This window comes from Halorubrum aidingense JCM 13560 (assembly GCF_000336995.1).
GTDB lineage: Archaea > Halobacteriota > Halobacteria > Halobacteriales > Haloferacaceae > Halorubrum > Halorubrum aidingense.
Map to the genome: position 1 here is coordinate 1 of NZ_AOJI01000025.1, position 110,885 is coordinate 110,885.

The following is a 110,885-nucleotide window of genomic DNA, read 5'->3' on the forward strand; positions in this document are numbered from 1 at the left end:
GAGATGTGTATAAGAGACAGGGTTTACGTCGAACACGACCTCAGCGGCCTCGTCCGGGCCGACGGCCTCGAAGCCGAGATCCACGGGACGGCGGACCTCCTCTTCAGGCTGGGCGACGGCGAGTGGCAGGTCACCGACGTCAAGATATCGCTCACCGACGGCACGGAACACACCCGGTCGAGATACGATCTGCAGGTCGCCGCGTACGCGGCCGTCCTCGAACGCGAACTCGGCGAGGGCGCGACGGTCCGCCGGAGCGTCGAGACGTTCGGGGTCGCTCGCGACACCGTCCGCGGCCGGATCCCGCCGGCGGTGGTGGGACGGCGGCTGCGCGCGCTGTCGAGGCGGACCCGGGACTGATCGGCGTCTGAGGCGGCCGGTTTCGTCGCCGTTCGAGGCCCCCCGCTCAGCGATGGGTCACTCCGTTACGGGACCGTTACTCACGAGGGTACGTCGGTCCGGGCGCGGGCGGCGCCGGCGCTCGCCGCTTAGAACGTGATGATCTCGTAGTCGTCGTCGACGAGCGAGCGGATGCTCGGGTGGCCGTCGTACTCGTCGAGGGTGACGAGCCCGGAGTCGGCGACCGCCTCGTCGACGCCGAACGCGCCGGAACAGAAGTCACAGACCGCGGCGTCGTCGCGGACCGCCTGATACAGCTCGTGGTAGTCGCTCTCCTCGTCTTCCAGCTCCGGGATCCACTGCGTCCCGGCGCCGTCGAAGATCAGCTCGAGTTCGTCGTCGTCGTTCTCGGCGAACTCCTTTGCGGCCTCGAGACCGTTCGCGAGGCGGCCGTAGTCGGCGTGCGATTCGTTGCCGGCGAGAATGACGATTGCTGCTTTTGCCATCGTGCCCAGTTATCTCTCGCACACGTACAAAACCCACCCGCGGGTGTGTGTTCGCAGCGCCGACTCGGTATGCGATACCGTATCACGGGCAGTCGGCCGTCTCGAACGACTGCCGCTCTTCGCCCTGGTCGACGAGCCGGACCGCGCCGGTGGCGAGGTCGACGAGGGCCACCGTTCCCCCGTACCCGTGCGTCTGATCGTGTCCGCGGACGACGACGCACGAGACGTCGTCCGGGACTGCGACGGTGTCCGACCGCGTGAACGGCTGTTCGGAGTGCGCGTGGAGCAGCTCGCGCCGGCCGAGCCGCGTCCCGTCGAGCCGCTCGACCTGCCACCAGTTCGCGTAGCCCTCCTCGCCGTCGTCGTCGTGGTGTAGCGTCACGTCGAACGCGTACTCGCCGTCAGTTTCCTCGACCGCGACGTCGACGACGTTCGCCTCCCGGAGGTCGAGTTCATCGCCGTCCAGCCCTCCGGATCCGTCGCCGGTGTCATCCGCGCTCTCCGTGTCGTCCGCGCTCTCCGTGTCGTTCGCATCCTCTGTGTCGTCCGCGCTCTCTGCATCGTTCGCATCCCCCGCGTCGTCTGTGCCACCCGCGCCGCGGTCGGCACAGCCGGCCAACAGGGCGAGCGCGGCGCCGCCGGCGTGAACCGACAGGAATCGGCGACGGGAGGCGGACCGGGGCTGGACCATACGGGCCGTTCGGCGGCGGGAGACAAAACGCCTCCCCGCGCGGGGTGCGGAAGCGGGCAATCGGCGCCGCCTAGCCGTGGTGCTGGTGGTCGTGGCCGCCGCCGCGGGAGAACTGCCCGGAGAAGGCCCGGTCGACGACCTCCGAGAGCGCCGGGTGGATGTGGACCGCCTCGCGGATGTCCGCGACCGTCCCCGAGCCCGCCGTCATCGCGACGACGACCTCCTCGATCAGGTTCGACGCCTCGGGGCCGATGATATGACACCCCTCGATGGTCCCGTCGAGGTCGATGAGCACCTTCACGAACCCGTCGGCGTGCATCGCGCTCCCGCGGGCCGTCTCGTCGTACGCGTAGGTTCGAGTGGCGTACTCGGCGTCCGCCTCGCGGAGGTCACGCTCGCGCGCGCCGACGCCCGCCACCTCGGGCGAGGCGAACACCGCGAACGGCATCGCCGAGTAGTCGACCGGCTCCGGTTCGTCGCCGAGCAGGTTGCGGACGACCGCCTTCGCCTCGTGGTTCGCGCTGTGTTTCAACAGGTACTCGCCGACGACGTCGCCGAGCGCCCAGACGCCGTCGGCGTCGGTCCGGAGGTACTCGTCGGTCTCGACGAACCCCCGCTCGTCGGTCTCCACGCCGGTCGCCGCGAGGTTCAGCGCGTCCGTGTTCGGGCGCCGGCCGGCGGCGACGAGCAGCGTGTCGCCCGTGACGGTCACGTCGTCGGCCTCCTCGGGCGATCCGACCGGCTCGCCGCCCGCCCGCACCGAATCGACCTCGGGGTACGGCCGGGCCTCGATCGTCACCTCGCCGTCGGACTCGTCGGCCGCCACGGCCTCGTACCCGGCGTACACGTCGAAGCGGTCGGCGTAGCGGTCGGTGAACGCCTCGCCGACCGCCTCGTCCGCCTCCGGGAGGAGGTTCTCGCGCCGGCCGACGATCGTCACGTCGCTGCCGAAGGTGCCGAAGAAGTGGCCGAGCTCGGCCGCGATGTACCCCCCGCCGACGATCACGAGGCGGTCCGGCAGCGTCTCCAGTCGGAGCGCCTCGGTGCTGGTGAGGTAGTCGACGTCCTCGATCCCGTCGATCGGCGGGATCGACGGCCGCGTGCCGGTCGCGACGAGCACCGTGTCGGCGCGGAGGGTGGCCCCCTCGTCGTCGCCGTCGACGATCTCGACGGTCCGGTCGTCGACGAACGTCCCGGTCCCCTCGAACAGGTCGTGGCTGTCCGAGGAGCGGAGCCCCCGTCGGATCGAGTCGGAGCTGCCCGAGACGTCCGCGTTGACTTTTCGAACGATCTCGGCGAAGTCGACGCCGGTGACCTCGGCGTCGATCTCGAACGCGCCGGCGCCCTCGATCGTCTCCATGACCTCGGCGTGGTACAGCAGCTTCTTCGAGGGGATACACCCGCGGTTGAGACACGTCCCGCCGAGCCGCCCCTTCTCGACGACGGCGACCGAGTTCCCCCGGCCGGCCATCGCGTTCGCGACGTCGAGTCCCGATCCCGAGCCGATAACGAGGAAGTCGAACTCCTGCATGGGTGAGGCGACGGCGGCCAGCGGCATCAAGGCCCGTCCGGGTGGCGCGCGCCGCACACGACCGCGAGGGCGTCACTTTCGTGGAGATCGACGCTTCTCAGTCCGTGATTCGACCGCCACGGGACGCCCCCGTGGGGCAACAATCATTACCGTCGGTGGAAACGGTGCGAGTATGAGCGACTCGAACGCGGAGAACCCCCTGCTGGGGTACTACCGCCGCTACGTCGGCGACCCCGACCGGACGATCGACGTGTACGCCGGCTTCGGGCTCTTTTTCGCGGGCATCGGACTCGGGCTGGCGGGCGTCGTCGTGTTCCTCTACAGCGCGACGCTCCCGCCGAACACCCTCTCGACGTACGCGGTCCGCGAGGTCGCCGCCGTCGCCGGGGCGGTCGGGCTGCCGGTCCTCCTGCTCGGCGTGGTCGTGCTGTTGCCCGTCGATCGGCGGATGCTGTACCTCGCGGGCGTCGGAACCGCGATCACCCTCGTCGCCACCGGCGTGTTCGCCCGGGTGTACCCGTACAACTGGAACGTCGTCGAGTCCCCGGACTACAGCGCGCAGGTGGTCGCGGTGTACGTCCTCGGGCTCGTCGCCGTCATCGCCGCGACCGGGGGCGCCCTGGTCGCCCACCGCGTGGAGCGCGCGAGCGTCGCCGCCGGAGGAGCCGGCAGCGGCGTTGCCGGGGCGAGCGGCGCGGCCGGTACGGGCGGTTCGGATGGCGCAGGCTCGGGTGAAGTCGGCGCCGAGGCCGGCGCCGAGGCCGTCACCGACGCCGCCGTCCGCGCCGACATCGAGCGCGAACTGGAGGACGCCGAGCTGACGTGGGGCGGCGTCGAGCGCTCCGAGACGCGGCGACTCGAACTGAACACGAGCGCCGTCGACGACGTCGACATCGACCGCGAGCAGCTCGCCGGCTCCGCCACCGAGACGCGGACGACCACCGGGACGGTCGACGCCGCGGTCTCGGAGCTACAGGGGCTCAAAGGCGGCGAGGCCCAGACCGCGAGCGGCTCGGGGACCGACGACCAGGCCGCCAAGCTCCGGGAGCTCCGCGAACAGCAGCGGCGGGAGGCGGAAGCCGAGGCCGAGGCGGACGGATCGATCGTCGGCCGGATCAGGGACCTGTTCTGATCGATCGGCCGCGAGAGGCGATCACCGGGACAGAGACGTCGGTGGCCGCGGCGGTTGTTTATAAGTGGTTGGGATGTTACTGCCGACTATTTATATACTGATAGCGGTGTCGTCACCGGATGTTTATAAGTATACGGCGACGGCGGTCGTTGCTTATAAATACGCTCCGGTCTCGCGATCGCTTTCCGTCGGCGTCGCACCGCCCGTCTCGCGCTTTTATATATCTCCGGCCGTCTACGTCACGGTGTGTCTGGAGTCACCGTCTCGATCGACCCGCACGTGCACTCCGACGAGAGCTACGACGGCCACGAGCCGGTCGAACTCATCTTGGAACACGCCGCGGAGATCGGGCTCGACGCCGTCGTTATCACCGACCACGACGTGATCGGCGAGTCGAAGCGGGCGGCCGCGCTCGCCGACGACTACGGGCTGATCGGCATCCCCGGCGTCGAGGTGTCGACCGCGCACGGCCACCTGCTCGCGGTCGGCGTCGAGCGCATGCCACCGCGCCGCGAGTCGTACGCGGAGACGGTCGAGTGGATCCACGAGCACGGCGGCGTGGCGATCGTTCCGCACCCGTTCCAGCGCTCTCGGCACGGTGTCCGCGAGCGGAACATCCCGGTGCCGGACGGCGAGCAGCGGACCGATTTCGCCGGGTCCGTCGCTTCCGCCGGGGGCGCGGCCGACGGCGGAAGCGACGACCCGCTCGGCGTGGTCGACGAGGTCGACGCCGTCGAGGTGTTCAACGCCTGGCTGTTCACGGGGTACCGCAACCGGCGCGCGCGCCGGTTCGCCGCCGAGCACGGGTATCCCGGCGTCGCCGCCAGCGACGCGCACCACCTGGAGTACGTCGGCCGCGCGTTCACCGAGGTGGAGATCGACGGCCGCGACTCCCGCGACGCGGTCACGGCCGACGACGTGCTCGACGCGATCCGCGACGGGACGACGACGGTCGACGGCCGACGCGCTCCGGTCCCGATGGCGGCGAAACACTACGTCGGCGCCGCCGGCCGCAAGTCCGGCTACTACGCGAAGACCGGCGCGACGCGGACCGCAATCGGAGCCAAGTGGGCGGTCACGGAGGCGCTCTCGACCGTCCGCGTCGCCGCGTTTCAGGGCGTCCACCGCGCCGCGCGGGTGCTGTCGTGGGTGACCTGACCGCGGATCCACTCCGGCCTGACCGCGAGTCTACTCCGGCCCGACCGTGAGTCTACTCCGGCCCGACCGTGAGTTACGACCGGACCGGCGACCGGACCGAGGATCGGCCGGGGAGCGGGGTTTTTGGACGCGGGCGCGAAACGAACGAGCATGAGCCACGACAGACGCGAGGCCGGATTTAAACGACGGACCCGCGTCGCGGACGCGCTGGCGACGCTGCTCGACGCGGCCGCGCCGCACGGGCGGACCGAGTCGGTCGCGCTGGCCGACGCCGACGGCCGGGTCGTCGCCGAGCCGATCGACGCGCCCGCGCCGGTGCCGAGCTACGACCGAGCGGCGATGGACGGGTACGCGGTCCGCGCCGAGGACACGTTCGGGGCGTCCGGGCGCTCCCCGGCGGTCCTCCGCGCCGCCGGGACCGAGGCCGACGCGATCGCCCCCGGCGAGGCCGCCCGGGTCCACACGGGCAGCGCGGTCCCGGAGGGCGCCGACGCGGTCGTCATGATCGAGCAGGTCGAGGAAGTCGGCGACGAGGTGGAGACGTTCGACGCGGTCGCGGCGGGCGAGAACGTCGGCGACGCGGGCGAGGACGTCGCCGAGGGCCAGCGGCTCTTCGAGGCGGGCCACGTCCTTCGACCGTCGGACCTCGGGCTCCTGCGGTCCGTCGGCCTCGACGCGGTCCCCGTCTCCGAGCCACCGACGGTCGCCGTGATCCCGACCGGCGAGGAGCTGGTGCGGGCCGACCCCGGTCCGGGCGAAGTGATCGAGACGAACGGACTGACGGTCTCGCGGTTGGTCGAGCGGTGGGGCGGGGAGGCCCGCTACCGCGACATCGTCACCGACGACGAGGACGCGCTCGCGGCGGCGATCGAACGCGACCTCGACGCCGACGTGGTCGTCACCACCGGCGGCTCCTCGGTCGGCGAGCGCGACCTCATCCCCGAAGTCGTCGACGGGCTCGGCGAGGTGCTCGTTCACGGCGTCGCGCTCAAGCCCGGCCACCCGGTGTGTCTCGGCGCGGCCGACGGCACTCCGATCGTCTCGCTGCCGGGGTACCCCGTCGCCTGCATCGTCAACGCCGCGCAGTTCCTCCGTCCGCTCCAGAAACACGTCGGCGGAACGGCGGCCGATCCGTTCCCGACGCGCCGCGCGGTCCTCGACCGGAAGATCGCCAGCGAGCCCGGCACGCGGACCTTCGCGCGGGTGTCGCTTTCGGACGCTGACGGCGACCGCGCTGGCGACACCGACAGCAACCGCGACGGCGACACCCCTCGCGATGACGCCCTCCCGTCCGCCACGCCCACCCGGGCGAGCGGCTCGGGGATCCTCTCCAGCGTCGCGCTCGCGGACGGCTGGGTCGTCGTCCCGGAGCCGCGGGAGGGGATCGACGCCGGCGAAGTTGTCGACGTCGAGCTGTGGGAGGTGACCGCATGAGCGACCGCAAGGAGTTCCGCGACCTCGCGACGCCCGAAGCCGCCCGCGAGGCCATCGCCTCGCTCGATCTCGCCCCGGAGCCGGAGTCTGTCCCGCTCGAAGCCGCCCGCGGCCGCGTGCTCGCCGAGCGGATCGACGCCGCGATCGACGTACCCGGCTTCGACCGGGCCTCGATGGACGGGTACGCGGTCCGCGCGCGAGACACCTTCGGCGCCGACGAGGTCGACCCGGCCGAACTCGATCTCGTCGGCGCGGTCCACGCCGGCGCGGCGCCCGAGGTGACCGTCGAACCCGGCACCTGCGCGGAGATATCCACGGGGGCCGTGATGCCGGACGGCGCCGACGCCGTGGTGATGGTGGAACGGACCGACGAGGTGCCGACCGACGACGACGTATCCCAGCCCGGCCGCATCGCGGTCCGAACTTCCGTCGCCCCCGGCGACCACGTGATGAGCGCCGGCGCGGACATCGCCGCCGGCGCCCGCGCGCTCGGCCCGGGAACCCGGCTGACCCCCCGCGAGATCGGGCTCCTCTCGGCGCTCGGCGTCGACAAGATCCCGGTCACGGGGAAACCGCGGGTCGGGATCGTCTCGACGGGCGACGAGCTGGTTCACCCCGGCGAGTCGCTCGATCCCTCTCGCGGCGAGATCTACGACGTGAACTCGACGACGATCGCCGCCGGGGNGGGATCGTCTCGACGGGCGACGAGCTGGTTCACCCCGGCGAGTCGCTCGATCCCTCTCGCGGCGAGATCTACGACGTGAACTCGACGACGATCGCCGCCGGGGTGAGCGAGGCGGGCGGCGAACCCGTCTTCTACCCGCACGCCGGCGACGACTACGCCGAGATGGAGCGCCTGCTCCGCCGGGCCGCGGACGAGTGCGATCTGGTGCTCTCGTCGGGATCGACCTCGGCGAGCGCGGTCGACGTGATCTACCGCGTGATCGAGGAGCGCGGCGAGCTGCTCCTCCACGGCGTCGCCGTGAAACCCGGCAAGCCGATGCTCGTCGGGCGGCTCGATCGCGACGGGGGCGGGGGCGAGGGCGAGTCGGCCGCGTCGTCGGCGTACATCGGCCTCCCCGGCTACCCGGTGTCGGCGCTCACGATCTTCCGGACGTTCGTCGCGCCGGCGATCCGCGAGGCCGCGGGGCAGCCGGAGCCGGCGGCGGCGACCGTGGACGGTCGGATGGGCGTCAGCGAGCGCTACGGCGAGGGGCGGCTCCGGCTCATGCCGGTCGGACTGCTCGATCTGAGCGCGGGGTCGACCGACCCCGACCTCCCCCTCGTCTATCCCGTAGACAAGGGCTCCGGCGCGACGACGAGCCTCGTCGAGGCCGACGGCGTCGTCGCCGTCGACCCGGACACCGAGTACCTCGACTCGGGCGAGCGCGTGACGGTCCAGCTGTTCTCACCGGACGTCCGGCCGCCGACCCTGCTCGGCGTCGGCGAGGACGACCCGGCGCTCAACCGTCTGCTCGACCGACTCGACAACCCCCGCTACCTCCCGGTGGGGTCCCGCGAGGGGCTTCGACGGCTGCGCGACGGCGTCCCGGACGTCGCCGTCGTCGCCGGCCCGGCGGACCGCGAGGTCGACACGGTCGACCTCGGCGGGTGGACGCGCGAGTGGGGGCTCGTCGTTCCCGCTGGGAACCCCGACGACGTCGACGGCGTCGACAGCCTGGTCGACCGCGACCTCCGGTTCGTCAACCGCGCGGCCGACTCGGGACTCCGCCGGAGCTTCGACGAGGCGCTCGACGGGCTCGCCGCGGATCGCTCCGAGACGCGCCGCGAACTCGCCGAGCGGATCGACGGCTACGAGTTCTCGGTGCGGGCGTTCGAGAGCCCGGCGCGGAGAGTGCTCGCGGGCGACGCCGACGCCGGTCTCGGACTGCGGGAGACCGCCGAGCGGCTCGGCTGCGGGTTCGTCTCGGTCGGCGAGCAGTCCGTCGTCGTCCGCGCGTCGCCGGACCGGGCCGACCGCGAGCCGGTGGTGGAGGTGGAGCGCGCGCTCGGCGATCCCGATCTGGTCGACGACCTCGTGTCGGGGCTCGCCGGCTACTCGCGGAACAACCGGAACGAGCCCTGACCGACGACGACCTCGGCGGATTCGCCGTTGGTCGAACTCGTCACGGTCATGTCGCTGACGCCGATCGAGCCGCCCGACCTGACGACCTCGGCCTCGGCGCGGAGGTCGCCCGTCGCCGGCCGGAGATAGTTCGTGTTGAGGTTCACGGTCGACACGCCGCCGGTGTAGGGGTCCTCGAACGCGGTTCGCTGGGCGACGCCGCCGGCCGTGTCGATGAGCGTCGCCGCCACGCCCCCATGAATGGTGTCGCCGTCGGCGTTGGTCAGCTTGTCGTCGAACGGGATCGAGAGGACGATCCGGCCGCGCTCGACGACGTCGACCGACGTGTTCAGCCACGAGAGGTACCCGTGTTCGTCTTCGATCCGCCGTTCGATAAGCGCCACCGCGTCCGCCGGCAGCGGGTCCATCGCCGCGATATCGCTCCGGTCCATACCCCGTCGTCTCACCCGGCCGGCTTGTAGCCCTCGAAACGAACGACAACGGCCGGACGGTTGCCGCCGGGGGCGCGTCGGCGGACCGACCGGGGGCGGCCCGTTTCACGGATTACGCCCCAGCCGCCCCGTGATCTGACGCGTTGCCCGCGGCGACGGAGGCCGGAGCTCGGCGCGCCGTCGCGGAACGACTTTGCGCCGGCTGTTCGCCACTCATCCCCCGACGACCGCGTTCGGTTATCCGACGCCAAGCCGAATCGGGTCATCGCTGCCGACGACGTCGACGGACACCGCCTCTCCGATCGCGAACTCACGGTCAGGACAGACGATCTTCGCGCCGTACCCGGCGTCTCGCGCCGCGAACAGCGACAGTCCCGTGACGCGCCGACCGTTCGCGCGCACGTCCACCGGATCCCACGCGATCCCGCGCCCCGCGGCGACGCCGACGCGCGTGCCGCCGAGGTGTATCCCGCTCCCGGTCGCCACCGGCCGGAACGCGCCGCCGCCGGCGTAGTGCGCGAGCCCGCCGTCTACCGGGACGCCCTCGTCGGTCGCGATCGCCGCGAACGAGTTGCCCGGGTCCGGATGCGCCGGCGCGTCGAGGACGACGTGCGTCGGTCCGCGCTCGACCACGACGCCTGTCCCGTCCCACGAGACCGGCTCGACGGAGACTGCGATATCGACCGGGAGCGACCCGCTCGCGCGGAGCGCGTCGGCACCCGGCGCCCGGAACCCGAGATGGACGTGGTTGTCGACCCACTGGCCGAAAAAGCCCGAGCGCGTCAGCGGCCCGAGCGCGTCTCCGACGGCGATGCGGTCACCGGCCGACACCTCGGGGATCACGTGCAGTATCCGGGCGGTCGTTCCCGGTTCGGCGCCCGCTCGCCGGCACCAGTCGTCGTCGAGGTCGATCACGATGAGGTGGTCCGTACCGGCGGCGTACGGCCGATCCGGACAGCCGACGGTTCGCGTCTCGCGGACGGTCCCGGCCACCGGAGAGATCCCCGCCTCGTCCGCCGGGTAGAGGTCGATCGCGCGGCCGTCGTCGTGTGCCGGATACGGCGAGTTGAAGCGGGAGATCCGGCGGTAGCGGTCGAGCACCGACGCCGGGAGCGTGACGGCGTCAGTCATCGGCGGGTTCGATCCCCCCGATCACGAACCGCGCCCCGCCCGCGGTCGACTCCTCGACGGACAGCGTCCACCCGTGCGCGTCGGCGATGTCGCCGACGATGGCGAGACCGAGCCCCGTCCCGCCGCCGAGCGACACGCCGCGCTCGGTCACCTGCGAGCGACGCTCCGGCGGTACGCCGGGGCCGTCGTCGGCGACCGCGAACGCGACGCCGTCCTCTCGCCGCTCGATCGCGACCTGGACGGCGACGTCGCGCCCGGCGTGTTCGATCGCGTTGCGGAACAGGTTCGAGACGAGCTGTTCGAGTCGGTCCCCGTCGGCCAGCACCGTCGCGTCCGGCCCTGCGACGGTCAGCGTCGCGTCGGCGGTTTCGAGCCGCGACCAGACCCGCCGCGCGGTCGATTCGATCGACACCCGATCGACCGAGTCGACCGACTTGCCCGCGGTCGCCAGCGACAGCAGTCCCTCGATCAGGTCGTCCATCCGCTCGTGGGCGGCGGCGGCCCGGTCGAGCGGACCCTCGGTGTCGGCGCCGTCAGTGTCGCCAGCGCCGGTAGTGTCGTCGCTCCCGCCAGCGCCGTCGCTGCCGGCGTCGCGGTGGCGAGCGAGTTCCACGGCCGCGCTCGCCGCCGCGAGCGGGTTTCGGAGGTCGTGAGAGACGACGCCGGCGAAGTCCTCCAGTCGCTTGTTCTGACGTTCGAGCTCCCGCTCGCGGCGTTCGAGGGCCGTCTGTCGACGCTCTCTCTCGGTCACGTCGCGGAGCAAGAAGACGTGTCCGCGGTCGGTTCCCCGCGGGTCCGTGATCGGGTCCTCTTGAATGTCGAACTGGCGGTCTCCGATACGGATCGGGTGTTTCACCCCCGTCTCCAGCCGCGGGAACACCGCCGAGAGCGAGGAGCCGACCGCGTCGGACGGGAGGAGCCGCTCGGCGGCCGGATTGAGGTCTCGGATCCGGCCGTCGGAGCCCGCCACGATGACGGGGTCCTGCATGACCTCGACGGCCGTGTCGCGGGCGACGACCGCGGCGTCGAGCGTGCCGAGCCAGAACACGGTCCCGTACAGGAACACGCCGTGGACGACGAGCGACGTCGGGAACCACGCGACGTTCGCGTAGCTGCCGACGTCGACGACGGTCACGGCGCCGGCGAGGAACGGGAACAGCGTGCCGAGAAGTATCACGAACGTCTGGAGCCGGTACCGGTTCCCCGTTCGCCGGTACAGGTCGACGACGAGGAGGACGCCCGCGATACAGAGCCCGGCGGCGTACAGCAGGAACGCGACGTCGGCCGGTCCCAGCCCGAACGAGAGGAGGGTGAACGGCCCCTCGACGACGGCCGCGAGGGATCGGCGCGACAGGTCGTGCGTGCCGCTCGACCACGCGAGAAGCACCCAGACGAACGACGGGGTCGCGAGCGCGACGATCCGATTTTCGGTCCGCCATCGATCGTGTCCGGTGAACGCGAACACGAACGCGATCCAGACGACGGGGGCGGCGCCGACGAGCGGCGTCGCGAGATTGAGCGCGACGGTCATCGCGAGTTCGCTCGCGGCGGCGACCCTGCCGGCGTACAGCAGCGAGATCCCGCCCCCGAACAGGAGGTAAAGCGCGACTTCGGTTCCGCCGGGCTGGTCGCGCTCCGCCCACGCGACCCGGCCGAGCCACAGTCCGATGATCCCGGCGAGCAGGCAGGCGACGAGGTACGCCCGCACCGGTAGCGCGCCGAGATCGCTCATCGATATCGGACCCACTCCGAGGGTGGTCAAAACGTTTGTGTCATACGCCGCTTCGCGGGCGCAAACGGCTTCCCGTCGGGCGGCGTCGATCCCGGTATGCGAGTGCTCCGAGGCCGCCTCGACGACCCCGAGGCCGACCGCGAACAGACGGCGTCGCTGCTCGCGGCGGCCGCCGACGGGGAGCCGGGGCTCCGCGTGTGGTCCCCGCCGCGACAGGTCGCCTTCGGTCGCCGAGACGCGCGCGAAGACGAGTTCGAACGAGCGGTGCGGCGCGCGGCGGAGCGCGGCTTCCGAGCCATAGAGCGCGACGTCGGCGGCCGGGCCGTCGCGTACACGGGGCGGACGCTCGCGTTCGCTCACGCGATTCCGACCGCGAGGGGAAACGGGGACGCGGACGGAGGCGAGTCGATCGCCGATCGGTACGAACGCGCGACTGAGACCGTCCTCGATGCCCTCAGCGGGCTCGACGCGGACGTGGCCGCCGGCGAGCCGAGCGCGTCGTTCTGTCCGGGCGACCACTCGATCCGCGTCGCGGGCGGCGGGAAGCTCTCGGGGATCGCCCAGCGAGTGCGGTCGGACGCGGCGCTCGTCGCGGGCTGTCTCGTCGTCGGGACGGCGGAGTCGCGAGCCGTCGCCGATGTCACGGCGCCCGTCTACGACGCGCTCGGGGTCGACTTCGACCCGGAAAGCGTCGGAAGCGTCGCGGCGGCCGGCGGCCCGGACGACGTCGACGCGGTCGCGAGCGCGGTCGAAGACGCGTTCGTCGACGGACCGTGGGGCGACGGGAAACGCCGAGTCCGGCCGGTGGAGGCGAACGGCCAGGCGGGCGACGGCGTGACGGACTGAGCGGTGAGCCGGGCGGGCGCGGCGATCCGGCCGGCGACCACGACGGATCGGCTACCGACCACGCCGGGCCGGCTACCGACCGCGACGATCCGACCGCCGAAGCCGATTCACAGCCGGATCGCGCTTTCGACGTGCTTTTTATTCGCGGGAGTCTCGGTTCGCCCATGGCCGAATTCAAAGTCGTCATCGCCGACCCCGACAGCGGCGAGACGTTCCAGCGAGAGGTCGACGGACAGGACGCAAACCGGTTCCTCGGGCGAGAGCTCGGCGACGAGATCGGCGGCGACGCCGTCGGTCTCCCCGAGCACACGATCGCGCTCACCGGCGGCTCCGACGAGACCGGTCGTCCGATGCGCGAGGACGTCTCCGGCACCCGCCTGAAGGAGCTGCTCCTCGAAGGCGGCGTCGGCTTCAAGCCGTCCCGCGAGGGCGAGCGCAAGCGCATCACCGTCCGCGGCCGCGAGATCGACGACGACATCGCGCAGATCAACGTCTCGGTCGTCGACGGCGACGACGTCGCCGCCGCGCTCGGCGAGGACGACGGCGACGCCGACGAGGAGTAAGCGCCCGTTTCCGATGCCCCGCGTTCCCTCCGACGACGAGGGCGTCGCGTCGATACGCGTTTCGCTCGCCCGGAGCGGCGGCACTCGCCGTCCCTGCGTCCGGCTCCCAGACGACGACGAGCTCGCGGGCCGGGTCGAGTCCGGGAGCTGCGAGTCGCTGGCGCTCGACGCCGGCGACGTGGTCCGGGTCGTCATCGACCGCGAGGAGTACCACGCGCCGGTGACCGAAGACGGCCGCGGGCGGCTCGTCCGCGCCGCGTTCGACAACCGGCGGCTCGCGCGTGAGCCCGGCGAAGGCACGAATCGGCTGGTCGCGTGGCTCGACGCGAACGGTCGCGAGCCGGGCGAGAGCGTCGTTCTCGACGTCGTCGTCCCCGGCGAGCTGTACGGGCTCCGGATCCCCGGCGAACGAACCGTGTACGAGGTGACTCGCGGCCCGCGGTCGTCGCTGGCGGACATCGCGCGGGACCTCGACGGCTGACCGCGGAACCGAACGCCGGCTTCGGGGTCGAATCCCTTATTCTCGCTCGGACCCGACTGTCGCGTATGAGAGAGGTCGACGCGGACCTGACGGCGCTCGACCGCGGGATCATCAACGCGTTCCAAGGGGGATTCCCCGCCGTGGAGCGGCCGTTCGAACCGGCGGCGGCCGCGCTGCGCGACCGCGGCGTCGAGGTGACCGGGGCCGAACTGTGCGAGCGCGTCCGTGAACTCGACGAGGAGGGGATCCTCTCGCGGTTCGGAGCGCTCGTCAACGCCGAGGAGATCGGCGGATCGGCGTCGCTCGTCGCGATGCACGCGCCCGAAGACCGGTTCGACGAGATCGTCGAGCGGGTCAACGGGTTCGCCGAGGTCGCGCACAACTACGAGCGGGAACACCCGCACCTCAACGTCTGGTTCGTCGTGAGCGTCGCCGATCACCCGGACCCCGACAAAGACGGGAGCGACCGGGTCGAGGAGGTGCTCGCCGACATCGAGGCCGCGACCGGTCAGGAGACGTACAACCTCCCGAAACAGCGTGAGTTCCACGTCGGCGCGAAGTTCCTCGTCGACGGTCCGGTTCCGGACGGCGACGTGGACCTGTCCGATCTCGGCCCCGACGTGTCTCCGAGCGGCCGCGAGACGCTCACTCCGGAGGAGCGGGACCTCGTCGTCGAGATCCAAGGCGGACTCCCGATCACCGAGACGCCGTACGCGGACGTGGCCGACCGGCTGGACGCGGACGTCGACTGGGTGATCGAGACGATAAAACGATTCGACGTGGAGGGGAAGGTGCGGCGGATCGGCGTCATCCCGAACCACTACGCGCTCGGCTACACGGAGAACGGGATGACCGTCTGGGACGTCCCCGAGGACGTTCTCGACGAGGTCGGCCCCGCGGTTGCAAGCCTCGATTTCGTCACCCACTGTTATCAACGCCCCCGACACGACGGGGTCTGGGAGTACAACTTCTTCGCGATGACACACGGGCGGACCGAGGCGGAGAGCGAGCGTCGGATCGCGGAGGTGAAAGCGCTGATGGACGAGTACTGGTCGGTCGACGCGGCCGACTGGGACACGCTGTTCTCCACTCGGATCTTGAAAAAGACCGGTATTCGCATCGCCGAGCGCGCCGACAGCAACACCGCGTGATCTCCCGTACCGAACGCCCGCGAGCGCAACTATGATCCCGCTGTATCACGATCTCACCGGGGAAACGGTCCTCGTGTTCGGCGGCGGCGCCGTCGGCGCGCGGAAGGCGCTCCGGTTCGCCGACGAGGCGCGGGTCGTCGTCGTGAGCCCCGCCTTCGACGAACGGCTCGCGGGCGCCGCGTCCGACGTCGAACTGGTCCGCGCCGCTCCCGACGCCGACGGGGTCCGCGACTGGATCGATCGGGCCGCGCCGGGGCTCGTCGTCGCCGCCACGAACGACGCCGCGGTCAACGCGGCGGCCGAGGCGGCCGCGCTCGACGCGGGCGTCCTCGTGAACCGAACGGACGTGTCGGGGGCGCGGACGGCCGGGAGCGTCGTCGTGCCGGCGACCGTCGACGACGACCCGGTGCGGGTCGCGCTCTCGACCGGCGGCGCCAGTCCGGCGCTCTCGAAGGCGCTCCGCGAGCGGATCGAAGCGGAGATCTCCGGAGCCGGCGCCATGGCCGATCTCTCGGGAGCGCTTCGACAGGAGCTCAAAGACCGCGATATCCCCCCCGCGGAGCGTCGGGAGGCGATCCGCCGAGTCGTGCGATCCGAGGGGGTTTGGAAGGCTTTACAAAAGGGGAGATCTTACGGACGGCAAGAGGCAGATTCCGTGATCGAGGAGGTACTCAATCGATGAAGGAGACGGGTGCGATCTGCGGCGTGAGCGTCGCTCACTCCCGCGCGACGGTCGACGAGATCGAGGCCGCGGGCGGCGACGGCGTCCGAGCGACCGTCTCCGACCTGCTCGCTCGCGACGGGGTCGAAGAGGCGTTCGCGCTCCAGACGTGCAACCGCTCGGAGGCGTTCATCGTCACCGACAAGACCGTCGACGGGGCGGTCGCACTGGAGTCGTTCGCTCCCGAAGTGCGGAGCGGGGCGATCCGCCGACTCGACCACGAGGAGAGCTTGGAACACCTGATGCGGGTCGCTTCCGGGCTCGAATCGCTGGTGCTCGGCGAAGACCAGATCATCGGTCAGCTCCGCGAGGCGTACGAGGAGTCCAAATCGGCGGGCGGCGTCGGCCCGGTGTTGAAAGACGCGGTGACGAAGGCGCTCCACGTCGGCGAGCGCGCGCGCAACGAGACGTCGATAAACGAGGGCGTCGTCTCCCTCGGCTCGGCCGCCGTCCGACTGGCCGCGAGCGAGATCGACCTCACGGACGGCTCCGCCGTCGTGATCGGCGCCGGCGAGATGGGGATGCTCGCGGCGCGATCGCTCGACGACACGCCGGTCTCGGAGATCGTCGTTGCGAACCGAACGGTCCCGAACGCGGAGTTCGTCGCCGGGGAGGTCGAGACGCCCGCCGACGCGGTCCCGCTGGCGGACCTCCCGGCCGTGCTCCCCGATGCCGATCTCGTGATCACGGCGACCGGGAGCCCCGATCCGGTGATCGACCCCGCTCACGTCGCGGACGCCGACCGGCTGGTGTGTATCGACATCGCACAGCCACGGGACGTCGACCCCGCGGCCGGCGATCGGGACGGCGTGACGCTGTACGACATCGACGCGCTGGAAGACGTCACCCGGCGGACCAGAGAGAGCCGGCAGGAGGAGGCGGCGCGGGTCGAGGCGATAATCGACGAGGAGCTCGACCGCATCCTGCGGGCGTACAAGCGCAAGCGGGCCGACGACGCCATCTCGGCGATGTACGCCGGCGCCGACCGCGTGAAGGCCCGGGAGGTCGACCGAGCGCTCTCTCGGCTCGAAGCGCACGGCGACCTGAACGCCGCACAGCGCGAGACGGTCGAGGACCTGGCGGACGCGCTGGTCGGCCAGCTGCTCGCGGCGCCCACCCGGTCGCTGCGCGACGCGGCCGGCGAGGACGACTGGGAGACGATCCGCACCGCGCTCCGACTGTTCGATCCCGACTTCGACGCGCCGCCGGAGCGACCCGGATCGGGCGCTGAGGCCGGTCCCGCCGGCGCGTCCGGCGCCCCGCCGGACTCGGTCACCGAGGAGCTCGACGACTGAACTGCGGACCGCGGTCTTCGGTCAAGCCGCGGTCCGCGGTCTTTTACTCGCGGACGCTCGTACCGCGCCGCATGGATCTGTCCGAGTACGTTCATCGACTCGACGCCGAGCTCGACACGGCCGCGTACGCCGACGTCGACGCCAGCGCGAACGGGTTGCAGGTCGGATCGGAGGCGGAAACGGTCGAGCGCGTCGCCTTCGCGGTCGACGCCGCGACGGCGACCATCGAGGCCGCGGCGGAGGCGGGCGCGGACGTGCTCGTCGTCCACCACGGGATTTCGTGGGGCGGGATCGACCGCGTCACGGGACGGACCTACGATCGGCTCGCGGCGCTCGTCGAGCACGACGTCGCGCTGTACGTCTCGCACCTCCCGCTCGACGGCCACGCGGAGCTCGGCAACGCGGCGGGCGTCGCCGACGCGATCGGCCTCGTCGATCGGGAGCCGTTCGGTGAGATCGGACCGGTCACGATCGGGGCGATCGGAGAGACGACGGCCCCGCTCGCGGCCGACGCGATCCGCGAGACGCTCGACGGGTTCGAGGGCCACGCCGAAGGCGCGGACGCTCCGACGCGGGTGTTTGAATTCGGTCCTGAGCGGATCGAGCGCGTCGCGGTCGTCACCGGCTCCGGCGCCGACTGGGTCGACGAGGCGGTCGCGGCCGGCGCCGACGCGCTGATCACCGGCGAGGGGAAACAGCAGGTCTACCACGACGCGCGGGAGTCCGGACTGACGGTGTTTCTCGCGGGTCACTACGCGACGGAGACGTTCGGCGTTCGGTCGCTGCAGTCGCTGTCGGAGGAGTGGGGGTTGGAGACGACGTACGTGAGCCATCCGACCGGGCTGTGAGCCGCCGGTGGGCCGGTGACGACCCGTCGATCGGCGCGGTGGGCCGTCACCCCCGAACGCAACCCTTACCGCCCGCGTCCCCGCAGTCCGGGTATGCGCGATCACTTCGAAATCCGGGACCACGACGCCGCCGGCCGGATCGGCCGGCTGGAGGTCCCCCGTGCCGGCGTGACCGTCGAGACGCCGGCGCTCCTGCCCGTGGTCAACCCCAACGTCCTCACGATCGAGCCTCGACGGCTCGCCGAGGAGTTCGGCGCGGAGATGCTGATCACCAACTCCTACATCATCCGGAGCACCGACCGGATCCGGGATCGGGTGCTGGAGGAGGGGCTCCACGACTTCCTCGGGTTCGACGGCGCGATCATGACCGACTCCGGCTCCTTTCAGCTCGCCGAGTACGGCGACATCGACGTGACCACCGAGGAGATCATCGAGTTCCAGCGACGGATCGGGAGCGACGTGGCGACCCCCGTCGACGTGCCGACACCGCCCGACGTCGACCGCGAGCGCGCCGAGCGGGAACTGGAGACGACGAAGCGGGCGCTCGCCGACGCCGAAGCGGCCGAGACCGGCGGGATGCTGGTCAACGCGCCCGTGCAGGGCTCGACGTTCCCCGACCTCCGCGAGGAGGCGGGCCGCCACGCGAGCGCGACCGATCTGGACGTGTTCCCCGTCGGCGCGATGGTCCCGCTGCTCAACGCGTACCGCTACGCCGAGGTCGTCGAGGCGGTGCGGGCGGCGAAGCGCGGCCTCGCTCCCGACGCGCCGGTCCACCTGTTCGGCGCGGGCCACCCGATGATGCTCGCGCTCGCCGTCGCGGCCGGCTGTGACCTGTTCGACTCGGCGGCCTACGCGCTGATGGCGCGCGACGGGCGCTACCTCACGGTGGCCGGCACCGAACACCTCGCGGAGATGGAGTACTTCCCCTGCTCGTGTCCGGTCTGTGCGGAACACACGCCCGCCGAACTCCGAGAGATGGACGGCAGCGGCACTTCCGAGAAGTCCGCCGAGCAGTTGCTCGCCGAGCACAACCTCCACGTCACCTTCGAGGAGCTCCGCCGGGTCAAAGCCGCGATCCGGTCGGGGACGCTCCTCGATCTGGTCGACCGGCGCGCCCGCGGCCACCCGGCGATGCTCGACGGGTACCGGGCGCTGCTCGATCACGCCGACGAGTTGGAGCGGACGGACCCGGTCTCGAAGGACGCGTTCTTCTACACCTCCCACGAGTCGGCGAAGCGACCCGAGGTCCGACGGCACCACGAGCGACTCGCCCGGCTGGCCGTCCCCGATCGGCTCCTGCTCACCGAGTCGAACGCCCCCTCGACGCACGATTACGGCGCGGTGTGGCGCGTTAAACCTCCCTTCGGCCCGTTCCCGCGGGCGCTCTCCGAGACGTACCCGCTCACCGCGGAGGTGCCGGAGCGCGTCGACGAGTCGGCACAGACCGCGGCCGCGGAGGGCGTCGCGAGCCTCGCCGCGGCGAACCCGGAGACGGCGATCACGCTCGGGCACGACGACTGGGCGGACGCGGCGCTCGAACGGGTCCCGGACGGCGTCGAGACCGAAAATCTGCGGTCGCTCGGGCGGTAAGGCTGTGCGTCGCGATCGGTCGGGTCCCTACCGGTGCGTCGACTGCGACGGCATCCGCGCCGAGTAGTCCCACGTGTGGAGGCGCTCGGGGTCGATCCGGACGTGAACTTCCTCGCGGTCGGGGCGCAAGAGTCGCTCGCCGACCTCGTTGTCGACGCCGCCGAGGTAGCGTTCCAGCAGCGACCGGAGCAGTTCCGCGTCCTCGTCGGGCGAGACGGTTGCGTGACCGCGGCCCCTGACCCCTTTATACGGCGGGTCGTTCGTCGACACCTCGAAGGAGACGTGGTCGTCGTGCGCGAGGAAGTCGACGAGGTCGGCGCTCGCGCTCGTCGCGCAGTGGACCGCGCCGTCCCACGAGAACCACAGCGACACGATCCACGGGGCGTCGGCCGGCGTGCGACAGCCGAGCCGGACGGGGATCCGCGCGTCGGCCAAGAACTCGTCGACGCGGTCGCGGTCCCACGGCCCGGTGATCTTCATGGGGACCGTTGGACCGCGAAGCCCCTAACGGTTCGCCCGAGACCGCGCGGTTCGATCGGCGGGTTCCACACCGCGATCGGTCTTCGGCCCCGCGACGGTCACGGAACACAAGAGAATTGACCGTCCCCCCGCGAGAGGTGGTATGACCGACTACTTCGAGGTTCACGAGCGCGACGGCGCCGCGCGGCTCGGGGAGCTCCGGCTCGCCGACCCCGTGACGACGCCGGCGCTCGCGGACCCGTTTCTCGAGGACGCAGGAAGCCTCTGGGCCGGCGACCGGACGGTGCCGGACGGCGACGAGGACTCGCTCACCGTGCTGCCGCACCGCTCGTTCCCCGCCGGAACCCGCGAGGAGGTCCGCGAGTCGTTCGCGGTCGACCACCCGGACGTCGACTTCCCGGCGGCGGCCGTCGTCGACAGCGCGGGCGCCCGCGACGCCGGCGTCGACGCGTACGTGCTCTCGGACGCGCAGGGCTTCGTCGGCCACGGCGAGGCGTTCCGCGACGCGATCGTGTCGGCGAAGGCGGCCCTGCCGGCCGACACCGCGTTGGTCCTCTCGGGCGTCGCCACGCCGCTGAACGTCGCGCTCCTCGCGTACGCCGGCGTCGATCTCGTGGACGCGACGCTCGCGCGGACGAAGGGGACCCAGGGCATGTACCTCACCGCCGACGCTGAGCACTTCCTGGAGGACCTCGACGAGCTGCCGTGCGCCTGTCCGGCCTGCGCGCAGCCCCGCGACGAGTTCACCCGCGCCGACTGCGCCGAGCACAACGTGAACGCGCTGCGCGCCGAGCTTCGACGGGTCCGCGAGCGGATTCGGTCGGGGCGGCTCCGCGACTACATCGAAGGGCAGACGCGCCACGAGCAGTGGCTCACCGCCGCGTTCCGCGAGTTCGACGACCAGTGGGCGTACGTCGAGGAGCGGACGCCGCTGATGCGCGACGCCGAGGTGACGGCCGCGACCGCGGAGACGCTCGACCGCGTCGAGATCCAGCGGTTCGCCGACCGGGTGACGAGCCGGTACACGAACCGGTTCACCGACCAGCCGCTCGTGTTGGTGCCCTGTTCGGCGACGAAGCCATACAGCGACTCACAGAGCCACCGCCAGTTCCACGACGCGATCCAGTGGCGCGGCCACACCGTCTCGATGACCTCGCCGATCGGCGTCGTGCCCCAGGAGTTAGAGACGACGTACCCGGCACAGCACTACGACGCGGTCGTCACGGGCGACTGGAGCGAAGACGAGATCGGGTTCGTCGCGGAGGTGCTCCGGCGGTACTTGGAGCGGAACGACTACTCGCGGGTAATCGCGCACGTCCCCGAGGACGGCTACCGCGAGATCTGCGAGCGCGTCGAGGCGGACCCCGCGATCGACGTCCCGTTCGAGTACACCTGCGTCGACCACCCGACGACCGACGAGTCGCTCGGGGAGCTGAACGCCGCCCTGCAGGGCGAGCCCGCCTACAGCAAGCGCGAGCGCGAGCACAACACCGTTCGGGCGATCGCGGATTACCTGCTCGGCGACGGCGCGGGCGACGACCTGTTCGGCGGGCCGGGCGAGGCCGACGTCCGCACCACCGGTCGGTACCCGAAGCTGCAGGTCTGGGCGGACGACCCCGACGCCGGCCGCGAGGGCGAGCCCGGTGAGCAGCTCGCGACGATGGTGCCGCAGTACGGCACCCTGTCGTTTACCATCGAGGGCGCCCGCCACTGGGTCGAGAGCGACGCGCCGACGAAGCGGGTCGAGATCGACGCGTTCGTCCCGCACGGCTCGGTGCTCGCGCCGGGCGTCGTCGACGCGGACGACGATATCCGCGTCGGCGACGAGGTCGTCATCGAGGGGCCGAGCGCGTTCGCGATCGGCCGCGCGCAGATGTCCGGCCCGGAGATGGTCGACTCGACGCGCGGCGTCGCCAGCGAAGTACGTCACGTCGACGAGAAGTAACGGAGCGGGAGCGGGACGGCTGTAGATAACGGGATAACGGGGCGTCGGGGCGCTCAGCGGGGCGCCGACGCGCTCACTCGTCGCCGCCGCGCGTCGGGAGACCGGGGTCGAACGCGGCGGCCTCGACGGCCATGTCGAGGACCTGTTCGACGTTCTCGTCGTTGGTGACGCTCATCGTCGCGTCGACGGACTCCGCGCGGACCGCCTCGAAGCGGTCGTGTTTGTTCGCCACCGTGAGGAACGGCACCGCGTCGCCGAACAGCTCGCGGACCTCCTCGCGGAGTTCGAGTTGGACCTCGAGCGGGTAGCCGCAGTCGCCGGAGGGGTCGAGCATGAAGACGACGACGTCGGCGAGATGTTCTAAGGCGCTGACCGCCTGCCGCTCGATGCTGTTGCGCTCGTCGGCCGGCCGGTCGAGGAGCCCGGGGGTGTCGACGATCTGGTAGCGGACGTGGTTCCGCTCGAAGTGGCCGATCTGGACGCCCTTCGTCGTGAACGGGTACTCGGCGATCTCGTTGGAGGCGCGGGTGACGCGGTTGACGAACGAGGACTTGCCGACGTTCGGGTAGCCGGCGATCACGATGGCGGGCTCGTCGGGCCGGATGTCGGGGAGCACCTTCAGTTGGTCCCGCGAGTCGCCGATGTACCGGAGGTCGTCTTCGATCTGGTCCATCACGTCGGCCATGCGCGCGAACGCCTGCTTCCGGTGTTTCCGCGCGGTGTCCACGTCGGAGTTGCGGATCTTCGTCGTGTACTCGTCCCGGAGATCCTCGATCTGGCGGCTGGCCCACATCACCTGCGAGAGCGCCTGCCGGAGGCGGTCGACGTCGACGATGGCGTCGGCGAGCTCGTAGTAAAACGGCTCGACGTCGAAGCCGAAGTCCGGCCACGAGACGACGACGTTCTCCAGGTTGTCCGAGAGTACGTTGCCGGCCGTCCGCAGCATCGACTCCTGCGCATCGTGCCCGTGCTTGGCGCGCCCCGCGCGCGCCGCCCGCGAGAACGCCTTGTCGACGAGTTCCTCCGATCGGGGGGTCGTCGGGAGGCCCTCAAATATCATGTTGCCCGGACTTCGCCGCCGAGGGGTATAAGACCGTCCGTTCGGCGACTCCCGCGTCAGTGCGGCACACGGCCCGACGCGTCCGCCTCCGTCGTCGGGCGCCGACGCAGATGAACGATCGTTATCTTCTCCGTGCATATTCCGAGCTATATTTATGTCTCAAAGGAATATGCCCGGTCGTGACGAACTCATTCACGCCCACGACGTTCGACGACCTCGACCCGGACCGCCGCCCGAGCCTCGCGGCGGCGCTGGTTCCGATCCTCGCGGTCGTGGCGTTCCTGGGCATCGGCTCGGCCGTACTGGGACTCGACCCGCACGCCCCGCTGCTGTGGAGCATCGCCTTCGTCGGCGCCTTCGGCCTCTGGCTCGGCTACGACTGGGAGACGCTCTTCGACGGCATCGCGAACGGGCTCGTGATGGGGCTGCAGGCGCTGCTCATCATCTTCACCATCTACGGGCTGATCGCGACGTGGGTCAGCGCGGGAACCATCCCGGGGCTCATGTACTACGGCCTCGAGATCCTCTCGCCGAGGACGTTCCTCCCGGCGGCCGCCGTCGTCGCGGCCGTCGTCGCGTTCGCCATCGGCTCGTCGTGGACCACGGTCGGGACCCTCGGCGTCGCCTTCGTCGGCATCGGCGCGGGCCTCGGCGTCCCGGCGCCGATGACCGTCGGCGCCGTTCTCTCCGGGGCGTACGCGGGCGACAAGCAGTCGCCGCTCTCGGACACCACGAACCTCGCCGCCGGCGTCACCAACACCGACCTGTACGCGCACATCCGGCGGATGCGGGCCGGGACGGTCGCCGCGTTCGGACTCGCCGTCCTCGGCTTCCTCGCGCTCGGGCTCCGCGCGAACGGTAGTATCCCCGCGGGCCGGATCGCCGACATCCAGGGCGCCCTCGGCGAGACGTACGCGATCACGCTGCTCGCGTTCGTCCCGCTCGCGGTCACCTTCGGGCTCGCGCTGCGCGGGTACGCCCCCCTCCCGACGCTCGTCGCCGGGGTCTTCGCCGGCGTGCTCACGACGATCCTCGTGCAGGGCTCCGGCTTCGCCGCCGCGTGGGACACGTTCATGTACGGGACCGCTCCCGAGTCTGGCTCCGACCTCGTCAACGAACTGCTCGCGACGGGCGGGCTCACCGGCTCGGCGTGGACGATCACGGTCGTCGTCGCCGCGCTCTCGCTCGGCGGAATCTTGGAGCGCACCGGCGTCCTCGCGGTCATCGCGCACGCGTTCACGTCTTCGGTCCGCAGCCCCGGCGCCCTCGTCGCCGGCACGGGCGTCTCGGCGATCGTCATCAACGCGCTCACCGCCCAGCAGTACATGAGCATCGTGCTGCCGAGCGTCACCCTCCGGAACACCTACGACGAGTTCGGCCTCGACACCGACCAGCTCTCTCGGGCGGTCGAGGCCGCCGGGACGCCGACCGGCGCGCTGTTCCCGTGGCACGCCGGCGCCGTCTACATGACGGGCGTCACCGGCGTCCCGACGCTGGAGTACGCGCCGTACTACCTGTTCGCGTTCCTGTCGCCCCTCGTGCTGTTCGCGATGGCCGCGACCGGCTACTCGCTGAACGTGACGCCTGTCTCTTATACACATCTCTGAGCGNNGGCCGACTAAGGTGTGGTTGAGGTGTGCAGACGACGCGGCCTACCGGTTTTTAAGCCGTTCAGTCCGGGAGCCGGAACGCGAGCCCGTACATCCGGCCGACCGACTCCGATTCGATCTCGCTTTTGAGGCGGCGGGCGGTCGCCGCCAGCGCGTCGCCCGGTTCGTCGGGACACTTGGCGGCCGTGGACGCCGCTCGCTCGACGTGCGCGGAGACGTGGCTCTCGGTCCAGGGCACCGGCTCTAAAAGCGTCCGCTCCCGTTCGAACTCCCAGCCGTGCCCCACGAAGAACCGTCGCAGGAACGCGGCCGGGTAGAAGGTGAGCGCCGGGCGGCCGCGGGCCAGCTCCGACGCGGCGTTCTCGACGGCGAACAGCTCGCCGATCGCGGCGTCGTCGGGCGGCGGGTCGTAGTCGTCCACGACGAGTTGCGCGCCCGGGGCCGCGACCCGCGAGAACTCCTCGGCGACCGCCGACAGCGCCGCGGGGTCGAGGACGTTGCACAAGCCGTGCGCGGTGATCACGTCGACGGAGCCGTCGGGGAGCGGGACCGCTCGGAGGTCCGCCTCCAGCACCGTCAGTCGGTCGCCGGTGTCGTCATTGCGGTCACCGCCGTCGTCGACGCCGACCCCGGCCTCGGCGACGCGCCGCCGCGTCGTCCGCGCGTGGTCTCGGTCGTTGGTCACGGCGTACACTCGATCGGCGCCGTTCGCGAGCAGTCCGGCGGTCGCGTTGCCGACGCCCGCGCCGGCCTCCAGACAGCGCTTCCCCGCCACCGACCGATCGTCGAGCGCGGTCGTGACCGTGTGCGGAACGTCCATCCGCTCCGCTCAGTGGTGCAGCTGTTCGGGAACCGGACTGTCGTCGTGGCGAACCCGCTCGATCAGGGACCGCTGGGCGGCCTCGTCCATCCCGTCGTAGTCGGCGGCGGCTTCGAGGATCATGGTGACGAGCTTCGGATCGCCGGCGCTGATGACGCTGGTGAGCCCCCGTGCGGCGGCGAAGTCGAACCGCTCGCGGATCTCGTCGGGCGCGGTGACCGGTCGGTACCAGTTCGCGAACGGACGGTCCGCCTCGGAGAGTTCGTCGGTCGACGGCCACGAGCCGGCGGCGAACGCCTTGATCCCCAGCGTGCCGACGTTTTGTTCCTCGGCGCGGGCGAGGACCGCCTCGTAGTCGTACTCGTCGTCGTCCTTGCCGGCGACGACGGGGTTCAGCGGGAACATCACCGTTTCGAGGTCGTCGATGCGGTCGAGCGCGTCGAGGATGAGGTCCGGGTCGCCGTGGCTCGTCAGTCCGATGTGGTCGATCAGCCCCTGCTCTTTGGCCTCGCGAAACGCCGCGAGCGCGCCGTCGTCGCCCGTGATCGCGTCCAGCTCCTCGTCGTACTCGAGCCCGTGCACCTGGTACAGATCGATCGAGTCGACGCCGAGTCGGTTCAGCGAGCGGTCGAGCTTGCGCCACGCGCCCTCGTAGGTTCGCTCTTGGGTCTTACAGCCGAGGAAGATCTCCTCGCGGTGTTGTCGGAGCTTCGGCCCGAGCTTCAGCTCCGCGTCGCCGTACTCCGGGGCCACGTCGAAGTGGTTGACGCCGTAGTCGAGGACGTGTTCGACCAGCTGATTCGCGCCCTCCTGTTCGAGCCAGTTGAGCGCGATCGCGCCGAACGTCATGACGCTGCTGTCGTGTCCGGTGTCGCCGAGCGGGCGGGTTTGCATGCGTACGGCGTCACGCTGACGCGACATAACGGTTGTCCGCCCCGCCGGACGGTCGGCCCCACCGCGGGCGGCTCGCGGTCCGGTAGGTTTACCGCCGTCGACGCCCCGCCGATCGAACATGAGTCTGGAGGTCGCCGTCGCCGTCCCGTTCAAACAGCGCGCGAAAGAGCGGCTGGGCGAGGGCGAGTTCGTCGTCGCCCTGTCGCTCGACCGCGGCTGGTTCTCGCCGGACCAAGCGAAGCGCCTCGTCGACGTCGCCGTCGGCCGCGGGCTGGTCGCCGAGGAGGACGGCGACCTGATCGCGCGTTTCGACCCCGACGACGTGATCGTCCCCGAGGGGTTCACGCCCGACGAGGACGTGCTCCGCGAGCAGTCGACCTTCGAGACGGCCCTCGACGCCATCGTCGCCGCGGGCGTCGAAAAGCAAGCGGCGGTCGCCGGGATCAACGAGCGGCAGCGCGCGCTCGCGATCACCATCGAGGCGGCCGCGGTCCTCTACGCGAAGGAGCACGGCGCCGCGATCGATCACCTCGCGGCCGACGTTCGAGAGTCGCTGGCGGCGGACGGACACGCTGCGGACGAGCCCGCGGAGGCCGACCGATGACCGCCGATCGGCTGACCGACGGCGTCCGGATCGGCCAGCTCCTCGCCTCCGAGATCACGGGCAACGAGGGGCGGCTCCGCGGCCTCTCGCTCGCCGACGCCGACCCCGACGTCGATCCGACGCCCGACGGCGCGCTCGCGTACGCCGTGGTTCGGACGGGCGGGGACGACGACGGAATCGAGGGCGTGGACGGGCGCGTCGAGGTCGAGGAGGACGACGAGGGCGTCGAGAGCGCGGACGCCGACCTCGTCGCCGAGGTGTACGTCCAGCCGGACCGCGTCCGCGTCGAGTTCGTCAGCGCGCCCGACGCCGTCGCCGACGCGGCGACCGAGGCGGGGCTCCGCGTCAGACCGAAGGCGGTCCGCCCGCCGCGGACGCTCGTGTTCGTCGAGGACGGCGCGCAAGTGAAGCGGGTGCTCCCGGCGTTCGAGGCGGCGATCGGAAATACGGTATAAAAGCGCCCACGACGGCGACGCCGGTCCCGCCGCTCTGCCTCAGTCCGATCGCCCGCCGTCGCCCATCGCGACAGTCCGAGCCGTCGATGAGGACGATCCGTCGGTCGACCCCTCGCCGACCTCGAACTTCCGGAGGAGCCGCCGGAGCCGCTCGGCCCGATCGGACAGCGATCCGGCCTCAGCCGTCGCCTGCGACATCGCCGAGAGCTGGTCGTCCGCGGCCGCGGCCGCCGCGTCCGTCTCGTCGGCGGTCGATCGGCTGATCGACGCCACCTCCTCGACCATCGACACCGCCTCCTCGGTGCTGGCGGCCTGGTCGTCGGTCGCCTGGCTGATCTCGCGGATCCCGTCGTCGGTCTCGCCGGCGTTGCCGGCCACGCGCGCGAACGCCTCGGCGGCGTCGCGGACGGCCCCCGCACCCGTCTCCATGTGCGTCTCCGCGGTGCGGACCTCCGCGACGGTCGCCTCCGTCTGCGTCTGGGTGCCGGCGATGAGTTCCTCGATGTCCTGTGCCGCATCCTGCGTCTCCTCGGCCAGCTGTTTCACCTCGTCGGCGACGACGGCGAACCCGTCGCTCGCGCCCGTCCCGCTCCCCCCGCCGGCGCGGGCGGCCTCGATGTTGGCGTTCAACGCGAGCAGGTTGGTCTGTTTGGCGATATCGCCGATGAGGCCGACGATCTCGCCGATGTCGTCCATCCGGTCGTCGAGGATCTCGACCTTCTCGGCGGTCGCGTCGATCGCCTCCCGCGACTCTCGGACGCTGTCGATCGCCTCGCGTGCCGTCTCCTCGCCGTCGTCGGCGATCGCGGCCGTCTGCCGGGCGGCGTCGGCGACCGTCTCCGTCGAGGAAGCGACCTCTTCGATCGTCGCCGAGAGGTTGTTCATCTCGTTCGACACCCGTTCGAGCATCTCCCGTTGGTCGTCCGCTCCCCCGGCGATCTCCGCGATCGACCGGCTCACGTCCTCGCTCAGCTCTTCGGCGGAGTCAACGCCCGCCACCGTCTCCGTGCTCGCGGTCGACACGTCTCGGGAGAACGACTGGACGTCCCGCATCGTCGACTCGATGTCGTCCAGCATCTCGTTGAACGCGGCGCCGATCCGCGCCATCGCCTCGCTCTCGTCGTCGGCGTCGAGCCGAACGGTGAGGTCTCCCTCGGCCGCTCGCGCCATCGCCGCGCTGTAGTCGTCCGCCGTCGTTTCGAGCCGCCGGTTCAGCCGCTCGACCTCCGCGCGGCGCTCCTCGACCTCGGCTTTGGCCGTCTCGACGTCTTGGATCGCCGCCTTCTGTTCGGCGACGCGTTCGAGCTGCTGTTGGGCCTCTTCCCGGGACTTCTCGATGGAGTACCAGTTGACTAAAAGCGCCAGTGCGAGGCCGGTGATGAACACCGCGTGGATCCCGCCCCAGACGATCGGGTTGGCGATCGCGGCCGGGTGGTTGTAGACGAGACTGGAGTCGATCAGGCTGAACGCGCCGTGACCGATCGCGACGTATCCCATCCCGACCGCGAACGGGAGCCAGTCTTCGTACAGCGCGAGGACGGCGACGAACACGAAAAAGTGGAAGTGCGCCTCGATGTACCCGCCCGAGAGCTTCACCAGCGCCATCGACACCGTCATCGCGCTGAACGCCGCGAGCACGGTCCGCGGGCGGCGGCCGAGCCGGGACCAGTTCGCGAGCGCCGCGCTCCCGAGAACCATTCCGAGGAACCCGCCGAGCATCCACGGCGGCGTCGCCGGGATCTCCGCGCCCGTGAGCGCGGATTCGGTCCCCTCGTACAGTCCGAGCCCCAACAAGAGGGGCGCCTGTATCACGACGAGAAGCAAGATGTTCCGGTGGCGCCCAGCCCACATCGCCTCCGGCATCGACGTCCCGTCGGGAATGTACCGGACGATCTCCCGGAGCGTCTCGCCGATCCCTCGGGAGTCGTGTTCCGCGGCGGTCGATCCGATCGCTGACTCTGTCATGGAGTGGTCTCCGACGATTCCGACGAAGAAGGTTGACCCCCGAATATACGTTCTGATACTTCGAGCGGTGTTCTCTCGCCGACAGACGGTCGATCGCGTTCGGCGCGATTCCCGAGTTGGTCCTCCCGATTGTCTCGACTGTCTCGATTGTTTCTATCCTCTCGATCCTCTCGATCCCCTCGTTCGATCCCGCATCGTTCGATTTCTCACCGTTCGATCCCGCACCGATCCGGACCGCGATCTCTGAGTCACACTGCGCCGTCGGCCGAACGCTTTTAAGTCACATCGGCCCGCAGTACGCCCGTGACGCTCGATCCGATCCACGTCGAGAACATCGCACAGCTCGCGTACGGCATCGCGGGCGACGTGGACACGACCGACCACGACGACCTCGCGGCGCAGGTGTGGCGCGACTGGCTCCCCGAACTGCGCCGCGACGGCCGCGTCGTGATCGAACCCGTCGGCGACCACGAGCGCCGGCGGGCGCCCGTCGACGACGCCGCGCTGGCGGACCGGCCGTTCGAGACGGTCCACGGGCTCGATTCGGGGACGATCAACCCGACCACGTTTAAAAACGGGCTCGTCGTCGACGTCGCGCACGCCGCGATGGCGAGCGCGCCGACGGACCTGGGACTCCACCGCGACCGCACCATCGTCGCGACGGTCCACACCGGCGACTCCACCGCGGCGTTCGACGGCGCGTGGCGCCGGCGCGACGACGGCCACACCCGCCAGCGCGTGCTTCACGCCCCGCGGGTGAACCGGTACGCCGAGGGGGTCGTCCACGCGCTCGCGCTCTACCTCGCCGAGGGGACCCACGCGCTCGACCACGCCGACCGCGTCGACGACCTGCTCGTGCTCGACGGCCCCATCTACCCGAAGGAGCTGTTCACGTGGGACGACCGAAACCCGGAGCTCGGCGCGCTCGCCCGCGAGGCGAAGCCCCGCGCCGTCGTCGAGAACTACGTCCGCCTCGTCGAGCGGTTCGTCGAGCGCGACGTGCCGCTGGCCGGCTTCGTGAAGAACCCCTCCAGCGGCACCATCGTGCGCGCGCTCTCCCGGGCGGGGTTCGAGTCGCCGTGGCCCGACGACACGGCGCTGTTCACGCAGCTGTTGGAGCGGCGCGAGGGAGGTCGGAGTCGCGGCGACGGCGACCGCGCGGCCGGCCGCGGACGTGGTGACCGCGTCGACGACGAACTCACCTTCACCACGTGGTTCCACAGCCGGGGCGGCGCCGACGAGACGATGGCCGCCGACCGCGACGCGCTCGGGATCGAACGCGAGTTCGACCCCGAGCTGTACGAGCCCACGTTCATGGTCGTCTACGATCCGCGGACCGACGTGACCTACAAGCTGGAGGCGCCGTACGCGTTCACCCGGGACCGGGACACCCGCGATCGACTCACGCGACAGGTGCTCGCCGACGTGGCGACGACCCGCGGGCCGCCGGAGGCGGTCGCGAAGGCCGACGAGCTGGCGCGGATCGCGGCGACGGAAAAGACCGCGCTCCGACGGAAGTTCGAAGAGCGGTTCGACAGCGACCAGCAGTCGACCTACGACGACCTCCGGTGGGGAAAAACGCGGCTGTGACGGGCGCCGCGACGGCCGTCGCGGATGAGACTGATCCCGATCAGAGGGCGCCCCAGAGGAGCCCCGCGAAGATGATCGCGTTGTACAGCCCGTGCGCGAATCCCGGCACCAGCACGTTCTGCGTCCGCTCGTAGAGCACCCCGAGAATTGCGCCGAGGATCACTGTCACGCCCATGTACGCGACCTGTTCGGGGAGGGTGCCGTCGACGCTCCCGTGGAGCGCGCCGAACAGGACGGCCGCGATCAGGATCGCCGGCGCGGCGTCGAACGACCGGCGGAGCCCGCCTTGAACGACGCCGCGGAGCAGCAGCTCTTCGGCCGGGCCGACGAGCAGCAGCGAGACGGCGATCATCGCCGCGTAGTACGCGACCGGGTCGCCGGCGGCAACCGTCGCCGGGTTCTGCCCGGTTCGGAGCCCGAACTCCCGGAGCGTGAACAACAGCGCGATCTGGAGCCCGTAGAGGATGACCGCGGCGCCCGCGATGAGCCCGATCTCGCGCAGGGACGGCCGCGAGACCGAAACGAGGCCCCGTTGATCGGTGATCACGAGGTACCCGATCACGCCGGGCAGAAAGCTCGCGAAGCTGACGACGGTCTGGAGGAGCGTGAACGCGTTCGTGTCCTCGGCGACGATACCGGCCTGCAGCGCGAGCGACGTGACCAGTTGCGTGATCAGGCTGGCGAGCACCAGCGCGAACACGAGCGCGAACACCGCGCTCACCACGTGGATCAGTCGCTCGACCGGCACCGGGAGGTCGTCCGTCATTGCCGACCGTTGGACGCACGCCGTGTTAGGCGCGTCGGAACCGGTCGCGTGAGGCGCGTCGGAACCGGTCGTGCGGGGCCGGAACGTCGTTCGGGAGCCGTTCGGCGTTCGTTCGGATTTTCACGACCCGTCGATCCGGAGTTCGCGCTTGTCCGCCACGGCGTCGGCCTCTTCGAAGTCGCCGCCGCCGAGCAGTCCGCGGGCCGCCTTCTTCCCCCACTCGACGGCCGGCTGGGTGAACGTCGAGACGCTCGCCAGTTCGCCGTACAGCACGCAGGCGGCCTCCATCGCGTACAGCAGTTCGCCGAGGCTCCGCTCGTCGACGCGGTCGATCTCGACGCGGAGGTTCGGGACGCCGGCGGCCGCGAGGCTCGCCTCGGTGGCCTCGAACTCGGCGTCGAGCAGGTCCGCGAGCGACGACCCGCCGAGGTACGCCAGCCCGTCGAGGTCCGTCTCGGGGATGGGGGTCGCGGAGCGCTCCGTCGGGCGGATCAGCGAGACGAGCTTGTCCGGCGGGCCCGCGCGGTACAGCTGGAGCTGGGAGTGCTGGTCGGTCGCGCCGAGCGCCCGCGCCGGGGTCTGGCCGAGCCCGTCCTTGCCGAGGCTCTCGGCCCACAGCTGGGCGAACCACTCCGCGAACGTCTCCAGCGACTCCGCGTAGGGCATGACGGCGTTGGTGAGCGCGCCGCGCTCCGCGAGCGCGTACGTCGCCGCGCCGTAGGCGTACGCCGGCGTCTCGAACAGCGACTCCGACAGGCTCTCCATCCCGTCGCGCCCGCCCGCGAGGACGGCCTCGATGTCGTGGCCCTGCAGGGCCGGCACCGCGAGCCCGACCGTCGAGAGGACGGAGAAGCGTCCGGGAACCCCGTCCGGGACGTCGATAGCGGGCAGGTCGTGCTCGTCCGCGAGCGCGCGGAGGTTCCCCGCTTGGCCCGTCGTGACGAGGGTGCGCTCGGTCCAGTCGACGCCCGCGTCGGCCATCGCCTCGCGGACGACGAGGAAGTTCGCGAGCGTCTCGGCCGTGGTCCCCGACTTCGAGACGACGTTGACGACGGTGTCTTCGAGCGGGAGGTCGGCGAGCAGCGCGTCGACCGCGTCCGGATCGACGTTGTCGAGGAAGTGGGCGTCGACGTCGCTCTCCAGGGCGTTCGCGAGCGTCGCCGCGCCGAGCGCGCTCCCGCCGATGCCGACCGTGAGGACCGCCTCCGGCCGATCGAACCGATCGGTCGCCGCGCGGATCGCCTCGGGGTCGGTCGTCTCGGGCAGGTTCAGCGCGGCGTATCCGAACTCGTCGTTCGCCATGCCGGTCGCGATCCGGTGGTGTGCGGCCTCGACCCGCGAGTCCAGCCGCTCCAGCGTCTCTTCCGTGAGTCCCGGCGTCGTCTCCAGTGCGTTTCCGAGGTCGACGTTCATACGGTCCCTGCGCACGACTGCGTCTTAAGCGTGGGTTTCGGGACAGCGGCGGCGCGCCTCCGAGCGGCCGATAGGCCGAGAGGAGCCCGCGAGGGAGGCGGCGGGTCGGCGCGGCTCCGCCCGCGCCGAGCCGTCCGCCGAGGCTGGGGAGGCGTGAGGTGCGGGGCGGTTGCGGTTCGGGCGGGGAGTTAGCGGAGGGCGCCGCGCCAGCAACTGCTTATAAAGAGTCGTCGACGATGCCGCTCTCCGAGTTATAAACAGCGACCGCTCACCCGTCGCCGTGCGTGTAGCCGCGATCCGGGAGCGGCTCGCCGTCGGCGGTGACGCCCGCCGCCGCCTCGACGACGCGGCCCACCCGGACCAGCCCGCCGGGACACGCCCGGCGGATGTCCGCAACCGCCTCGTCCGGCACCGTACAGACGAGTTCGAAGTCCTCGCCGAAGTGCGCTGCCAGCTCGAACCGCTCGTCGGTCTCGCCGTCGACCTCACCCGCCCCGCCGACCCCACCCACCTCACCCGCCCCGCCGACCTCACCCGCCCCACCGACCTCGCCGACCTCACCCGCCCCGCCGATCACGTCGTCGACCGCCGGATGCACCGGAACCGCCTCCCGGTCCAGTTCGAACCCGACCTCGCTGGCCTCCGCGAGCTGGTGGAGCGACCGCGCGAGGCCGTCCGAGGAGTCCATCATCGCGGTCGCGGTCCCGGCGAGCGCGCACCCGTCGGCGACGCGAGGGGTGAACCGAAAGAGGTCGTTCGCGCGCTCGATAGACGCCTCGTCTCCCCTTTTAAATAGTCGGACCGCCGCGGCCGACCGACCCCACTCGCCGGTGACACAGAGCGCGTCGCCGGGGCGCGTGCCCGATCGCTCGACGACCCCCGCGTCGGTCACCGATCCGATCGCGGTCGAGGCGGTCGTGAACTCCTCGTGCGTGTCGAGGTCGCCGCCGACGTACTCGGCGTCGACGGCCGCGCAGACGTCGACCGCGCCGGCGATGAACCGGTCGAGGTCGCCCTCGTCGAACGACGCGTCGGCGTAGACGGCCACTGCGGCGGTCGCCTCGGCGCCCATCGCGGCCACGTCCGAGAGCGACGCGCCGACCGCGCGCCACCCGGCGGTGTACCGCGTCGTTCCCGCGGGGAAGTCCGTCCGCTCGTGGAGCATGTCCGTCGTGATGACGGTGTCGCCGACGACGGCGGCGTCGTCGCCGGCGTACGGGAGATCGACGGCGAGGGCCCGAAGCGCGTCGCGCTCGTTCACAGTACCCCATCCATCCACCGGAACGGACTATAAAAGATCGATCCGGGCGGCGGAGCGCGTGGCGAACGCTACTGGACCCGCGGAGACGTCGGCGCCGCTCGCCGGAACCGTGACCGCGATCGGCCCAGGTGTGTGGGTTGTCACCACTCATCATTTAAGGGGGTAAAACACATTAACGAATATTATCATTATCAATCATTATGTTTATTATACACCCGCCGAACGTACCGAGTGCAATGACAGTATCCGTACACGGACACGCCGCAGCACGCCCCACGGACCGCCCGATCACCAGACGACCGCCGCAACCGCCCACACGACCCGATGACAACACCTAACGACACGACGCCCGCGACCGATCCGACGAACCGCACGACCGACGACACTTCTCCCCGATCGATCCCCGGCCGCACGCCGATCACCGAGGAAGCGGGGGCGCCGATCGTTCCGACGCCGCGGCTGCCGACGGCGGACACCGACCGGACCGACCGGACCGATCGGACCGATAGCACCGACACTCCGACGACCGCCCCGACCGGCACCCGGCGGCCGAGTCCGCCGCCGACCGCCGAGGAGCGAGACGCCCCGCTGGTTCCCGACCTGCGTCCGACCCGCCGTTCGCGGGCCGACGGGAGGTCGCGATGAGCGCCGTTCCCATGGCGGGGACCGGCGCCGGCCCGCGTCCCGACCCGACGACGTTCACGCGGCGCGCGACCGAGCGCTCTCCCGACGGCGACGGTCGCGTCGCCGCCACCGACGACCGCACCGCCAGTTCCGACGACACCGCCAGCACCGCCGCCGACACCACCACCGACGACACCACCGACACCACGGAGTAATCCCCATGCATCCCAACGAACTCGACGACGACGTCTTCACGAGAGATATCGACAACCCGGCCGGCCGGCAGCTCCGCGAGCTGTTCGACGAGCAGGACTACACGTTCGCGCCCGGCATCTACCACGCGCTCGACGCCCGCCTCGCGGAGATGGCCGGGCTCGACGCCGCCTACATGAGCGGCTACTCGACCGTCCTCGGCCAGTTCGGCTTCCCCGACCTGGAGATGGTCACGATGAGCGAGATGGTCGAGAACGCGAAGCGGATGGTCGAGGCGACGAACCTCCCGGTCATCGCCGACTGCGACACCGGCTACGGCGGCGTCCACAACGTCCGTCGCGCGGTCCGCGAGTACGAGAAGGCCGGCGTCGCCGCGGTTCACATCGAGGACCAGACCTCGCCGAAGCGCTGCGGCCACATCGCGGGCAAGCAGATAGTCTCCCGCGAGCAGGCCCGCTCGCGGTTCGAGGCCGCGGTCGACGCCAAGCAGTCCGAGGACACGGTCATCATCGCCCGGACCGACGCGTACGGCTCCGCCAACGGCGACTGGGAGGAGCACCTCGAACGCGGTCGGATCTACGCCGACGCCGGCGTCGACCTCGTCTGGCCCGAGATGCCCGACCCGTCCCGCGAGGACGCGATCGAGTACGCCGAGACGATCCACGAGACGCACCCCGACCTCGATCTGGCGTTCAACTACTCCTCGTCGTTCGAGTGGGGCGCCCAGGAGGACCCGCTCACCTTCGAAGAGCTCGGCGACTTGGGCTATCAGTACATCTTCATCACGCTGTACGGCCTCCACTCCGGCGCGCACGCCGCCTACGAGGACTTCGCGAACATCGCGGAGAACGACGAAGCGGCCCAGTTCGACTTAGAGGAGCGCTACATCGGCCACGAGACGGAGAGCCACCACGAGCTCTCGTTCGTCCCGCGGTATCAGGATATCGAGGCCGAGTTCGACCCCGAGGCGCGCGAGCGCCAAGAGGAGTCCGCCGGCTTCACCGAAGACGAGAACGACCCGATCACCGCCGAGAGCGACGACGACGACTGATCGCAGGAGACGCCGTCTGACCGCGCCGCCCGACGATCGAACGCCGGCTCGCTGCGCTCGCCGCGCCCGCCGGTCACCGATCCGGGATCGCCCCCCGTTTTTTAAGTTCTGCAATGTCGCCCTCGCCGTACCCGTACGCGCGCAGGACCGGCTCCGTGTGCTCGCCCAGCGACGGCGGGTGTCGACGGACCGTCGTCGGGGTGCGCGAGAAGTGCATCGGCGAGGCCGGGAACCGCATCGGCCCGGCGGTCGGGTGTTCGACCTCCGCGACCATCCCGCGCTCGCGGATCTGCGGGTCGTCGAACAGCTCCGCCATGTCGCGGACGTGGCTCGCCGGCACGTCGTGCGCGTCGAGCGCGTCGAGCGCCGCCTCGGTCGTCAGCTCGGCGAACGCCGCGTCGAGCACGGGGTCGAGCGCGTCCCGATTGCGCACCCGCTTCTCGTTGGTCTCGAAGCGCTCGTCGGCCGCGAGGTCCGGGCGGTCGAGCGCCGCGCAGAGCCGCGGCCAGAACGCGTCCGACGAGCAGGCGACGACGACGTACCCGTCCCGAGTTTCGAACGCCTGGTAGGGGGCGATGTTCGGGTGTTTGCTCCCCATCCGCCCGGGCGGCTCGCCGCTCGCGAAGTAGTTCGTCGCCATGTAGCTCGTCCACGCGGCCTGCCCGTCGAGGAGGCTCACGTCGATCTTCTGGCCGTCGCCGTCGCCGAGTTCGCGTTCGAGCAGGGCCGCGAGGATCGCCTGGGTCGCGTACATCCCCGCGCCGATGTCCGCGAGCGCGACGCCGATCCGGACGGGCGGCCCGTCCTCGATGCCCGTGATCGACATGAACCCGCCGCGCGCCTGCATCATGATGTCGTACGCGGGCTTGTCGCGGTCGGGGCCCCACTCGCCGTACCCGGAGATGCCGCAGTAGATCAGCCCGGGGTTGTCGTCGACGAGGTCACCGTAGTCGAGCCCCCACTCGGCCATCTTGCCGACGCGGAAGTTCTCGACGAGCACGTCGGCCTCGCGCGCGAGATCGCGGAACACCGCGCGGCCCGCCTCGTCTTGCAGGTTCAACTCGACGGAGCGCTTGTTGCGGTTCACGCTGACGTAGTAGGCGCTCTCGGCGTCGTCGCCCTCGCCGAACGCCGGCGGGCGCCACGTCCGCGTCTGATCGCCCACGTCCGGTCGCTCGATCTTGATCACGTCGGCGCCGAGGTCGCCGAGCTGCATCGTGCAGAACGGTCCCACGAGCACCCGCGAGGCGTCGAGGACGGTGAGTCCGTCGAGCGGCCCTGCGTCGCCCGTCGGCTCGCGTGCTTCACCCACCACGGGCGATCCCCTCCCTGCCCGGGTCTCGCGTCATGCCCCAGCTCGTGTCCCGAGTCGCGTGCATACCGCCCGCCTCGGGCGGCGGGGTAATGAGCCTCCCGGCGGCGACGCCCGCCGCGTCACGAACGGTTATACCGCGGCCGGCCGATCGGCCGGTATGGATCTCGACATCGAGGGGAACGTCGCGCTGACGACGGCATCGAGCAGCGGTCTCGGCTTCGCGGCCGCACAGGCGCTCGTCCGCGAGGGGGCGAACGTGGTAATCAACGGCCGAGACGAGGACGCGCTCGCCGAGGCGAAAGCGGATCTGGAAGCCGAGGCGGCCGGCGACGCTCGTGTCGTCGCCGTCCCCGGGGACATCACCGTCGAGGCCGACCTTGACGAACTCGTGGAGACGACCCTCGACGAGTTCGGACGGCTCGACCACCTCGTCACCTCGGCGGGCGGCCCGCCGTCGGGCGCGTTCCTCGACACCGACGACGAGGACTGGCGCGACGCCTACGAGCTGCTCGTGATGAGCGTCGTCCGGCTCACCCGCAAGTGCGCCGAGCCGCTACAGGAGGGCGACGGGGGAACCATCGTCAACATCACCTCGCGGTCCGTGAAGGAGGCGATCGACGGGCTCGTCCTCTCGAACGCGGTCCGGATGAGCGTCATCGGCCTCGAAAAGACGCTTTCGAGCGAGCTGGCGCCCGACGTGCGCGCGAACGCCGTCCTCCCCGGCCCCCACGAGACGAGCCGGATCACGGACCTGGTCGAGCAGGCGATCGAGCGCGGCGAGTACGACTCCTACGAGGAGGGGCTCGCCGACTGGGCGAGCAACCCGCTCGGGCGCGTCGGCGACCCGATCGAACTGGGCAACACCGTCGCGTTCCTCTCCTCGCCGAAGGCCGGGTTCATCAACGGGCAGTCGATCGTCATCGACGGCGGCGCCGGCAACGCGAACCTGTAGACCGACCGCGACTGGCGGGTGCGCGGCGTCCGTTCTGGTGGTGCACGTCGGCTGTCGCCCGGGGCGGCTTCCCGTCCGGCTCCGCCGCGACCCCAAGCGATATCACGTCTCCTTTCGTCGCCCGACCATGGACCACGTGCCATTCGACGAGGCGGAGACGTACGAACCCGACGAGGGCTGGCGGCGGGCGTCGCTGGCGGGCAGCGACAAATTCACCTTCGAGTGGTTCGAGAAGCCGCCGGGCCACTCCTCGCCGATGCACGATCACGAAAACGAGCAGGTGTGCGTCTGTCTGGCGGGCGAACTGACCGTTCACACCGAGTCGGAGACCGTCGTGCTCGGCGAGCACGACTCGGTGCACCTCGAGGCGTGGGAGTCACACCGGGTCGAGAACGCTGGCGACGAGCGCGCAGTCGGCCTCGACGTGTTCGCGCCCGGTCGCGGCTTCGACTTCTGGACGGACCGCGAGGAGTGATGGAGGACGTCGATCCGCCGTCCGACCGGCCGTCAGACCCGTCGTCCGCCACCCCGGCCCGGCTCGCGCGGACCGTCGACGGGCGCCCCCTGCTCGGCGGCGAAGACGGGTTCGTCCCGTTGGCGTCGGCCGGGATCGACTCGGTCGCGGACGCCCTCGGCGCGGCCGCCAGCGCGGGGGGGCTCCCGGCCGTCGAGACGCTGCCCGCCGCGCCGACGCCCGCCGAGCACCTCGCGTTCGGGACCCCGTTCGACCCGGGGAAGCTGTGGGGGATCGGCCTCAACTACGCCGACCACGCCGATGACCTCGACGCCGTCCGGCCGGCGGAGCCGGCGAGTTTCATGCAGCCGGCGACCGCGCTGACCGCGCCCGGCGGCCCGATCCGACTCCCTCCGAGCGACGAGACGTCGCGGGTCACGGCGGAAGCGGAGCTCGGCGTCGTGATCGGACGGACGTGCAAGGGCGTCGACCGGGACGCGTTCGGCGAGGTCGTCGCCGGGGTCGTCGCCGTCATCGACGTGACCGCCGAGGACGTCCTCCAGCGCAACCCGCGGTTTCTCACCCGCGCGAAGAGCTACGACACGTTCCTCGTCGTCGGCCCGTGGGTGTCGACTCCGATGCCGCTCGACCGGCTGGCCGGCACGACCGTGCGGACCGTGATCAACGGCGTGACCGTCGCGGAGAACACGGTCGATCGGATGCTGTTCCCGCCCGAGGAGCTCGTCTCGTTCCACTCACGGGTGATGACGCTGGAGACCGGCGATCTCATCTCGACCGGGACGCCCGGCGCCGGCGTGATAACTGCCGGCGACACGGTCCGCGCCGAAATCGACGGCGTGGGGGCGCTGGCGGCCGACGTGATCGGCGGCGCCTGACGGCTCAAGGGAGTCGGAGCGCGCAGATCGAAGGGAAGCGTCAGAATCGCGTCGCGGTCTCTCGTCTCAGGCCGGGAGGGTGTTGATCCCGTTGATCTCGACGTAGCCGTAGCCGCACTCGGGACAGCGCCACTTCGTCTTCTCGCCGAGGTGGAGCGTCATCGCCGCGGTCCGGTAGAACGACTGAGCCTCTCCGCACGACGGACAGTCCACGTCCTTTTCGAGCGCCATGGCCGAGGATCCGGCCGGCGCGGTTTTGAAGCTACTGATCCGACCGCTGCTCAGGCCTCGGCGCCGTAGACGACGTTGACGGTGACCCGCACGGTCACGTCGCCGGTCTCGATACCCGTGGCGGGCGCACCGCCCGAGTCGGCCGACTCGAGCACCGCCGCGTCCCTCACTGCGTAGGGCGTCCAGCTGGCGTCCCCGGTCGACACCGAATAGACGCCGGTCACGTCGAGGTCGCTCGCGGCGGCGAGGGTCTCGGCGTCCGCGTCGGCGTTCGCCATCGCGTTCTCCAACGCCTCGTCGCGGACGTCGCGTTCGCGCTCCTCGCTCAGTCCGAACTGGATCTGCTGGACCTCGTCGGCGCCGGCGTCGACCGTGACGTCGATGACGCTGCCGACCGCGTCGACGTCGTCGACGTCGATCGCGTACCGGTGGATCCCCTGATACGCCTCGCGATCGGGGTCGTCGCGCGACTCGTGGGTCTCCCGGACGTCGTAGCGATCGGTCCGGATGTCGTCCTCGTCGAGCCCCCACTCGGTCAGCGCCTCGCGGAGCCGACTATCGCCGGTCGCGAGGTCGTCGCGCACCGCCTCCGGAGTCGAGCCGGTCGCGGTGACGGCCACTCGGAGGGTCGCCCTGTCGGGCTCTCCGACGGCCTCACCGCCGGCGCTCACGTCGATACTTCGTTCGAGGTCGGCCTCGCCGCCGACGCCGGCATCCGCCGACGAGCCGCCGATACCCGCACAGCCGGCGAGCCCAACGAGCAGGGCGACGCCGACGACCACACCTATCGTTCGCGTTCGGTTCATACACACCCGTCGTCGGGAGTCGACAATACGTCATCGGAAACACAAAGAATCGCTTGCGTCATCGTCCGTCGCCGGATTGATGAGACAGCGGGACGGCGGGCGGAGCGTCAGTCTCTCCGCTCGGAGGTGTCCCCGGCGTCGGCGTCCTCGCCGTCATCGTTCACCGCGTCGTCGTCCTCGATCGGATCGTCGTGGTCCGTGATGACGGCCGACTGGGCCGGTTCGTCGTCGGCGCGGGACTCGGTGTCGTTCTCGGCGTCGCTCCCGGCGTCGCGTTCGGCGTTGCTCGCGTCGCCGGTGTCGTCGACCCACTCGTCCGCTTCGTTGATCGTGGAACCGATCTCGGCGGCGTCGGTCTCGGAGAGGTCGGCTCCGCTCGACTTGTCGGGGTCTCGCTCGACGGTCCCGCTCACCGATCCCGACGCGTAGCGGCCCGCCCCGAACAGCCGGTCGCGGAGCGAGCGACTGCTCGGCCGCTCGGCGAGCAACACCGAACAGTCCACGTCGTGGAGCACGTCGAGATGCAGCGAGTTCGACACCAGCCGCGAGAGCAGCCCCTTCTCCGTCGCGCCGATGATGACGAGGGTGCTCTCGGCCGCCTCCTCGACGATGGCCTCCTCGACGTCGCCGCCGTCGTTGACGACCCGGTCGGCGTCACTGAGACCGTGTTCGGCGGCCCACGCCGTGAGGAACCCCTCGCCCTCGGCGCGGTTTTCCGGTCCGTCGACGACGTGGAGCAGCGTCACTTCGGAGCCGGCCGTCCGCGAGAGGACGCTGGCGACCTCCGCACCGAGCGCCGAGTCCGGGCCCCCGGAGGTCGGGAGGAGGATCCGCGAGGTGTCGAGGTCGCTCTCGTTGAGGATGAGGAAGTCGCAGGGGAGCTGGTTGGTGAGCTCGTCGATAGGCCGCTCCGCGCGGGCGGCGTTCCACAGCTGATCGTCGCCCCAGCCCATCAACACGGCCTCCGGGCGGGTCCGGCGCGCCATGTTGAACACTTCCTCGAACGAGCGGTGCGAGACGACCGTCGACGTCGAGACGTCGATGTCGTACCCCTCAGCGATCTCGCGGAGTCCCGTCATGCCCTCCGCAGAGGCGTCGGCGATACGCCCGGCGCCGGCCGACAGCGACATCCGCTCGGGCGCCTGCACGACGTGGACGATGTGGACGAGTCCGTCTTCGTGGTCGCTCGCGATCCGGCTCGCGAGTTCGACGATGGGGCCGTCGGTCCGCGGGTTCGTGATCGGCACCATGATGCGGTGGCCCTCGTTGGCGAACAGCGTCGCCTCCGTGGCGTCCAGGATGGGGACGTACGACCGTCCCGCGGCGCGCCCGAGCACCCACTCCGGCACGGTGAGCCGACGGGTCACGCCCTCGAAGCGCGCCTCTTCGAGGCGCTGTTCGCTCGTCTGGAAGTAGTTCACCAGCGTGACGAGCACGACCCCGCCGATCGTGTTCCCGAGCAGCACCGGTAGCACGAACTCGAACAGGCCGGTGTACAGGCTGACCTCGGCGCCGTACAGCGGAATTCCCTCCTCAAAGAACAAGAACAGGACCTCGGTGAACGAGACGACGACGTGGTACAGTTCGCCGAGCGGGATCGCGAGGAACGCGAGGTAGACCACGAGCATCCGGCTCACGGAGTCCGTGGAAGCGAATCCGACCCAGACGACGCCGGCGACGATCAACCCGGCCATCGCGGCCTTGAAAAACAGCGACCAGAAGCCGACCTCGAAGCCGCCGCTGGAGACGTAAATGGCGGCGTCGACCGTCTCTCCGGTGAACACCCCGCCGTACGAGAGGACGAGCGCGCCGAACGCGCCGCCGACGAAGTTCCCGGCGAGGACGATACTCCAGTGACGAAGCAGCGTCGGCAGGCTGGCGAGCCGTTCGAGCGTGAGCGCCACCGGCGGGAGCGTGTTCTCGGTGTACAGCTGGTAGCCGCCGATGATGATGTAGATGAACCCGAGCGGATACAGGATAACGCTCAAGATCGGGTGGTAATCCGTCGACGCGGTCATCGAAGCGTACAGCATGAAGGTGATCGTGATAGCCAGTCCGGCGGCGAGACCGCTGAAGAACAGTTCGCGGCCGCCGGAGGTCACCTCCTCGTCCGCAGCGGCGATGATCCGCTGGAACACTTCGTCCGACGAGAAACGGTCGCGAACCGCCTCGCCGACGGCCGGTGCGCCGCTTCGAGACCGTTCGACGACCTCCCGCATCGAGTCGTCTTCGGGCCGAGATTCGTCAGTCACTGCCTCAACGAAGGACGACCAGTATAAAAAGTACTTCCACTTTGATCCGTCGAGCAGAAGCGCGCATATTCGCATAATATCGAACGGAAGGACCGCATCTCAGCACCTGTAGACACATTCGTTCGACGAACGTTTGAAACGGTGCGAGTACGCAGTCAAGCCCGCTCGACGCGCATGATCCGCACCTCGACGCGAACGTCGTCGCCGGTCACCGCCTCGATCCGCCGGTCGAGCGTCTCCGCGATCCCCTCGACGGTGGCGTCGGGAGGCACGCCCACCGTAATCACCACGCGTTCGGTCTCCAGCGGCGGGACCGTCCCGCTCCGTTCGACGTCCAGTTCCATCAGTTCCGCGTCGGCGTCGAGCGCCGCCAGCTCGTCGCCGACGGCGGTGCGGATGTCCTCCTCGGTCGTCGACGCGACGTACGACTCGTAGGTGACGCCGCCGAGGAACACCGAGAGCAGCGCGATTGCGGCGATGAGAACGGCGGCTCGCTTCACGAACGCGGCGCGCGCCTCCTCCTCGCGGAACCAGCGTTGCGGTCGGTACCCCTCGTACCACAACACGACCAGCGCCGAGAGGTTGATCGAGAGCACGTTGACCGCGACGATCACTCCCGCGCCGAGGACGAGCCGAGGGATCGCGAAGGCGACGCCGATGCCGACCGCGGCCGCCGGCGGGATGAGGGCCACGGCGATCATCACGCCCACGAGCGTCGCGGAGACGCCCGTCATCAGCGAGACGATGCCGGCGATCCCGGCGCCGATCGCGACCACCAACACGAGGACGTTGGGCGCGAGCCGCTCGGACACCTCGGCGAGTTCGAGCGGGTCGAGTCCGGGCGGGACGAACGCGAGCGTGCGGAGCGCGAACGCGAAAGCGGTCGCGGCGACGACGGCGACGGCGACGCCGAGCACCTGCATCCGCACGCCCCGGCGGAACAGCGTCTCGTCGTCGACGACGGTACCGATCGCGGCCGACATCGCCGGGCCGATCAGCGGGGCGATGACCATCGATCCGACGACGGTCGCCGGCGAGTCGAGGAGCAGCCCCGCCGTCGCGATCACGGCGGAGATCACCGTCATCAAGACGTAGGTTCCGAGCCCCGAGGCGAGATCGTCGGCCTTCGCCTGCAGCTCCTCGCGGGAGATCCGGTCGCCGCCGCGCTCGGCGTCCTCCTCGTACTCGTCTTCGAGCGCCTCAAACCGGCGGGAAATCACGGTCTCCGCGGCGACGATAACCGTGTAGGTCCGCTCGTCGATCCCGGCCTCGCGGAGCCGTTCGAGGACCGGCTCGACCGCCGCGGTCGGCAGCGGAAACGTCGCGACGGCGGTGTACTCGCGGCCGCTCGTCTCGTCGGTGACGACGTAGTCCACCCCGAGCTCGTCGAGCGCTCGGACCACGGCCGCGCGCTTCCCCGCCGGAATCATGACCTGAACGAGTCGCACGATCCGTGGTTTCCCGGACGGGACTTATAAGGACGAGGGTCGGATCGCCGAACAGTCGGCCGCGGAAACGCCACGCGAAACGGAACTTTAATGCGCGAATCCCTCGGACGTTCGGACAAGAATGCTCTCGCCGCTGTTCATCGACACGTTCCTGCTCGATTACCACCTCGGGCACGTCTTACTGCTCGGGTTCGTCGTCTCGCTTCTGGGCGCCGCGCCGCTGAAGTCCCAGAAGGTGATCGCGTCCGTGTTCGCCGGCTTCGGCGTGATCTTCATCATCGCACCGAACACGACGATGCCGCCGACGTTCATCCTCCTCGGCATCCCGCTCGTGCTCATCGGCGCGCTGTTGTGGACGATGGCCGACAGCTGAGATCGGCCCGATCGCCCGTCGATCCGTCCGGTCGCGGCCGACCGGACCGAACTCGGAGACTTCGTCGAGAGCCGTTCGCAGATCCTGTGGCGCGCCCGTTCGCGCGCCGTCGCGTTTCCACCCCCAGCCACCGCTCCGGTCGGTCGCGCCGGCTGTCGCGTGAGTCCGCTTTTTAAACAGCCACGTCCCGTGCGCCCGATACCCACGGGCCGGCGTCTCGTGCGCGAATCCGTCTCACGGCCGACGATACCACTCGCGTTGTTCGATCCCGCTCCTTTTTGCACTCCGGGCAACACTGGTCGCCATGGTCACGGTACGGGCACCCGCCACGAGCGCGAACCTCGGCAGCGGGTTCGACGTGTTCGGGGCGGCCCTCTCTCGACCGGCGGACGTCGTCACCGTCGAGAAGGCGGCGGAGACGACGATCGAGGTCACCGGCGTCGGCGCGCAGTACATTCCGGAGGACCCCGAGAAGAACACGGTCGGCGCGGTCGTCGAGGCCCTCGACGCGCCCGCCCGCATCCACATCGACAAGGGCGTGCGCCCGGCGTCCGGGCTCGGCTCCTCGGCGGCCAGCGCCGCCGGCGCCGCGGTCGCGCTCAACCGGCTGTACGACCGGGGGCTCTCCCGCTCCGAGTTGGTGCCGATCGCCGCCGAGGGCGAGGCGGTCGTCTCGGGCGTCGCGCACTCCGATAACGTCGCGCCCTCGATCCTCGGCGGGTTCACGGTGACGACGACCGAGGAGACCCACTCGGTCGACGCCGCCATCCCCATCGTCGTCTGTCTCCCCGACGTCGCCGTCTCCACGCGCGACGCCCGGCGCGTCGTCCCCGAGACCGCCTCGATGGACGCGCTCGTCGAGACGGTCGGCAACGCCGCGACGCTCGCGGTCGGGATGTGTCGCTCCGACCCCGACCTCGTCGGCGCCGGTATGAACGACCCGATCGTCACCCCCGAGCGCGCGCGCCTGATCACGGGGTACGACGACGTGCGGCGCGCCGCCTTCGACGCCGGCGCCGCGGGCGTCACCGTCAGCGGCGCCGGCCCCGCGATCATCTCGGTCTGTCGCGACGGCGACCGTCGCGGGGTCGCCGCCGCGATGCTCGACGCCTTCGCCGACGCCGGGATCGACGCCCGCGCCTACCAGACCCGGATCGGGCAGGGCTCGGTCGTGTTGGACGAGTAGCGTTCCGACGACGCGGCGCGAACCGCCGCCAGCGACACGGTATATAAACAACCGAGAGCGACGGCAGCAGTCCTTTATAAGTGAACGATTCGCAGTCAATGACGCGCAGCCAACGACAAAGGGTGCTGTCGGCGCGCTCCGGTGAGCGCCGCAACGCGGCGCGAACCGAGCGCGAGGGAGTCGGACCGGCGCAGTTGCGCCGGTCCGACGAGGCTGGGGAGGCGTGAGGTGCGGAGCGGGCGCTGGCGGTTGCGGGCGGTTGCGGGCGGTTGCAGGGCGGGCGGTAGCGGTGTTCATCGCGCCGTCGCCGACAACGTCTTATAAACGGCCGCTCGCACGAACGCCCATACGATCCCTCACACGATCTTCATCATCCGCGTCTCGAACTTGCCGACGCGGACGCGCACCCACCCGGACAGCTCGGCGTCGAGGTCCGGGTCGTCGGTGTCCACCCGAAGCGCCCGCACGTCGTCGAGTTTCGCCCGCGAGGCGACGATCCGCACGTCGCACTGCCGGATCACCGCCGGCGATAGCTGCGGGTTGCCCCGACCGAACACGAACCCCTGCCCGCCGATCGGGGAGACGACGATCACGTTCTCCTCGTCGAGCGCCGCGAGGATCTCGGCCTCGGTGCCGTCCCGAACGATCACCTCGCCGTCGCGCCACACGTCGACGCCGATCGGAGAGGGCTCGAACCCGAGCGCCGCCTTGATCGCGCCGACGGTCGACCCCGGGCCGAGCACGAACGTGACGCCCTCCCCCTCGCGCTCGCGGATGTCGTCGGCGACGCCCTCGGCGAGCGACTCGACGGTGCCGCTCGCGGTCTGTTTCGACGACTGCAGGTCGTCGGCGACGGGGACGTGCGCGACCGCTCGAAGCTCCGGGCGGACCTCGCCCTCCCGGTAGGCGTCCTCGTCGATGTCCATCACCTCGCGGCGCTCCGTCCGCGAGAAGGTCGCCGCGATCTCCGCGGCGTCCTCCGGCGAGACGGCGAACACCGAGGAGTACACCTTGACGCCGGCGGGCACGCCGAGCATCGGGACCGAGGCGCCCGCCCGCTCCAGCGCCGACGCCACGTCCGTCGCGGTGCCGTCGCCGCCGACGAAGAGCACGAGATCGACGGGAGCAGAACTGTCGGCACCGCCGTCGCCGTCGGCGCCCGCGTCTCCACCGGCGCCGACGAACGCCTCGACGACGCGCGCGGTGTGCTCGGCGGTCGTCGCCGTCGGCGCCGGCGGGTCGGCCGACTCGGACGACCCGAACGGGTCGACGACCCGAGCCGGGTCGAACCCGGCCGCCCGGACGAGTCGCTCGCCCATCGGGTCCGCCGCGGTCGAAACGGTCGTGTCGGGCGCGACGACCGCGAGTCGCTCCAGCGCCCGGCGCGCCCGGTCCGGCGCGCGCGGTTCGGCACCCCGGGCGATCGCCTCCGCGACTTTCCCGTCGGTCCCTTTGAGCCCCACGCGACCGCCCATCCCGGCGACCGGGTTCAGTACGAAGCCGACGTGCATGCGTCACCCTTCGAGGGCCGCAACTTAAGCGAGACGCGTCCCGTCGGCGAGGCGGAATCCCGCCCGAACCGCCGGACAATCAATACTTAAGACGCCCCCAGAACAACCCCGATTCATGATCCTCGAAGTCGCCCCGACCGAGACGCTCCCGATCAACGCGACCGCCACCGTCGTGCTCGTCGCGAGCCTCGCGCTCGTCGCCGTGTGGGTCGCGTACCTCTACCGCTGATCCGCGTCGACCAGCACCGATCGCTCGCGGACCCACTCGGCGGCGCGCTCCGCCTCCGCGGCGGTCGCCGCCGTGATCTTCACCCGGACGCTCTCGCCCGGATACGAGCCGACGCTCACGTCGAACGTCTCCTGCAGTTCCGCGAACCGCGCTAAGAGCGCGCTCTCCGGCTCGTCGACGTCGACCGTGACGGTGTGCGTCGGCGTCCCGTTGAACTCGTCGGCGACCGACTCGAACATCGCTTTCATCTCCGTCGGTACGCCCGGCAGCACGTACACCGACTCGACGACCGCGCCGGGCGCGACCCCGGGCTCGTTCGCGAGCGGCCGGCAGTCCGCCGGGAGGTGCGTCGTCTCCGCGGTGAGGTCGTCCGCGCTGTAGCCCCGCTCGGCGAGCCACGCGGCCGCCTCCTCGTTTTCCACCAACTCCCGGCCGAACGCGGCGGCGACGGCCGCCATCGTCACGTCGTCGTGGGTCGGTCCGAGGCCGCCGGTGACGATCACGGCGTCGTACTCGGCGTAGTACTCGTTGACGACTCTCGCGATCTCGGCGACCTCGTCCGGGACGACGGTCACTCGGCGGACGGAGACCCCGCGATCGTCGAGGCGATCGCAGAGCCACGTCGCGTTCGTGTTTTCAGTGTCGCCGACGAGGAGTTCGTTCCCGACGGTGACGATGGCAACGTTCATACCGGGATAAGGGGTCGCGCGTTCAAAAGGACGCTGGGACGCTGAGAGACTGGGATACTGAGGCGGCGGGGAGTCGGAGGGCCGGTCTGAGGACCGTCCCGCGCTCTACTCGTCGTCGTCCTCGTACACGCCGAGGCCCAGATCGCGGCGCCGCTCGCGGAGCTCCTCGAGCTGCCGCCGGAAGTAGACGGTGCCGGCGATCGCGGCCGCGACCGCGATGACGAGGATCACGCCGAAGACGACGAGGTCCGTCTCGCGGTACGACTGGACCACGACGGAGCCGCTCGTCACCGAGTCCCACGTGATCCGGTCGCGGCCGTCGACCGTCTCGATCTCGTGGTCACGCGGCGAGACGTGGCCGACGATCGGCACGTCGGTGCTGAATCCCTCGGGCAGCGTCACCGCGTACGACCCCTCGACGTACGTGAGCGTGGTGAACCGGCGCGGCGAGCCGTCGGCCGTGAACGCCAGCTTGCCGCCCTCCATGTCGTCGGCGAACCGGATCCACGTCTCGTCGGGGGTCCGGTCGATCTCGCCGCCGCGAGCGCGGAACTCGCTGCCGTTGATCACCTCGCCGTCGGAGTACTGGTAGCGGAACGCCTCGAACTCAAGGGGCTGATCGCCGGCGTACGGCGTCTGTCGGTACAGCCTGAGTTCGTCGATCGCGGAGGCGTTGTACACCGCCGTGTACTGCGTATCCGTCGACAGCTCGAAGGCCGCGTCGCGGTCGGACGCGAAGTCGTACTCGCGGGGCGGGTCGACGTCGAGCGTCTCGTTGGCGACTTCGCCGCCGTCGTTGATGTACGTGAGACAGCCGGCGCTGGCGACGAGGAGGACGACGAGGGCCGTCGCGAAGACGAGGCGTCGGTTCACGGGGTCAGCTCACCTCAGACGACACACCGCATCTCGGCCGGGAGGTACGAGCCGATGGAAGCCAGCAGCCCCGGCGGGTCGGTGTTCTCGGTACAGACGATGCTCTGTTCGAGCAGCCCCAGCCGCTCGACGGTGATGATGTCTTGGGCGTGTCCGGCGCGGTTCACCGTCGCGCGGACCTCGCCGCGGGTCGCCGAGTTGACGTTGACCCGGCCGTCACCGCGCTGCCAGTCGTACAGGCGGTCGCGCTCCGCGTCCGCCAGCCGGCTCGGCTCCGCGTCCGGGTCGCCGGCGTCGCCGCCGTAGACGAACCGCACGGGAAGGTGCTGGACCAGCCCGAACCGCTCGACGACCTGCGCCGGCGATCCCCGACCGAGTCCGATCTCGTCGGCGGGGATCGGCACGTCGACGCCGGCGTCGAGGACGAACCCGTCGTCGTCCCACGATTCGAGGGTGCCGACGTACTCTTCGCCGGCCGTCAGCCCCTCGTCGTGAGCGACGATTTCGCCCCACGTCTCCGCGAGGACGTTGCGGGCGACTTCGGCGTCTTCTCCGGTCACGTCCACCTGGACGAAGTCGTCGTCGCGGACGCCGACCTGCCAGTCGACGGTCAGTTCGCCGATGTCGTTGCCGACGAGCGAGTGCATGCCGTCGAGCGCGCGGTCGCGAGCGTCGCCCTCCACGTAGCACTTGGTTGCGAGGACGACCATTATCCGGTCACGTCCACGTTGAGTTCGTCTCGGAGCTCCTCGACTCGGCGGCCCATCGCCTCGCGGAGCCGGTCGTTGTCCATCGCCTCGACCGGGGAGCCGCACTCGGGACACTCGAAGCCGAAGTCCATCGCCTCGCCGAATTCGAAGCGGATCGAACACACCTCACAGAGGTAGAACTCGTGGGTGCGCTCGTACTCTTCGCGCTCTTCTAAGGCGTCGAGCAGGCGGTACATCTCCTCTTCGAGATTCTCCGGGATGTTGTCGTAGTGGAACGTCCACAGGTACGTCAGCCATCCCGAGTCCTCGTCGCGCACCCGTCGGTAGGTGGCGAGGTCGTTCTCGTACAGGATGAACAGCGCGCGACGGACGTCGTTGAGCTCCAGCCCGAGGTCCTCCGCCAGCTCTTCGTCGGTGACCTCGCCGTCGGGCGGCGCGGCCGCGACCGGCATCCCCGTCGGCCCCACCAGCTCGTGGAGGTACTTTTGGATGACGGGGTCGTTCAGTAGATCCTCAAAAGCCATTACCCGAAATTGGTGGTGGAATCGGGTTAAAAGCTCCGAAAGGACCCACAATCCGCCCGCGGGCGCCTCCGGCAAAGCTTTAGGCCGCGTGTGTCACCACTGGTGCGTATGACGGAACCCGCGACGGCACGAGGTCGGCGAGCGATCGGCGCCCTCGCGCTCCTCGCGGTTCCGGTCGGTATCGCCGCGCTCCCGCTCGTGACGGCCTTCGCGCTCCTCGGCCCCCGTGGCCTCGCCGTCGCCGGACCGGGCGCGCTCGGCGGGGCGGTCGCGGCCGTCGTCGTCGGTCTCGGCGGCTCGGCCCTCCTCGGACCGATCGTCGTCGACCGGCGGATCGCGCGGCTCCCGACGGCCGACCTCGACGACCGACCGGCCGACTTCCTCGCGGACCGCGTGTCGACCCTCGCCGCGGAGGTCGGGGTCGACGCGCCCGCCGTCACCGTCGTCCGCGCCGACGCGGCCAACGTCGCCGCCGTCGACGGCTACCGCGGCTCTCGGCTCGTCGTCTCGACGCGACTGCTCGCCCTCCCGCAGGACGACCGGGACGCCGCGCTCCGGCACGCGCTGGTACAGATCCGAACTCGACAGGCGGCGGTGACGACCGCGCTCATCCCGGCGCTGGCGCTCGTCGAGACGGTGGCGCTGCTGGCGACGCTCCTCGTCGGGCGGCGCGACGACCGCACCGCGGCCGACCGGCGAGTCAACAGGATCCACGGGTACGAGCCGGAGCGGAACCGGGTCCCCTCGTGGGCGTACACGGTCGCCGGGGTCGCACTCTGGCTCCTGCTCCTCCCCGCCTGGCTCCCGGCGGCCGTCGGCGACCGCCTCTACGTCGCCGGCGGGCGTCGAGACGCGGACGCGACGGTCGCGCGGGTCGGGACCGCCGAGCGAGACGGGCTCGGCAACGCGGTCGCGTTCGCGAGTGACGCCGCCGGAGCGGCCGACTGGCCGCCGCTTTTGGACCGGCTCTCGCTCGTCTCGATGGCGGACGGCGAGACGGGTCGAGTGCGGGGAACGAGCCGGCAGGAGGCCCGCGTGCGGCTCGCGCGGCTCCGCTCGAAGCGGGCGCTGTAGCGAAGTGCCGTGACCGAGCGCGGTAGCCGTCAGGGGTCGACGGGGACGGCGAGCCGGAGCGTGGTCCCGGTGTCGCCGGTCGACACGGAAAACTCGCCGCCGGCCTTGTTGACGACCCAGTACATCAGCCAGATGCCGAGCCGGTCGGCGTGGGTCAGCGAGGTCTCGCCGTGCTCGAGCACGCGGGTCTCGTGGTCCGGGATCCCGGGCCCGTCGTCTTCGATCTCGATCGCGACCCAGTCCGGCGCGGGTCGCTCGACGCGGATCGCGACGCTCGGATGCGGGCCGTCGTTGTGTTTGACGGCGTTCTCGACGCCCTCCTCGATCGCGGTTTCGAGTCCGGTCACCGCCACGCGAAGGGGCGTCCCGGCGTCGCCCGCATCGTCGAACTCGTCGGCGCCAGTGGAGTCGTCGGCCGGTGCGAGCCAGTCGGAAAACGATAGTTCGACGGTCGCCTCGGGGTAGCGGTCGGCCATCCGGTCCACGATGTCGGCGAGGCTGTCGCGCAGGTCGACGGCCGGTTCCGCCGCGGCGTCCGAGAGGGTGCGGTCGATCTTGCGGACCGCTTCGGCGAGGCCCAGCAGATCGTCGATCGTCTCGGCGATCACGTCGAGCGGCCGTCGGAGTCCCTCGTCGTCGAGGTCACGGTCGGACAGCGTTCGGCGGAGTAGCTCCGTGTACCCGTCGACGAGGTTCATCTTGTTTCGGAGGTTGTGGTTGAGCACACGACTCATCACCTCCAGCCGGCGTTCGCGGATCTTCCGGTCCGTGATGTCCGTCTGGAACCCGACGTAGTGAGTGACCGTCCCGTCGCCGTCGCGGATCGGAGCGACGGTGAGGCGGTTCCAGAACTTCTGACCGTTCCGTCGGTAGTTCAGGATGTCGACGGAGACCGGTCGCTCGGCGTCGATCGCCTCGCGGAGCGTCGCCCGCGTGTCGGGGTCCGTCTCCTCGCCCTGTAGAAACCGACAGTCGGTGCCGAATATCTCGGGGCCGTAGCCGGTGAGCGCCTCGAACTCGGCGTTCGCGTACACCAACGGGTTCTCACCGTCGCCGGACTCGGCGATCGTGATACCGACGGGGGCCTCGTCCATCGCCCGCTCTTTCAGCCGGAGGTCCTCGACAGTGTCCGCGAGCTTTCGCTCGCGCTCGGCGAGCCGGAGGGAGGTCCGGCGCCGCTCGACGAGGTTCGCGATCCGCGACCGGAGCGCGGTCTTTCGCACCGGCATGTCGATCACCTCGTCGACGTACTCCCACGCGTTGTCCGTCGCGGGCGCGACCGATCGGTCGCCGACGAGCAGGACGAACGGGAGGAAGACGGGTGACGACAGCGCCCGCCTGGGTTGGATGGTCCCCGCGACCCGGTTGAACTCGCGGGCGTCGAAGACGCAGCAGTCGAACGTCGACTCGAGCGCTCCCACGTCCGTCGTCGCGTCGACCGCATAGTGGTCTGACAGCGTCTCGACCAACAGATCGCGGTTTCGTCCCGGCCGCATGAACAGGAGGATGCGCTCGCCGTCGAGGGCGAACGGTCCACCGGAGACGGGCGACTCGCCAGGAGCGTCGTCGTCGTTGGTCTCTCCGGAGCCGGGGTCCATTCACGTTGGCGGAGAACGCGCGGCCACTAAGCGTTACCCATCATTAATGATTCTGCGGGTGAATCGGTGAGCATGGCATCGACACTCGCCGGTCGGGTCTCGACCGGCATCCCGGGACTCGACGAGATTCTGTCGGGGGGACTCATCGCGGAGCGGAGCTACATGATACGCGGTCGAGCCGGCAGCGGGAAGACGATCGCGAGCCTGCACTTCCTCCAGGCGGGCGTCGACGCGGGNAGCTACATGATACGCGGTCGAGCCGGCAGCGGGAAGACGATCGCGAGCCTGCACTTCCTCCAGGCGGGCGTCGACGCGGGTGAAACGGCGCTGTTCATCAACTTGGAAGAGGACGTCCGCGATCTCACGGCGAACGCAGCGGCCCTCGGATTCGACACGGACGCCATCGAGTTCCTCGACCTGAGCCCGGGCGCGGACGTGTTCACCGACGACCAATCGTACGACGTGTTCGCTCCCGCCGAGGTCGAAGGGGAGTCGCTCACCGAGCGGATCGTGGAGGGAGTCACCGCGGTGGACCCCGACCGCGTCGTCGTCGATCCGCTGACACAGCTGCGATACCTCCTCTCGGACGACTACCAGTTCCGCAAGCACGTCGTCGGGTTCATGCGGTTCCTGACGGACCGAGACGCGACGGTCGTGTTCACCGTTCAGAACACCGCCACGCTGCCGACGGACGACCTCGAGTTCATCACGGACGGGACGATCCGGCTCGGCGCCGCGGAGTACGGGAAGACGGTCTCCGTGCCGAAGTTCCGCGGATCGGGGACGCAGAACGGCGAGCACGCCTATCGCGTCACCGACGCGGGAATCGAGGTGTACCCGGCGCTCCGCCCCGGAACGCACACCGGCGAGTTCGAGTTCGAACAGATCTCCTCGGGCGTCGACGAGATCGACGCCCTGCTCGACGGCGGGATCGAGCGCGGGACGATCAGCATCGTCAGCGGACCGACGGGCGTCGGGAAGACGACGCTGAGCACGCAGTTCATGAAGGAGGCGGCGAGCCGCGGCGAGCGCTCCGTCATCTACCTGTTCGAGGAGACCAAACAGACGTTCCTCGCCCGGTCTCGGGCGGTCGGCATCCCGGTCGATCGGATGATCGAGAAGGGGACGCTGCAGGTGAACGAGGTGGAGGCGCTCGACCGGTCGCCACAGGAGTTCGCCAGAATGGTCCGCGAGGAGGTCGAGGAGCGCGGCGCCGACATCGTGCTGGTCGACGGGATCGCCGGGTACCGCCTGACGCTTCGCGGCGCGGACGGGATGCTGCTCCAACAGCTACACGCGCTGGGTCGATACCTCAAGAACACGGGTGTGACGGGGATCTTCGTCGACGAGACGCGAGCCATTACCGGGCCGTTTCAGGCGACCGTCGAGAACATCAGCTACCTCGCCGACAACATCGTCTTCCTGCGGCACCTCGAAGTCGACGGCGAGATGCGCAAGGCGATCGGGGTGTTGAAAAAGCGGACAAGCGACTTCGAGCGGACGATCCGGGAGTTCCAAATTACGGAAGACGGCGTCACGGTCGGCGAGCCGATGTCGGGGTTGCGCGGCATCCTGAGCGGGACGCCGGAGATCGTCGACCGCGACGTCGAGTGATCAGTCGGCCGACTCGTCGGCTGCATCTCCGGACTCGTCGCCGACATCGTCACCGGCGTCGACGACCGTCTTCCCGGTCGCCTCGGGCACGACTCGGCGGTCGGCGTCGGTCCACTCGCGCTCCAGCTCGTCGCCCTCGAAGAGCCGGTCGAGGAAGACGGCGAGCCCGGCGACCTCCGAGTGCGGCTGGTTCGTCACGCCGACGTTGAAGTCGGCGCGCTCGTACAGCGCCCACGGCACCTTCTCACCTCCCACGACGACGAGGAGGTCCTCGTCGTCGGCGTTCACGGCCGATCGGACCTCGTCTTCCACGTCTTGGACCCGCTCGCCGTACATCGTGAGGTGCACGACGACGCCCGCCCAGTCGCGGACGATCGCTTTCTGGTCTCCGCGGAGTTCGACCGCGAACGGGCCGCCGAACCGGTCGGTGATGTCCCGCACCGTCTCCGCCGACTGCCCGGCGTTATCGGGGAAGACGACCCGATCCGCGCCGAGCGCGCGGGCGGTGAGCCCGACGTGCGTCGTCATGCGGTCGTCGCGGCCCGGCCGATGACCGTACCGGAGGACGACGACCTCGCGTTCCTCGTGCATACCAGAGGGTGCGCGGCGACGGGTGTGGTCCTTTCGATGCCGGCTCGCGACCGGGCGGTGACCGGCCCACCACCGATAAAATATCCACAAACATGGATCGCAATACCAAGAGAGTCGTCGAGGTGACCACGTAAGTGAAAGATTCATTGGGGAGGCGGCCGCCGGGTGCAGTATGACGAGCGTCAAGGAGTTCCGCGTCGACGAGCCCGCCAGCGCCGACGCCCTCGGCCGCGGTCGATTCGTCTTCACGGACGCGTACTCGGTGTTCGACTGGGGACAGATGCCCGACGCGATCCCGCGCAAGGGCGCGAGCCTCTGTACGATGGGCGCGTTCAACTTCGAACTGCTGGAAGCGGACGGGATCCCGACTCACTACCGCGGCGTCGTCGATCCGGACGGGGACGGCGGCGGGAAGGGAAGCGACGAGGGAGGCGAGGTCGTACCCCTCGACGAGGCCGCCGCCCCGCCGACCGAGATGGCGATCGACCTGACGCAGGTGCCCGATCTCCCGTACGAGGGGCCGGACGCCGGCTACGACTACGACGCCTTCCACGCCGCGGGCGGCGAGCACTTCCTCGTCCCGCTGGAGGTCGTCTTCCGCAACCGCGTCCCGGTCGGGTCCAGCCTCCGGCGCCGGGCCGCCCCCGGCGATTTCGGGCTCGACGCCGACCCCGACATCGACGCCGCGGAGTGGCCCGACGAGCCGGTCGACCTCCCGGAACCGATCGTGGAGTTCTCGACGAAGTACGAGGAGCAGGACCGCTATCTGACTCGCGACGAGGCCGACGCGATCGCGGGCGCCGCCGATATCGACGCCCTCGAATCGCTCGCGCTGGCCGTCAACCGCGTCGTCACCGATCGCGCCGACGAGGTCGGCTTCGTCCACGAGGACGGGAAGATCGAGTGTCTGTACGCCGAGGGGGAGCTCCGCGTCGCCGACGTGGTCGGCACGTTCGACGAGAACCGGTTCTCCTACGGCGGCCGCGGGATCTCGAAGGAGGTCGTCCGCCAGTGGTACAAGGCGAACGACCCGGCGTGGGTCGACGCCGTGAGCGAGGCCAAGGCGGCCGTCGCCGAGCGCGAGATCGACGACTGGCGGGAGATCTGCGCGGCGAGCCCCGACCCGCTCCCCGCGGCGGTCGTCGACGCGGTCTCGGCGATGTACGCGGCCGGGACGAACGCCTACACCGGCCGGGAGTGGTTCGACGTGCCCGACATCGACGCGGCGCTCGACGCGGTCGCGGGGCTGTAGCGGGATCGGCCGACAGCGCCCCCTGATCCGGAGATCCATCACGATCGACGAAACGCGAGAGAACCTCTTTACCGGCGACGCGCGTGAGTCGAGACATGTCCACCGACGCCGATTTCGGGGAACGGCTCGAAGCCCAGACCGCCGCGTACCTCGCCCGGATCGACGACTGCGTCCGGCTCCTCCCGCGGGCGCTCGACGAGTACGCCGAGGGCGGCGCGTACCGCGAGACCGTCGACGAGATCGACGCCATCGAGAGCGAGTGCGACGCGCAGGTCCGGGCGATCACCGGCGTCATCACGAGCGCCGGCCCCGACGACATCGGCCTGTTGAACACCCGGATCAACTTCAACGAGTCGGCGCTGCTCGACTTCTACAAAGAGCTCGACGTGGTCGCGAACCACACCGAACGGATCGTCCAGGAAGTGGCGATGATGCGGCCGTCCGCCGAGGTCGACTCGTTCGCCAGCATGCGCGAGATGGCCGATCGGATAGTCGAGATGACCGCTATCCTCGGGGACGTGGTCGAGCGGTTCGTGCACGGGCTCGCGCGCAGCGACGCCACCGAGACGCTCACGGCGGGAATCGAGTCGATCCGCGACCTCGAAAGCGAGTGCGACGACCTCCGCAACGACGCCATCGCGACCGCCTTCGCCGACGACGCGATCGACCAGCCGCTCGTCTACCGGGAGCTCGCCATCCTGTTAGACGAGCTCGCGAACACGATCGAGGACCTCACCGACCGGATCGTCGTGATCGCCAGCAAGGAGCCGGGGATCGTCACCGAGGCGGACCCGAGCAGCGAGAAGAACTGACGGCGGACCGCGAGGCCCGACCCCGGATCGGGTTCGGGTCCGGTCCCGCTCACCGCCGCGCCCACGCCAACAGCCGCTCGTAGAACGGGTCCGAGCCGAGCGCGTCGGCGTCGCCGACGAGCGTCAACTGCTTTTTCGCGCGGGTGAGCGCGACGTTCATCCGGCGATGGTCCTCGAATATCGGCCCGTCGAGGCCGCCGGACGCGACGAGCGAGACGACGATCACCTCCTTCGAGGAGCCCTGGAAGCGGTCGACGGTATCGACGGTGACGTCGGTCCGGCGGCCGATCTCGGCGACCTGCGCGCGGAACGGGGCGATGACGCCGACGTCGTCGGGGTCGACGCCGGCGGCGACGTAGGCGTCGACGATCTCGGCGACGCGCTCCGCCTCTCGGACGTTCCGGTTGCCGTCGCGGGTCCCGTCCGGGTCGACGAAGCTCACGCCCCCCGCGAGTCCGTCAGGGAGGTCCGCGGGGTCGACGCCGAGGTCGCCGAGGGTCTGACCGGCCACCTCGGGGGTGGCCGGGCGGAGCGCGCCGTCGTAGAACTCCGCGGAGGCGAACGCCTGTATCCGCTGGCTCATCCGGTACTGGCGGTCGAGCATGACGCTCGCGTCCGGGTACGCCTCGATGAGCCGCTGGAACAGAGAGGTCTGCAGATCGTTCTCGGCTCGCACGACCGGCGGGAGCTGCTCGTGGTCGCCGACCAGCACGAACCGGTCGGCGAGGTTGATCGCGGCGTGGGTGCCCGGCTCCGTGAGCTGGGAGGCCTCGTCGACGAGCGCCACGTCGAACTCGCACTCGCGCATAACGCGGGAGCCGCAGGCGGCCGTGGTCGCGGCGACGACGGGGGCGTCTCGGAGTTCGGCGGCCTTCGCGTTCGGGTCGCCGCGCTGGACGAGTCGCACGTCCTGCATGTCGGCGCGGACGCCGGTTTTGGTCCCGACCCGAAGCACCTCGTCGAACCCCTGATCGCGGAGCGCTTCGAGGGCGTTGTCGACCGCGCGGTTGGTGAACGCCGAGAGCAACACTCGGTTCCCCTCGGCGACGAGCGCGCGGATCGTCCGGGCGATCGTGTACGTCTTCCCGGTGCCCGGCGGGCCGTGGATCAGCGCGCAGTCCTCGGCGTCGACGGCGAGTTCGACGGCCGCGTTCTGGGCGTCGTTGTTGTCGATGTAGGCGTCTGGGGCGTCTGCGGGGCGGTCAGCGGCGTCCCGGAACTCCGGCTCGCGCCGCTCGAACAGCACGTCCTTGCGGCGCTCGCTCCCTTTTAAGATCGCGTCGTGGAGCGCGGTGAGCGAGCGGTCGACGGATATCTCGGAGGGGTAGACGTCGAGCCGCCGGAGCGCGACCGGCTCGTCGGTCTCGACGACGACCTCGTCGCCGAGCTCGACGATGCGACCGAGTTCGCCGTGACCGGTGACCGGATCGCCGTCGCTCGCGAGCGCCACGTCGCCCTCGCGGAGCTTCGAGACGGCGTCGCCGGGTTTGCGCGCGCGGAGCCGCCAGCGGGCGTCGTCGATCTCGGTCTGTGAGACCGGCTCCAGGTCGATGAGGGCGCGGTCGTCCGCGGCGCGCTCCTCGGGGGTCTGCTCCCACAGCTTCCGGTACTCCGCGTGGGTCTCGCGGCGCTCCTCTTCGAGGGCAATATAAAAGCGGTCGAAGTACTCGCGCTCTTCGTCGGGGACGGGAGTGCCGACCGACCCCGCTTTCGACTCCTGATCGAGGCGTCCGGAGACGACCATGCAGGTGTCCTGCTCGAAGCAGTACTGGCACTTCGCGTCGGCCTCGTACCCCGTCGGAACCGTGGGGCGGTCGCCGGGGTCGTTGAGCGCGCGCCACTCCATCGCGGCGAGGGCGTTGCGCTCGCGGACGACGTACTGGAGCAGGCCGTTGCCGACGGTGAACTCCTTGGCGGGCGCGAGGTCGCCGCTCTCCTCGTTGCGGTCGAGCGCGGTGTTCTTGGTGTACAGGAGGGTCCCGATGTCGGGGTCGACGCCGCGCTCGTCGAGCATGAGCGCGTAGCAGGCCGCCTGGATCTTGTCGTGGAAGCGCGGCTCCCGCCGGGTGTTCTTCCCGGTCTTCAACTCGACGGGGGTGTCGCGGCGGAGCGCGTCGGCCCGCCCTTTCAAGCCGAAGGTGGGCGAGATGAGCGTGAACTCCGACCGCCACGTGTCCTCGTCGGTGAGGGTGCCCTGCGCGAGCCACCCCTCGATCGCGGCCGCGTTGCGCCGGACCTCGTCGGCGACTTCCTCGGGGTCGTACCCCAACAGGCCGAGTTCGAGGCCGGCCTCGTCGACGCGGTCGGCGACGGAGGCCTCCAGCTCCATCCCCCGGAGCAGGTCGCCGAACACCTCGTGGACGATCGTCCCCTTGACCACCGGGTAATTGAGCGGGATCCCGGAGAGCTTATTTAAATAGTACATCCGCGGGCACTGCACCCACGAGCGGATCCCGGTCACGTCGACGAGGAAGTCGGGTTCGAGCACGACCCACGAGTCGCCCGTCGTGGCGTAGCCCGTCTCGCCGCCGAACTCGTCTTCCTCGGCGTCGGTGACGAGCAGTTCCATGCCGACGGCGGCGTGGTCGGCCGTCTCGGTCCACTTCCCCCACAGCGTCACGTCGACCGGATCGCCCGCGCCGCGGTCGGGCCGGATCCGCAGCTCGCGGAGGTCGCGTTCGCCGTACGACGTCGACACCGTCCGCGCCTCCTCGACGGAGAGGATCGGCCCCCGAACGTTCACGGTCGACGTGCGCGCCGGCGCCGAAAAACGCTGTCGGTGGGGGCGGTCATCAACGATCGCGCGACCGGGAGACCCTCCGAACGAACCCGCAGCGTCCTTATATACGCGAGCCGATATGCGGGGACATGAGCGATTCGACGTTCGACCGCTACGGTCGCCCCGCTATCGCCGTCGTCGTGCTGTCGATGGCGCTGTTGTCCGTGTTCAGCGGCTACCTCCGCTTCGAACAGCAGGGCGTCGTCGCCCTCGCAGACAGCGCCGTGAGCGTCTACATCGCCGGGCTGATGCTGTGGGGACTGTTCCGCGAGGGGTTCGGCACGGACCGGTTCCGGGTCCTGTTGTACCTCGGGCTCGTCCTCTGGGGGAGCGTCGACTTCCTCATCGGGACCGACTCGACGATCTCGCTCGTGATCCTGATCGGCGGGGCGCTGCTGCTCGGACGGGCGGCCTACCAGTACGCACAGCGGCGGCAGAAGCCGGTATACGACCGGTAGGTGCGATCGGTAGTCGGGAAGCGTCGCCGCGCGATCGTAGCGGAATCGAGCGGCCGAGGCGTCCGATATCGGGGGAACGGTTTTGATTGTAGCATGAGTTGACACACCATGGCAGACCCCGACACGCGATCCGTATTTCGCACCGGTGAGATCGGCTCGTGGGGGGCGCCGTACTGGATCGGGCTCCTGTGTTCGGCCGGAATCGCCGCGATCAACCTGTACGTGTGGACGCAGACCGCGATGCCGCAGTTCCTCGCCATCGCCGGGAGTTTCACCTTCGGTATCGGGCTCTTTTTCACCCGGTTCTGGAGCCCGGCGCTGTACCTCGTCGGCGTTGTGCACGTCATCGCGCTGGGCGTCGTCTGGGCGCTTGGCGGGCGAGCGTTCCTCGTCCTCGGCGTCGCGAACGGCGTCTTCAGCGTCGGTCTGTTGGCGATCGCGCTGTCGCTGTTCTTCGCGGAGCACCGCGCTGGCGACGACTCGTAGCGATCGGGCCCCGGAACCGGTCGGAGTCGCACCGACCGAATCACACCGACCGAAATCGCACCGATCGAGTTCCGGCACGACCGTCCCACCGACACGCTCAAGCGCCCGTGTTTATAAGCACCACCCGATATGCGCGTCCGAACCTGGGACGACATCCTCGCGGACGTGGCGAGCGAGTCGACCGACCCCGACGGCTGGCGCGCCGTCGCCGGCTCCAGACGCGAGGGCCTCGGCGAGGACCTCTACGTCGGTCACCCGAGCGTCGGCGTCTATCACCTGAAGACGTACGCGAAGAACCCCCGCGACCTCCGCGGCGTCGGCGCGCGGGTCGCGCGCAGCGTCGACGACGAACTCGATCCGCTGTTGCCCGACGCGGAGACCGCCGGCCGGTTCGCGGTGCGGTCGGCCCCGGAGGACGAAGACCACGCCGAGGCGATGGCGACCCGGCTGCGCGAGACGCTGAAGGTGCACGCCGAGGCGCCGACCACCCCCGACCACCTCTTCGAGGACGTGATGACGGCGGTCGACGCGCCCGCGTTCGGGCCGATGGAGTACGCCTTCGACGGCCGTCCGGACGAGCTCGACGAGCTTTCGGACACCTTCGACGAGGCCGAGGAGCTGCTGTCGGCCGAACTGGAGGACCTGATCGACCAAGACGACGTCGACCGCGGGTTCCACTAGGCCGCGGGCGTCGACTGTCGGTTGCCGGCTACCCCTTCACCAGTCGTACGCCTCGCGCGGGTCGACGGCGTCGCGCTCGCGGTCGAAGACGTGCTCGCCGTCGACGAACACGTGGGTGGTCCGGCTGCCGTTCTCGTGGAAGACGCCGTCCCAGACGGCCACGTCGGCGTCGGTGCCCGGTTCGAGGGTGCCGACCCGGTCCTCGATGCCGAGGATCTCCGCGGGGTGGCGGGTGACCGCGTCGAGCGCCGCCGACGCGGGGAAGCCCTCGCGCACCGCGAGCCCGACGCAGACGTCGAGGTGCTGTTGCGGGAGCACCGGCGCGTCCGTCTGGATCGCGACTTTCACGCCCGCCTCGTGGAGGATTCCGGGCGTCTCGAAGGTGATGTTCCGCAGCTCGTACTTCGCGCCCGAGTACAGCGAGGGGCCGACGACCGCCGGCACGTCGCGCGCGGCGAACTCCTCGGCGATGAGGTGGCCTTCGGTGGCGTGCTCGATCGAGAGGTCGTCGATCCCGAACTCCTCGGCGATCCGGAAGACGGTCATGATGTCGTCGGCGCGGTGTGCGTGGACCCGCAGCGGGAACCCCTCGGTGAGGACGCGGGCGAGGTGCTCCATGCCGAGGTCGCGCTCGAACGGCTCGCCCTCGTTGCGGGCGTGCGCCCGCCGGTCGACGTAGTCTTCGGCCTCCATCAGCGCCGCCCGGAGGGCGGCCGCGACGCCGGGCCGCGTCGAGGGCTGGCGGCCCTCCCCCTCGCCGTGGAAGCGCTTCGGGTTCTCGCCCATGGCGGCCTTCATCCCGTCCTCGCGGATCAGCATCGCGTCGGCGGTGCGCCCGTACGTCTTCATCGAGCAGATGACGCCGCCGATCACGTTGCCGGAGCCCATCCGCGCCGACACCGAGGTGACCCCGTTCTGGAAGGCGTGTTTCAGCTCCTCGTCGCGCGGGTGGAACCCGTCCAGCGCGTTCACGTGCGGCGTGACGGCGTCGGTCCCCTCGTTGATGTCGCCGTCCTCGGGCTCGCCCCACTCGGCCATCCCCGCGTGGCTGTGCGCGTCGACCAGTCCGGGCGTGACGTGGCCGCCGTCGGCGTCGACGACGGTCGCGTCGTCCGGGATCTCGACGTCGCCGACCGCGAGTATCTCCCCGTCGTCGACGAGGACGCTCCCCTCTACCGTCCCTCGGTCCGTCGCCGTGTGAATCGTCCCGTTGACTATCGCGTGCATGAGTGGCCCTCGCCTCCGCGGGTGATAACGCTTCGAGTGGGCGACGCGGATCGCCGGATCTCGCCGCGTCGCCGCCGTCGCCCTCAGGCGGATTCCGGTGGCCGTTCGGCGTCGGGATCGGCGACGGGGTCCGGATCGACAGCGGGGTCCGGAGCAGCGACGGGGTTGGACTCAGGGACAGAAGCGGCCGTCACGTGGCGCACGTTCACGTCGTGGGTGGCGTACGGGATCTCGATACCGTGGTCCGCGAACCGGAGGTAGATCTCGCGGTTGAGGCGGTGTCTGACTCGACCCATGTGCTCCGGTCGCGTCACCCAGCAGACGAGCCGGTACTCCAGCGCCGAGTCGCCGAACCCGACGAAGCGCGCTCGGGGCGCCGGGTTGTTCGGCACGCTCTCCTCGTCTTCGGCGATGCCGACGAGGACGTCTTCCACCAGATCGATATCGCTGCCGTACGCGACGCCGACGTCGATCTTGAGCCGGGTCTGACCGTGCGGCGCGGAGAGGTTGACGACGCGCTCCTCGTTGAGCATCGAGTTCGGCAGCGTGATGTCGATGTTGTCCCGCGTGCGGAGCGTCGTCGAGCGGATCCCGACCGCGACGACCGTCCCGGCCTCGCCGGTGTCGATCTCGAGGTAATCGCCGATCGTGTACGTGTCGTCGACGTACAGCGCGAGCCCGCCGAGGAAGTTCCCGACGCTCTCTTTCGCGGCGAAGCCGAGCGCGATGCCCGCGATGCCCGCCGCGCCGAGCAGCGGGGAGATGTCGTACTCCCACAGGAGGAGCACCGTCGCGGTGCCCGCGACGACCACCGTGAGCGTCCAGATGTTCGAGAAGACCGGTGCGAACTCGTAGGCGCGTCCGCGGGTGTCCGACGCCTTTCCCTCCTCGTTGATCTTCGTCACGAGTCGGTTGACGACCCGATTCAGGTAGAACGCCCACACCAACACGATGACCGTGATCGCCGGCCTGCCGACGAACGTCGACACCTGCTCGGCGGTGAGAAACGTGTTCTCCGTCACCGAAGGGACGCTCGCGAGCACCGAGAAGCCGATCAGCGACGCCGTGGTGACGAGCGGGATGTGGAGGTTGTCGACGACGATCGAGTCGTAGTCGGTCGCGGTCCGGTCGGTGTACCGTCGCAGGTGCCGGACGACGACAAAATTCATCACGGCGCCGGCGAGCACCGACGCGACGAGCACGAACAGCGTGGCGCCGTACGGGTTCGCGAGGACAGGACCGAGCGACTCCGGAAGCATACGTCCCTATGGTCGGTGAAGTATATATTTCTCTCCGCCCCGCGACGACCGGGGCGGCGGCCGCTCAACAGGAACAGTAGTAGTCGCGGTCCACGAACTCGGTCTCGAACAGCTTCGCGGCCGGTGCGGGGTCGGAGGGGCGGTAGACGGCCGCCGTCAGGTCGCCCTCGCGCTCGAACGCCCCGGAGACGAGCCGCCGCCAGTCTGCGGGCGACAGCTGGTCCCAGACGGCGTCGTCGCCCGCGAGCAGCGCGAGGTAATCGCGGAGAGACACCCACCGCGCCGGCTCGACGCCGGGCGACTCGTACTCGGCGTCGGTGACGGCGGCGTACGCCGCCATCGGGAGGTTCGCGCCGGCGGCGACCGGCAGCCCGATCCACTTCCACGGACGGGTGTTGACGTCGAGCAGCAGGAACTCCTCGCGGTCGGCGTCGTACACGAACTCCGCCTCGCTGATCCCGTGGTAGCCGGCGTCTTCGAGCACGGCCAGCGCGCGCGCCTCGATCGCGGGCTCGTCGGCCGTCTCGACCAGACACGAGGTCCCGAACTGCTGCGGGTACCGGATCGCGGCGTTGCCGACCACCGCGAGCGCGTCGTCGACCCCCGACGGCGGCACGTACGACGCCAGCGAGTGGTCCCGACCGGTCGCGATGTCGACGCGCTTCTGGGCCATCACGGCGATCCCCGCCTCGCTGGCGGCCGCGACCGTGTCCGCGAACTCCTCGCGGTTCGCGACCTCGATCACGTTGGTGCCGAACGCCTCCTCGAAGTCACGTTTGAGCTCCGGCTTCACGACGAGCGGGAAACCGAGCGCGTCGGCGGCCTCGTCGACCGTGGCGTCGGCGTTTTCGGCCCCCGTCGCCGCGTCCGCCGTCTCCGCCAAGCGGTACGTCTCCGGGTACGGCACCCCGAGCGCCTCGCAGGTCGCGTACAGCGCGGACTTGTTCAACACGTCGTCGAGGGTGTCGATCCCCGAGAAGGGGAGGCGAACGCCCGCCGGCTCGGCCTCGGCGTACGCGAGCGCCCACTCGTCCATACAGCCGAACGCGACGGCCTCGGTGCCGGCGGCGTCGACGATCGCCTCCACGTCGGCGCGGAAGCCGTCGAGGTCGTCGAGCGGGTACGTCACCGCCCCCGCGAAGGCGACCGCGTCGGACGGCGGCGCGAGCCCGTCGTGACGGACGGTCCCGTCGGCGTCCGTGCTCGCGCCCCCGGCGCCGCCTCCGGCGCGGTCGAGCGCGATGACCGGGACGTCGTGCGCTGCGAGCGCGCGGGCGACCCCGAGGCCGGTCACGTGCGCGTTGCTGACGAGTGCTGGCGGGCGGTCGAAGTCGGCGTCCGCGAGCGCGTCGACGAGCGACGCGGTCGAGAGAAACTGCTCGGCCATAGCGTCACTCGCCGGTCCGGGTACAAAGGCTCACTAGTACCGGCCCCGCGTGCCACTACCGGTGACGAGGGTGGGACCCATACCGGCCGAAGCGGACGATCGCGGTGCGGCGCGGTTACGAAGGCCCCGCTCTCGAAGGACGCGGACGCAACGCGCTTTTGGTCGCGTACCGCCTCCGATCGGACATGACCGACAGCGAGAGCGAGCGCGGGTCCGAGCACGAACTCCCCGACCGCGTCCGCCGGGCGTTCGCGGACCACGGCTCGTTCGAACCCGCCGCCGACGGCGTCTGGACCGCGGAGACGACTCCCTTCGACGGCGACGTGCGCGCCGAACCGGCCGCGGACGGCCGGGTCCGATTTCTGGTGACCGTACGAGTGCCGACCCTCTCGGCGGTGACGACCGACGAGGTCGCCGACGTGGTCGAAGAGGGGTGGACCGAGACGTTCGAACTTCGCGTCGTCGACGTCGGCGGGGTTACACGCAAGGAACGCGAGTTCGACCCGACCGTGACGATCGACGGCGACGAGATCCGCGTCGGCTTCGAGCTGACGGATATCAACGAGCGACGCGGCGTCGACGACGCCGGCGCGCTCATCAACTTCGTCGAAGGGACGTACGTACAGGGCGTGATTCCCGGATACGAGTACACCGAGCCCGTCACGGACCTCCTCTCGGCGGCGCGCCGACAGGCGAACGGCGGGGCCTTCTGAAGGGAGACGCGAGGCGCTTCTCCGCAGCCGATAGGGGCAAATGGCGGGGGCTCGTAGACGGCGTATGTTCGCGCTGTTCGGGTTCGTCAGCCTCCTCGCGCTCGTGGCGTTTCACACGCTGGTGGCCGGCGTGGCGACCCGATTCTTCCGGCTTCGGCTGTCGACCTCGTGGGGGGCGGTCGTGTACACGATCGTGTTGATTCCGATGCTGCTTCTCGTCTCGACCCTGCTTTTCACCGGCGTGTTGAACGTCGGGTCGGGCGTCAACCTCGGGAGTCCGACCATCGTGCTCGGCCTGCTCGTCGCGCTGCCGGTGGTGCTCGGCGCCGCGATCGACTACCTCTACATCCCCCCGCCGGACGAGTACGAGTTACCCGACACGCAGTGATTCGGGGATAGCGATTTGACGACGCGGCGTCGACGCCGCCCCCTCGTCTCTCCCGCTCCTCGTCCGCCTTGCTACTCGTCCGCCTTGCTACTCGTCCGCCTCGGCGTCGAGGAGGTCGGCGACGATCGCCTCCACGCGCTCGATGACCGCCTCGGGCGAACGCGTCGCGTCGACACGGTGGAAGCGCCCCGGCTCGGCGTCGATCAGGCGCTCGTAGTTCCGCTGGACCGCGGCGAGGTAGCCGTCCTGTTCGAACTTGTTCGTGCGGCCCGCCCGCTCGGCCGCGGTGCGGGCGTCCAGATCGAGGAAGATCGTCGCGTCCGGCGGCCGCGAGAAGGCGCTGTGAATCCCGCGGATGTACTCCAGTGGGCGCTCGATCCCGACGTCGCTGGCGGCGAGCGTGGCGGCCTGATACGCGAACCGGGAGTCGGAGTACCGGTCCGAGATCACGAGCCGCCCGTCGGCGAGCGCGGGCTCTATCGTCCCCGAGAGGTGGTCGGCGTGGTCGGCGGTCAACAGGAACAGCTCCGCCAGCGGGTCGGCGTCGTCGGCCGCGATCGACCGAGCCACCGCCTCGCCGTACCAGCTATCGGTCGGCTCGCGGGTGAACGTCGCGTCGGGGTAGACGTCGTGGAGCGCCTCCCAGACCGTCGTCTTCCCGCTCCCGTCGAGCCCCTCCAGCGTGATCAACATGGTCGCGCTCCGGCGCGATGAGGAATAAACCGCCCGCTTCGAGCGACGGGGCCCTTTTTAGTGACCCCGCGGCGAACGACCGCCATGGTCGACAATCGCTCTCCCGCTTATACCCGGTCTCGGAGGCGCCGATGGTAGACATCGCGCTCTCTGCCACACAGGTACTCGTGGCGCTCGTGCTGGTCGTGTTGAACGGCTTCTTCGTCGCGTCCGAGTTCGCGTTCGTCCGGGTCCGCTCGACGTCGGTCGAGCAGCTCGCCGCGGAGGGTCGCGCTGGCTCCGGCGCGTTACAGGACGTGATGGAGGGTCTCGACGACTACCTAGCGGCGACGCAGCTCGGGATCACGCTCGCGTCGCTCGGGCTCGGGTGGATCGGCGAGCCCGCCGTGGCGGCGCTGATCGAACCGGTGCTCGGGCCGCTGCTGCCCGCGAACATCCTCCACCTCGTTTCCTTCGCGATCGGGTTCAGCATCATCACGTTCCTCCACGTCGTGTTCGGCGAGCTGGCGCCGAAGACGATCGCCATCGCGCAGGCGGAGCGAGTCGCGCTGCTGCTCGCCCCGCCGATGAAGTTCTCGTACTACCTGTTTTCGCCCGGGATCGTCGTGTTCAACGGGGCCGCGAACGCCTTCACCCGCGCGATCGGCGTGCCGCCGGCCTCGGAGACCGACGAGACGATGGAGGAGCGGGAGATCCGGCGCGTGCTCGCGCGCTCCGGCGAGGCCGGGCACGTCGCCGACGCCGAAGTCGAGATGATCGAGGGCGTCTTCGAGCTCGACGACACGGTCGTCCGCGAGGTGATGGTCCCCCGCCCGGACGTGGTGACCCTCCCCACGGACGCCGACCTCGCCGCGATCCGCACGACGGCGCTCGACGCGGGTCACACTCGGTACCCGGTCGTGACCGACGGAGACGCCGATCGCGTGGTCGGCTTCGTCGATCTGAAAGACGTCTTGCGCGCGGGCGAGGTCGGTGACGAGTCGGTGACGGCCGACGAACTCGCCCGCGACCTCATCGTCGTCCCGGAAACGGCCTCGATCGGCGACCTCCTCGTCCGGTTCCGCGACGAGCACCGACAGATGGCCGCCGTCGTCGACGAGTGGGGTGCTTTCGAGGGGATCGTCACCGTCGAAGACGTCGTCGAGGCGCTGGTCGGCGACCTCCGTGACGAGTTCGACACCGGCGGCAACGACCACGCGATCCGCCGGCTCGACGACGGCGCGCACGAGGCGGACGGTTCCCTCTCCCTCTCGGACGTGAACGACGCCCTCGGAACGGCATTCGACGGCAACGGCTACCAGACGCTCGGCGGACTCGTGCTGGACCGACTCGGCCGCACGCCCGAGGTCGGAGACACCGTCACAGTCGATGACCGAACGTTCGAGGTGACGGCCGTCGACGGCGCGCGGATCTCGACGGTGCGGATCACGACGCGAGGCGACGACGAGACAGGCGACGACGAAGCGGGCGATGCGGACCGCGCCGAGGACACCGGCGGTGCCGGCGACACCGACCGCGCCGACGACACAAGCGGCTCGGACGACGACGCCGGGTCGAGATAGCACGCGTCGCGAACCGGCGAGGCCCTTTTTATCGGTCGGGCGTGACCGTGGACCCATGTTCGAGCGAATTTTGTTCCCGACGGACGGCAGCGACGGGGCGGAAGCGGCGTTCGGCCACGTCCTCGACGTCGCGGCCGACCACGACGCGACCGTGCACGTCCTCAACGTCGCCGACACGACCCACGACAGCGTGACGCGGATCGGCCGCGAGGTCGTCGACGTGCTCGAACAAGAGGGAGAAGCGACCGTCGAGGCGGCCGCCGAGCGCGCCGCGGACCGAGGCGTCGAGGCGGTCACGGCCGTCCTGCAGGGCGGGGTGGACGAAACGATCGCGGCGTACGCCGACGAGCACGGGATCGACCTCGTCGCCATGTCGACCCGCGGCCGAACGGGACTCGATCGCCTGCTCCTCGGGAGCACGACCGAACGGGTGATCCGCCGATCGCGAGCGCCCGTCCTGAGCGTGCGCCCGGACGGAGAGCCGGCCCGGTACCCGTACGAGGACATCCTCGTGCCGACCGACGGGAGTCGACACGCACGCGCCGCGCTCGACCGCGCCGTCGACCTCGCCGGGATCACCGGCGCGACGGTCCACGCCCTCACCGTCGTCGACGTCGGCACGGTCGGGCTGGAGGGATACTCGGGCGTCGACGCGCTCGTCTCCGGCGCCGAAGCGACCGCCGAGGACGCGGTCGCGACCGCCGAGGCGGCGGGCGTCGAGGCGACCGCGACCGTGGAGGTCGCCTCCTCCGCCGCCCGCGGAATTCGGTCGATCATCGCGGACCGCGACGTCGACCTCGTCGCGATCGGGACCCGCGGCCGGCGCGGCGTCGAGCGGTATCTGCTCGGGAGCGTCGCGGAGCGGACGGTCCGGACGTCTCCGGTGCCCGTGCTGACGGTTCCCAATCCCGACACCGGCCCAGACACCGACTCCGACATAGACTCCGATCCCGACTCCGACACCGCCCTCGACCCCGACGACGAGGCCTGAGTACAGATCGAAACGAGGCCGGATCGGATCGGATCCGATCGGATCGGATCGGAGATAGAGGGTGACCGGTCGGCGCCGGCGCGTCAGACACCGCGGTAGATTTACGGGGTTTCCGTCCGATAATAATCACATGAAAGTGTTGGTAGCCGGCGGGACCGGGTTTATCGGATCGAACCTCTGCCGCGCGCTCGTCGACGGGGGCCACGACGTGACGGCGCTCTCCCGCTCACCGGGCGACACGCCCGAAGGCGTCGCTCCCGCCGAGGGCGACGTCACCGACTACGACTCGATCGCCGCGGCGGCCGAAGGGCAGGACGCCGTGGTGAACCTCGTCGCGCTCTCTCCGCTCTTCGAGCCGAAGGGCGGGAACGTCATGCACGACCGGATCCACCGCGGCGGCACGGAGAACCTGGTTCGCGCCGCCGAGGCCGCCGGCGCCGACCGGTTCGTCCAGCTCAGCGCGCTCGGCGCCGACCCCGACGGCACCACCGCGTACATCCGCGCGAAGGGACAGGCCGAGACGGTCGTCCGCGAGAGCGACCTCGACTGGACGATATTCCGCCCGTCCGTCGTCTTCGGCGACGGGGGAGAGTTCGTCTCGTTCACCAAGCGGCTGAAGGGGATGTTCGCGCCGGGCGTGCCCCTGTACCCGCTCCCCGGCGGCGGGAAGACCCGCTTCCAGCCGATTCACGTCGAGGACCTCGTCCCGATGCTGGTCGCGGCGCTCGAAGACGACGAACACGTCGGCGAGACCTACGAGGTCGGCGGACCGGAGGTGCTCACCCTGCGACAGGTGACCGACCTCGTGTACGCGGCCGAGCGCAAGGGCGTCACCATCGTCCCGCTGCCGATGCCGCTCGCTCGGATCGGCCTCACCGTTCTCGGCGCCGTGCCCGGATTCCCGATGGGGGCCGACCAGTACCGTTCGTTGCAGTTCGACAACACGACCGCGCACAACGACGTCGCTGCGTTCGGCGTCGACGAGGCCGAACTAACCACGCTCGGGTCGTATCTCGGCGTGGAGTGACCGCGGCGATCGCGGGACGGCGCGGCGACGCTGCGGACGGACCGGCGAGTTGCGCTGCAACCGGGTCGCCGCCGTCGATCCCGCACCTCGCGTTCGTGTCAACGATCGGAATATCACGGCTGGTAACGGCAACCGAAGAGTTAAATACGAGATCACGTTCTGTTCATTTCAAAGGCGGAGGGAGCACACGATGAAACTTGCAATGATCGGATTCGGACAGGCGGGGGGGAAAGTCGTCGACAAATTCCTGGAGTACGACAAGCGGACGGGCTCGGAGATCGTCCGCGCGGCCGCGGCCGTCAACACGGCGAAAGCCGACTTGATGGGCCTCGAGCACATCGCCGAGGACCAGCGCGTGCTCATCGGACAGTCCCGGGTGAAGGGGCACGGGGTCGGCGCTGACAACGAGCTCGGCGCGGAGATCGCCGAGGAGGACATCGACGAGGTGCAGGGAGCCATCGATTCGATCCCGGTCCACGAGGTCGACGCGTTCCTCGTCGTCGCCGGGCTCGGCGGCGGTACCGGCTCCGGCGGCGCGCCGGTCCTCGCGAAGCACCTCAAGCGGATCTACACCGAGCCGGTCTACGGGCTCGGTATTCTGCCGGGCAGCGACGAGGGCGGGATCTACACCCTCAACGCGGCCCGCTCGTTCCAGACGTTCGTCCGCGAAGTTGACAACCTGATGGTGTTCGACAACGACTCGTGGCGCAAGACCGGCGAGTCCGTTCAGGGCGGGTACGCCGACATCAACGAGGAGATCGTTCGGCGGTTCGGTATCCTCTTCGGCGCCGGCGAGATCCAGCAGGGCCAGGAGGTCGCGGAGAGCGTCGTCGACTCCTCGGAGATCATCAACACGCTCTCGGGCGGCGGTGTCTCCACGGTCGGCTACGCCGAAGAGGAGGTCGAAGAGCGCACCTCCGGCGGGCTCCTCTCGCGGCTCCGCAACGACGAGGGCGGCGACGAGCTCGACAGCGCACACACCACCAACCGGATCACCAGCCTCGTCCGCAAGGCGGCGCTGGGCCGGCTCACCCTCCCCTGTGAGATCGAGGGCGCCGAACGGGCGCTGCTCGTGCTCGCCGGGCCGCCGGAGTACCTCAACCGGAAAGGTATCGAGCGCGGCCGCAAGTGGCTCGAAGAGCAGACCGGCTCGATGGAGGTCCGCGGCGGGGACTACCCGTACCGCGGCGCCGGCTTCGTCGCGACGGTGATCCTGCTCGCGGGCGTCACGAACGTCCCGCGGATCAAGGAGCTCCAGCAGGTCGCCATCGAGGCGCAGGACAACCTCGACGAGATCCGCGAGGAGAGCGACGACAACCTCGACGAACTCGTCAGCGGCGACAGCGACGAGCTGGAATCTCTGTTCTAGGCGAGCCTCCAGATGGAGGTCCTCGTCCCGTTCTCGACCGACCGCCCGAAGTCCCGACTCTCCGGCGTGTTAACCCCCGACGAGCGCGAATCCTTCGCGCGGGCGATGCTCCGCGACGTGCTCGACGCGATCGAGGCCGCCGGCGGCGCGCCGCGGGTCCTCTCGACGGCCCCGATCGACGTCGACCTCGGGTGTCCCGTCGACGTCGACGACCGTCCGCTAACGGCCGCGATCAACGCGGCGCTCGACGCGCGTTTCGATGGGGCGTCGACTGATTCTGCTCTCGTCGCCGTCGTCATGGCGGACCTCGCGCTCGCGACGCCGGGGGCGCTGCGGGAGCTGTTCGCCGCGGGCGAAGCCGCCGACGTCGCGATCGCGCCCGGTCGCGGCGGCGGGACCAACGCCCTCGTCGTCGGTCACCCCGCGTTCCGGGTCGACTACCACGGCGCATCCTACCTCGACCACCGGCGGCTCGCCGCGGCGGTCGGCGCGAGCGTCGGCGTCGTGGACTCTCACCGGCTCGCGACCGATATCGACGAGCCGGCGGACCTGGCGGAGCTGTTGATCCACGCCGAGGCGAGCGCCGACGAGAGCGGGGCGGCGCGCTGGCTCCGCGACGCCGGGTTCACGCTCGATGCGACGGACGGGCGGGTCGGCGTCTCGCGGGAGTGATCGACCGGAACGAGCGGTCGGAGCGGTCGGAGCAGTCGGAGCGGTCGGAGCAGTCGGAGCGGTCGGAGCGGTCGGACGAGATGATCGAGCACGACCGAACGCGACCGAACGCGACCGCGATCCTTTTTGAGTCCCGACCGTGAGGGACGGACGTGTTTACGGCGGCCGACGAGTACGGGATCGACATCGAGGTCGACGCCGACCGCGTCGAGCGGCTGCTCTCGGTGTCGCCCGACGACGTCGAGCCCGCGGAGCGGCTCACCTTCGCCCGCAACGTCTTCGTGCCGCTGACGACCGCGTGCCGGTACACCTGCACGTACTGCACCTACTACGACGTGCCCGGCGAGGCGTCGCTGCTGTCGCCCGCAGAGGTCCGCGAGCGGTGTCGCGTCGGCGCCGACGCCGGCTGCACGGAGGCGCTGTTCACGTTCGGCGACGAGCCCGACGACCGGTACGCGGAGATCCACGCGCGGCTCGACGAGTGGGGGTTCGCATCGATCCACGACTACCTCTACCACGTCTGCGAGATCGCTTTAGAAGAAGGACTGCTCCCGCACTCGAACCCCGGCGACCTCACGGAGACGCAGTTCGCCGCGCTCCGCGAGGTGAACGCCTCGATGGGCGTCATGCTGGAGACGACCGCCGACGTGGACGCGCACAGCGGCGGGCGGCGGAAGACGCCGGGCCAGCGGCTCAACACGATCCGGGCGGCGGGCCGACAGGGTGTGCCGTTCACCACCGGGATCTTAGTCGGTATCGGCGAGGACTGGCGCGACCGCGCGGAGAGCCTGCTCGCGGTCCGCGAGCTCCACGAGCGATACGGCCACGTTCAGGAAGTGATCGTCCAGAACGTCGTCCCGAACGAGCGGTCGGACTTCGCGAAGCCGGACCTCGCGACCATGCGACGGGTCGTCGCCATGGCGCGGGCCGCGCTCCCGCCCGAGGTGTCGGTGCAGGTGCCGCCGAACCTCTCGCCGGCGGCCGATCTCGTCGACTGCGGGATCGACGACCTCGGCGGCGTCTCGCCGGTCACGGACGACTACATCAACCCGGACTACGCGTGGCCCGACCTCGACGGGCTCCGGTCGGTCGCCGACGCCGGTGGGGTTCCCCTCCGCGAGCGACTGCCCACGTACGACCGGTACCTCCCGGACGATATCCGTCACACTGCCGTCGATCCCGCCCCCGCGCCGACGAGCCGTGACGCCTGGATCCCGCCGGCGGTCCGCGACCGGATCCGCGAGGACGACGTCCACGGGCGGCGGCTCCGAGCCGTCGCCTGCGGCGAGGGGCCGCTGGATCCGCGGCCGGCCGGCGGGCGCGGTTCGGACGCGTGAATCCGGCGTGAATGAGGCGGACCGGACGCGGGGCGGACGCGGAGCCGAGCGATCGCCGAAGCGCCGTCGAAACGGGCGGCGAACGGTGACGGTCCCGACAGACTCTTTAAATATCAACTTAAATACCATCGGTGATGGTAGCATTACAGTTCGGGTTGACGGGACTCGCGGCGACGGCCGCCGGAATCCTGTTCACCGTATTCTTGTTCGTGATCGGCTTCGTCGGCGTGCTCCTGCTCGGCAGACTCGTCTTGGTGCCGGCGGTCAAACGGACCGCCGACGCGCGCGGGTTCGACGAGGCCGTCAAGAGCCTCGGGACGAGCGTCGCGAACGCGGTCGTCTGGGTCGCCGCCGTCGCGATCGGCTTTACGATCGCCGGGTACGGCGCGTTCCTCTCGGCGTTCGCCGTCTTCGGCGGCGCCATCGCGCTCGCGATCGGCTTCGCCGCGCAGGACCTGCTCGGGAACTTCGTCGCCGGCGTGTTCATCTTGAAAGACAAGCCGTTCGAGGTCGGCGACTGGATCGAGTGGGACGGGAACGCGGGCCGCGTCGAGGACATCGACCTGCGCGTCTCGCGGGTCCGCACGTTCGACAACGAGCGGATCACGGTCCCGAACGGTGACCTCGCGAACAACGCGGTCACGAACCCCGTCGCGTACGAGACGCTCCGGCAGAAGTTCGTCTTCGGTATCGGCTACGACGACGACATCGCGGAGGCGACGGACATCATCGTCGAGAAGGCGGAGGCGCACGAGGACATCCTCAATGACCCGGCGCCGTCGGTTCGCGTGGTCGAACTCGGCGACTCCGCCGTCGGGCTCCAGTCGCGGTGGTGGATCGACGAGCCCGACCGCGGCGACTTCGTGCGGGTGCGCTCGGAGTACGTCACCGACGTGAAAGAGGCGTTCGACGAGGCCGGCATCGACATGCCGTACGTCCACAGACAGCTCACCGGGAGCGTCGAAGTCCTCGAGTCCGTCGCGGACGACGACCAGTAGCTCCGGATCGCGAGGGGCGACGACCGCCTACCGCGTCGCCTGTTTCCACTCGCGGAGCCCCACGCGCTGGCCGTTCAGCGCATCGGCGGGCGCCGCGGTCGCCGCCCAGACGAACAGCGGAGCGACGCTCTCGGGGTCGCGGGCGCGCTCCATCCCGGTCAGATCGGTCGCGACGAGGCCGGGATCGACGACGCCGACGGTCGCGTCGAGGTCGGCGGCGAACCCGCGGGCGACCGCCTCGGCCGCGGCCTTCGACACCGCGTACGCGCCCATTCCGGGCTTCGACTCGTGAGCGACGGAGCCGGACGGGACGAGGATCCGTGCGTCGTCGGCGAGGTGCGGGACGGCCTCGGTGATCGTCGCGAAGACGCCGCGAGCGTTGGTCCGCATCGTGTCGTCGTAGTCGGCGTACGAGAGCGCAGTCGTCGGGCTCTCGCCCGGCCCGCCGTGGAACACTGCCGCGTTCGCGAACACGACGTCGACGGGGCCGGACTCGCGGGCGACGCTCTCGAAGAAGCGTTCGAGGTCGAACTCGTCGCGGACGTCGACGCGGGCGCCCCAGGCGGTTCCGGCATCGTCCGCGGCGTCCGCGTCGTCCTCACCACCGGTGTCGTTCAGCTCCGAGACGGTCCGATCGACCGCGTCGCCGTCGCGTCCGGAGACGGCGACGAACGCACCCTCGTCGACGAACGCCTCGGCCACCGCTCGTCCGATCCCGCTCGTAGCGCCGGTGATCGCGACCGTCAGGTCCATGTGATGATCACTAGGAATGTCGCCGACTTAGTGGTATCCACTCTCGGCGTCTCGGCGGGATCGGAACCTCACCGAAACGGGAGCGGGCGGCGCCGTCTGGCCGGCATTTATACCTCAGCCGATCGTAGCCTTCGACATGGACGTGGCCCCGGACATCGACGCCGTGGCCGGCGAATCCGTCGTGGTGATCGGCGGCGGATTCGGTGGCCTCTCGACAGCCTGCTACCTCGCCGACGCCGGCGCGGACGTGACCCTCCTCGAGAAGAACGAGCAGCTCGGCGGGCGCGCGAGCCGCCTCGAAGCGGACGGGTTCCGCTTCGACATGGGCCCCTCGTGGTACCTCATGCCCGACGTGTTCGAGCGCTTCTTCGGGCACTTCGGGCGGTCGCCGGACGAGTTCTACGAGCTGGAGCGGCTCGATCCGCACTACCGGGTGTTCTGGAAGGACGGCGACCAGGTGGACGTGCTCCCCGATCACGACGCGAACAAGGCCCTCTTCGAGGAGTACGAGCCGGGCGCCGGCGAGGCGTTCGAAGACTACTTAGAGGAGTCACAGCGCACCTACGAGATCGGGATGGAGCACTTCGTGTACGAGGACCGCCCGCGGCTCCGCGACTACGTCGACACCGACGTGCTCCGCTACTCGTGGGGGCTCTCGCTGTTAGGCAAGATGCAGGGGCACGTCGAGGGGTACTTCGATCACCCGAAGCTCCAACAGCTGATGCAGTACACCCTCGTCTTCCTGGGCGGCTCGCCGACGAACACCCCCGCGCTGTACAACCTGATGAGCCACGTCGACTACAACATGGGCGTCTACTACCCCGAGGGCGGGATCGGCGCCGTCGTCGACGGGATCGTCGAACTGGGCGACGACCTCGGCGTCGAGTACGTCACCGACGCCGAGGTGACCGGCATCGAGGGGCGACAGGGCGCGTTCGCGGTCGACACCGCCGACGGCGACCGCTACCTCTCGGACCTCGTCGTCTCCGACGCGGACTACGCCCACACCGAACAGGAGCTGCTTCCGCCGCGGAAGCGGCAGTACACCGCCGAGTACTGGGAGTCGCGGACGTACGCCCCGTCGGCGTTCCTCCTGTACCTCGGCGTCGAGGGCGACGTGCCCGAGCTGGCCCACCACACGCTGGTGCTGCCGACGGCGTGGGACGAGCACTTCGAGACCATCTTCGACGACCCGGCGTGGCCCGACGACCCGGCGTACTACCTCTGTGTCCCCTCGGAGACGGACGACACCGTCGCGCCCGAGGGGCACAGCAACCTCTTCGCGCTCGTCCCCATCGCGCCCGGGCTAGACGACACTCCCGAGCGACGCGAGACGTACCGCGACCTCGTGATCGACGACATCGCGGAGAACACGGGGACCGACCTCCGCGACCGGATCGTCTTCGAGGAGTCGTTCTGCGTGAACGACTTCGCCGACCGCTATAACAGCTATCAGGGCAGCGCGCTGGGACTGGCACACACGCTTCGACAGACCTCGCTGCTCCGCCCGCCGCACCGCTCGGAAGCGGTCGACGGGCTCTACTTCACCGGCTCGACGACGACGCCGGGGATCGGGGTCCCGATGTGTCTGATCAGCGGCCAGCTGACCGCCGAGGAGCTGTCGAAGACGGCGTGAGCGACACCGTGAGCGAATCCGACACCGACCGGCGGTCGGCGGACGATCACGCCGACAACGACGACGACACCGCCCGGTCCGCAGGGGGATCGGAGACCGACGGGACCGGCCGGCGATCGCTCGCCGACAGCCTCCGGTACCTGCTGGTGTTGTCGCGACCGCGGTTCTGGCTGTACCTCGCCGGCCCCGTCGCCGTCGGCGTCACGTACGGAATCGGCGACGTGAGCGAGCTGTTCACGCCGACCACGGTCGCGCTCGCGGCGTACTTCCTCGTCCCGGCGAACGTGTTCCTCTACGGCGTCAACGACGCGTTCGACGCCGACATCGACGAGCTGAACCCGAAAAAAGAGGACCGCGAGGCGCGCTGGCGGGGGACGCGCCTAGTCGCCGTCGCGGTGGTCGCCGCCGCCGCGGCCGGGCTCGCCACGTTCGCGATCACCCCGCGGGTCGCGTGGCCCTACCTCGCCGGCTTCCTGCTGCTCGGCGCCGGGTACAGCTCCCCGCCGGTGCGGTTCAAGACGACGCCGCTGCTCGACTCGGTTTCGAACGGCCTGTACATTCTCCCGGGGGCCGCCGCGTACGCGACGGTTTCGGGCTCACACCCGCCGCTCGCGGCGCTCGCCGGCGCGTGGCTCTGGACGATGGGAATGCACACGTTCTCGGCGATCCCCGACATCGAGCCCGACCGGGCCGCCGGGATCCGGACGACGGCGACCCTGCTGGGCGAGGGACGGACGTACTGGTACTGTCTCGCCTGCTGGGTCCTCGCCGCCGTCGCGTTCGCGACGGTCGACCTCCGACTCGGCGCGCTGCTCGGCGTCTACCCCGTCTTCGTCGCGTGGGTCGCGACCTCGTCGGTCGCGGTCGACCGCGCGTACTGGTGGTTCCCGGCGCTGAACACGGCCGTCGGCACGCTGCTGGCGATGGGCGGGCTCTGGCGCGTCTACCCGCTGACGGAGGTGCTCGCGTGAGCGACGAGAGCGAGCCGACGGGGGCGACGACCGACACCGGGGAGTCCGCGACGGTCGCATCCCCATCGGGCGTCGACGCGCTTCGCGCTCGCCTCCCCGAGACGCGCGCGGAGGCCGAGGCCCTGCTCGACCGCCTCGTCCGCGAGAACCGGTTCACGATCGCCGTGCTCTTCCCGCTCGTCGGGGCCGTTTCGCTGGTCGGCAGCGCGGAGGGGTGGGTGCCGGACCCCCTCGCGTTCAACCCGTGGTTCGTGCTGTTCGGCGTGCTGGTGATGCGGTCGCCGCTCGTCGTCGGGGTGCTACCGACGATCGACCGCCGGGCGGTCGGGTGGCTCGGGGTCCTGATCGCGTACACCTACGCGATCGAGGCGTTCGGCGTCGCGACCGGGTGGCCGTACGGCAGCTTCGAGTACACGGTGAGCCTCGGGCCGATGGTCGGCGGCGTGCCGGCCGCGCTCCCCGTCTTTTTCATCCCGCTCGTCATGAACGCGTACCTGCTCTGCGTCCTGCTTCTCGGCCCGCGGGCGTCGAACGGCTGGCTCCGGCTGCTGACGGTGATCCCGGCGGTCGTCGCGATGGACGTCGTCTTGGACCCCGGCGCCGTCGCGCTCGGGTTCTGGAGCTTCGGGGGCGGCGCGTTCTACGGCGTCCCGCTGTCGAACTACGCCGGCTGGGTCCTGTCGGCGGCGGTCGCCGTGGTCACCCTCGATCGCGCCTTCGATCTGTCCGGGCTCCGCGAGCGGCTGGCCGACTGCGAGTTCATGCTCGACGACATGGTGAGCTTCGTGATCCTCTGGGGCGGGATCAACCTCTGGTACGGGAACCTCCTCCCGGTCGCCGTCGCCGGCGCGTTCGGGCTCGGACTCGTGCGCAGCGACCGGTTCGACGCGGCCCTTTTCAACCCGCTCAGCTGACGGCGATCGGCGATCTCGCGACCCGTCGCCGACACGACTCGGTGCTACTTATATACACCCCGTTCGTTGATTCACGTATGTGCGTTCGCGTCGCCAGTGCGGTCGGTGTGGAGGGGGATGAATGAGCCGTCTCGAGATCGAGTACGGGTCCCACGAACGGGTCCGCGAGATCGTCGACCGGCTGACCTACTGCGCCGAGCACGTCAGCGTCGACTTCGACGGGTGGGAAGAGCCGCACGTCAAGGGGCCGGGGCTGTACTTCGCGGTCGTCGCCGACCGCGGTTACGGTGCGTACGCCGACCCGATGGGTGACAATCGGTGGCCGCGGGACGGCTGTCCCTCGGTGTTCGCCGAGGACGACTTCGTCGCGGCCGCCGAGACGGTGAGCGTCGAGCAAGACGGCGGCATCGTCGTCGCCGTCGACGGCGAGATCGAATCGCAGATGGTGCGGTTCCGCGACCTCGGGACGCGGAGCGGCGAGGCGGATCTGGTCGACGACGTGGCTTACGAGCCGTGGATGGGGTCGCGACACATGAGCGCGATCGAGACCTCCGTCCGGCCGGAGGTCATCGCGACCGTGACCGTCAGCGAGGAGACGGGCCGCGTGAGCGTCTTCCGCGACGGCGAAGCGGAGTCGCTGACGCGAGACGAACTGGGCGGCCCGTGGCGCGCGGAGTGAGGACGTCGGTCGCCTAGCGCGAGAACTCGATCGCGGCGCCCTGCCCGAAGCCGACACAGAGCGTCGCCAGCCCGCGGTCGGCGTCGCGCTTCTGCATCTCGTGGATCAGGGTAACGGGGAGTCGAGCGCCCGAGGCGCCGAGCGGGTGGCCGATCGCGATGGCGCCGCCGTTGACGTTGTACCGCTCTTCGTCGATGCCGAGTTCGCGCCGCGAGTACTCACACTGGGAGGCGAACGCCTCGTTGAGCTCGACCAGATCGTAGTCGTCGATCGATCGGCCGGCGCGGTCGAGCAGTCCGCGCGTCGCGGGCACCGGACCGATCCCCATTACGGTGGGATCGACGCCGGCGACGTTGTTCGTGCCGACCTCCGCGAGCACGTCGAGCCCGTGGTCCTCGGCGAACGCCTTGCTCGTGACGAGCGTGAGCGAGGCCCCGTCGGAGATCTGCGAGGAGTTCCCCGCGGTCACCGTACCGTCTCCCGTGAACGCGGGCGACAGCCCCGCGAGCGTCTCCGCGGTCGTGTCCGGGCGAATCCCTTCGTCCTCCTCGACCAGACCGTCGTCGGTCTCGACGGGGACGATCTCGTCGTCGAACCGCCCCGACTTCGTCGCCTCGGCGGCGCGCTGGTGGCTCCGAGCGGCGTACTCGTCTTGGGCCTCGCGGCTCACGTCGTACTCCTCGGCGACCTTCTCCGCGGTCATCCCCATCTGGAGCTGGAAGACGTTGTACCGCTCCGACAGGTCCGAGTGGAGGTGCTGGTAGGAGTCGCCGTCCATCGGGACCCGGCTCATGTTCTCGACGCCCCCGGCGATGATACAGTCGCGGTTCCCGGCGGCGATCGCGTCCGACGCGGAGATGATCGCCTGCATGGAGGAGGCACACCAGCGGTTGATAGAGGTCGCCGGCACCGACTCGCCGAGCTCGGAGAGGAGCGCGATGACGCGAGCGACGTTGTTGTCCTGCTCGGTGCGCTGCTGGGCGACGCCCCACATCAGGTCGTCGACGTGGTCGCCGGTGAGCCCCGTCTCCGCGAGCGTGTGGTCGATGAGGCGCGTCGAGAGGTCCTCCGAGCGGACGTCAGCGTAGACGCCCCCGTCGCGTCCCTGCGGCGTTCGGTAGGCGGCCGCGATCACCGGCGTGGTCTCGTCTGTCATGAACGATCACTATCCGGTGAGGGTCTTAAACGCGGTGGAACCTGCGAGAATCCGACCGGAGTTTATCGTTTATTCTGTGCGCCGATCGAACGCCGTCACTCCGAGAGGAGACTCTTTCCGGTCATCTCCGCCGGCCGGTCGAGTCCGATGAGCTCCACGATCGTCGGCGCGATGTCGCAGAGCGACCCGTTCTCGCGGACCGCGCGGTCGCCGTCGTCGCCGTCGGGCGTGAGGTAGACGAACGGGACCGGGTTGAACGTGTGGGCCGTGTGCGGGTTCTCCGGCGTCCCCATGTCGTCGGCGTTGCCGTGGTCGGCCGTGACGAGCGCGTGGCCGCCGGCGTCGGCGACCGCGTCGAGGAGCCGGTTCAGCTGTGCGTCGACCGCCTCGACCGCCTCGATTGCCGCGTCGAAGTCGCCGGTGTGGCCCACCATGTCGGGGTTGGCGTAGTTGAGGACCATCAGGTCCGGGTCGTCTCCCTCGATCGTCCCGATCGCCTCGTCGGTGAGTTCGGGCGCGGACATCTCCGGCTGGAGGTCGTAGGTGGGCACGTCCGGGCTCTCCACGATCGTGCGCTGCTCGCCCGGGAACTTCACCTCGCGCCCTCCGTTGAGGAAGTACGTCACGTGCGGGTACTTCTCCGACTCGGCGATCCGAAGCTGGGTCAGACCGGCGTCGGAGACGACCTCGCCGATCGTGTTCTTCGGGATCTCCGGCGGGAACGCCACCGGAAACGTGAACGTCTCGTCGTACTCCGTCATCGTGGTGAGCCGGATATCGGGCTGGTCGAGCGCGAAGTCCCACTCCGGCCGCGTGTCGGTGAGCATCCGGACGAGCTGTCGAGCGCGGTCCGCCCGGAAGTTGAAGAAGACGACCGCGTCGCCGTCTTCGAGCGCGGGCTCGTCGGCGACCAGCGTCGGCTGAATGAACTCGTCGGTCTCGCCGCGAGCGTGCGCCTCCTCGGCGGCGGCGACCGCGGTCGGCGCCTCGTGAGGCGCCTCGCGCTCCACGATCGCGTCGTACGCCTTCCGCGTCCGCTCCCAGTTCTCGTCGCGGTCCATGGCGTGGTATCGACCCGTCACGGTCGCGACGTGGCCGGTCCCGCGCTCGTCGGCCCGCGCCGTCACGTCCGCGAGAAAGCCGTCGGCGATCTCCGGGGCCGTGTCGCGGCCGTCGGTGAACGCGTGAGTCGTCGCCGGCACGCCGGCGTCGGCGGCGGCGTCGATCAGCGCGAGCAGGTGCTCGACGTCCGAGTGGACCCCGCCGTCAGAGACGAGTCCCATGAAGTGGACTCGGCCGCCCGTGGACTTCGCGTGCTTCAGCGCGCCCGCGATGGCGTCGTTGTCGGACAGCGACCCCTCGGCGAGCGCGTCCGTGATCCGGGTGTACGCCTGCTTGACGACCCGCCCCGCACCGATGTTCAGGTGGCCGACCTCGGAGTTCCCCATCTGGCCCTCCGGGAGCCCGACCCGCCGCCCGTGGACGGTCAGCCGCCCGTCGGCGCCGCGCTCGGTCGCCGCGTCGAACGCCGGCGTGTCCGCGGCCGCGACCGCGTCTCGCCCCGCCGGTCGCCCGGACGGGTCGACCGTCGCTCCGTCTCCCCCGTTCGCCGCCCCGCCGCCGAGTCCCCAGCCGTCGAGAATGATGAGCGCCGTCTCCATATCCACCAATTCCCGGCGCCGAGCTAATTACCCTTCGCTCCGACGGGATCGCGCTCGGATCGGCGGCCGGGGCGCCGATTCGCGCGGCGACCGGCGCGACTTCGGGACAGCAGCCTTTTATTTGTCCGACGCTAACCATACGTTAATGGACTCCGCGGTACTGCTCGATCTCCTCGGCAACGAGAACCGGCGGCGCATCCTCCGGTTACTCGCCACCAAGCCCTGTTACGTCACGGAGATCTCGGAGTATCTCGACGTGAGCCCGAAGGCGGTCATCGACCACCTCCGCAAGCTGGAGGAGGCCGGTCTGATCGAATCGACGACCGACGACCAGCGCCGTAAGTACTTCCGGATCAGCCGCAGCCTCCGGCTGGAGGTGAGCGTCTCGCCGTACGGCTTCGGCGCGAAGAGCGCGTACCCCGCGAAGAACAGCTTCGACATGTCCGGACGGTGCCCCCACCTGACGATCGAGGCGCCGGACGGGTCGGCCGCGTCGAGCGATCTGGCCGGGCTCGCGAAGGAGTACACCCGCTTGCAGGACCTCGATCGAGAGCTGTCGCTGGCCCAGCGGTGGGTGCAGGGCCGCGTGGAGGACACGCTCTCACAGATCGACGAGCGACTCGGCACCGAGTCCGACAGCCGCTTTTTCGCCGCGGTCCTCGCCGCGCTGATCGAGACCGACGGGACCCCCAGAGCCGTCGCCGACGAGGTCGGCGCCCACGAAGAGACGGTCGCGGACGCGCTCCGCCGCCTCGCCGACGTCGGCGTGATCGCTCGCGAACCCACCGACGACGGCCGCCCCGGGGAGGACGCCGTCCGCTACCGGGTCCGGTAGGGTCGTCGACCGCCTCGGTAACGACCGAACCGGGCGCCGCAGCGCGCGGGTTCCCCGCACGTCCGGCCGCTTCCGGAACCTTTTGGCCGGTTCACGGGAGACCACGGGTGTGAGTCGCACTCGGACCCTCTCGTTGTTCCTCGTGCTCGCCGCCGTCTGGGGCTCCGCGTTCATGGCGATCAACGCCGGCTTAGCGTACTTCCCGCCGGTGTTATTCGCCGCCCTCCGGTACGACATCGCCGGCGTCGTCATGCTCGCGTACGCGGCCGTCGTCGTCGACGACCCGATCCCGCGGGGCCGCGAGGAGTGGACCGTCGTCGCGATCGGTGCGACGCTGCTCATCGCGGCCTACCACGCGTTCCTCTTCATCGGCGAGAGCGACCCCGCCGTCACGAGCGCGGTCGCCGCCGTGATCGTCAGCCTCTCGCCGGTGTTGACGACCGTGTTCGCCCGCGCGTTCCTCCCCTCCGAGCGGCTGACGCTGATCGGCGTGCTCGGGCTGATCGTCGGGCTCGTCGGGGCCGTCGTGCTGGCCGCGCCCGACCCGGCGAACCTCACCGGCGGCGGGACGGTCGCGAAGTTCCTCGTCTTGGTAGCGGCGGCCGCCTTCGCGCTCGGCTCGGTGCTCACCCGGGCGTCCGACGCCGAGATCCCGATCGAGACGATGGAGGCGTGGTCGATGCTCCTCGGCGCCGGGCTGATGCACCTGCTCGCGGTCGGGCTCGGCGAGTCGCTCGCGGACATCGCCTGGACGGGCGAGGCGGTCCTCTCGCTCGCGTACCTCGCGATCGCCGCCAGCGGGATCGGCTTTCTCATCTACTTCTACCTGCTCGACCAGCTCGGCCCGATCGAGATCAACCTCGTGTCGTACGTCGCGCCGGTGTTCGCGGCCCTCTCCGGCTGGCTGTTCTTAAACGAGGGGCTCACGCTGAACACCGTCGCGGGCTTCGTGATCATCTGCGTCGGGTTCGCGCTGGTAAAGCGGGCGGCGATCCGGACGGAACTCCGTCGGCGCGGCGTCGTCGACTAAGGAGACGGAGTCACCCGAGACCGCACGATGCGTGTCAACGTAACTCATATTCGGTGTGATTTTATACATATCCGTGAGACGGGCGGGTATGTTCCCTGAGACGATCGAGACGGACCGGCTGCGGTTGGTACCGCGGTGGCCGGAGCACGTCGATCTCGACGACTGCTACCGGATCTGCTCGTCGGACCCCGGGATCGACGAGGTAACCGAGCACGTGACGTGGGACCCCCACGAGACGAAGAAAGAGACGCTCGAGTTCCTCGAACGCGGCCGTGAGCGGTGGGAGGAGGGCGAGGCGGTGAACTACGTCATTCACCCCCGCGAGGGCGAGGACGGTGCCGGCGAGATCGCTGGCTTCGGCGGCTTCACGATCGACTGGGAGAAACGGACCGCCGTTCTGGGAACCTGGCTCCGCAAGCGGTTCTGGGGTCGCGGCTACTCCGGCGAGCGTGCCGCGGCGCTCGCCGAGGTTGCCTTCGCGGACCTCGACCTCGACCTCGTCGCCGTCAGCCATCTCCCTCAGAACGAGCAGTCGCAGCGAGCGATCGAGAAGTACGTCAACCGACTCGGCGGCCGTCGCGAGGGGCTGTTGCGGAACCACATCACCTTCATGGACGGCAGCGTCCACGATGAGGTCCGCTACTCGATCTCAAAAGAGGAGTGGCGCAAGGCAACCGAGTAGCCGAAAAACGGAGAGGAAGACCCGGGTCGGGAATCGGAGATCGAACATGGTCGGCGGCGAGCGCGCCGACCCAACAAACACTTACGGCGTCCGAAACGACGCGGAGTACATGTCTTCCTCCGAAACCGCGAATCGAACGCGCGGACTCGTCGCCGGCGCGGGCGCGGGCGCCGTCGCCTACGTGCTCGGCTATCTGTTCGCGTACGTCACGCAGAGCGGCCAGGTCGAAGACCAACTCGCGGGGTTCAACGCCTTCGCCGACCTGTTCGGCGGCGATCCGATCCCGGCGTGGCAGGGGGTCGGCTGGCTGTTCTACAACGGGCACTTCGTCGACACGCAGGTCCCGTCGCTGATCGGCGGCGCGCGGTCGCTGAACCTCATCGCGGAGGCCGACGGCGGCTCGCTAACGCTGCTGTACGTCGTCCCGCCGGTCCTGCTGATCGTCGCCGGGATCGTCGCCGCCCGGATCGCGGGCGCGACCGAACCGGTCGACGGCGCCACCGCGGGGGTCTCCGTTCTCGCCGGGTACCTCCCGCTCGCGGTGCTCGGAGCGTTCCTGTTCCGGTACTCGGTGGGCGACGGCGCCGTCGCGCCCGACATCGTCACCGCGGTGCTGCTCGCGGGCGCCGTCTATCCGGCGGCGTTCGGCGGGGTCGGCGGCGCGGTCGCGGCGCTCCTGCGCGACTGACCACGAGAAGCGCGTCGTCGGGTCGGCAGGAACCGACGCCGCGACCGTCAGTACTCCGCGTCTTCGGGGTCGAACCGGTCGCCGTACTCGCGGACCGGGTCGACCGGCCGGCCCTCGTCGGTCTCGGGCGCGACGTAGTCGATGAACGCCTCCACGTCCGGCTCTCTGACCCGGACGTCGACGTCGATCTCGCCGAGTTCGTCCGGCTCGCCGACGGCGAAGTTGACGACGCCCTCGAAGGCGGCCTGCTTTTTCAGCGAGAACGAGAACCCCTCGTCGGTGCTGTTGCGCAGGAACACGCGGCGGGCCGTGTCGAGGATCTCCTGTTCGTGGAGCACGTCGGAGAAGGCGTCGAGGGTGTGCGCCTCGGCGACGAGGCGCCCGTCCTCGTGGACGGGGTCCGCGTCCGGGAACACGTTCCGGACCGCGTCGGCGACCCGGTCGGTCACCTCGGTGTCGCGGACCGGGGCCTCGATCCGCACGTCGATGCTGTAGATCACGCGCCGTCACCCCCGGCGTTGGCCGGTTCGGCGGGCTCTTCGTCGGCGTCGTCTCCGTCGTCCGCCGCGACGCCGAGCACGTCTCGGACTCGGGTCCGGAACGCCGCCAGCGAGCCGGTGTTGTCGATCTCGACGTCGGCGCGGTCGAGCGTCGCGCCGAGTCCGAGGTCGATCTCGCGGGCGTCGCGCTCGCGGAGGGCCTCAAGGTCGGAGTCGGAGTCGTCGCGGCCGCGGTCGTCGAGGCGCTCGGCGCGGAGCTCGAAGGGGGCGCGGATCGCCACCAGCGTGAAGTCGTCGCCGAAGGCCTCGCGGAAGCGCTCCAGTTCGACGGTCGAGCGCAGGCCGTCGACGAGCACCGTGTCGCCGGGGCCGTCGGCGGCCGCCTCCCGGATCAGCGGGAGGGTCCGGGCGGCGATGGCGTCGGCGCCCTCCTCCTCGCGGAGGGTGCCGGCCATTCGCCCGTGGTGTTCCGCCGGGTCGAGCCCGCGGCGGCGGCACTCGGCGCGGATCACGTCGCCCATCACGACGACCGGGATGCCCGCTTCTGCGGCCACGTTCGCCGCCTCCCCCTTGCCGCTGCCGGGGAGACCGACGGTTCCGATGACGTTCATTGGCGCGGAGTAGTCCCGTGTCGGACTTAGGTCTGCTGTTGGGACGCGGGCGTCGACGTCGATGCGAACCGTCGGCGTTTTTTATACGAGGCGGTTGAGGTGGAAGTGAGGGCACGTAGCTCAGCCAGGATAGAGCGTCGGACTTCTAATCCGATGGTCGTGGGTTCGAATCCCATCGTGCTCGTTCACTCCTTGCAGTCGTTCCCGAGCACGATGTACTCTTGTTTCCCTCAATCCGCCGCGCTCGGCGTCCCCAAGTACTCCTCGTTGAGTTCGTACTCGCCGTCGTCGTTCTCGATCAGGTACTCGCCGTAGTACGGGACGCGGTTCGCGACGACCGCCTCGAACGTCTCGGCGATTTCGTCGCGCGTCATCTCGCCCATCGACCGGAGGTCGTCGTTGCGGTTGAGACAGCCCTTTAAATACCCCTCGTGGGTGACGCGGACGCGGCCGCAGTTCGCGCAGAACGCCTCGTTCTCGACGGGGTCGACGATTTCGACCATGCCGCCGTCGCCGTCCCCGCCGTCGTCGTCGCCCACGAAGTACCGCTTGCGGTCGTGCATCTCGCGGTGCTCGACGCGGTGGGAGATGTCCGCGAGCCAGTCGTGGACCCGCTGGATGTCGATGTTCCACTCCGGCTTGCCGGTCAGCTCCGGCATGTACTGGATGAGCTGGAGTTGGAGCCCCTCGTTGTCGGCGACGTGCTCGACCATCTCCTCGACGTACCCCGCCGTGTGCGTGAACACGACCATGTTGAGCTTCACCGGGTCGAGCCCGGCGTCGACGGCGGCTTTGACGCCCTCCAACACCTGTTCGTAGGCGCCCGACTTCGTCACCGCGGCGAAGTCCTCCGGGTCGAGCGCGTCCTGCGAGACGTTCACCCGGTCGAGCCCGGCGGCTTTCAGGTCCGCGGCGCGCCCGGGAAGGAACGTCCCGTTGGTGGTCATCGACACCTCCATCGAGTCGGGCGTCCGCTCGATGATCTCCTCTAAGTCCTGCCGCAACATCGGCTCGCCGCCCGTGAACTTCACCGAGTCGACGCCGTATCCCTCGACGACCTCGAGAAAGCGGACCACGTCGTCGGCGCTCATCTCCTCGTCGCTCGGCTCCATCGGCCCTCGCGTGTCGCCTAACCCCTCGTTGTGACAGTAGACGCAGTCGAAGTTACACCGGTCGGTGAGCGAGATCCGAACCCCCGTCACCTCCCGTCCGAAGTCGTCCGCGAGTGGACCGGCCATAGGGGATGAAGCCACTGGGATCGCTTAAATATCCGGGTCGATCGTGACGCAGCGTAACGCCGACCGGTTACGTCCGGTGGCGCCGATCGAAACACGTCCGAAGCGCGCTCGGGGAGGGCATAGCCGAGGCGCCGGCGAACGCCGCCCACGCCGCGAGGTCAGATCTCGATTCGCAGGCCGTCGCTCGCGACCTCGACCTCGCCGCCGAACCCTGCCGCCCGGACGCTCCGGGCCATCTCCCGCTCTCGCCCGCCCGTGTGCGGGTAGAGGTGCGACAGCAGGAGCGTGCCGATGTCGGTCCCCGCGAGCGACTCGCCAAGCGTCGTCGGATTCGGGTGATTCGACACGTCGATCCCGTCCGGGAACGAGCAGTCGTGAACGAGCACGTCGCTGCCGTCCGCGAACGACGCCATCCCGCCGAACGCCTCCGTGTCGCCCGAGAGCGTGAGCGGCCCGTCCGCGGGGTCGGTCCCGTCGGCGCCCGGCGGCGCGAACCGGTAGGCGAACCCCGCCATCGAGTGGCGCGTCTCGCGGGCCGCCACGCCGAACCCGGCCGCCGAGAAGTCGCGCGCCGCCGACACCTCCCGGATCGCCAGGTCGATCCGCCCGTCGAGGTAGTCGTGCACGTCGAGCAACCCGTCCACGAGCGCCTTGGTCCCGGACGGGCCGACGATCTCCAGGTGCTCCGCGCCGGCGAGCCACCGGGCTTTGATCAGGGGTAACAGCGCCGCGACGTGGTCGAGGTGGTGGTGCGTCAGGAGGACGGTCGAGACGCCCTCGTAGCCGGGGTCGGTCCCCGCGAGCCGCTGGAGGACGCCGCTGCCGCAGTCGACGAGCAGCGACCGCCCGTCCGCTTCGAGGAGGTAGCCGGCCTGCGCGCGGTCGGGCACGGCCATCGCGCTCCCCGATCCGAGAACGGTGAGTTCCATACGCGGGATCCGAGCGCGCAGGCACCTAACTGGCCCGGAGAGCGACGGCCGCGACCGGCGCGGCGAGCGCGGCGGATCACAGCGCGGTCGGGACTCACTTGATGAGGAACACCGGGACGGTCGCGTCGTCGGCGACGCGGTCGGAGACGCTGCCGAGCGACTGGATCCGCTCGCGCGGGGACTTCCCCTCCGGGCTCATCACGATCACGTCGATCCCGTGGTCGTCGGCGTACGCGACGATCTCCGTGTCGGGCGTGCCGCTCGCCACGTGGGTCTCGACGTCGAGTCCGGCGTCCGCAGCGCGGTCGGCGACCGCCGCGACGGCGGCGTCGCCCTGCGATTCGAGGTCGGCGACGATCTCGTCGTGGAGGTCGCCGGAGTTCGCCGTCGCGATCCGGCGATCGACCACGTACAGCGCGTGCACCGTCGCGTCGTGGTCGCTCGCCAGTCGAATCGCGTGATCGAGCGCGCGGTCGACCGCCTCGCTCCCGTCGGTCGGGACCAGGATGTCGTCGTACATACGCGACCGTTCGGTCGGGGGTCCCATAACGGTAGGCCCTCGCGCTCGAGCGGCGGGAACGCGGGCGACCGGTTTTTTGCCCTCGCGGCGCGACCGGTCCGCATGCGCATCGGCATCGTCTCAGACACGCACGACGACCTCGCCGCCGTCGAGGCGGCCGTCTCGCTGTTCGATCGGGAGGACGTCGACGCCGTCGTCCACTGCGGCGACTTCGTCGCGCCGTTTTCGGTGACGCCGTTCGATCGCGGCGAGGGCGACACGCCCGACTTCTACGCCGTCCGCGGTAACAACGACGGCGAGTGGGCGGTCGAATCGACCGTCGCGTCGTTCGGCACCTACCTCGGCGAGGCGGGGGCGCTCGCGCTCGGCGGCCGCGACATCGCGGTCACGCACGGCACCAGCGAGATCGTCGTCGACGCGCTCGTCGACTGCGGCGACTACGACTACGTCTTCCACGGCCACACCCACGCGCACGGGGTCGAGGAGCGCAGCGGCACCGTCCGCGTGAACCCCGGCGGACTCCCGATCCCGGTCGACGGCGCGGACGACGCCTTTCGCGTCGCGACGCTCGACACCGCGGTCGGCGGGGCGGAGGCGGTGACGCATCACGTGCTCGACGAGTGAGACGCGGTGCGGCCACCCCGAGTTTTATCGCCGTTCCGTCGTTTGGTACCCGCATGAGACACGCACAGGGGCCGCTCCTCACGATCGACGTGGCGGACCGGACGGCGTCGACCGAGCCGATCGACGACCGCCTCGACGAGTTCGTCGGGGGCCGGGGGCTCAACACCTCGCTCGCCTACGACCGCATCCCGTTCGACGCCGACCCGCTCGGCCCGGAGAATCGCCTGTACTTCTCGACGGGACCGATGCAGTACTCGACGACATCCTACACCGGCCGGATGGCCGCCACGGGGCTCTCCCCGCTCACGAACGGGCTGCTCTCGTCGAACGCCGGGGGGTTCCTCTCGCGGAACTTCACCGGCGCCGGCTACGCCGCCGTCGAGATCGTCGGCGAGAGCGACGAGCTACTGGCCGTCCACGTCCGCGAGATCGGCGACGACGGCGAGCCGACAGTCGAGTTCGAGCCCGTGCCCGATCTCGCCGAGGCCGAGGTGTCCGCCGTCTCCGACCGGTTCGCCGAGAGCCGCGATCTCTCGCCGGAACACGTCGCCTGCGTCGGCCCCGCGGGCGAGAACGGGGTCCGGTTCGCGTCGATCATGACCTCCGACACGCGCGCGTTCGGCCGCGGCGGGCTCGGGGCCGTCCTCGGCGCGAAGGGCGTGAAAGCGCTCACGTTCGACGGAGACGCCGACGCCGCGATCGATATCGACTGGCCCGACGACGCGGGCGAGGTCCACCGCGAGGCCGCGACCTCCGATTCGATCATGAAACGACAGGGGACCACGAGCGTGACGGAGCTCGCCAACGAGGTCGACGCGCTCCCGTCGTACTACTTCTCGGAGACCTCTTTCGAGGGAGCCGAAGGCATCTCCGGCGACCGCGTCGAGGAGAAGAAGTACAAGAAGGGCACCTGCTCCAGTTGCGCGTTCGCCTGTAAGCTCCCCACCCGCGACGAGGAGACGGGCGTCGAAACGGAGGGGCCGGAGTTCGAGACCGTGATGGCGTTCGGCTCGAACGCCGGCGTCGACGACGTGGTCGACGTGATGCGCGCCAACGAGTTATGCGACGAGCTGGGGATGGACACCATCTCTTGTGGCGACGTGGTTTCGATGTTCTTAGAGAGCGAAGCGGAGTTCGGCAACGCCACGCTCGTCAGGTCGCTCGTCGAGCAGATCGCCTACCGCGAGGGCGTCGGCGACAAGCTCGCCGAAGGCATTCACCGCGCCCACGAGGAGTTCGGCGCCGACGACTGGACGGTGAAGGGGATGGCCTTCTCCGGGCACGACGGCCGCACGCTGAACGGGCAGGGGCTCGGCTTCGCGACGTCGAACCGCGGCGCCGACCACATGTACGGCGAGTTCTACCCCTACGAGTACCCGCTCGTCGACAAGGACCAGGCGCTCGACCCGACCGGACTGGAGGGGAAGCCGCCGAAGCTCGTCGAAAAGGAGAACCGCAACGCGGTGCTCGACTCGGCGGTCATCTGCAAGTTCTCGCGCGGGACCGTCACCGACGACCGCCTCGCTTCCCTCCTCGACGCGGACTACGACGATCTGCTCGCGCTGGGCGCGCGCGTCGTCGAGCTCGAGCGGGGGTTCAACAACGCTCGCGGCTTCGACCGCGCCGACGACACGGTCCCGTACGCGGACGCCATCGACGGCTTCGAAGACGGGCTCTCGGAGTACTACGCGATCCGCGGCTGGAACGACGACGGCACGGTCTCCGGGTACGCCGACGGCGACCGCGAGACGCTGGGTGACGGACTCGGAGAGAGAGGCGGCGTCGCCGGCGACGACTGAGGCGAAAACGCACACTTGTTCTTTCACCGACGTTTTAGGTGTCCGGTCGAAGAGTGCCCATGGACAGACGTGCGTTTCTCGCCGACGCGGCCGCAGCGGTCGGAGCGGTCGCTGGAACTGGCGCGCTCGCGGGCTGTGTCGATCTCGGCGGCGGCGGCGACCGCGTCGCGATTCGCGACCCTCCCGAGCGCCCGTCCGACCTCACTGCCGAGTCGGTCGCGGCGTACGCCGCCGCCCGCGAGGAGGTCCGCACGCACAACCGCCACGCCGAGAGCGGTGCCGTCGAGGTGGCCGTCGACGCCGTCGCGACGTTCGATCACGCCGCGGAGCCGGACCATTACGCGACCGCCCAGTACGCCGGAACGGTGTACTACGAGGACGGGGACGGGACTCGATCGGTCGGCGAACTGCACTCCGATCCCGTCCCCTACCTGGTCACCCCGGACCGGACCCTCCGGTTCGGCGTCACGCGCCGAGCCGTCGAGACCGACGAGCGGAGACGCGACGGAGAGGAGACCACCGACCCGCCGCTCGGCGTCCGACTCCTCAACGTGACCGAAGAGTCGCGCGAGGTCACGGTGACGGTCGCCCGTCGGGAATCGGGCGCCGAGACGCTCGTCGAGGACGCGATCACCGTCGAACCCGAATCGGCGGTGGAAATCCGCGCGATCACGGCCGTTCGGGGCGGCTACCGCGTCACGGCGCGGATGGTCGACAACGGCGTGACGAGCGAAGGGCGCATCGAGGTCGGGCTCCCCAGCGCCGACCGCGGCCCGAACGTCGACGTCGTGATCGACGACGACGGGATATCGACGTGGCATCTCCCTTCGTTCGAGGGGATCTGAACGGAAACGCGGGCGGCGGACGGGAGAGACGAGACCGGCCGTCGATTGGGAGGTGAAGCCGATCAGTCGAGCGTCTCGGCGGTGTCGACGCCGCGGAACTCGAACCGAGCACCGCCGCCGTCGGCGTCGGCGACCGACACGGACCACCCGTGCGCGTCGGCGACCTCGGCGACGATCTTCAGGCCGAAGCCGGTCCCGTCGGGGTCGGTCGAGATCCCCGCGTCGAACACCTCGTCGCGGAGGTCGTCGGGGATCCCCGGCCCGTCGTCGGCGACGTAAAATCCCGTTCCGTCGGCGAGAGCGCCGATCTCGACGCGGACCAAGGCGCCGCCGTGGGCGACCGCGTTGGCGAAGAGGTTCTCGACGGCCTGTCGCAGCCGACTGCGGTCCGCCCGGAGCCGGAGGTCCGCGCCGACGACGAGCGCTGCCTCGGCGGTGTCGACCCCGGCCCAACACGTCTCGGCGAGTTCCGAGAGGGTCACCGGTTCGGTCTCGTCGATGGCCGTGCCCTGCTTCGCGAGCGTCAGCATGTCGTCGACGAGAGCGCTCATCCGGTCGAGCGAGCGGGCCACGGCGTCGATCTCCACCATCTCGCTGTGGTCCGTTTCGAGGCGTTCGCGGACCATATCGAGGTTGCCGACGGCGACGTTCAAGGGGTTCCGCAGGTCGTGGGAGACGAGGCTCGCGAACTCCTCCAAGCGGTCGCGCTCGCGGGCGATCTCTGTCTCGCGGGCCCGAAGCTGCCGCTCCCGTTCGATGCGCATGAACACCATGGTCACCGTCGCCGCCCAGAGGCGCGCGATCGCGAGATCGGAGTTATCGAACGCGCCCGGCTCCGTCGCTCCGACGTTGATGACCCCGTACCGACCGAGCGGGAGCACGAGTTCGCTCCGGATCGGCGAGTCCGGGTTGTGACGGTCCGGGTCCGTGTGGGTGTCGGCGACGACCGCCGGCTCGCCGGAGTCGAACACCTCCCACGAGATGCTCGTCCCGTCGGCGCAGAACGTCGGGTGCGGACCGACGACCTCGGCGGCGGCGTCCGTCCAGACGACGGGGTCGAGACAGTCGCGGTCTTCGTCGTACAGCCAGAGCGCCGCGATCGAGTGTCCGAGCACCTCCTCGATGTACTCGACGGCCGCGCGCGCCGCGACCTCTCGGTCGGTCGTTTTCAGCAGGTCCTGTGTCGCCTCGTGGAGCGCCTCTAGGACCTCCGTCCGGCGGTGGAGTTCGGCCTGTTCGGCGCGCTCAGCTCTGACGTCGACGATCGTGACGACCAGATGCGTCTCGCCGTCCTGTTCGAACGGGCCGAGGCTGACCGTGACGGGGACCGTGGTGCCGTCCTCGCGCCGCACGGAGAGGTCGAGACTCGCGGCCATCGACCGGGGCTCCGGGTCGGCGACGTACCGGTGAAGCTGTTCCCCGGCCGATCCGTCGTCGGGGTCGTACAGGAGCCGCTCGATGTCGGTCCCCTCCAACTCGCGCGGCACGTAGCCGAGCACCGGCTCGACCCGACCGTTTCCCGCGCGGATGCGCCCGTCGGCGTCGACGATCACGATCGCGTCGGGGAGCCCGTCGAGCGCCTCCGGGAACCGCTCCATGGCTATCGCCCCACGACTACTCCTCGGCCGGTTCGTGGACGTGACCGCACTCGGGACAGCGGACCTCTTCGCCGCGGAGATCGGCCGAGGAAGTGCGGACCTCGCGCATCACCTCGCTGATCCGATCTTCGGCTTCCAGCTCGTCGGCGACCGCGAGGTCGACGCCCTCGACCTCCAAGAGGAACTTGGCGACCTCGGTGACCTCGTACATCATCTCGTCTAAGTCCTCGGCGGTGAAGAAGCCGGACATCGCGCCGTAGAGGAACGTCGCCCCCGACTTCGTCACCTTCTCCTCGAAGGAGTACCGCGCCTGATTGACCGCCTGCGGCGTGTAGGTGTCGGTCATGAACGGGACGAGTTCGGGGAGGTTCTCACCGATCTTCGTCATCTCCACGCCGGTCTCGGTGCGGAAGTCCGCACAGAGGCGCGCGATGGCCCACTCGCGAGCCGTGACGTACGTCCGATCGCGGAGGAACTCGTTGACGCGCTCGTAGCGGGCGCCGTCCATCTTCTTGAATCGCTCGTACTTCCGTACCTCCGGGGGTACGTCGGCATCGGCGTCGGCGGGTTCGTCCGGCGTGTCGGCAGGGTCGTCCGGCGTGTCGGCGGATTCGCTCGGCGCGTCGGCGGATTCGTCCGGCGTATCGCGCGCAGAATCGGCTTCACCCGTCGCCTCGGTGTCGCCGGCGGGGGCCGATCCGTCGTCGGTTGCGTCCGACTCGGGATCGGTGTGATCGTTCATATCCTTGTGGACTGGACGCCCGAACAAAAGGGTTGTCGGTGACGGTGTCGCCGCGTTCGGTGACGACCGCGGCGGTCACGGCGGTCGTGGCGACTGTGGTGTCCGCGGCGGTCGTGGCGACTGTGGTGTCCGTGGCGTCCGCGGCGGCGTCGATCGGAGATCCATTTTTGTATCAGCGTGTGGACGTGCGAGATATGAAGGTGCTTTGCGGGATCGGCGGCAGCGACGACTCGTTCCGGGCGCTCGACCGAACCGTCGAGCGGGCGGCGGTCGCGAACGACGACCTGACGATCGCGGTCGTGGAGAACCCGGACTCGTCGGTCGATCCCGAGGACGTCGTCGAACGCGCGGAGGCGGCCGTCGCCGAGGCGGGGATCGACGCCGAGGTCCGACAGGTCGAGGGCGACCCGGGGAGCCGACTCGTGGAGATCGCCGAGCGAGAGGAGTTCGAGGAGATCGTCTTGGGCGGCGGACACACGAGCCCGATGGGGAAGATCACGATCGGATCGATAGCCGAGTTCGTCCTATTGAACGCCAAGACCTCGGTCACGTTGGTCAGATGAGCGACCGACGATACCCGGAGGCGATCGCCGACGCGTTCCCCGCGCCCCCCATCGAGTTCACCGATCGCGAGGACCGAGCGGTCGAGATCCGCCCGTACGAGGGGTCCGAAGCGGGGTACGAGTCCCTCGTCGAGATGTACGACGCCTTCGACCCGGCGGACCGCGCACAGGGGATCCCGCCGGGCGGCGAGACGCGGATCCGCGAGTGGCTCGACGCGATCCTCGACGAGGAGTGCCTGAACGTGATCGCCTGGTGCGGCGACGAGGCCGCCGGTCACGCGACGCTCGTGCCCGACGGCGACGCCTACGAGCTCGCGATCTTCGTCCACCAGGACTATCAGCGCGCCGGGATCGGCACCCACCTCATCCGCGGGCTGCTCGGCCACGGACAGGCCGAGGGCGTCGCGAAGGTGTGGCTCACCGTCGAGCGATGGAACCGCGCCGCCGTGGCGCTGTACAAGAAGATCGGCTTCGAGACCTCGAACGCGGAGAGCTTCGAACTGGAGATGGGGCTCCGGCTGAACGAGGACCCGGACGCGGACGAGGAGTAGCGGGGACGAGGCGTAGCGGTGACGAGGAGCGACCGCGACGGGGGGTAGCGGTGACGGGGGAGAGCCGCGACCGGTCGCGAAATTCGCGCCGATCGGGGGCCACATTTTCGTAGCGTTGGCCGGGATCTTCAAGCCTTTACGTGCGGCGGGCGAGCGCTCGAACATGAGCCATCGGATCTTGCTGTTGGGCGCGCCCGGTGCCGGAAAAGGGACGCAGAGCGCGAAGCTCGCCGACGCGTACGGGATCGAGCACGTCACCACCGGCGACGCGCTCCGCGCCAACAAGGACATGGAGACGGAGTACGGGACGCCCCGCTCGTTCATGGAGGCCGGCGAGCTCGTCCCCGACCCGGTCGTCAACGAGATCGTGAAGACCGCCCTCGCCGACGCCGACGGCTTCGTCCTCGACGGCTACCCGCGAAACCTCGATCAGGCCGAGTACCTCTCGGAGATCACCGACCTCGACGCGGTCGTGCTCCTCGACGTCGACGACGAGGTGCTCGTCGACCGGCTCACCGGCCGGCGGGTGTGCGACGGCTGCGGCGCGAACTTCCACGTCGACTTCCAGCCGCCCGAAGAGGACGGCGTCTGCGACGAGTGCGGCGGCGAGCTGATCCAGCGCGACGACGACACCGAGGAGACGGCCCGCGAGCGCCTCGAGGTGTTCTACGAGAACACCGAGCCCGTCATCGACCACTTCCGCGACGAGGGCGACCTCGTCACGGTCGACGGCGAGGCGGCGCCCGACGAGGTCTTCGCGCGGATCCGCGACGTCATCGAGGAGTAGCGCGGCACCGAACGGCGGGGCGTCACCGCGACGCCCCGCCGCCGATTCTACAAGGTTCTTAACCGTTCGCTGCCAACCACCCGCTAATGAGCAAGGTCGAACGGAGAGTCCGCTCGCTGGTCCGCGAGGACGGCGAGATGCGGAACGCCCTCGAGGTCGTCCTCGACCACGCCGACGACGGCGAGGTCCAATGGGTCGACGTCCGCGACGAGATCACGAGCGGCCAGTGGGGTCGCCTCATCGAAAAAGAGATCCTCGTCGACGGCGAGACCGGTTTCGCGATCGCCGACCCCGAGGGGATCGAAGCGGGCCTCTCGGACGACGGCGACGATCTGACGGGCGGCGGTGACTTCGAGACGCCGGAGACGACGACGTGGAGCAAGTGGGACAAGATCGCCGCGGTGGCGACGCTCGGCGCCTTCGTCGGCTACGCCGTCAACCCGGTCCGAAACGCGATCGCGGGAGCGATCGACATCGTCCTCGGTCCGCTGCTCAACGTCGTTCCCTTCTACGCCGTGATCATGGTGGTCGCGCTCGCGACGGGGCTGTACTCCACCCTGCTCCGTGCCGGCCTCATGGACATGGAGAAGATGAGCATGTACCAAGACCGGATGAAAGACATCCAAGAGCGCCGCAAGGAGGCGAAAGAGCGCGACGACGACGAGGCGCTCGACGCCATCCAGGAGGAGCAGATGGACGCCATGGGCGACCAGCTCGGGATGTTCAAAGAGCAGTTCCGCCCGATGGTGTGGATCATGTTCCTCACGATCCCGGCGTTCCTGTGGATGTTCTGGGTGATCGGCTACCGCGGGTCCGAGTCCGCGTACCCCGAGATCGCCGCCCAAGAGCTCGTGGTGCCGCTCGCGGGAACCGTCACGTGGGACACCGGTATCGTCGGTCCGATCCAGATGTGGATCGTCTGGTACTTCCTGTGTTCGATGGCGTTCACCCAGATCGTCCAGAAGAGCCTCAACATCGAGATGTCGCCCTCGTCGTCGTAGACGAGTTCGGCGAACTCCCCGTTTTCGCGCGCTGATCGGGTTTTGTGTGTAACTCCGGCGAGCCGCGGCCGTCGGAAACGACTATCCGCCGGCGCCCGTTGACGCGAGCATGCCAAGCGAGACGGAGCGGATGCTGGCCGGCGAATTATACGATCCCTTCGACGCCGAACTGGTCGCCGACCGAACGCGCGCGAGCGACCTCGCCCGACGGTACAACGCGACGAGCGAGGCGGAGGCCGACCGACGAGACGCGCTGCTCCGCGAGCTGTTCGGATCGGTCGGGACGGACGCGGCCGTCGAGCCGCCCGTCCGGTGCGATTACGGGTACAACGTCTCCGTCGGCGACGACTTCTTCGCCAACTACGGCTGCGTGTTCCTCGACACCAATCGCGTCGCGTTCGGCGACCGCTGCATGCTCGGCCCGGGCGTTCACGTCTACGCCCCGACGCATCCGATCGACCCGGACGAGCGCGCGGCGGGCCGCGAGCGCGGGCGGCCCGTGATCGTCGGCGACGACGTCTGGATCGGCGGACGCGCCGTGCTCAATCCCGGCGTGACCGTCGGCGACGAGGCCGTCGTCGCCTCGGGCGCGGTCGTGACGGCGGACGTGCCCGAGCGCGTCGTGGTCGGCGGGAACCCGGCGCGGGTGATCCGGGAGATCGAGTGACGGCGGGATCGAGTGAGAGACCCCCTTACGACAGGGCCGCGGCGAGAACGGGCGCCACGCTGACGACGCTACAGCCCCGTTCGAGGGTATCGCTGCCGACGATGCGGTCGACGCCGGCGCCGCGGAGCTTCGTCACGGCGTTGGCCGCGAGCATCGGGTGGACGCAGGCCGCGAACACCCGGGCCGCGCCGCGCTCGTTCAACACGGCGACGGACTCGCTCATCGTCGATCCGGTGGCGACGATGTCGTCGACGACGACCACGTCCCGGTCCCCCACGGGGGCGTCGGACGGCGACACCTCGATCGCGCCGGTGTCGCGGTCGCGGTGCTTCTCGAAGTAGTCGACGTCGCCGCCGCCGTACGCGCCCCGAACCGTCTCCGCGATGTCGATCGCCCCCTCGTCGGGCGCGAGAAAGAGCGGGTCGTCGAGGTCGTCCGGCAGGGGGGCCGCGAGGACGCTCGCGGCGTCGACGATCTCGACGGGCACGTCGTAGAAGTCGGCGACGCCGGCCTCGTGCGGGTTGACGAGCACGACGCGGTCGGCGCCGGTCGAGACGGCCCGCGCCATCGCCCGCGCCGAGACGGGCTGGCCCTCGCCGAACGACTCGTCCTGTCGGGCGTACCCCATGTACGGGATAACTGTCGTCACGTCCGTCGCGCCCGCCTCGCGGACGGCGTCTTGAAGCTGGAGCAGTTCGACCCACGCCTCGTCGGAGTCGGTCGCGGCGACGATGGTGGCGGTGTCGCCGTCGAAGTCGGGGACGGCGGCGAGCCCCTCGCCGTCCGGGAACCGGTCGTAGGTGGGCGTCGCGAGCGCTCGGCCCGTCTCCTCGGCGAGCGCGGCCGCGAGCAGCTGTGAGCTGGATCCGGGTACGATCATGCGCGTCCGTTTCCCTGACACCGGTAAACCAGTTTCCTTACTCCGGCGGGAGCGCGGATCGCGGTCGCCTCGCGACCGTCGCGGCACCCACGACCCCCGCCACCACGCGTCACCCCCCGCCACCACGCGTCACCCCCCGCCACCACGCGTCACCCCCCGCCACCACGCGCCCCACGCGAGCGTGTCACGCACCGGGGCCACAGGGGCGGATATTTACGCGAGCGGCGGATACGACGCCGTAATGACCCAGACCGGAGACCGAGTCGGTCTCGCCTGCCCGTCGTGTTCGCCGGGCGAGCAGACCGTCCACGAAGTGTTGCGCCCCGGCGGACAGGCGACCGTCCGCTGTACCGACTGCGATCACACGTACAAAACCGAGATCCCCGAGGAGGACACCGTCGAACTGAAGGTCGTCGTCTCGCAGGACGGCGAGTCGTTCACGACCCGGATGGACGTGCCCGCGGACACCTACGTCACCAGCGGCGAGGAGTTCGTCGTCGACTCCCCCGACGCCCTGATGCAGGTCCGAGTGACCGGGATCGAGGTCGGCCCGGAGCAGCGCGTCGAGGAGGCCGACATCGAGGACGTCGAGACGCTGTGGACCCGCGCGGTCGACAACGTCACCGTCCCGGTGACGCTGCACCCCAAAGACGGGAACGCCGAGGAGACGCGCTCGATCCGAGTGAACGTCCCCGGTGACTACGAGTTCACCGTCGACGAGACCGTCGAGTTCGGCGAGGAGGAGTTCGTCGTCGAGGGCGTCCAGATCCGCGAGGACGCCCCCGAGTACCGTCACGAGAAGCTCGATCACCCCGGCGACTTCGCGTACGCCAAGGACCTCAAGCGGGTGTACGGCCGCGACGAGAGCCTGACCGCGTGGTCGGCCTGGTAACGGTATTTAAAAAGAAATCCGCGGACGGCCTCAGTCTCGGAAGAACTCGTCTTTCTCGAACGGTTCCTCGTCGCCCTCGACGGCCAGCACGTCGAGCGCCGTGACCTCGGCGCCGACGCCCAACAACCCGGCGAGACTCGGCTCGGTGCGCCCCTCGTCGCCGGAGATCAGCTCCTTGATGTAGAGCCCGCCGGCGCCGTGGATCTCGACGGTCGCGTGGCGGTCGTCGACGAGTTCCGCGCTCGCCTCGTACACGTCGCGCTCGCGGGTGAGGCTCGCACGCCGGTGGTCCACCCGGTTCGGCGTGTACTGTTCGATCGTCGCGCCCTCCAACTCGTCGACGGCCGCCGCGAGGGCGTCCGCGTCGACGTCGGCGTCGAACGCGACCTCGGCGCGGTAGCGCTTCGTCGCCTCCAGCTCCTTGACCCGCGCGACCATGTCGTAGCGCGCGAGTCGGAGCCCCTCGACCTCGACGGCGCCGTCGGCGAAGGCGTTGATGTCGGCTTGCAGGCGCTCGACGTCGACCCGGCGACGCCGGGGCTCTTCGATCTCGATCACGAACGGGCGGCCGGTGCCGAGCATGAGCGCGTCGACGTCTTCGCGGCCCGCGCCGTGGAAGGTCGCCTCGGTGCCGTCCATCACGTCCTCGACGATGGGCGCGGTGTACTCCTCGACGCTGTCGTCGTAGAGGTACCCGGAGCCGCCGCAGTGGTCGCACGGGTCCGGCCCCTGTCGGCCCGAGCCCTTGCACTCCCGGCAGGGCCACTCGGTCTGGGGGATGTCCCGCTCCAGCTTGCGGTATCGCCCGTACACGAACGTGGAGTTGACCTTCGTGTCGAGGTCGTCCTCGTCCAGATCGATCGTGAACTGCACGTCGGGCCGGTCGAAGGAGACCTCGGCGCCGGTGAGCCGGCCGAACCGCTTGCCGACCTCGCGGTTGAACTCCGATTTGAACGGCTCGCCCGCGTCGTCGTCGAGGCCGGCGTCCGCACGGAACAGCGCCTCGTTCTCCTCGACCAGCGGCGGCGGGCGGGTGCCGACGTTGTAGGTGGCGAACTCGATCCCCTCGACCGCCGCCGCGGCGCGCTCGGCCCACGCGTCGAAGTCGGCGCAGTAGCCCTCGCAGACCCAACAGGCCGCGGTGTCGACCGGTTCGTAGTCCTCGTCGTCGCGCAGCGCGAGCGCGGTCCGGAGCGCCGAGCCGCGGTCGGCGTTCGACAGCCCAAAGCTCCGGTCGGCGACGAGCCGACCGAGGCAGGCGTCACACACCGGTCCCGTCTCGGTCGCCCGCGCCGCGACCTCCAGTACGTCCATACGGTCCCCAGCGGCCCCCGTGGTAACTGTCTTACTACATCCCACCGCCTCCCGGCCGACTTAAGAGGGCCGCCGTCGTTTCGGCGACCGTGAACGAGCGGGCGTCCCGCGAGGAGAAACTGGAGCTCGGCGTCGAGCTCCTCGCGCACCTCGAACGCGAGGAGCTGTCGCTGTCGGCCGCGGTCGACCGGATCGAGACGGTGACCACGAGCCCCGCGCTCACCCGCGACATCCTCGACGCCGCCGAGAAACGCGGCGTCATCGAGCGCGAGAACGCCCGCCTTCGGATCCAGCGGGGCGGCACCCACGTGAACTACGACACCCAAGTCGTCCGACGCGAGGGCGAGTTCGAGTGCCGCCGCTGCGGGGCGCCCGTCTCGACCGGTCATTTCGTGCAGTTGGACGCCGGCGAACTCGGCCCGTTCGGCTCCTCCTGCATCCGGAAGGTGACCGGCCGCGACGACGACGAGTAGCCGTGGGCGGTGCGGGCGTCCATCGCGGCCGTCGTCGAATCGCTCGCGCTCGCTCCGCGAATTCCTTATAAAGAGCTGCCGCGACCGACCGCCGAAGCGCCGCCGCCTGCTCGGTCGTCGTCGTCGCCGTCGAAGACCGCGTCCCTACGGCGCGCGAGCGACGACGGCGAACGTCTCGGTGCGCTCGGCGGCCGACCGGACCTCGAAGCCGGCGGCCTCCAGCATCTCGACCGCCTCGTCCGCGTCGTAGCGCTCGTCGGCCGGCGGCCCGTGTGCGCCGTCGCCGGCGGCCGACCAGTCGAATATCACGAGCCGCGCGCCGGGGGCGAACACCCGAGCGAGTTCGGCGACCGCCGCCGGGCTCGCGAACTCGTGGAACGTCATCGTCGAGAACGCGCCGTCGAGCTCGCCGTCGGCGAACGGGAGGTCCGCCACGTCGCTCGCGACGAGTTCGACGTTCTCGGGGACGCCCTTCTCGCGGTAGAAGTCGTGCATCTCCGCTTGCACGTCGACGCCGTAGACGGTCCCGACGTGCGGGGCCACGTCGTCGGTATAAAAGCCGGTGCCGCTGCCGAGGTCCGCGACGACGGCGTCGCCGAATCTCTCGCCGGCGCCCTCGTCACCTCCATCACTCTCGTCGCCCTCCTCCTCGACCTCGCCACCGACGAGCGGGCCGATCAGCTCCTCGGCGGACACCCAGCGGTACCGGTCGCCGGGACGCTCCAGTCGCTCCGCCTTGTCGGCGTCGAACGTGTGGAAACCCATGTGCGGTATTGCGCGTCAAGCACTAAAACGCGTCCGGTCGAGCGCTCACCACTCGACGGAGAGCGCGTCGATCAGCCGATCGATCTCGGCCTCGGTCGAGACGGCGTGGACCGAGACGCGGATCGCGTTCGGGTGCGGCAGCGACCGGACGACGATGTCCCGGCCGTCGAGTCGCTCGACGGTCGCCTCGGGGTCGTCGACGTCGATCGTCACGAGTCCGGATTCGTACTGACGGGGACTCAGCAGCCGGTCGGCGGGAACGCCCGCCTTCAGGCGGTCGGTGAGCGATTCGATCCGCGACTCGATCGCGTCGAGGCCGACCGCGTCGATCGCGTCCAGCGCCTCCGCCAGCCCGACGTGGGCGGCCGCGGTCGTCGAGCCGACCTCGAACCGCTTCGCGCCCGGTTTGAATTCGATCTCGGGAGCGTTGGGGTCCTCGACGCTCCGGTAGCCGACGGCGCGCGGCGCCAACTCGGCCGCCGAGTCGCGGTTCACGTACAGGAATCCGGCGCCCCACGGCCCGAGGACCCACTTGTGGCCAGCGGCGGCGACCGCGTCCGCGCCCCACGCCGTGACGTTCATCGCGGTCTGGCCGGGCGACTGCACGGCGTCGACGAGCGTGAACGCGCCCGCCTCGTTGGCGATGCCCACGAGGTCCGCGACCGGGAGCCGCGTCCCGTGCGTCCACGTGATCGCGCTGAAGCAGACGAGCCGGGCGTCGGCCACGGCGTCGGCGTACGCCTCGCGGTCGATCCGACCGTCCTCGGTCTCGAGGACGCGGACCTCGACGCCCTCCCGTTCGAGCCGCTTCCACGGGAGGATCCCCGCGGGATGTTCGAGATCGGTGCGGACGACCACGTCACCCGGCTGCCAGTCGATCGCGCCGGCGATCCGGTTGATCCCGTCGGTCGTGCTCTCGGTCAGGGCGATCTCGTCGGCCTCGGCGCCGACGAAGTCGGCGATCCGCGCGCGGACCTCGTCGTACGTCTCGAAGGCGTACGTGTACGGATCGGTCGTCGCCGAACCGTACTCGTGATCCGCGATGAAGTCCGCCGCCGCCTCGACGACGTACGACGGGCTCGGCCCGTGTGCGCCGAAGTTGAAGTAGGCGGCCTCTTTCAGCGCCGGCACGTCGGCGCGCAGTTCGCGCGGGGTCATCCCCGTCGCGTCGAGCTCGGGGCTGCTCATGCGGTCGGGGTCGGCGGCGAGTCCCGTGCTCGCTCCGCCGCGGCGGCTCGTTCGTCGAGGTACTCCTCCGCGTCGAGCGCGGCCATCGCGCCCGTGCCGGCCGCGCTGATCGCCTGCTGGTACCGCGCGTCGGCGACGTCGCCGGCGGCGAAGACGCCCTCCACCGCGGTCGCGGTGGTCTCCGGGTCCGCGTCGACGTAGCCGGCCGGGTCGAGGTCGACGGGGGTGTCTTCGAGAAACGCCGTGTTCGGCGTGTGGCCGATGGCGTAGAAGACGCCCTGCACGTCGAGCCGCTCGGTCTCGACGGATTCGCCGTCGTCGCGGCGGCGGACCGGGTAGCCGTCGGGGTGCGAGACGAGCGTCGCGCCCGTGACCCCGTCGTCCGGGGAGCCGTGCAGCTCCGCGAGTTCCGCGTTCCACCGGAACTCGATGTCCTCGTGGTCTCGCGCGCGGCGGGCGAGCACGCCCGACGAGCGGAGCTCCTCGCGGCGGTGCGCGACCGTGACGGTGTCGGCGAACTTGGTGAGGAACAGCGCCTCCTCCATGGCGGCGTCGCCGCCGCCCACGACGAGCACGTCGTTACCGCGGTGGAACGCGCCGTCGCACGTCGCGCAGGTGGAGAGGCCGTACCCCATCAGTTCGTCCTCGCCGGGAACCCCGAGGGTGCGGGCGCTGGCGCCGGAGGCGACGATCAGCGCGCGAGCGCGCAGCGTCTCGCCCGAGGAGAGCGTCAGCTCGAAGGGCCGGTCTGCGAGGTCGGCGTCGACGACCGTGCCCGTGACGAACTCGGCGCCGAACTGCTCGGCCTGGTCGCGGCCGCGGCTCACCAGCTCGTGACCGCCGACGCCCTCGGGGAACCCGAGGTAGTTCTCGACGCCGGACGTGAGCGTGAGCTGGCCGCCCGGTTCGTCGCCGCTGACGACGACGGGCGCCAGATCGGCGCGGGCGGCGTACACGGCTGCGGAGAGGCCGGCGACGCCGGAGCCGACGACGACGACCTCGCGTACGGAGTCGCCCATTCAGGCGGTGTGGGCCGTGACGGTGTCGGTGAGCGCGCTCTCGGTCTGCGCGCCGACCATGCGCTCTGCGAGCTCGCCGTCGACGAAGACGAGCAGCGTCGGAATGCCCTGCACGCCGTACTGAGCGGCGAGCGATTGGTGGACGTCGACGTCGACTTTCAGGACCGCGGCGTCGGTGTCCGCCGCGATCGCTTCGACGGTGGGCTCCATCATCTGACACGGGCCGCACCAGTCGGCGTAGAAGTCGACGAGGACGACGTCGTGGTCGGCCACGATCTCGTCGAAGTCGGCGGCGTCGGTCAGCTGGATCGGTTCCGTGGGGACGGATTCGCTTGAACTCATCATCACACCCTACGCGTCCCGCGCTGATAATAGTTTTGGATAGAGAGCACAATACTACGCATCACACGGTCCGCCGTTCGACGGACCGACGAAACGTGACCGCCACACGGTGCGGGCGGTCGCCGAAACCGCTCCGGAGTCGTCCGGTTACGCGGACGGCGCGGCGTCGCGGCGGCGCACCGCGAGCGCGCCGTGGTACAGGATCATCCCGCAGACGAGCAGCGAGGAGCCGATCAGGATGACGAAGCTGATCTGATCGAGGATCGGCCTCGCGAGCCACGTCGCCAGCTCGCCGAGACCGACCGCGAGACTCGCCAACAGCAGCATGATTCCGAAGTAGATCGTCACGTCGTCTTCGTCGACGTACGCGGTCGCGCCCGAGCCGATCCGAGCGCCGAGCGCGCTGCCCAAGAGCAGCGCGGTGACGATGCCCAGATCGATGACGCCCGAGCGCCCGTACGTGAACGCCCCGACGGCGCCGGACATCAGCCCGCCGAACAGGCTGGTCCCGACGGCGGCGGCCAGCGAGGTGCCGATCACGTAGTAGATCGCCGGCATGCGGACGAATCCGCCGCCGACGCCGAGAAAGCCCGAGACGAGTCCGACGCCGCCGCCGACCCCGGAGATGGTCCACAGCGAGGCCGTACTCCCGTCGGCCAGCGTCATCATGGGCGGGATGTTGTACGACTGGATCTTGCGGGCGATCTCGGGGACGTCGTCGTCGGGACCGTCCTCGTCGCCGCCGTCGTCCGCCTCGTCGTCCTGGTTCATCGCGCTCCGCGTGAAGAGGATCCCGATGGCCGCGAGCAGGATGACGTAGGCGGTGCCGACGACCACGTCGGCGATGCCGAGCACCTCCAGCCCGAACACCAGCCGGCTGCCGAGTTCGATCCCGAGGGTGATCCCGACGAACATCAGCGCCCCGAGCCGGTAGTCCACCTGCCCGGCGTCGTGGTGTTTCAGCGTCGCGATCACGGCGGTCCCGAACACGAACGCCATCGAGCTACCGATGGCGACCGGCGCGGGATAGCCGAGGATCAACAGCGCGGGCGTGACGAGGAACGACCCGCCCATCCCGAAGAAGCCGAAGAACACGCCGACCATGAAGCCGAAGGCGACGAAGAGGGCGAACAGGCCGGGGCTCAGTCCGAGGAGGTCGAGCATTTAGATCCGTTGGAGCCGCCTGAAGACGGTCGGGCCCAGTTTCTCTTCGAGGTACCCGTACCCGACGTACAGCAGGGCCGCCTCGACCAGCACGACCGCGATGACGGCCAGCGCCGTCACCGACGGGGATGCACCCGGCAAAAGCTCCGTCCCGGTCATCCGCACTCTCCCGTAATCGCGGCGTTCCTGTCCGACAGCTGTCTCGGAGCGAGTGTACTCATGTAGCTACTCGTAACAGGCGCCGGGACATAACGGTTTTGGGATTGATATACAATACTATATCCACATGACGGACTGAACACTATCGATAACTTACACCGATTATTTCGAGGGGATCGGCACTCGCGTGACGTGTCGGGAGAAATCGTCGGACTCGGCGACGATCTGTGTGTCAATTTCTCACGATGCGAACGGCACCGAGCGATCCATCCGCCGACTGGAGGCGATCGACGCGGCGCCGTCATCGCTCTTAAATGTACGGTATTGGCAAGAACAACCACACAAAGTGCACAGAACGGTCACCCCGACGGCGGCCGATGTCGTCGTTCGGATCGGGAGCCGGCGTCGTTCGAGTCGGAAGGCGGTGTCGTTCGGATCGGGAGCCAGCGTCGGTCGAACCGGTGCCGGTCAGCGGTTGTCGTTGTTCTCGTTGTACCGCTCCGGGAGGTGCGGGGTCAGCGCCGACGGGAGCAGGGGAATGACCCGGACGACCAGCTCGGCGAGTCGCCGCCGCAACACGGTGTACGCGATCGCGACGAGGAGCGCCCCGACAACGAGGAGCCGGAGGGGGCCGTCGAGCAGGTACAGGAGGGGCAGCGACAGCCCGGCCGTCAGCGCCAGGTCCTCGGCGGACCCGTCGTAGCGGATCCGGCCGCGGGGGGCGATCCACCGGCGCCGGTAGTGGTCGTACACCGCGCGGTCGGAGTTCCCCTCCCACGGACGGAGTTCCAACCCGCCGCCGTAGATGTCGGAGACGCTGTGGAGCGCCGCCCCCAGCAGGAACAGCGCGACCCCGACGGTCGCGGGGCCGGGGGCGAAGACGGCCGCGAGGAGGGCCGGAACGGAGAGCGCCGAGTAGTAGACGGGGTAGTGGAGTGCCTTCCGGTGGCCGGAGTACATGTCGAGATCGGGGAACAGGCCCCCGAGCGCGCCGGCCGCGAACCCGACCGCCGCCAGCTCCGGCGCCAGCCGCACCAGCGGTACGGCGAGGAGCATCCCGGCGATCACGTGGGTCGGCAGCATCATCGTGGCGGAACACAAGCGACAGAAATATATGAACGTGTCGCCCGGCGCCGAGCCCGCAGATCGCGGGTTCGACCGCGATACGGGCCGATCTGCCGTGTTTCGACGAAAACGAACCGTTTCGAGTAGTCACGCCGGTTTCGGGGGCCGCGGGCGACCGGGCGGCTCAGATGTCTCGCCGTTCGAACAGCGCCTGCGAGAGGATGAAGAGCCCGGCGAACGCGACGAGCAGGATGGCGGTGTCGATGATCTCGTAGGTCCCCTCGATCAGGATCGGCGTCGGTTCGTAGTACTGCGTCGGGCTCAGGTACTGGATCCAGTCGTAGGCGTCGGCGCCGCCGACGACCGACTCGACGAGGTACAGCACGAACACGGTCCCGACGGCGGCCCGCTCGGCGATCGACGCTCGGTCGACGGCGACGGAGAAGGCGAAGCCGATTCCCGCACAGACGAGCAGGTACGGGATCGACAGCAGGTGGGCGAAAAACAGGTTCGCGACCGACACCGACTCGCCGATCGCGAGGACGAACAGGTAGATGATCGGCCCGCCGACGGCGTTGACGGCGATCATCGGCACGAGAAGCGCGGCGAACTTCTCGGCGAGCAGCCGGGCGCGCGAGACCGGAAACGCCAACAGCAGGTCCATCCGCTCGCTCTCGACGTCGCCCGCGACGGCGCCGCCGCCGATGTACGCGAAGTACAGCCCCAGTCCGAGCAGCCACACGAAGTTGAACACCTGCGCGCCGAGGAACCCCTCGACCGTCGAGAGGCTCTCGATGCCGAACGCCTCCAGCATCGCGGGCGGGAGATCCTCGAAGACGTCCTCGTAGTCGATGCCCTCCAAGACGCTGAAGTACCAGACGATGAACCCCGAGTACGCGCTCACTCCCGCGGTGAGGATCGCGGCGCCGCGGAGCCGGCGGCGGCCCTCGTACCGCGCCGTCTCAAGCACCGTCGTCACCCGGATCGACCGCGGTCTCGGGACCTCTCCGTCCCGGTTCTTCGCTCCCGTAGTAGTGGACGAACACGTCCTCGATCGGCGGCTCGCCGATCTCGACGTCGCGGATGTCGTGTCTCGCGAGTTCGTCCAACAGTGCGTTGGGGTCGCCGGCGTAGATGAACTGGGCGCCCTCGGAGAAGGGCTCGGCGTCGACGACGCCGTCGAGCGCGGTGAGCGCCGCGACCGCCGCGTCGTCGGCGTGAACGCGCACGTGCTTGCCGCTGCGGTGGAGCAGCGCCTCGACGCCCTCCAGTTCGACGAGCGAACCGCCTCGGAGGATGCCGACGCGGTCGCAGACCCGGCGCACCTCGCTCAACACGTGCGAGGAGAAGAATATCGTCGTTCCCCGGTCGCGCTCGCGTCGGATGAACTCGTTGAACCCCTCCTGTTTCAGCGGGTCGAGTCCGGACGTTGGCTCGTCCATGACGACCAGTTCCGGATCGTGCATGAACGCCTGCACGAGCCCGAGCATTCGCTTGTTCCCGGTCGAGTACTCGCGGATCGGCCGCTCGACCGGTGGCGTGAATATCTCCAATAGCTCGTCGCGGCGCCCCTCGCCTTTGATCGCGCCGTGGTAGTCGAGGACGGCCTTGCCGGTCGCTTCCTCGTCGAACCCGAGATGTGCCGGGAGGTAGCCGATCCGACCTTTCACCGCCGTCAGCGCCGCCTCGTCGCGGATGTCGGCGCCGAGCACCCGCGCGGTCCCCGCGGTCGGCTTCAACAGTCCTAACAGCAGCCGGATCGTCGTCGACTTCCCGGCACCGTTGGGGCCGAGGAATCCGAATATCTCGC

111 protein-coding genes, 1 tRNA gene and 1 pseudogene (1 of these 113 running past the window's edge) are annotated in these 110,885 nt (G+C 70.0%); 61 read left to right on the forward strand and 52 right to left on the reverse strand.

Annotated features, from left to right (window positions below):
- Positions 1-360, forward strand: a 360-nt coding sequence (locus C461_RS09570) for a PD-(D/E)XK nuclease family protein (RefSeq protein ID WP_008000726.1), incomplete at its 5' end; no start/stop codon positions are given.
- 128 nt (positions 361-488) lie between these two features.
- Here C461_RS09570 and C461_RS09575 read toward each other — a convergent pair.
- The 3 genes from C461_RS09575 to C461_RS09585 form a co-directional block, all read right to left on the reverse strand.
- Positions 489-845, reverse strand: coding sequence for a DsrE family protein (locus tag C461_RS09575; RefSeq protein ID WP_008000727.1), 357 nt, complete (start codon positions 843-845; stop codon positions 489-491).
- A gap of 82 nt (positions 846-927) precedes the next feature.
- A complete protein-coding gene (locus C461_RS09580; protein ID WP_008000728.1) occupies positions 928-1,536 on the reverse strand; it encodes a hypothetical protein in 609 nt (202 codons plus the stop codon).
- 70 nt (positions 1,537-1,606) lie between these two features.
- Entirely contained in the window at positions 1,607-3,067 is a 1,461-nt protein-coding gene (locus tag C461_RS09585; RefSeq protein ID WP_049906510.1) for a dihydrolipoyl dehydrogenase, read from the reverse strand.
- A 172-nt stretch (positions 3,068-3,239) separates the two neighbouring features.
- On the opposite strand from C461_RS09585, the gene C461_RS09590 reads away from it, so the two are divergent.
- The 4 genes and pseudogenes from C461_RS09590 to C461_RS09605 all read left to right on the forward strand — a co-directional run.
- Complete coding sequence (locus C461_RS09590) at positions 3,240-4,199, forward strand: DUF7139 domain-containing protein (protein WP_008000730.1); 960 nt, start codon at positions 3,240-3,242, stop codon at positions 4,197-4,199.
- A gap of 246 nt (positions 4,200-4,445) precedes the next feature.
- Positions 4,446-5,357 (forward strand): CehA/McbA family metallohydrolase, encoded by a 912-nt coding sequence (locus C461_RS09595; protein WP_008000731.1) that lies wholly within the window; start codon positions 4,446-4,448, stop codon positions 5,355-5,357.
- A 150-nt stretch (positions 5,358-5,507) separates the two neighbouring features.
- On the forward strand, positions 5,508-6,791 hold the full coding sequence (locus tag C461_RS09600) for a molybdopterin molybdotransferase MoeA (RefSeq protein WP_008000732.1): 1,284 nt from the start codon (positions 5,508-5,510) through the stop codon (positions 6,789-6,791).
- Positions 6,788-8,874: pseudogene (locus tag C461_RS09605) on the forward strand (hypothetical protein); the annotation flags it as partial. The gene C461_RS09600 and the pseudogene C461_RS09605, both read left to right, overlap by 4 nt.
- Here C461_RS09605 and C461_RS09610 read toward each other — a convergent pair.
- From C461_RS09610 to C461_RS09620, 3 genes are all read right to left on the reverse strand, one after another.
- Positions 8,847-9,308: a PaaI family thioesterase gene (locus C461_RS09610; protein WP_008000733.1), complete on the reverse strand. Its 462-nt coding sequence runs from the start codon at positions 9,306-9,308 to the stop codon at positions 8,847-8,849. The pseudogene C461_RS09605 and the gene C461_RS09610 overlap by 28 nt on opposite strands.
- 237 nt (positions 9,309-9,545) lie before the next feature.
- Complete coding sequence (locus C461_RS09615) at positions 9,546-10,439, reverse strand: hypothetical protein (RefSeq protein ID WP_008000740.1); 894 nt, start codon at positions 10,437-10,439, stop codon at positions 9,546-9,548.
- Positions 10,432-12,171, reverse strand: a complete 1,740-nt coding sequence (locus C461_RS09620) for a sensor histidine kinase (protein WP_049906513.1) — start codon at positions 12,169-12,171, stop codon at positions 10,432-10,434. Before C461_RS09620 ends, C461_RS09615 begins: the two co-directional genes overlap by 8 nt.
- A 96-nt stretch (positions 12,172-12,267) precedes the next feature.
- Between C461_RS09620 and C461_RS09625 the strand changes: the two genes are divergently transcribed.
- The 8 genes from C461_RS09625 to tgtA all read left to right on the forward strand — a co-directional run bounded on the left by C461_RS09625 (position 12,268) and on the right by tgtA (position 19,666).
- Entirely contained in the window at positions 12,268-13,017 is a 750-nt protein-coding gene (locus C461_RS09625) for a lipoate--protein ligase family protein (RefSeq protein WP_008000749.1), read from the forward strand.
- 164 nt (positions 13,018-13,181) lie between these two features.
- Positions 13,182-13,580: a 30S ribosomal protein S6e gene (locus C461_RS09630; protein ID WP_008000750.1), complete on the forward strand. Its 399-nt coding sequence runs from the start codon at positions 13,182-13,184 to the stop codon at positions 13,578-13,580.
- 13 nt (positions 13,581-13,593) lie between these two features.
- Complete coding sequence (locus C461_RS09635; RefSeq protein WP_008000751.1) at positions 13,594-14,061, forward strand: DUF7112 family protein; 468 nt, start codon at positions 13,594-13,596, stop codon at positions 14,059-14,061.
- Positions 14,062-14,126: 65 nt separating this feature from the next.
- Positions 14,127-15,212, forward strand: coding sequence for a siroheme decarboxylase subunit beta (gene ahbB / locus C461_RS09640; protein ID WP_008000752.1), 1,086 nt, complete (start codon positions 14,127-14,129; stop codon positions 15,210-15,212).
- 31 nt (positions 15,213-15,243) lie between these two features.
- Positions 15,244-15,894, forward strand: coding sequence for a precorrin-2 dehydrogenase/sirohydrochlorin ferrochelatase family protein (locus C461_RS09645; protein WP_008000753.1), 651 nt, complete (start codon positions 15,244-15,246; stop codon positions 15,892-15,894).
- Positions 15,891-17,228 carry a glutamyl-tRNA reductase gene (gene hemA, locus C461_RS09650; RefSeq protein ID WP_008000754.1) on the forward strand — a complete coding sequence of 446 codons (1,338 nt, stop codon included), beginning with the start codon at positions 15,891-15,893 and terminating at the stop codon, positions 17,226-17,228. The genes C461_RS09645 and hemA overlap by 4 nt, the downstream gene beginning before the upstream one ends.
- A gap of 71 nt (positions 17,229-17,299) precedes the next feature.
- Entirely contained in the window at positions 17,300-18,076 is a 777-nt protein-coding gene (locus C461_RS09655; protein WP_008000756.1) for a Nif3-like dinuclear metal center hexameric protein, read from the forward strand.
- A gap of 93 nt (positions 18,077-18,169) precedes the next feature.
- Positions 18,170-19,666 carry a tRNA guanosine(15) transglycosylase TgtA gene (gene tgtA, locus C461_RS09660; protein WP_008000759.1) on the forward strand — a complete coding sequence of 499 codons (1,497 nt, stop codon included), beginning with the start codon at positions 18,170-18,172 and terminating at the stop codon, positions 19,664-19,666.
- A gap of 27 nt (positions 19,667-19,693) precedes the next feature.
- Here tgtA and C461_RS09665 read toward each other — a convergent pair whose 3' ends face one another.
- On the reverse strand, positions 19,694-20,146 hold the full coding sequence (locus C461_RS09665) for a pyridoxamine 5'-phosphate oxidase family protein (RefSeq protein WP_008000760.1): 453 nt from the start codon (positions 20,144-20,146) through the stop codon (positions 19,694-19,696).
- A gap of 142 nt (positions 20,147-20,288) precedes the next feature.
- Here C461_RS09665 and arcS point away from each other — a divergent pair, with 142 nt between their 5' ends.
- Positions 20,289-22,091: an archaeosine synthase subunit alpha gene (gene arcS / locus C461_RS09670; RefSeq protein ID WP_008000762.1), complete on the forward strand. Its 1,803-nt coding sequence runs from the start codon at positions 20,289-20,291 to the stop codon at positions 22,089-22,091.
- Positions 22,092-22,164: 73 nt separating this feature from the next.
- On the opposite strand, the gene C461_RS09675 is transcribed toward arcS, so the two are convergent.
- Positions 22,165-23,151, reverse strand: coding sequence for an NOG1 family protein (locus tag C461_RS09675; protein ID WP_008000764.1), 987 nt, complete (start codon positions 23,149-23,151; stop codon positions 22,165-22,167).
- 179 nt (positions 23,152-23,330) lie between these two features.
- Between C461_RS09675 and arcD the strand changes: the two genes are divergently transcribed.
- Positions 23,331-24,758: an arginine/ornithine antiporter ArcD gene (gene arcD / locus C461_RS09680; RefSeq protein ID WP_008000766.1), complete on the forward strand. Its 1,428-nt coding sequence runs from the start codon at positions 23,331-23,333 to the stop codon at positions 24,756-24,758.
- 64 nt (positions 24,759-24,822) lie between these two features.
- On the opposite strand, the gene C461_RS09685 is transcribed toward arcD, so the two are convergent.
- Positions 24,823-25,581: a class I SAM-dependent methyltransferase gene (locus C461_RS09685; RefSeq protein WP_008000768.1), complete on the reverse strand. Its 759-nt coding sequence runs from the start codon at positions 25,579-25,581 to the stop codon at positions 24,823-24,825.
- Between the two features lie 9 nt (positions 25,582-25,590).
- Positions 25,591-26,475 (reverse strand): aldo/keto reductase, encoded by an 885-nt coding sequence (locus tag C461_RS09690; protein ID WP_008000770.1) that lies wholly within the window; start codon positions 26,473-26,475, stop codon positions 25,591-25,593.
- A 118-nt stretch (positions 26,476-26,593) separates the two neighbouring features.
- Here C461_RS09690 and C461_RS09695 point away from each other — a divergent pair, with 118 nt between their 5' ends.
- Together C461_RS09695 and C461_RS09700 are read left to right on the forward strand one after the other, a co-directional pair.
- Positions 26,594-27,079, forward strand: coding sequence for a DUF2240 family protein (locus C461_RS09695; RefSeq protein WP_008000772.1), 486 nt, complete (start codon positions 26,594-26,596; stop codon positions 27,077-27,079).
- Positions 27,076-27,534, forward strand: a complete 459-nt coding sequence (locus C461_RS09700; RefSeq protein ID WP_008000774.1) for a hypothetical protein — start codon at positions 27,076-27,078, stop codon at positions 27,532-27,534. The genes C461_RS09695 and C461_RS09700 overlap by 4 nt, the downstream gene beginning before the upstream one ends.
- A gap of 39 nt (positions 27,535-27,573) precedes the next feature.
- Here the strand turns inward: C461_RS09700 and C461_RS09705 are convergent, their stop codons facing one another.
- Positions 27,574-29,499 (reverse strand): methyl-accepting chemotaxis protein, encoded by a 1,926-nt coding sequence (locus C461_RS09705; protein WP_008000775.1) that lies wholly within the window; start codon positions 29,497-29,499, stop codon positions 27,574-27,576.
- Between the two features lie 303 nt (positions 29,500-29,802).
- Here C461_RS09705 and C461_RS09710 point away from each other — a divergent pair, with 303 nt between their 5' ends.
- Positions 29,803-31,089, forward strand: coding sequence for a DNA double-strand break repair nuclease NurA (locus C461_RS09710; protein WP_008000777.1), 1,287 nt, complete (start codon positions 29,803-29,805; stop codon positions 31,087-31,089).
- 40 nt (positions 31,090-31,129) lie between these two features.
- Here C461_RS09710 and C461_RS09715 read toward each other — a convergent pair whose 3' ends face one another.
- The 3 genes from C461_RS09715 to thiL form a co-directional block, all read right to left on the reverse strand.
- The gene (locus C461_RS09715) at positions 31,130-31,855 is read right to left on the reverse strand and encodes a CPBP family intramembrane glutamic endopeptidase (protein WP_008000779.1); all 726 of its coding nucleotides are present in this window, start codon (positions 31,853-31,855) and stop codon (positions 31,130-31,132) included.
- Positions 31,856-31,975: 120 nt separating this feature from the next.
- Complete coding sequence (locus C461_RS09720; RefSeq protein WP_008000780.1) at positions 31,976-33,268, reverse strand: hypothetical protein; 1,293 nt, start codon at positions 33,266-33,268, stop codon at positions 31,976-31,978.
- A gap of 268 nt (positions 33,269-33,536) precedes the next feature.
- Positions 33,537-34,529, reverse strand: coding sequence for a thiamine-phosphate kinase (thiL, locus tag C461_RS09725; protein ID WP_008000781.1), 993 nt, complete (start codon positions 34,527-34,529; stop codon positions 33,537-33,539).
- A gap of 324 nt (positions 34,530-34,853) precedes the next feature.
- Between thiL and C461_RS09730 the strand changes: the two genes are divergently transcribed.
- From C461_RS09730 to aceA, 3 genes are read left to right on the forward strand one after another with little or no spacing between them, the layout of a single operon-like run.
- Positions 34,854-35,174: a hypothetical protein gene (locus C461_RS09730; protein WP_008000782.1), complete on the forward strand. Its 321-nt coding sequence runs from the start codon at positions 34,854-34,856 to the stop codon at positions 35,172-35,174.
- Positions 35,171-35,368, forward strand: a complete 198-nt coding sequence (locus C461_RS09735; RefSeq protein WP_008000783.1) for a hypothetical protein — start codon at positions 35,171-35,173, stop codon at positions 35,366-35,368. Before C461_RS09730 ends, C461_RS09735 begins: the two co-directional genes overlap by 4 nt.
- Before the next feature lie 5 nt (positions 35,369-35,373).
- Positions 35,374-36,417 carry an isocitrate lyase gene (gene aceA, locus C461_RS09740; protein WP_008000784.1) on the forward strand — a complete coding sequence of 348 codons (1,044 nt, stop codon included), beginning with the start codon at positions 35,374-35,376 and terminating at the stop codon, positions 36,415-36,417.
- Between the two features lie 73 nt (positions 36,418-36,490).
- Here the strand turns inward: aceA and C461_RS09745 are convergent, their stop codons facing one another.
- A complete protein-coding gene (locus C461_RS09745; protein ID WP_049906515.1) occupies positions 36,491-37,732 on the reverse strand; it encodes a CaiB/BaiF CoA transferase family protein in 1,242 nt (413 codons plus the stop codon).
- Between the two features lie 157 nt (positions 37,733-37,889).
- On the opposite strand from C461_RS09745, the gene C461_RS09750 reads away from it, so the two are divergent.
- The 3 genes from C461_RS09750 to C461_RS09760 all read left to right on the forward strand — a co-directional run bounded on the left by C461_RS09750 (position 37,890) and on the right by C461_RS09760 (position 40,034).
- The gene (locus tag C461_RS09750; protein WP_008000786.1) at positions 37,890-38,684 is read left to right on the forward strand and encodes an SDR family oxidoreductase; all 795 of its coding nucleotides are present in this window, start codon (positions 37,890-37,892) and stop codon (positions 38,682-38,684) included.
- Positions 38,685-38,811: 127 nt separating this feature from the next.
- Complete coding sequence (locus C461_RS09755) at positions 38,812-39,159, forward strand: cupin domain-containing protein (RefSeq protein ID WP_008000787.1); 348 nt, start codon at positions 38,812-38,814, stop codon at positions 39,157-39,159.
- Positions 39,159-40,034 (forward strand): fumarylacetoacetate hydrolase family protein, encoded by an 876-nt coding sequence (locus C461_RS09760; RefSeq protein WP_008000788.1) that lies wholly within the window; start codon positions 39,159-39,161, stop codon positions 40,032-40,034. The genes C461_RS09755 and C461_RS09760 overlap by 1 nt, the downstream gene beginning before the upstream one ends.
- A 66-nt stretch (positions 40,035-40,100) precedes the next feature.
- On the opposite strand, the gene C461_RS15835 is transcribed toward C461_RS09760, so the two are convergent.
- The 4 genes from C461_RS15835 to C461_RS09775 form a co-directional block, all read right to left on the reverse strand.
- The gene (locus tag C461_RS15835; RefSeq protein WP_008000789.1) at positions 40,101-40,265 is read right to left on the reverse strand and encodes a DUF7838 family putative zinc beta-ribbon protein; all 165 of its coding nucleotides are present in this window, start codon (positions 40,263-40,265) and stop codon (positions 40,101-40,103) included.
- Between the two features lie 50 nt (positions 40,266-40,315).
- Positions 40,316-41,071, reverse strand: a complete 756-nt coding sequence (locus tag C461_RS09765; RefSeq protein ID WP_049906516.1) for an SIMPL domain-containing protein — start codon at positions 41,069-41,071, stop codon at positions 40,316-40,318.
- A gap of 107 nt (positions 41,072-41,178) precedes the next feature.
- On the reverse strand, positions 41,179-43,323 hold the full coding sequence (locus tag C461_RS09770) for a formate/nitrite transporter family protein (RefSeq protein WP_008000792.1): 2,145 nt from the start codon (positions 43,321-43,323) through the stop codon (positions 41,179-41,181).
- A gap of 155 nt (positions 43,324-43,478) precedes the next feature.
- The gene (locus C461_RS09775; protein WP_008000795.1) at positions 43,479-44,753 is read right to left on the reverse strand and encodes a TIGR00341 family protein; all 1,275 of its coding nucleotides are present in this window, start codon (positions 44,751-44,753) and stop codon (positions 43,479-43,481) included.
- A gap of 139 nt (positions 44,754-44,892) precedes the next feature.
- Here C461_RS09775 and C461_RS09780 point away from each other — a divergent pair, with 139 nt between their 5' ends.
- Both C461_RS09780 and C461_RS09785 read left to right on the forward strand, forming a co-directional pair.
- The gene (locus tag C461_RS09780) at positions 44,893-45,144 is read left to right on the forward strand and encodes a hypothetical protein (protein ID WP_008000797.1); all 252 of its coding nucleotides are present in this window, start codon (positions 44,893-44,895) and stop codon (positions 45,142-45,144) included.
- Positions 45,145-45,448: 304 nt separating this feature from the next.
- Positions 45,449-46,330, forward strand: coding sequence for a homoserine kinase (locus C461_RS09785; RefSeq protein WP_008000799.1), 882 nt, complete (start codon positions 45,449-45,451; stop codon positions 46,328-46,330).
- Between the two features lie 356 nt (positions 46,331-46,686).
- Here the strand turns inward: C461_RS09785 and C461_RS09790 are convergent, their stop codons facing one another.
- The 5 genes from C461_RS09790 to C461_RS09810 all read right to left on the reverse strand — a co-directional run bounded on the left by C461_RS09790 (position 46,687) and on the right by C461_RS09810 (position 50,866).
- Complete coding sequence (locus C461_RS09790; RefSeq protein WP_008000801.1) at positions 46,687-47,841, reverse strand: ATP-NAD kinase family protein; 1,155 nt, start codon at positions 47,839-47,841, stop codon at positions 46,687-46,689.
- A 219-nt stretch (positions 47,842-48,060) separates the two neighbouring features.
- On the reverse strand, positions 48,061-48,759 hold the full coding sequence (locus tag C461_RS09795) for a competence/damage-inducible protein A (protein ID WP_008000805.1): 699 nt from the start codon (positions 48,757-48,759) through the stop codon (positions 48,061-48,063).
- A 105-nt stretch (positions 48,760-48,864) separates the two neighbouring features.
- On the reverse strand, positions 48,865-49,632 hold the full coding sequence (locus tag C461_RS09800) for a DUF5803 family protein (protein WP_008000806.1): 768 nt from the start codon (positions 49,630-49,632) through the stop codon (positions 48,865-48,867).
- A 14-nt stretch (positions 49,633-49,646) separates the two neighbouring features.
- Positions 49,647-50,342: a DUF2110 family protein gene (locus C461_RS09805; protein ID WP_008000807.1), complete on the reverse strand. Its 696-nt coding sequence runs from the start codon at positions 50,340-50,342 to the stop codon at positions 49,647-49,649.
- On the reverse strand, positions 50,342-50,866 hold the full coding sequence (locus C461_RS09810) for a transcription factor TFIIE subunit alpha (protein ID WP_008000808.1): 525 nt from the start codon (positions 50,864-50,866) through the stop codon (positions 50,342-50,344). The genes C461_RS09805 and C461_RS09810 overlap by 1 nt, the downstream gene beginning before the upstream one ends.
- A gap of 108 nt (positions 50,867-50,974) precedes the next feature.
- Here C461_RS09810 and C461_RS09815 point away from each other — a divergent pair, with 108 nt between their 5' ends.
- Positions 50,975-51,940, forward strand: a complete 966-nt coding sequence (locus C461_RS09815) for a hypothetical protein (RefSeq protein ID WP_008000809.1) — start codon at positions 50,975-50,977, stop codon at positions 51,938-51,940.
- 29 nt (positions 51,941-51,969) lie between these two features.
- On the opposite strand, the gene C461_RS09820 is transcribed toward C461_RS09815, so the two are convergent.
- Positions 51,970-53,538, reverse strand: coding sequence for a PAS domain-containing protein (locus C461_RS09820; RefSeq protein WP_008000810.1), 1,569 nt, complete (start codon positions 53,536-53,538; stop codon positions 51,970-51,972).
- Positions 53,539-53,610: 72 nt separating this feature from the next.
- Between C461_RS09820 and C461_RS09825 the strand changes: the two genes are divergently transcribed.
- Complete coding sequence (locus tag C461_RS09825) at positions 53,611-55,152, forward strand: ATPase domain-containing protein (RefSeq protein WP_008000811.1); 1,542 nt, start codon at positions 53,611-53,613, stop codon at positions 55,150-55,152.
- On the opposite strand, the gene C461_RS09830 is transcribed toward C461_RS09825, so the two are convergent.
- The gene (locus C461_RS09830; RefSeq protein WP_008000816.1) at positions 55,153-55,743 is read right to left on the reverse strand and encodes a tRNA (cytidine(56)-2'-O)-methyltransferase; all 591 of its coding nucleotides are present in this window, start codon (positions 55,741-55,743) and stop codon (positions 55,153-55,155) included. It lies immediately after the preceding gene.
- A 172-nt stretch (positions 55,744-55,915) separates the two neighbouring features.
- Between C461_RS09830 and C461_RS09835 the strand changes: the two genes are divergently transcribed.
- Positions 55,916-56,995 (forward strand): phosphoribosylaminoimidazolesuccinocarboxamide synthase, encoded by a 1,080-nt coding sequence (locus C461_RS09835; protein ID WP_008000817.1) that lies wholly within the window; start codon positions 55,916-55,918, stop codon positions 56,993-56,995.
- A gap of 95 nt (positions 56,996-57,090) precedes the next feature.
- A complete protein-coding gene (locus C461_RS09840) occupies positions 57,091-57,807 on the forward strand; it encodes a DUF47 domain-containing protein (protein ID WP_008000818.1) in 717 nt (238 codons plus the stop codon).
- 49 nt (positions 57,808-57,856) lie between these two features.
- On the opposite strand, the gene C461_RS09845 is transcribed toward C461_RS09840, so the two are convergent.
- Complete coding sequence (locus tag C461_RS09845) at positions 57,857-60,550, reverse strand: AAA domain-containing protein (protein ID WP_008000819.1); 2,694 nt, start codon at positions 60,548-60,550, stop codon at positions 57,857-57,859.
- Positions 60,551-60,675: 125 nt separating this feature from the next.
- On the opposite strand from C461_RS09845, the gene C461_RS09850 reads away from it, so the two are divergent.
- The 3 genes from C461_RS09850 (at position 60,676) to C461_RS09860 (ending at position 62,211) form a co-directional block, all read left to right on the forward strand.
- A complete protein-coding gene (locus tag C461_RS09850) occupies positions 60,676-61,044 on the forward strand; it encodes a hypothetical protein (RefSeq protein ID WP_008000821.1) in 369 nt (122 codons plus the stop codon).
- Positions 61,045-61,152: 108 nt separating this feature from the next.
- Positions 61,153-61,530, forward strand: coding sequence for a hypothetical protein (locus C461_RS09855; protein ID WP_008000824.1), 378 nt, complete (start codon positions 61,153-61,155; stop codon positions 61,528-61,530).
- A gap of 129 nt (positions 61,531-61,659) precedes the next feature.
- Positions 61,660-62,211 (forward strand): hypothetical protein, encoded by a 552-nt coding sequence (locus C461_RS09860; protein WP_008000826.1) that lies wholly within the window; start codon positions 61,660-61,662, stop codon positions 62,209-62,211.
- Positions 62,212-62,247: 36 nt separating this feature from the next.
- On the opposite strand, the gene C461_RS09865 is transcribed toward C461_RS09860, so the two are convergent.
- The 3 genes from C461_RS09865 to C461_RS09875 form a co-directional block, all read right to left on the reverse strand.
- Positions 62,248-63,438, reverse strand: coding sequence for an amidohydrolase family protein (locus C461_RS09865; protein WP_008000827.1), 1,191 nt, complete (start codon positions 63,436-63,438; stop codon positions 62,248-62,250).
- An 83-nt stretch (positions 63,439-63,521) separates the two neighbouring features.
- The gene (locus tag C461_RS09870; protein WP_008000829.1) at positions 63,522-64,697 is read right to left on the reverse strand and encodes a mechanosensitive ion channel family protein; all 1,176 of its coding nucleotides are present in this window, start codon (positions 64,695-64,697) and stop codon (positions 63,522-63,524) included.
- 64 nt (positions 64,698-64,761) lie between these two features.
- Positions 64,762-66,084, reverse strand: coding sequence for a carboxylate--amine ligase (locus C461_RS09875; RefSeq protein WP_008000831.1), 1,323 nt, complete (start codon positions 66,082-66,084; stop codon positions 64,762-64,764).
- A 185-nt stretch (positions 66,085-66,269) separates the two neighbouring features.
- Between C461_RS09875 and C461_RS09880 the strand changes: the two genes are divergently transcribed.
- Entirely contained in the window at positions 66,270-66,797 is a 528-nt protein-coding gene (locus C461_RS09880) for a DUF5813 family protein (protein ID WP_008000833.1), read from the forward strand.
- A 64-nt stretch (positions 66,798-66,861) separates the two neighbouring features.
- Positions 66,862-67,185 carry a hypothetical protein gene (locus C461_RS09885; protein WP_008000835.1) on the forward strand — a complete coding sequence of 108 codons (324 nt, stop codon included), beginning with the start codon at positions 66,862-66,864 and terminating at the stop codon, positions 67,183-67,185.
- A gap of 87 nt (positions 67,186-67,272) precedes the next feature.
- Here C461_RS09885 and tmk read toward each other — a convergent pair whose 3' ends face one another.
- On the reverse strand, positions 67,273-67,878 hold the full coding sequence (gene tmk / locus C461_RS09890) for a dTMP kinase (protein ID WP_008000837.1): 606 nt from the start codon (positions 67,876-67,878) through the stop codon (positions 67,273-67,275).
- Between the two features lie 131 nt (positions 67,879-68,009).
- Between tmk and C461_RS09895 the strand changes: the two genes are divergently transcribed.
- The 7 genes from C461_RS09895 (at position 68,010) to C461_RS09925 (ending at position 75,834) form a co-directional block, all read left to right on the forward strand.
- Positions 68,010-69,440: a hemolysin family protein gene (locus tag C461_RS09895; protein ID WP_008000839.1), complete on the forward strand. Its 1,431-nt coding sequence runs from the start codon at positions 68,010-68,012 to the stop codon at positions 69,438-69,440.
- 55 nt (positions 69,441-69,495) lie between these two features.
- Positions 69,496-70,431 (forward strand): universal stress protein, encoded by a 936-nt coding sequence (locus C461_RS09900; protein ID WP_008000844.1) that lies wholly within the window; start codon positions 69,496-69,498, stop codon positions 70,429-70,431.
- A gap of 130 nt (positions 70,432-70,561) precedes the next feature.
- Positions 70,562-71,458 (forward strand): complex I NDUFA9 subunit family protein, encoded by an 897-nt coding sequence (locus C461_RS09905; RefSeq protein ID WP_008000846.1) that lies wholly within the window; start codon positions 70,562-70,564, stop codon positions 71,456-71,458.
- Between the two features lie 190 nt (positions 71,459-71,648).
- The gene (locus C461_RS09910) at positions 71,649-72,827 is read left to right on the forward strand and encodes a tubulin/FtsZ family protein (protein WP_193365809.1); all 1,179 of its coding nucleotides are present in this window, start codon (positions 71,649-71,651) and stop codon (positions 72,825-72,827) included.
- A gap of 12 nt (positions 72,828-72,839) precedes the next feature.
- Positions 72,840-73,499, forward strand: coding sequence for a 2-phospho-L-lactate guanylyltransferase (gene cofC / locus C461_RS09915; RefSeq protein WP_008000851.1), 660 nt, complete (start codon positions 72,840-72,842; stop codon positions 73,497-73,499).
- 152 nt (positions 73,500-73,651) lie between these two features.
- Complete coding sequence (gene cofG, locus C461_RS09920) at positions 73,652-74,836, forward strand: 7,8-didemethyl-8-hydroxy-5-deazariboflavin synthase subunit CofG (RefSeq protein ID WP_008000852.1); 1,185 nt, start codon at positions 73,652-73,654, stop codon at positions 74,834-74,836.
- A 134-nt stretch (positions 74,837-74,970) separates the two neighbouring features.
- The gene (locus C461_RS09925; protein WP_008000857.1) at positions 74,971-75,834 is read left to right on the forward strand and encodes a mechanosensitive ion channel family protein; all 864 of its coding nucleotides are present in this window, start codon (positions 74,971-74,973) and stop codon (positions 75,832-75,834) included.
- A 27-nt stretch (positions 75,835-75,861) separates the two neighbouring features.
- Here the strand turns inward: C461_RS09925 and C461_RS09930 are convergent, their stop codons facing one another.
- Positions 75,862-76,587 carry an SDR family oxidoreductase gene (locus C461_RS09930; protein ID WP_008000859.1) on the reverse strand — a complete coding sequence of 242 codons (726 nt, stop codon included), beginning with the start codon at positions 76,585-76,587 and terminating at the stop codon, positions 75,862-75,864.
- Between the two features lie 136 nt (positions 76,588-76,723).
- Between C461_RS09930 and C461_RS09935 the strand changes: the two genes are divergently transcribed.
- From C461_RS09935 to C461_RS09950, 4 genes are all read left to right on the forward strand, one after another.
- Positions 76,724-78,223, forward strand: coding sequence for a phytoene desaturase family protein (locus C461_RS09935; RefSeq protein ID WP_008000860.1), 1,500 nt, complete (start codon positions 76,724-76,726; stop codon positions 78,221-78,223).
- 8 nt (positions 78,224-78,231) lie between these two features.
- The gene (locus tag C461_RS09940) at positions 78,232-79,194 is read left to right on the forward strand and encodes a prenyltransferase (RefSeq protein WP_049906529.1); all 963 of its coding nucleotides are present in this window, start codon (positions 78,232-78,234) and stop codon (positions 79,192-79,194) included.
- Positions 79,191-80,108 carry a bisanhydrobacterioruberin hydratase gene (gene cruF, locus C461_RS09945; RefSeq protein WP_008000863.1) on the forward strand — a complete coding sequence of 306 codons (918 nt, stop codon included), beginning with the start codon at positions 79,191-79,193 and terminating at the stop codon, positions 80,106-80,108. The genes C461_RS09940 and cruF overlap by 4 nt, the downstream gene beginning before the upstream one ends.
- A gap of 121 nt (positions 80,109-80,229) precedes the next feature.
- On the forward strand, positions 80,230-80,787 hold the full coding sequence (locus C461_RS09950) for a diadenylate cyclase (RefSeq protein ID WP_008000865.1): 558 nt from the start codon (positions 80,230-80,232) through the stop codon (positions 80,785-80,787).
- Between the two features lie 13 nt (positions 80,788-80,800).
- Here the strand turns inward: C461_RS09950 and C461_RS09955 are convergent, their stop codons facing one another.
- Positions 80,801-81,943 (reverse strand): thiolase family protein, encoded by a 1,143-nt coding sequence (locus tag C461_RS09955; protein WP_008000867.1) that lies wholly within the window; start codon positions 81,941-81,943, stop codon positions 80,801-80,803.
- 95 nt (positions 81,944-82,038) lie between these two features.
- Entirely contained in the window at positions 82,039-83,604 is a 1,566-nt protein-coding gene (gpmI, locus tag C461_RS09960) for a 2,3-bisphosphoglycerate-independent phosphoglycerate mutase (protein ID WP_008000869.1), read from the reverse strand.
- Positions 83,605-83,749: 145 nt separating this feature from the next.
- Between gpmI and C461_RS09965 the strand changes: the two genes are divergently transcribed.
- From C461_RS09965 to C461_RS09980, 4 genes are all read left to right on the forward strand, one after another.
- On the forward strand, positions 83,750-84,439 hold the full coding sequence (locus C461_RS09965; RefSeq protein ID WP_008000870.1) for an ArsR/SmtB family transcription factor: 690 nt from the start codon (positions 83,750-83,752) through the stop codon (positions 84,437-84,439).
- Positions 84,440-84,548: 109 nt separating this feature from the next.
- Positions 84,549-85,469, forward strand: coding sequence for a DMT family transporter (locus C461_RS09970; RefSeq protein WP_008000871.1), 921 nt, complete (start codon positions 84,549-84,551; stop codon positions 85,467-85,469).
- Between the two features lie 88 nt (positions 85,470-85,557).
- The gene (locus C461_RS09975; protein ID WP_008000872.1) at positions 85,558-86,151 is read left to right on the forward strand and encodes a GNAT family N-acetyltransferase; all 594 of its coding nucleotides are present in this window, start codon (positions 85,558-85,560) and stop codon (positions 86,149-86,151) included.
- 109 nt (positions 86,152-86,260) lie between these two features.
- On the forward strand, positions 86,261-86,839 hold the full coding sequence (locus C461_RS09980; RefSeq protein ID WP_049906531.1) for a hypothetical protein: 579 nt from the start codon (positions 86,261-86,263) through the stop codon (positions 86,837-86,839).
- A 47-nt stretch (positions 86,840-86,886) separates the two neighbouring features.
- On the opposite strand, the gene C461_RS09985 is transcribed toward C461_RS09980, so the two are convergent.
- Positions 86,887-87,339, reverse strand: a complete 453-nt coding sequence (locus C461_RS09985) for an RNA-binding domain-containing protein (RefSeq protein WP_008000875.1) — start codon at positions 87,337-87,339, stop codon at positions 86,887-86,889.
- On the reverse strand, positions 87,336-87,950 hold the full coding sequence (locus C461_RS09990) for an AAA family ATPase (RefSeq protein WP_008000880.1): 615 nt from the start codon (positions 87,948-87,950) through the stop codon (positions 87,336-87,338). Before C461_RS09990 ends, C461_RS09985 begins: the two co-directional genes overlap by 4 nt.
- A gap of 109 nt (positions 87,951-88,059) precedes the next feature.
- On the opposite strand from C461_RS09990, the gene C461_RS09995 reads away from it, so the two are divergent.
- Positions 88,060-88,134, forward strand: a tRNA-Arg gene (locus C461_RS09995).
- Positions 88,135-88,180: 46 nt separating this feature from the next.
- Here the strand turns inward: C461_RS09995 and moaA are convergent.
- From moaA to C461_RS10010, 3 genes are all read right to left on the reverse strand, one after another.
- Positions 88,181-89,188, reverse strand: a complete 1,008-nt coding sequence (gene moaA, locus C461_RS10000; protein WP_008000881.1) for a GTP 3',8-cyclase MoaA — start codon at positions 89,186-89,188, stop codon at positions 88,181-88,183.
- A 158-nt stretch (positions 89,189-89,346) separates the two neighbouring features.
- Complete coding sequence (locus C461_RS10005; protein ID WP_008000882.1) at positions 89,347-90,117, reverse strand: MBL fold metallo-hydrolase; 771 nt, start codon at positions 90,115-90,117, stop codon at positions 89,347-89,349.
- A gap of 94 nt (positions 90,118-90,211) precedes the next feature.
- Positions 90,212-90,637, reverse strand: coding sequence for a universal stress protein (locus C461_RS10010; RefSeq protein WP_008000883.1), 426 nt, complete (start codon positions 90,635-90,637; stop codon positions 90,212-90,214).
- 102 nt (positions 90,638-90,739) lie between these two features.
- On the opposite strand from C461_RS10010, the gene C461_RS10015 reads away from it, so the two are divergent.
- The 3 genes from C461_RS10015 to C461_RS10025 are packed head-to-tail and all read left to right on the forward strand — an operon-like array spanning position 90,740 to position 93,905.
- Positions 90,740-91,261, forward strand: coding sequence for a metallophosphoesterase (locus tag C461_RS10015; RefSeq protein ID WP_008000884.1), 522 nt, complete (start codon positions 90,740-90,742; stop codon positions 91,259-91,261).
- A gap of 53 nt (positions 91,262-91,314) precedes the next feature.
- Entirely contained in the window at positions 91,315-93,060 is a 1,746-nt protein-coding gene (locus C461_RS10020) for an aldehyde ferredoxin oxidoreductase C-terminal domain-containing protein (protein ID WP_008000886.1), read from the forward strand.
- A 59-nt stretch (positions 93,061-93,119) separates the two neighbouring features.
- Entirely contained in the window at positions 93,120-93,905 is a 786-nt protein-coding gene (locus tag C461_RS10025) for a hypothetical protein (RefSeq protein ID WP_008000893.1), read from the forward strand.
- Positions 93,906-93,967: 62 nt separating this feature from the next.
- Here the strand turns inward: C461_RS10025 and C461_RS10030 are convergent, their stop codons facing one another.
- Together C461_RS10030 and C461_RS10035 are read right to left on the reverse strand one after the other, a co-directional pair.
- Positions 93,968-95,503 carry a PAS domain-containing sensor histidine kinase gene (locus tag C461_RS10030; RefSeq protein WP_008000894.1) on the reverse strand — a complete coding sequence of 512 codons (1,536 nt, stop codon included), beginning with the start codon at positions 95,501-95,503 and terminating at the stop codon, positions 93,968-93,970.
- 16 nt (positions 95,504-95,519) lie between these two features.
- The gene (locus C461_RS10035; RefSeq protein ID WP_008000895.1) at positions 95,520-96,245 is read right to left on the reverse strand and encodes a DUF5806 family protein; all 726 of its coding nucleotides are present in this window, start codon (positions 96,243-96,245) and stop codon (positions 95,520-95,522) included.
- Positions 96,246-96,439: 194 nt separating this feature from the next.
- On the opposite strand from C461_RS10035, the gene C461_RS10040 reads away from it, so the two are divergent.
- The 5 genes from C461_RS10040 to C461_RS10060 all read left to right on the forward strand — a co-directional run bounded on the left by C461_RS10040 (position 96,440) and on the right by C461_RS10060 (position 99,814).
- Positions 96,440-96,808: a universal stress protein gene (locus C461_RS10040; protein ID WP_008000896.1), complete on the forward strand. Its 369-nt coding sequence runs from the start codon at positions 96,440-96,442 to the stop codon at positions 96,806-96,808.
- Positions 96,805-97,359 carry a GNAT family N-acetyltransferase gene (locus C461_RS10045; protein WP_008000897.1) on the forward strand — a complete coding sequence of 185 codons (555 nt, stop codon included), beginning with the start codon at positions 96,805-96,807 and terminating at the stop codon, positions 97,357-97,359. Before C461_RS10040 ends, C461_RS10045 begins: the two co-directional genes overlap by 4 nt.
- A 163-nt stretch (positions 97,360-97,522) precedes the next feature.
- Complete coding sequence (locus C461_RS10050; protein ID WP_008000898.1) at positions 97,523-98,146, forward strand: adenylate kinase; 624 nt, start codon at positions 97,523-97,525, stop codon at positions 98,144-98,146.
- Between the two features lie 86 nt (positions 98,147-98,232).
- Positions 98,233-99,147 carry a DUF106 domain-containing protein gene (locus C461_RS10055; protein WP_008000900.1) on the forward strand — a complete coding sequence of 305 codons (915 nt, stop codon included), beginning with the start codon at positions 98,233-98,235 and terminating at the stop codon, positions 99,145-99,147.
- Positions 99,148-99,256: 109 nt separating this feature from the next.
- Positions 99,257-99,814 (forward strand): sugar O-acetyltransferase, encoded by a 558-nt coding sequence (locus tag C461_RS10060; protein ID WP_049906522.1) that lies wholly within the window; start codon positions 99,257-99,259, stop codon positions 99,812-99,814.
- Positions 99,815-99,839: 25 nt separating this feature from the next.
- Here the strand turns inward: C461_RS10060 and prs are convergent, their stop codons facing one another.
- A complete protein-coding gene (gene prs / locus C461_RS10065; RefSeq protein ID WP_008000902.1) occupies positions 99,840-100,694 on the reverse strand; it encodes a ribose-phosphate diphosphokinase in 855 nt (284 codons plus the stop codon).
- Between the two features lie 241 nt (positions 100,695-100,935).
- Here prs and C461_RS10070 point away from each other — a divergent pair, with 241 nt between their 5' ends.
- Positions 100,936-101,586, forward strand: coding sequence for an HVO_0476 family zinc finger protein (locus C461_RS10070; protein WP_008000903.1), 651 nt, complete (start codon positions 100,936-100,938; stop codon positions 101,584-101,586).
- A 30-nt stretch (positions 101,587-101,616) separates the two neighbouring features.
- Here the strand turns inward: C461_RS10070 and C461_RS10075 are convergent, their stop codons facing one another.
- Positions 101,617-102,900 carry a tRNA pseudouridine(54/55) synthase Pus10 gene (locus C461_RS10075; protein WP_008000904.1) on the reverse strand — a complete coding sequence of 428 codons (1,284 nt, stop codon included), beginning with the start codon at positions 102,898-102,900 and terminating at the stop codon, positions 101,617-101,619.
- Positions 102,901-102,989: 89 nt separating this feature from the next.
- On the opposite strand from C461_RS10075, the gene C461_RS10080 reads away from it, so the two are divergent.
- Positions 102,990-103,373 (forward strand): DUF5830 family protein, encoded by a 384-nt coding sequence (locus C461_RS10080; RefSeq protein WP_008000906.1) that lies wholly within the window; start codon positions 102,990-102,992, stop codon positions 103,371-103,373.
- A gap of 144 nt (positions 103,374-103,517) precedes the next feature.
- Here the strand turns inward: C461_RS10080 and C461_RS10085 are convergent, their stop codons facing one another.
- The 9 genes from C461_RS10085 to C461_RS10120 all read right to left on the reverse strand — a co-directional run.
- Positions 103,518-104,138, reverse strand: coding sequence for a class I SAM-dependent methyltransferase (locus tag C461_RS10085; protein ID WP_008000907.1), 621 nt, complete (start codon positions 104,136-104,138; stop codon positions 103,518-103,520).
- Positions 104,139-104,183: 45 nt separating this feature from the next.
- Positions 104,184-105,326 carry an aminotransferase class V-fold PLP-dependent enzyme gene (locus tag C461_RS10090; protein ID WP_008000908.1) on the reverse strand — a complete coding sequence of 381 codons (1,143 nt, stop codon included), beginning with the start codon at positions 105,324-105,326 and terminating at the stop codon, positions 104,184-104,186.
- Complete coding sequence (locus C461_RS10095; RefSeq protein WP_008000909.1) at positions 105,323-106,345, reverse strand: NAD(P)/FAD-dependent oxidoreductase; 1,023 nt, start codon at positions 106,343-106,345, stop codon at positions 105,323-105,325. The genes C461_RS10090 and C461_RS10095 overlap by 4 nt, the downstream gene beginning before the upstream one ends.
- On the reverse strand, positions 106,346-106,687 hold the full coding sequence (trxA, locus tag C461_RS10100) for a thioredoxin (protein ID WP_049906533.1): 342 nt from the start codon (positions 106,685-106,687) through the stop codon (positions 106,346-106,348).
- 147 nt (positions 106,688-106,834) lie between these two features.
- Positions 106,835-107,851, reverse strand: coding sequence for a sulfite exporter TauE/SafE family protein (locus C461_RS10105; RefSeq protein WP_008000911.1), 1,017 nt, complete (start codon positions 107,849-107,851; stop codon positions 106,835-106,837).
- Entirely contained in the window at positions 107,852-108,010 is a 159-nt protein-coding gene (locus C461_RS15840; RefSeq protein WP_008000913.1) for a DUF7512 family protein, read from the reverse strand.
- Positions 108,011-108,478: 468 nt separating this feature from the next.
- Complete coding sequence (locus C461_RS10110; RefSeq protein WP_008000915.1) at positions 108,479-109,096, reverse strand: metal-dependent hydrolase; 618 nt, start codon at positions 109,094-109,096, stop codon at positions 108,479-108,481.
- Positions 109,097-109,259: 163 nt separating this feature from the next.
- Positions 109,260-110,045, reverse strand: a complete 786-nt coding sequence (locus C461_RS10115; RefSeq protein ID WP_049906534.1) for an ABC transporter permease subunit — start codon at positions 110,043-110,045, stop codon at positions 109,260-109,262.
- Positions 110,038-110,885, reverse strand: partial view of an ABC transporter ATP-binding protein gene (locus C461_RS10120; RefSeq protein WP_008000918.1) — the 3' portion only. Its footprint extends 136 nt past the window's final position; only the last 848 of its 984 coding nucleotides appear in the window; its start codon lies beyond the right edge, outside the window — the gene reads right to left on this strand; it ends in the stop codon at positions 110,038-110,040. The genes C461_RS10115 and C461_RS10120 overlap by 8 nt, the downstream gene beginning before the upstream one ends.

What these genes read in the sequence shown, in the direction of transcription:
- C461_RS09885 (WP_008000835.1), top strand. Translation starts at nt 66,862, where the DNA reads ATGTTCGCGCTGTTCGGGTTCGTCAGCCTCCTCGCGCTCGTGGCGTTT.
- C461_RS09990 (WP_008000880.1), bottom strand. Translation starts at nt 87,950, where the DNA reads ATGAACGTCATCGGAACCGTCGGTCTCCCCGGCAGCGGCAAGGGGGAG.
- C461_RS09615 (WP_008000740.1), bottom strand. Translation starts at nt 10,439, where the DNA reads ATGACTGACGCCGTCACGCTCCCGGCGTCGGTGCTCGACCGCTACCGC.
- C461_RS09720 (WP_008000780.1), bottom strand. Translation starts at nt 33,268, where the DNA reads ATGAACGTCGACCTCGGAAACGCACTGGAGACGACGCCGGGACTCACG.
- gpmI (WP_008000869.1), bottom strand. Translation starts at nt 83,604, where the DNA reads ATGGAGACGGCGCTCATCATTCTCGACGGCTGGGGACTCGGCGGCGGG.
- C461_RS10045 (WP_008000897.1), top strand. Translation starts at nt 96,805, where the DNA reads ATGAGCGACCGACGATACCCGGAGGCGATCGCCGACGCGTTCCCCGCG.
- C461_RS10020 (WP_008000886.1), top strand. Translation starts at nt 91,315, where the DNA reads ATGAGACACGCACAGGGGCCGCTCCTCACGATCGACGTGGCGGACCGG.
- C461_RS09675 (WP_008000764.1), bottom strand. Translation starts at nt 23,151, where the DNA reads ATGATATTTGAGGGCCTCCCGACGACCCCCCGATCGGAGGAACTCGTC.
- C461_RS09805 (WP_008000807.1), bottom strand. Translation starts at nt 50,342, where the DNA reads ATGGTCGTCCTCGCAACCAAGTGCTACGTGGAGGGCGACGCTCGCGAC.
- aceA (WP_008000784.1), top strand. Translation starts at nt 35,374, where the DNA reads ATGCATCCCAACGAACTCGACGACGACGTCTTCACGAGAGATATCGAC.
- tgtA (WP_008000759.1), top strand. Translation starts at nt 18,170, where the DNA reads ATGCGCGATCACTTCGAAATCCGGGACCACGACGCCGCCGGCCGGATC.
- C461_RS09955 (WP_008000867.1), bottom strand. Translation starts at nt 81,943, where the DNA reads ATGACAGACGAGACCACGCCGGTGATCGCGGCCGCCTACCGAACGCCG.
- C461_RS10110 (WP_008000915.1), bottom strand. Translation starts at nt 109,096, where the DNA reads ATGATGCTGCCGACCCACGTGATCGCCGGGATGCTCCTCGCCGTACCG.
- C461_RS10005 (WP_008000882.1), bottom strand. Translation starts at nt 90,117, where the DNA reads ATGGAACTCACCGTTCTCGGATCGGGGAGCGCGATGGCCGTGCCCGAC.
- C461_RS10105 (WP_008000911.1), bottom strand. Translation starts at nt 107,851, where the DNA reads ATGCTCGACCTCCTCGGACTGAGCCCCGGCCTGTTCGCCCTCTTCGTC.
- C461_RS09600 (WP_008000732.1), top strand. Translation starts at nt 5,508, where the DNA reads ATGAGCCACGACAGACGCGAGGCCGGATTTAAACGACGGACCCGCGTC.
- C461_RS09910 (WP_193365809.1), top strand. Translation starts at nt 71,649, where the DNA reads ATGAAACTTGCAATGATCGGATTCGGACAGGCGGGGGGGAAAGTCGTC.
- C461_RS09815 (WP_008000809.1), top strand. Translation starts at nt 50,975, where the DNA reads ATGACGGAACCCGCGACGGCACGAGGTCGGCGAGCGATCGGCGCCCTC.
- C461_RS09975 (WP_008000872.1), top strand. Translation starts at nt 85,558, where the DNA reads ATGTTCCCTGAGACGATCGAGACGGACCGGCTGCGGTTGGTACCGCGG.
- C461_RS09950 (WP_008000865.1), top strand. Translation starts at nt 80,230, where the DNA reads ATGAGCCGTCTCGAGATCGAGTACGGGTCCCACGAACGGGTCCGCGAG.
- C461_RS09735 (WP_008000783.1), top strand. Translation starts at nt 35,171, where the DNA reads ATGAGCGCCGTTCCCATGGCGGGGACCGGCGCCGGCCCGCGTCCCGAC.
- C461_RS09795 (WP_008000805.1), bottom strand. Translation starts at nt 48,759, where the DNA reads ATGAACGTTGCCATCGTCACCGTCGGGAACGAACTCCTCGTCGGCGAC.
- ahbB (WP_008000752.1), top strand. Translation starts at nt 14,127, where the DNA reads ATGAGAGAGGTCGACGCGGACCTGACGGCGCTCGACCGCGGGATCATC.
- C461_RS09685 (WP_008000768.1), bottom strand. Translation starts at nt 25,581, where the DNA reads ATGGACGTTCCGCACACGGTCACGACCGCGCTCGACGATCGGTCGGTG.
- cofC (WP_008000851.1), top strand. Translation starts at nt 72,840, where the DNA reads ATGGAGGTCCTCGTCCCGTTCTCGACCGACCGCCCGAAGTCCCGACTC.
- C461_RS09665 (WP_008000760.1), bottom strand. Translation starts at nt 20,146, where the DNA reads ATGAAGATCACCGGGCCGTGGGACCGCGACCGCGTCGACGAGTTCTTG.
- C461_RS09765 (WP_049906516.1), bottom strand. Translation starts at nt 41,071, where the DNA reads ATGAACCGAACGCGAACGATAGGTGTGGTCGTCGGCGTCGCCCTGCTC.
- C461_RS09810 (WP_008000808.1), bottom strand. Translation starts at nt 50,866, where the DNA reads ATGGCTTTTGAGGATCTACTGAACGACCCCGTCATCCAAAAGTACCTC.
- C461_RS10035 (WP_008000895.1), bottom strand. Translation starts at nt 96,245, where the DNA reads ATGAACGATCACACCGATCCCGAGTCGGACGCAACCGACGACGGATCG.
- C461_RS09585 (WP_049906510.1), bottom strand. Translation starts at nt 3,067, where the DNA reads ATGCAGGAGTTCGACTTCCTCGTTATCGGCTCGGGATCGGGACTCGAC.
- C461_RS09700 (WP_008000774.1), top strand. Translation starts at nt 27,076, where the DNA reads ATGACCGCCGATCGGCTGACCGACGGCGTCCGGATCGGCCAGCTCCTC.
- C461_RS10040 (WP_008000896.1), top strand. Translation starts at nt 96,440, where the DNA reads ATGAAGGTGCTTTGCGGGATCGGCGGCAGCGACGACTCGTTCCGGGCG.
- C461_RS09690 (WP_008000770.1), bottom strand. Translation starts at nt 26,475, where the DNA reads ATGCAAACCCGCCCGCTCGGCGACACCGGACACGACAGCAGCGTCATG.
- C461_RS09930 (WP_008000859.1), bottom strand. Translation starts at nt 76,587, where the DNA reads ATGGACCTGACGGTCGCGATCACCGGCGCTACGAGCGGGATCGGACGA.
- C461_RS09860 (WP_008000826.1), top strand. Translation starts at nt 61,660, where the DNA reads ATGCGCGTCCGAACCTGGGACGACATCCTCGCGGACGTGGCGAGCGAG.
- C461_RS09620 (WP_049906513.1), bottom strand. Translation starts at nt 12,171, where the DNA reads ATGAGCGATCTCGGCGCGCTACCGGTGCGGGCGTACCTCGTCGCCTGC.
- C461_RS10050 (WP_008000898.1), top strand. Translation starts at nt 97,523, where the DNA reads ATGAGCCATCGGATCTTGCTGTTGGGCGCGCCCGGTGCCGGAAAAGGG.
- C461_RS09875 (WP_008000831.1), bottom strand. Translation starts at nt 66,084, where the DNA reads ATGGCCGAGCAGTTTCTCTCGACCGCGTCGCTCGTCGACGCGCTCGCG.
- C461_RS09900 (WP_008000844.1), top strand. Translation starts at nt 69,496, where the DNA reads ATGTTCGAGCGAATTTTGTTCCCGACGGACGGCAGCGACGGGGCGGAA.
- C461_RS09645 (WP_008000753.1), top strand. Translation starts at nt 15,244, where the DNA reads ATGATCCCGCTGTATCACGATCTCACCGGGGAAACGGTCCTCGTGTTC.
- C461_RS09610 (WP_008000733.1), bottom strand. Translation starts at nt 9,308, where the DNA reads ATGGACCGGAGCGATATCGCGGCGATGGACCCGCTGCCGGCGGACGCG.
- C461_RS09580 (WP_008000728.1), bottom strand. Translation starts at nt 1,536, where the DNA reads ATGGTCCAGCCCCGGTCCGCCTCCCGTCGCCGATTCCTGTCGGTTCAC.
- C461_RS09760 (WP_008000788.1), top strand. Translation starts at nt 39,159, where the DNA reads ATGGAGGACGTCGATCCGCCGTCCGACCGGCCGTCAGACCCGTCGTCC.
- hemA (WP_008000754.1), top strand. Translation starts at nt 15,891, where the DNA reads ATGAAGGAGACGGGTGCGATCTGCGGCGTGAGCGTCGCTCACTCCCGC.
- C461_RS09855 (WP_008000824.1), top strand. Translation starts at nt 61,153, where the DNA reads ATGGCAGACCCCGACACGCGATCCGTATTTCGCACCGGTGAGATCGGC.
- C461_RS09905 (WP_008000846.1), top strand. Translation starts at nt 70,562, where the DNA reads ATGAAAGTGTTGGTAGCCGGCGGGACCGGGTTTATCGGATCGAACCTC.
- C461_RS10075 (WP_008000904.1), bottom strand. Translation starts at nt 102,900, where the DNA reads ATGGACGTACTGGAGGTCGCGGCGCGGGCGACCGAGACGGGACCGGTG.
- C461_RS09715 (WP_008000779.1), bottom strand. Translation starts at nt 31,855, where the DNA reads ATGACGGACGACCTCCCGGTGCCGGTCGAGCGACTGATCCACGTGGTG.
- C461_RS09705 (WP_008000775.1), bottom strand. Translation starts at nt 29,499, where the DNA reads ATGACAGAGTCAGCGATCGGATCGACCGCCGCGGAACACGACTCCCGA.
- C461_RS09895 (WP_008000839.1), top strand. Translation starts at nt 68,010, where the DNA reads ATGGTAGACATCGCGCTCTCTGCCACACAGGTACTCGTGGCGCTCGTG.
- C461_RS15840 (WP_008000913.1), bottom strand. Translation starts at nt 108,010, where the DNA reads ATGACCGGGACGGAGCTTTTGCCGGGTGCATCCCCGTCGGTGACGGCG.
- trxA (WP_049906533.1), bottom strand. Translation starts at nt 106,687, where the DNA reads ATGAGTTCAAGCGAATCCGTCCCCACGGAACCGATCCAGCTGACCGAC.
- C461_RS09695 (WP_008000772.1), top strand. Translation starts at nt 26,594, where the DNA reads ATGAGTCTGGAGGTCGCCGTCGCCGTCCCGTTCAAACAGCGCGCGAAA.
- C461_RS09575 (WP_008000727.1), bottom strand. Translation starts at nt 845, where the DNA reads ATGGCAAAAGCAGCAATCGTCATTCTCGCCGGCAACGAATCGCACGCC.
- C461_RS10090 (WP_008000908.1), bottom strand. Translation starts at nt 105,326, where the DNA reads ATGAGCAGCCCCGAGCTCGACGCGACGGGGATGACCCCGCGCGAACTG.
- C461_RS10015 (WP_008000884.1), top strand. Translation starts at nt 90,740, where the DNA reads ATGCGCATCGGCATCGTCTCAGACACGCACGACGACCTCGCCGCCGTC.
- C461_RS09790 (WP_008000801.1), bottom strand. Translation starts at nt 47,841, where the DNA reads ATGCACGTCGGCTTCGTACTGAACCCGGTCGCCGGGATGGGCGGTCGC.
- arcS (WP_008000762.1), top strand. Translation starts at nt 20,289, where the DNA reads ATGACCGACTACTTCGAGGTTCACGAGCGCGACGGCGCCGCGCGGCTC.
- C461_RS09775 (WP_008000795.1), bottom strand. Translation starts at nt 44,753, where the DNA reads ATGATTCCGGCGGGGAAGCGCGCGGCCGTGGTCCGAGCGCTCGACGAG.
- C461_RS09755 (WP_008000787.1), top strand. Translation starts at nt 38,812, where the DNA reads ATGGACCACGTGCCATTCGACGAGGCGGAGACGTACGAACCCGACGAG.
- tmk (WP_008000837.1), bottom strand. Translation starts at nt 67,878, where the DNA reads ATGTTGATCACGCTGGAGGGGCTCGACGGGAGCGGGAAGACGACGGTC.
- C461_RS09655 (WP_008000756.1), top strand. Translation starts at nt 17,300, where the DNA reads ATGGATCTGTCCGAGTACGTTCATCGACTCGACGCCGAGCTCGACACG.
- moaA (WP_008000881.1), bottom strand. Translation starts at nt 89,188, where the DNA reads ATGGCCGGTCCACTCGCGGACGACTTCGGACGGGAGGTGACGGGGGTT.
- C461_RS10070 (WP_008000903.1), top strand. Translation starts at nt 100,936, where the DNA reads ATGACCCAGACCGGAGACCGAGTCGGTCTCGCCTGCCCGTCGTGTTCG.
- C461_RS10025 (WP_008000893.1), top strand. Translation starts at nt 93,120, where the DNA reads ATGGACAGACGTGCGTTTCTCGCCGACGCGGCCGCAGCGGTCGGAGCG.
- C461_RS09830 (WP_008000816.1), bottom strand. Translation starts at nt 55,743, where the DNA reads ATGCACGAGGAACGCGAGGTCGTCGTCCTCCGGTACGGTCATCGGCCG.
- C461_RS09785 (WP_008000799.1), top strand. Translation starts at nt 45,449, where the DNA reads ATGGTCACGGTACGGGCACCCGCCACGAGCGCGAACCTCGGCAGCGGG.
- C461_RS09880 (WP_008000833.1), top strand. Translation starts at nt 66,270, where the DNA reads ATGACCGACAGCGAGAGCGAGCGCGGGTCCGAGCACGAACTCCCCGAC.
- C461_RS15835 (WP_008000789.1), bottom strand. Translation starts at nt 40,265, where the DNA reads ATGGCGCTCGAAAAGGACGTGGACTGTCCGTCGTGCGGAGAGGCTCAG.
- C461_RS10055 (WP_008000900.1), top strand. Translation starts at nt 98,233, where the DNA reads ATGAGCAAGGTCGAACGGAGAGTCCGCTCGCTGGTCCGCGAGGACGGC.
- C461_RS10085 (WP_008000907.1), bottom strand. Translation starts at nt 104,138, where the DNA reads ATGGGTTTCCACACGTTCGACGCCGACAAGGCGGAGCGACTGGAGCGT.
- C461_RS09820 (WP_008000810.1), bottom strand. Translation starts at nt 53,538, where the DNA reads ATGGACCCCGGCTCCGGAGAGACCAACGACGACGACGCTCCTGGCGAG.
- C461_RS09840 (WP_008000818.1), top strand. Translation starts at nt 57,091, where the DNA reads ATGTCCACCGACGCCGATTTCGGGGAACGGCTCGAAGCCCAGACCGCC.
- C461_RS09980 (WP_049906531.1), top strand. Translation starts at nt 86,261, where the DNA reads ATGTCTTCCTCCGAAACCGCGAATCGAACGCGCGGACTCGTCGCCGGC.
- C461_RS09850 (WP_008000821.1), top strand. Translation starts at nt 60,676, where the DNA reads ATGAGCGATTCGACGTTCGACCGCTACGGTCGCCCCGCTATCGCCGTC.
- prs (WP_008000902.1), bottom strand. Translation starts at nt 100,694, where the DNA reads ATGATCGTACCCGGATCCAGCTCACAGCTGCTCGCGGCCGCGCTCGCC.
- C461_RS09630 (WP_008000750.1), top strand. Translation starts at nt 13,182, where the DNA reads ATGGCCGAATTCAAAGTCGTCATCGCCGACCCCGACAGCGGCGAGACG.
- C461_RS09870 (WP_008000829.1), bottom strand. Translation starts at nt 64,697, where the DNA reads ATGCTTCCGGAGTCGCTCGGTCCTGTCCTCGCGAACCCGTACGGCGCC.
- C461_RS09730 (WP_008000782.1), top strand. Translation starts at nt 34,854, where the DNA reads ATGACAACACCTAACGACACGACGCCCGCGACCGATCCGACGAACCGC.
- C461_RS09780 (WP_008000797.1), top strand. Translation starts at nt 44,893, where the DNA reads ATGCTCTCGCCGCTGTTCATCGACACGTTCCTGCTCGATTACCACCTC.
- C461_RS09865 (WP_008000827.1), bottom strand. Translation starts at nt 63,438, where the DNA reads ATGCACGCGATAGTCAACGGGACGATTCACACGGCGACGGACCGAGGG.
- C461_RS09935 (WP_008000860.1), top strand. Translation starts at nt 76,724, where the DNA reads ATGGACGTGGCCCCGGACATCGACGCCGTGGCCGGCGAATCCGTCGTG.
- C461_RS09965 (WP_008000870.1), top strand. Translation starts at nt 83,750, where the DNA reads ATGGACTCCGCGGTACTGCTCGATCTCCTCGGCAACGAGAACCGGCGG.
- C461_RS10030 (WP_008000894.1), bottom strand. Translation starts at nt 95,503, where the DNA reads ATGGAGCGGTTCCCGGAGGCGCTCGACGGGCTCCCCGACGCGATCGTG.
- C461_RS09625 (WP_008000749.1), top strand. Translation starts at nt 12,268, where the DNA reads ATGCGAGTGCTCCGAGGCCGCCTCGACGACCCCGAGGCCGACCGCGAA.
- C461_RS10010 (WP_008000883.1), bottom strand. Translation starts at nt 90,637, where the DNA reads ATGTACGACGACATCCTGGTCCCGACCGACGGGAGCGAGGCGGTCGAC.
- C461_RS10060 (WP_049906522.1), top strand. Translation starts at nt 99,257, where the DNA reads ATGCCAAGCGAGACGGAGCGGATGCTGGCCGGCGAATTATACGATCCC.
- C461_RS09635 (WP_008000751.1), top strand. Translation starts at nt 13,594, where the DNA reads ATGCCCCGCGTTCCCTCCGACGACGAGGGCGTCGCGTCGATACGCGTT.
- C461_RS09925 (WP_008000857.1), top strand. Translation starts at nt 74,971, where the DNA reads ATGGTAGCATTACAGTTCGGGTTGACGGGACTCGCGGCGACGGCCGCC.
- C461_RS09590 (WP_008000730.1), top strand. Translation starts at nt 3,240, where the DNA reads ATGAGCGACTCGAACGCGGAGAACCCCCTGCTGGGGTACTACCGCCGC.
- C461_RS09835 (WP_008000817.1), top strand. Translation starts at nt 55,916, where the DNA reads ATGACGAGCGTCAAGGAGTTCCGCGTCGACGAGCCCGCCAGCGCCGAC.
- C461_RS10095 (WP_008000909.1), bottom strand. Translation starts at nt 106,345, where the DNA reads ATGGGCGACTCCGTACGCGAGGTCGTCGTCGTCGGCTCCGGCGTCGCC.
- C461_RS09750 (WP_008000786.1), top strand. Translation starts at nt 37,890, where the DNA reads ATGGATCTCGACATCGAGGGGAACGTCGCGCTGACGACGGCATCGAGC.